This is a genomic window from Candidatus Enterococcus myersii (assembly GCF_017316025.1).
Lineage (GTDB): Bacteria > Bacillota > Bacilli > Lactobacillales > Enterococcaceae > Enterococcus_C > Enterococcus_C montenegrensis.
The window spans coordinates 1-115,343 of sequence record NZ_JAFLVT010000015.1; the positions used below are offsets into that span (position 1 = coordinate 1).

Sequence of the window (115,343 nt, forward strand, 5' to 3'; positions counted from 1 at the left end):
AACACCGGTTAAATTATAATTTTATCAACTTTTAGAACCGTCATTTTGGCGGTTTTTTTCTGCATAAAAAAAGCGAGACTAAATTCGGATTACGACATTTAGTCTCGCTTTTTTAAATAGTTTCTGGTTGGTTATTCTGTTTATTCAATTAGGATAAAGGCTATTTTTTTGTCATTTTTACCACGACTTCACAACGAGCTGTTTGTGGGAACATGTCGACAGATTGCAAATAATGAATATTATAAACCTGAGCCAAACTAACTAAGTCTCTGGCCAGAGTCGAAACATTACACGAAACATAGACGAGTTTTTTTACTGGTTGTTGTGTTAATGCGCGTAATAATTTTTGATCTAATCCTGTTCGGGGGGGATCGACCACGATTGCATCGGGTTGAAACCCTGCTTTTAACCATTTCGGTAAAAGCTCTTCAGCTGTGCCGGTTTCATAATGCGTGTTCGTAACCCCTAAGCGTTTGGCATTCCGTTTAGCATCTTCAATCGCTTGTGGGATGGTGTCCATGCCCCGGACTTCTTTGGCGATTTTAGCCATGGATAATCCGATAGTTCCTACACCGCAATAAGCATCCACTAACGTTTCTTGTGGTGATAGTGCTAAAGCACGCCGGGCTTCAGCATATAAAATTTTTGTTTGGTAGGGATTTAATTGGAAAAAAGCTCGCGCTGATAAATCAAATTTTAAATCATCTAATGCTTCAGCGATACTTTCTTTTCCCCATAAGAGTTCAGTTGTATCCCCCATAACCAAAGAAGTCTTCTTATTTTGTACATTTTGCATGATAGAAACAAGTTGGGGCACACGTTGCGTCAATTCGCGAATTAAACTATTTTTTTGGGGTAATTTATTCGTGTGGGTAATCAAGACGAGTTGAATTTCGCCAGTTTTAATTCCTTTACGTACCATTAATGTTTTTAAAATACCACTATTTTTCTTTTCGTCATAAATAGGGATTTGATATTTGTTAATGAGTTGGACAGCAGTATTGATGAGTGTTTGGGTATCTGGTTCTTGGACAATACAATTATCAATTGCTACTAAGTTATGGGAGGCAATTTCATAAAGACCAGCCTCTACTTTTTGTTTTTTAAAATTATAACGCAATTGAAACTGTGCTTTATTGCGATAGCGCCATGGCTCTTGCATCCCAATGGTTTCTTTTAACTCGTAATTTTTATAGCCAGCTGGTTTAAACTTCGTTAAAGCTTGCTGCAATAAATCGCGTTTAAAATCTAATTGTTTATTATATGATAGGTGCTGTAATTGACAGCCGCCACAACGATCATAAAAAACACAAGGAGCAGTAATGCGATCTGGGCTTTTTTTGATTATTTGAATAATCTGCGCTTCAGCAAACTTTGCAGTGACGTTGGTAATTTTGGCTTGGATCTTTTCACCGGGTAAAGCTTTGGGGATAAAAATAATTAAACGTCTGAAATATGCAATTCCTTCGCCGTTAATGCCTAGACGCTTAATCGTGACGTTGATTTTTTGACCATTTTTCACAACTTGTTCCATAAAAGACTCCTTGTTTTAGCGGTAAAAATAAGCTCCGCGTTTCTGTTGGTTTTTACTGTAGTTATCTTAACACACTAATTCATGAAACAAAACAATCCAGAAAGCTTTGGCCCCACGGTATTTTGTGATACACTACAAACGTACATTCGCTTGTTAATTTGTAGAGTTGACCTGATAAAATATTGAAAGAGGAGGCGTCTGTATGCTTACCGTTGCAAAAGTAGCCAAGGCAAAACATGGTTTTTATGAAGTCGACTTATCAGACGGCAATTCACTAAGAGTCTCAGAAGATTTATTAATCAAATTCCGCTTATTAAAGGGAATGGAATTAGATGAAAAAGATGTTGAAGAGATAAAAAAAAATGCCCATTACGATATCGGTGTTCAATTTGCGCTAAATTATATTAGTTACCAGTTGCGTTCTGAAAAAGAAGTGCGCAGTTACTTAAAGGAACGTGAAATTCCAAGTTTTGATCGAGAAAAAATCATTCGTCATTTAAAAGACTTAAGTGTGCTCGATGATAAAGTCTATGGTGAGAGTTATGTTCGGACACAAATGCGACTAAGTGATAAAGGTCCCAGTGTATTAAAACAACAGTTGCAACAAAAAGGGTTAAAACCAGAAGTAATTGACGCTGCACTTAGTCTTTATAATGAGAAAATACAGTTTTCAGTAGCCCAGCGTGCTGCTGAAAAGGCTCTTAAGAAAATCCACAATAAAAGTTTCAAGGAAACAAAACAAAAATTACAGCTTTCCTTAAGACAAAAAGGTTTCAGTGGCGATGTAGCATCAGCTGTATTGGATAGTCTAGAATTAGAGATGGATGAAGAAACGGAAATAGAAGCCCTAAAAAAAGCTGGTGAGAAACTGTGGCGGCGTCATCAAAATAAAGCGCCCCACATTCGTAATCAAAAAATTAAACAAAGTCTTTATCAAAAGGGTTTTGCATTAGAGGAGATTCAGCAGTTTATCGATGAGCAGACAGAATGAGTACTTAAATGAAAAGCAAATAAAAAAGCTTCAAACAGACTTTATCTCGTGGTATGAAAATGAGCGACGCAACTTGCCGTGGCGGCAGACAAATGATCCGTATTTTATTTGGATTTCAGAAATTATGTTGCAACAGACCCGAGTGGATACGGTAATTGCCTATTTTTATCGGTTTACAAAAAAATATCCCACAATAAAAGCATTAGCCCAAAGCGATGAACAAGAACTTTTAAAAGTTTGGGAGGGACTGGGGTATTATTCTAGAGCACGTAATTTAAAAAAAGCGGCCCAACAAATTATGACAGAATTTGACGGTGTTTTTCCAAGCGACATTGAAGCTATTCGTTCATTAAAAGGAATTGGACCGTATACCGCCGGCGCGATTGCCAGCATCGCTTTTCAAAAAGCAGAACCGGCAATTGACGGCAATGCAATGCGTGTAATCAGTCGCTTGTACGGTGTCGACTCAGATATTGCCAAACCAGCTAGTCGCAAGATTTTTGATGAAATTTTGCGTAAACTGATCCCAACCAGTGCACCAGGAGATTTTAATCAGGCTTTGATGGATCTTGGATCAGGGGTTTGTACGCCTAAAAAGCCAGAGTGTCTTAGTTGTCCTTTAAAAAACTTTTGCTTTTCCTATAAAACACAACAACAAGAAAAATTTCCGGTTAAAACTAAAGCTACTAAACCAAAAGACGTATATTACGTTGCCATTGCCATTGTTAATGATAGTGGAGAATATCTTTTAGTACAGCGGCCTGATGAAGGACTCTTAGCAAAAATGTGGACATTTCCTTTAATTGAAGTAAGTCGGAAAGACTTTGAAATGGCACAAAAAAACTTTGCAAAAAATGCTGCCCCTATTGATCTTTTTAGTGTAGCAGAAGAGGTGCCGCTACCAGCCAGCTTGCCGCAAGATGTCGTTTGGCAAAAACGACATTTAGGCGAAATCAAACATATTTTTAGTCATTTAAAATGGCATGTATTGCTTTTTTATGGCGTAGCCCAATCAAATTTTGCCAAGCCTTTAAGGGGGCGATTTGTCCCAATCAAAGAGTTTAGCACCTATGTATTCCCGAAACCGCAGCAAAAGTTAGTAGACCTATTGGAAAAAAGCAAACAGTGAATAAACATTTCTAGTCAAGCTTTGTTTTTATTGCTATAATAATTACGATGTCGGTGTAAAACATACCCAACATACCATCACGGTTAAAAGGGAAGGTTAGAGTATGCAAATTCCAAAAGAAGGCGAGTTTGTAACAATCCAAAGTTATAAACATGATGGCAATTTGCACCGTACGTGGCGAGATACAATGGTTTTAAAAACCAGCGAATATTCGATGATTGGCGTAAATGACCACACACTGGTGACAGAGTCTGACGGTAGACGATGGGTGACTAGAGAACCTGCAATCGTTTATTTTCATAAGAAGTGTTGGTTCAACGTCATTGCCATGATTCGCGAAAAAGGTGTCTCTTATTATTGTAATCTAGCTTCACCTTATTTATTAGATGAGGAGGCCTTGAAGTATATTGATTATGATCTTGATATCAAGGTTTTTCCTGATGGTGAAAAGCGGCTACTAGATGTGGATGAATATGAGCAACATAGTAAACTCATGCATTATCCCAAAGACGTTGATTATATTTTAAAAGAAAACGTCAAAATATTAGTGGATTGGATTAATAATGGTAAAGGTCCTTTTTCAGAAGGCTATATCGATATTTGGTATGACCGCTACAAGCAATTGTCACGAAAATAAAAAAACTATCCTGCATTTTTGTGTGGGATAGTTTTTTTAGGCTCATTTAAGTAAATTAAGGTACAATAAAGATATCAAATAAATCACAGGTCGGATAATAGATGAAACGAAAAATTAAGTTTACGATTGTCATTTTAGTAATCGCCATAATCAGCGCTGGAGCTCTAATTGGACAATATAATATAAAAAGTGAAGCACAGCCAACAGTGAAGAAAAAAGAACAAGAGTCTTTTGTTACGATTGTAGATTCTAACCCGTTAACCGTAAGCACAAAAAAAGTGCAAGTTTATGTTGATCCGGCGTTATACAGTACCACCGCTGAAACGGCAAATGACTATGTTGCCTTAAAAGAGTCCCCCAACGCAAAAAGTGCGACTTTAGTTAATTTATACCGCGGAGAATGGGGCGTATACTTAGCAAGTCAAAATGATTGGATTAAAATCAATAGCAATGACGGAAAAATCGGATGGTTAAAAAAAGAAAACACCCAAATTATGACCAGTACGCGTAAAGTGAAACCGACATTAACGCAATTTAAAGTGGTCTTGGATGCCGGTCATGGTGGAATTGACACTGGTGCAGAAAGTGACGATGGTACACTTACTGAAAAAGAATTAACACTTCAGACCGTAAAAAAAATTGGTGCGGCGTTAGAAAAAATCGGTGTTAGCGTTGCGTATACCCGGACCCAAGACAACTATTTGGCGTTGGAAGATATTACCAAAAAATCAATGGCAGAAAGTGCGGATCTATTTATCAGTATTCATTATGACAAATACGACTATGATAACGGCATGAATGGACAAACGACCTACTATTACTATCAAGATGATAAATTTGCCGCAACGAGTATTAATACAGCACTTCAAAAAAACTTAGCCTTGAATAATAACGGCATTAGGCTGGGCAATTACTTTGTGTTACGCCAGTCTAATCGTCCCAGTCTATTATTAGAATTGGGCTATTTAAACAGCGACAGTGATTTAGCACTAATCAAGCAAGCAGACTTTCAAGACAAAGTAGCTACAGGGATTGTAGCTGGTATTCAGACTTACGTTAATGAACTGAATTTGAACCAATAAACAAAAGCCCAAAGAAATAGTAATTGTTTTAACAACTACTGTTTCTTTGGGCTTTTTAGTCTATATGCTAGCTTATCGTATTAAGTTTTTGCAAGATCAACTTGATTAAATAAACTAGATTTTAGTCTGCTAATTTTTTTATCATGGTGACGTGTTTAATGCCTGCTTCTGTAAAAGGTTCCCCGGTCGCCTTAAAACCCATTTCTTGGTAAAAAGCGCGTGCTTGCCATTGTGAGCCTAAGGTAATTTCTTTAAAATCATGTTCTTTTGCAAAATCTTCTGCCCCTTGTAACAAAATTTTTCCTAAACCTTTACCCCGATATTCTTTTAGCACAGCCATGCGTTGTACTTTTACTGTAGTATCATCTAGTGGCAAAAGACGGACGGTTGCCAGTGGTTTTTTTTGGTCATCATATAAGACAAAATGGATTGCATAGGCTTCGTTACCATCAATTTCAATGGATAAAGGAACTTTTTGTTCTTTTACAAAAACTTGGTTACGGATTTTCACCGCAGCTAAATAAATCTCACTCATAGTATCTCTAGTTTGGAGGATACGCAAAAAAATCGCCTTCTTTCAATATTTTTTCAATTCTTGCAAAAATAATTGCAAATACCCTTGTTTTAAGTTTGCAAGTCAGTTATTTTTTGATAAGATTAGTAACAACTAAAATTAAAACAGAATGACGAAATTGTAAACTGTTTTGTTTAGCTGAAGGAGTGATAATTTGTTAGAAAAACTAAAAAATTCAAAAATCATGTTTTGGTCATTAGAATTACTAATTTTGGCTACCTTGATTTTTGTTTCAACCAAAATTGATTTCATTTTTAAACCAATTGGAACTTTTTTCTCAACCCTTTTTGCACCAGTTCTAATTGCGGGGTTTTTGTATTATTTATTAAACCCAATTGTGAACTTATTGGAAAAAAGAGTCAAACTAAAACGAATTTATGGAATTATTTTAGTTTTTATTCTTTTAATCGGTGCGTTGGTCTTAATTATCGGTAGTGTTATTCCAAGTCTTGTCAGCCAAATTACTTCGTTGGCTGAAAGTATCCCTTCATTTATTGCAAGTGTGGAGGACTGGATCAGAGAAATGGCACGTAGTCCGTTTTTCAAACAAATCGATCTGCAAGCGCAATTTGATAAATTGGACATTTCCTATGGTACGATTATTCAACGCTTTTTAAGTAGCCTTTCCAATAGTATCGGTTCAATTGTTGGTCAAGTCGCAAATGCCACGATGATTATTGTAACTGCGCCCTTTATTTTATTTTACATGTTAAAAGACGGAAATCGTTTGGTGCCAAATATTCAACGTTTCTTTCCCGTTAATCGGCGCCAGCAAATTGTGGATCTCTTAGGAAAGTTAAATTATACCTTATCGAAATATATTAGCGGACAAGCCATTGAATGTGTTTTTGTTGCTACATTTACTTTTATCGGGTATTTGGTCATCGGGGTGGATTACGCCTTCTTATTTGGTGTGATTGCAGGGGTCACCAACTTAATTCCTTACTTGGGTCCTTATTTAGGACTGATGCCAGCTGTTTTAGTGACTGTTTTTGATTCACCACTAAAAGCATTGCTGTGTTGTGTTGTCGTCTTAATTGTACAACAATTAGATGGAAATATTATTTATCCTAACGTAATTGGAAAAACATTGTCCATTCATCCTTTGACGATTATTTTAGTTTTATTAGTAGCCGGAAACATTGCAGGGTTATTAGGGATTTTCTTAGGGGTGCCATTTTACGCTGTGTGCCGGGTTTTAGTCACCTTTATTGTGAAGTTAGTGAAAGAAGATAAAAAAATCCATGAGGATGAATTAGTAAAAGATGAGATACAACAAACGGAGTAGTATTGTTTTTATTGCAAAGAATTTACCTTTGTGATACGATTTTAGCGTGGCAAATGCCACGCTTTTTTTCTATTTAAACATGAAAATATAAGGAGAGAAAGAAATTATGAATTCTGACCCCGAGAGTCAGTCGCTGATCGCCCAGTTTTTATTATTAATTGTTTTAACGCTGATTAATGCCTTTTTGGCTGCTTCAGAAATTGCCGTTGTGTCAATTAACAAAAACCGGGTGGAACAAAAAGCTGAAGAAGGCAATGTCAAGTCGCAAAAATTACTCAAAATATTGGAAAACCCAACTAACTTTTTATCCACCATCCAAGTGGGGATTACGTTAGTAAATATTTTATCAGGGGCATCCTTAGCTGACACGCTATCTAGCCGTCTGGCACCTGTTTTAGGTGGTGGAGCTGCCGCTAAAAGTATTGCCAATATTATCGTTTTAGCGATTTTAACTTATGTGTCCATCGTTTTTGGGGAATTATACCCTAAGCGAATTGCCTTAAATAAATCAGAAGAAGTTGCGACTTTTACTTCTGGTGTTATCCGTGTCATTGGCACAATCGCAAAACCTTTTGTGTGGTTGTTATCGGCATCAACCAGTCTATTGGCAAAAATTACGCCGATGGATTTTGATGATGAAGACTCAAAAATGACCCGCGATGAAATGCGTTATATGTTGGAAACAGAAGGTGTTTTAGAAGAAGACGAATTGGAAATGTTACAAGGGGTCTTTTCACTAGATACAAAAGTGGCCCGCGAAGTCATGGTACCTAGAACAGACGCTTTTATGGTAGACATTAATGATCCAATCGCTGAAATTGTAACTGACGTGTTATCAGAAAATTATTCCCGTATTCCAGTCTATGATGAAGATAAGGACAAAGTAATTGGTGTCTTGCATACTAAGAATCTTTTGAAAGCGGCTTATCAATTTGGCTTTGAAAATATTGATATGCATAAGATTTTACAAGAGCCTTTATTTGTACCAGAAACAGTTTTTATTGACGACTTATTATATGAATTGAAAAAGACCCGTAACCAAATGGCGATTCTTTTAGATGAGTATGGTGGTATGGTAGGGGTTGTGACATTAGAAGACTTGTTGGAAGAAATCGTAGGTGAAATTGACGATGAAACCGATGAAGTAGAAAAACTATATGAACAAGTAAATGATCATGAATATATTATTCAAGGTCGCATGCTAATTGATGAGTTTAACGAAGCCTTTGACACGGACTTGCATATGAGTGATGTGGATACAATGGCTGGATACCTAATCACAGCTTTGGGAACTATTCCAGATGAAGGTGAGAAACTTTCTTTTGAAGTGGACAACTTGACTCTGATTTCTGAAGAGATGGAAGGTTCACGTGTGTTGAAAATCCGCGTTATTTTCCGCGACCCGGAAATTGAAGTTCAACCAGAGGAAGAAAGACGTCATTTTCGTAAAGAGTTTGAAGATGACGAGCCAAGACGTTAAAAAGTGGAGGTGATGTGCTGAAATTTTGGCACATCACTTTTTTATCGTTTATGAAATTTTCATTCCATGCTATACTAGCATAGTTGTTTACTATTACCCTAAGCCAAAATACAAGTTAATGGCTACTGCCATTTTTAATTTTACGAAATAAAGGAGAACACAATGGATAACCCAAATTTACGAAAAGAAGTCGATAGCCGACGCACGTTTGCAATTATTTCCCACCCGGACGCGGGGAAAACAACAATTACCGAACAATTATTACTTTTTGGTGGTGCCATTCGCCAAGCAGGGACTGTTAAAGGAAAAAAAACAGGTAATTTTGCCAAATCTGACTGGATGGAAATTGAAAAACAACGGGGGATTTCCGTTACAAGTTCTGTGATGCAGTTTGATTACGATGATAAACGTGTGAACATCTTAGACACACCCGGACATGAAGATTTCTCTGAGGATACGTATCGGACATTGATGGCGGTGGATAGTGCTGTTATGGTTATTGATAGTGCCAAAGGGATTGAAGCACAAACCAAAAAATTATTTCAAGTGGTAAAAAAACGAGGAATCCCGATCTTCACTTTTATTAACAAATTAGACCGTGATGGTCGTGAACCACTGGAATTACTGGAAGAATTAGAAGATTTATTACAAATTGAATCATTTCCAATGAACTGGCCAATTGGGATGGGAAAAGGTTTAGAAGGTTTATACGATATTTATAATGAGCGGATTGAATTGTATCGACCAGAAAATTACGGTGGAAAACGTTTAATTCCTCTAGATGAAGAAGGCGAAATTCCAGCAGACCACCCTTTTCGTGGCAGTGGTCAGTATGACCAAGTCTTAGAAGAAGTTGAATTAGTTAAAGAAGCCGGCGATAGCTTTGATCGCAAAAAAATCGCCAGTGGCAAACAAACTCCTGTCTTCTTCGGTTCAGCTTTAACTAATTTTGGTGTTCAAACTTTCTTAGAAACATTTTTAGAATTTGCGCCATCTCCTTATGCCCATAAAACCGAAGAAGGAGATGAAGTCAGTCCATATGAGCCAGAGTTTTCCGGTTTTGTCTTCAAAATTCAAGCGAATATGAATCCAGCTCACCGTGACCGGATTGCATTCGTTAGAATTTGTTCAGGAACCTTTGTTCGCGGGATGGACATCACCTTAGAACGTACTGGTAAAAAAATGAAATTAAGCAATGTTACTCAATTTATGGCAGATGCTAGAGAAAATATCCAAGAAGCTGTTGCTGGCGATATTATCGGGGTTTATGATACTGGTAATTATCAAATTGGCGATACGCTTTATGAAGGAAAATTAAAAGTTGCGTATGAAGAGTTGCCATCATTTACGCCAGAGCTATTTATGAAAGTACAAGCCAAAAATGTGATGAAACAAAAATCATTTCATAAAGGCATTCAGCAATTGGTGCAAGAAGGCGCTATTCAGATGTACCGTACTTATTTAACTGACGAATATGTCATTGGTGCGGTAGGCCAATTGCAATTTGAAGTTTTCCAATATCGGATGAAAAATGAATACAATGCCGAAGTTGTTATGACACCGATGGGACATAAGATCGCTCGCTGGATCGATCCTGCCCAACTTGATGAAAAAATGAGCTCTAGTAGAAATATTTTGGCTCGTGACCGTTTTGATCAACCTTTATTCTTATTTGAAAATCAATTTGCGATGCGCTGGTTTGCTGATAAGTATCCGGATGTGGAATTAAAGAGCTTGATGTAAGTGATAAAAATAGACACCTTACTTAAAAAAGTAGGGTGTCTATTTATTTAATAACAATATATTCATCTAAAGCAATAAGTTTATTTGTAAATAAAACCCAAAAATTATGCTAGTAATCAATTGAAATTGAGAATTTTTTTTTTTGAAATATAATCGCCTAGCCAAAGATTATTCCTTTGTGCTATTATGAAGTATAAACTCAAAAGGGGAAGTAAGATGTTAGAAAATATTTTGTTAGACGATCCAGCTCAAAATAAATTGATGCTCTTTAAGCACATGCTAGAACTTGATCGCGGTTTATACCCAATTCATTATTTTGAAAAATACACTGGTTTTTCTCATATCAAAACAGCTAATCTGCTAAACCAAATGAATCAAGATTTAAAAGACTTAGAAACTGGATATGTGTTGTTTACAGAAAAAGAAAAAGTACAAATCGATGGGAATTTACCCAAATTTCACAGCTATCAACAGTTTCTTTTTCAAAGTAGTGTACCTTATCGCGTCTTGGTGGCTACCTTGCTTCAACCGGAAATGGATTTAAAAGATTTTGGACAACAAACAAATTTAAGTCAATCTTCTTTAATGCGGCGACTAAAACCCTTAGTTGCTTATTTAAAAGATAAAGGAATTCGATTAAATTGTCTACAAATGGAAATGACTGGACGAGAAGCGCTGGTACGAATTATGTACTTCAATTTTTTGTGGATGGTGGATTTTGGCACAGAATTATTCCAGCATTTTGAAAATCTAAATGTTGATTTGAATGCGTTGTTTGATGAAGATGACTTAGCTTTTCTAAAATACGTAGAACAACGGGAATTTACGGTCTATCAAGCGATTAGTTTGTTACGGACTCAATTAGGCTATTATGTCGACGAACCAGAGATTAACCATTATTTCTATCCAACAACAATTAATGGCCGCTTTAAACAAAAGTTAGCGCAAAGTGGTGTAGCTGAAACATACCAAGAAAGAGAAGCTAATTTTGTATCTTATATGATTTTTTATTGGCCACAGTATTTTTCAGAAGATGATCCCCGTCTGTCTTTTGTACGGAAAAATTATAAGAACCTGACAACTTCAAAGGAAAAGGCAAAAGTCTTTTTTGATAAAATGCTGCCCTATTTTCAAAGCTTTTCCCGTAGCAAGCAGGAATTAATTCTGTTAAATTATCAAACGATTTTTCTACGCCAAGAATTATTTGACGGTAAAGCACCGAAAAATCTAGATTTCATTTTGGAAAGTTTGAAAATTCAACATCCCAATTATGAAATTTTACATGGACATATTGCCAGTGCAATAGAAGCAGAGGAAAGCGCTGATTTAATTAATCTTTTAACTTTAGTCAGCTTGCCACAAGTTGAACGCAGTGAGAAGACAGAAAAGATTAAAGTAGGAATTATTGGCTTTCCTAACCACTTCTTATTATATTCTTTGATTAATCGTATCGAGGACTTGCCATTTGTCGAATATTCTTTAATGAATACCGCCTCTAAAGAAAAATACGACGCAGTAATTACATGTTCTAACTCGCTCGTTCCGTTAGAGAACTCAAATTACTGGATTGTTGAAGGTGAAGATTCTTTTGATGCAACAGATGATTTTTTATTTCATATTTTTAAAGAAAGACAAAAAGATCAAAAAGTTCATTTGAATATTGGTTAAAGCTAACCCGTAAAGATCTGCCCTGTCTAAAACTTAGGTAAAAAGGGATGTTGGAAAATTCAGAATTACTGAAAAACTTTAGAGAGGCTCTTAACGAGTTATGGGTCAGTTATATAAAAAAATCTGGGATAAAAAGGCAACGTGGCTTTTTATCCCAGATTTTTTTATGATGCATTGTTACTTAGTTGGTTTGTTTTAATTGAAATTTCTACAAGACCTGGTAGCTCAATTTGGGTAATTGTATCAGGCTCATAACTGCCAGAGGGCATTTTTTTCAAAAAATATTCTTTTACTTCATTAATTTCACGTTCGTTAAGGTTGCGCTTTTTATTAATCAGCAAAATTTCGTTATGATGCGGGGCAACTGTATAAACGATGGTCGAATTGCCCGCCGTATAAACTTTCACCAATTCGGCGTCCGTATTTTCTAACTGATTGCGTACCAAACGCGAATGGCTATTGGTAACGTTGATTAATTTCATCTGGTTCACTCCTTCAAGGCAAGTTTGAACTAACTCAATTATTATTATACGGTTCCGGACTTATTTAGCAAAGTGATTACACTTGAAAAATCAAACAAAATTTGTTAATTTTGGTAGTTTTCTAAACTATTTTTTTGTATATGAGCTAAAAAGCAGAGGTCTAACTTTTATTAAAAGTTAGACCTCTGCTTTTGTTAATTTAATTATTCTTCTTTTGTTTTGTCTTGATTACTTAAATCTTCTTTTGAATCTTTTGTCTCATTGACCTGTAAGGCGGTAACTTCAATTTTACCGTCTTTGGTTAAGTGGGCAGTGAGTTCTTTAACTGTTGGATGATCTAAGAAGTATTCGGCAATGCCATCTTCAATTTGATCTTGAATAGTACGACGTAATGGGCGAGCACCCATTGCAGGGTTATACCCCAAGTCGACTAATTTTTCTTCTACATCTTTTGGTACAGTGATGTGTAAGTGTTGTACAGCCAGCATATCGTTTACTTCATTTAACATTAAGTCGACAATGTGAAGTAAATTGTCTTTACTTAAAGCTTTGAATTCGATAATACCGTCAAAACGGTTCAAAAATTCAGGTGAGAAGTAATTGTTTAATTGATTTAAGACAGAACGTGTCACGCCTTCTCTGGTTGCGCCAAAGCCAACGCTGGCTTCGACATTACCTGTGCCGGCATTACTTGTCATAATAATCAATGTATCTTTGAAGCTAACTGTTCGCCCTTGGGCATCGGTTAGACGTCCATCGTCTAAAATTTGCAAGAACATGTGCAAAACATCCGGATGGGCTTTTTCGATTTCATCTAACAAAATCAAGCTGTAAGGATTACGACGAACTTTTTCTGTTAATTGACCAGCTTCTTCATAGCCAACATAGCCTGGAGGAGAACCGATTAATTTAGCCACACTATGTTTTTCCATGTACTCAGACATATCAAAACGAATCATAGAATCTTCAGAACCAAACATTTCATAAGCTAATTGTTTTGCTAATTCAGTTTTACCAACACCAGTTGGTCCAACGAATAGAAAAGAGCCGATTGGACGATTTTTCTTGCCCAAACCAACACGATTACGGCGGATAGCCTTAGCAACTTTATCAATTGCTTCATCTTGACCAATAACATGTTCTTTTAAATCATGGCCGAGATTTTTCAATTGTGTTTGTTCTTTTTCTTTTAATTCGCCAACGGGAATACCCGTACGTTCTTCAACAATTTGTTCCATATCTTTTTCAGAGATGGTAGGTGTTTCTTCATCGCTGATTTGTTTATTTTTCATTTCTTCTAATTTATTGATTTGATCGCGATAATACGCTGCTTTTTCAAAATCTTCTTCCTTAGAAGCTTGTTGTTTTTGTGCTTCGGCATCCGCCAGCTTTTTCTCAATGGCTTTTGGATCAACTAATTGAATCGTTAAGTTTTTCTTGGAACCTGATTCATCTAATAAATCAATTGCTTTATCAGGTAAAAAGCGATCTTGGATATAACGATTTGAAAGGATAGCCGCCGCTTTGATTGCATCATCGGTATATTTTACATGGTGATAATCTTCATAACGTGGTTGCAAACCTTTCAAAATTGCGATGGTTTCTTCAACGGAAGGTTCATCTACTCGAACTGGTTGCATCCGACGTTCTAAAGCAGCGTCTTTTTCAATGATGCGGTACTCGTTTAAAGTAGTAGCACCAACCATTTGCAATTCTCCTCGAGCTAAAGCTGGTTTCAAGATATTGCCTGCGTCCATATTGCCATCACCAGCCGCACCGGCACCAACAATTTCGTGTACTTCATCAATGAACAAGATAACATTTTCAGCTTGTTTAATTTCATCGATTAACTTTTGCATCCGTTCTTCAAATTGCCCTCTTATACCTGTTCCTTGAACTAGAGAGGCTACGTCTAAACGGATAACTTCTTTATCAAGAAGTTTTTGTGGAACATCGCCGTCGACGATTTTTTGAGCCAAGCCTTCAACGACAGCCGTTTTACCCACACCGGGTTCTCCGATTAAAACAGGGTTATTTTTTGTTCGACGATTTAAAATTTCAATAACACGTTTAATTTCTTCATCACGACCGACAACTGGATCGATATCACCATTACGGGCTTGTTCAGTGATGTTGATACCATATTCACCTAAAAGACCGTTAGCTCCTTGGTTTTGGCGAGGAGGTTGTCCGCCGTTAAAGTTATTGCCACCACCAAATTGCGTAGGGGGCGTTTGTTCACCAGCATTTCTTGGTTGCATTTGTTGCGACATTTGACGGAATAAATCGTCAAGACTTCCAAAGCCAAATGGATCTTGGGCCATCATACTTGTTTGACTACCAGTTTGATTTTTTAGTTTTTGGTAGCAGCTTTGGCAGTAGTCCAGTTGCTTTCTTTGGCCATTTACATTTGCGTATAAATGAATGGTTGCTTCATTTTTGCCACAGTTTTGACAAAGCATAAATAATTCACGACCTTTCATGGATTTACTTACATTTATTATTGTAACGCGCTTTTTTTAATCAGTAAAAAGATACACCTAAAAAGCGAGGTCTAGTCAAAGTTATCTTTGACCTTTATTGACCATAACTGTATTATACTAAATTTATTTATTGGTGCAAGTAATTTGTCTGATTTGAAAATCAGTGACTTTTTTTCATTTTGTTGCTGGATTAAATATTTTTTTTAGTATAAATGCCCAATAACTTGCCTCAAAAAGATTGGAATAGAAATTATTCTACTAATTGGACTAGATATCTTTTGTTCTATTATGAGAGAAAACGGTTGTATGATTGAAAAAAAAATGGTAATCTTAACAGTTGAAAGGGCCTTTTTTGATGGTTTATTTGGACTGTTAAAAAAGAAAACCCTCACAAAAAACTTGTTTCACAAAGGAGACCGATTAATATGGAAAAAAAAGATTTTCACGTAGTAGCAGAAACTGGGATTCACGCACGTCCAGCTACATTATTAGTACAAACTGCTAGCAAATTTAACTCTGACATTAACTTAGAGTACAAAGGTAAATCTGTAAATCTTAAATCTATCATGGGCGTTATGTCTCTTGGTGTTGGCCAAGGTTCTGATGTAACAATCACTGCTGAAGGTGCTGACGAAGCTGACGCAATGGCAGCAATCGTTGAAACAATGAAGAAAGAAGGATTATCTGAATAATGGTTGAAATGCTAAAAGGGATCGCCGCAAGTGACGGAGTTGCCGTTGCAAAAGCTTACCTGCTAGTTCAACCGGATTTATCCTTTAATAAAATTTCTGTAGAAGATACTGAAGCAGAGGAAAAAAGAATAGACGATGCTTTAGCAAAATCTACCGAAGAACTACAACAAATTCGGGAAAAAGCAGCGCAAAGTTTGGGCGAAGCAGAAGCTCAAGTATTTGACGCTCATTTAATGGTTCTTTCAGATCCTGAAATGATCGGTCAAATTAAACAAAACGTGAAAGATAACAAAGTCAATGCTGAATCAGCATTGAAAGAAGTTACCGACATGTATATTGGCATGTTTGAAGCAATGGACGACAATGCTTACATGCAAGAACGCGCAGCTGATATCCGTGACGTTGCCAAACGTGTCTTAGCACATTTGTTAGGGGTTACTTTACCAAACCCTTCAATGATTAATGAAGAAGTTGTTGTGGTTGCCCACGACTTGACACCAAGTGATACTGCACAATTAGATCGCAAATTCGTTAAAGCCTTTGTTACTGACATCGGCGGACGGACTTCTCACTCTGCAATCATGGCACGTTCTCTTGAAATCCCAGCAATTGTTGGGACAAAAGAAATTACTGCCAAAGTAAAAGCAGGGGACATTCTAGCTGTTAATGGTATCATTGGGGATGTCATCATTGATCCAACTGAAGACCAAAAAGCACAATTCCAAAAAGCTGGTGCAGATTTTGCTGCCCAAAAAGCTGAATGGGAAAAACTAAAAGAAGCAGATACTGTCACAGCTGACGGTAAACACTTTGAATTGGCTGCTAATATTGGAACACCAAAAGATTTAGAAGGTGTTCACAATAATGGCGCTGAAGCAATCGGTTTATATAGAACTGAATTTCTTTATATGGATTCTCCTGATTTTCCAACTGAAGAAGATCAATTTGAAGCTTATAAAGCAGTTTTAGAAGGTATGGGTGAAAAACCTGTCGTTGTTCGTACCATGGATATCGGTGGTGACAAGGAATTACCTTACTTGACTTTACCGCATGAAATGAATCCTTTCTTAGGTTACCGCGCATTGCGTATTAGCTTGTCAGAATTAGGAGACGACATGTTCCGTACACAGTTACGGGCATTGTTACGTGCTTCTGCTTTTGGTAACTTACGTATTATGTTCCCAATGGTAGCAACTTTGAAAGAATTTAGAGCGGCTAAAAAAATGTATGATGAAGAACGTCAAAAATTAATCGACGAAGGTGTAACAGTATCTGATACAATCCAAGTCGGTATTATGATTGAAATTCCAGCGGCGGCTGTCTTAGCTGACAAGTTTGCCAAAGAAGTTGACTTCTTCAGTATTGGTACTAATGATTTGATCCAATACACAATGGCAGCAGACCGTATGAACGAACGCGTGTCTTATCTTTACCAACCATATAACCCATCTATTTTGCGTTTGATTAAAAACGTAATTGATTCAGCTCATGCTGAAGGTAAATGGGCAGGTATGTGTGGTGAAATGGCCGGTGACCAAACTGCTGTGCCAATTTTGATGGGAATGGGCTTGGATGAATTCTCAATGAGCGCAACATCAATCCTTAAAACACGTAGCTTAATGAAACGTTTGTCTACTGAAGATATGAAAGTTCTTGCTGATAAAGCATTAAATGATTGCGATACAATGGAAGAAGTCATTGAATTAGTAGAAGAAGCTGTTAAATAAAAAGTTTTTAACCTCAGAGATTTTCTCTGAGGTTTTTTTGTCGTACATAATAATACATAGCTGATAACTTACAAATTTAATTTTTGACAGCGTCAAAAAAGAAAAGCGTTTTCTAATATGCTATGCTAAAGAAAAGGGTTAGGAGTTGGCGAAATGCATGAGTATGATCTGACAACGTTCGAGATAATTGCTAGATTGTCTTTGGCAATTGTAATGGGCGGGACAATTGGCTTCGAGCGAGAATATAAGAGTCGTCCTGCCGGCATGAAGACGCATATTTTAGTTTGTGTGGGTGCGGCATTAATTGCGCTGATTCAAGATGAAGTCGCTTCACAAACGGTGGAATTTGCGCAACAAATGCCAAAACTTGCTAATGTGATGACGGCAGATCAAACCCGTTTAGTCGCACAAGTCGTTAGCGGCATTGGTTTTTTAGGGGCGGGAACAATTATTATGACAAAACAAACAGTCAAAGGGCTGACAACAGCGGCATCTGTTTGGGCAGTCGCATCAATTGGAATTGCTTTGGGAATGGGATTTTATCTTATTTCTCTCACTGGCTTTTGTTCTATTATGATAGCGCTAGCCTTGATTTCATATTTAGTACCGTTACCAAAAGTAAGACGTCTACAAGTTGAAATCGCCCATGGTGATCAGACCGTGGCTTTTATTAAAAATTATTTGGCTAAAAATGAAATAATCGTGGAAAAATCTGACCTTAAAATTACGCGGGAAAACCCAAAGTCAAATCGTAAATATTTAATTATGTTCACATTGACAGTGCCAAAGGATGTAGACGAAGAAGATTTAGTGTCTGAGCTTTCGGATAATTCAGATATTTTAATGATTCAGATTGTTGAATAGTCTAACGAGTTTGTCACTTGCACGTTTTTTTATTGCTATTTTAGTCACACAAACGCTAAAATATAAGATGAAATAGGACTATAGTTTGATTTAAGTATATAAGAGCTATGATACACTATAAAAAAGTTGTTGGTTAACTGTATTAGTTACAGCGAAATAGTTTGGAGGAAAGACTGTGAAAATCGGGTTTTTTACAGATACCTATTTCCCGCAAGTAAGCGGGGTTGCAACGTCAATTAAAACATTGAAGACCGAGTTGGAAAAAAAGGGGCATGAAGTCTATATTTTTACTACAACAGATCCTAATGCAGTTGGTATTGAAGAAGATATTATTCGAATGCCAAGTGTTCCTTTTGTCTCGTTTAAAGATCGCCGTATCGTTGTGAGAGGGATGTGGTATGCGTATTTAATTGCCAAAGAGCTAGAATTAGACTTAATTCATACCCATACTGAATTCGGGGCGGGTCTTTTAGGAAAAATGGTCGGCAAGAAATTGAAAATACCAGTAATTCATACGTATCATACAATGTATGAAGACTATTTACATTATATTGCCAAGGGAAAAGTGGTTCGACAGTCTCATGTGAAATATTTTTCTCGTTTATTTGCCAATCATACAACCGGAGTAGTGTGCCCTAGTGAGCGCGTAATTGATACTTTAAGAGGGTACGGGGTTACTTCGCCGATGCGGGTAATTCCAACCGGGATCGAATTAGAGAAATTTGAACGCCCCGATATAACAGAGGCTATGAAAAAAGAATTACGGCAAGACTTAGGTATTTTAGATGATGAAATCATGTTATTGTCTTTAAGTCGTATTTCTTATGAAAAAAATATTCAAGCAATTGTTCATGGACTTCCTGCTATTGTAGAAAAATTACCACAGGCTCGTTTAGTAATCGTTGGGAAAGGTCCTTACATGGAAGACTTAAAAGAGTTGGTGGCAAGCCTGTCTTTAAGTGATTGTGTTCATTTTGTCGGTGAAGTCCCTAACGATGAAGTAGCGCTTTATTATCATGCCGCGGATTATTTTGTTAGTGCTTCTACTTCAGAGACACAAGGTCTTACTTACACAGAAGCAATGGCAGCAGGGACACCGTTAGTGGTTGAGGGAAATGACTATTTAAACAATTTAATTGATGATCCATCTTTTGGCGTCACGTTTGCGACTGATGATGATTTTGCAGCTGCTTTGGTCCAATATATCAATAAAGGATTACAAGTAGATTCTAAAAAACTTTCAGCTAAACTGTATGAAATTTCCGCAACGCATTTTGGTGAGGCGATGTTAGATTTTTATCATGATATGATTGCTTATTATGCTAATTTATCTTTAGAAAAAGAAACTGAACCAGCGATAAAAAAAATCAAGGTGAAATTATATTCCTTTAAACGTACCTCCAATTAATTTGTAGACATATTGCAAGAAAAAATCACAACTTTAGCTTATACTAAAGTTGTGATTTTTTTACGTGTTTAATACGTAGAGAGGATGGTAAAAATGAAAATTGGTTTTATCGGTATCGGTGTCATGGGGCATTCCATGGTATCGCATTTAATGGATGCAGGCAATGAAGCGTATGTCTATAATCGAACAAAAAGTAAAGCAGATAAGATTGTTGAAAAAGGTGCCATTTGGAAAGATACGCCAGAAGCAGTTACGCAAAGTGCTGATGTAGTATTTTCAATTGTCGGCTATCCTAATGATGTAAAAGAAATTTACTATGGCGAAAATGGTATTTTTTCAGCGGATGTAAAAGGGAAAATTTTAGTTGATATGACAACAAGCACACCTTCTTTAGCAGAAGAAATTGCCAAAACAGCTGTACAAAAAGGTGCGCAAGCGCTAGATGCACCTGTTTCTGGTGGTGATCTGGGTGCCAAAAATGCAACCCTGACCATTATGGTAGGTGGAACTAAGGAAGCTTATGAAAAAGTGCTTCCGCTTTTTAAAGCAATTGGTAAAACCTATGCACTACATGGTGGTCCTGGTAAAGGCCAACACACAAAAATGGCCAATCAAATCATGATTGCTGGCACAATGACGGGTATGACAGAGATGCTGGTTTATGGTAAAGCAGCAGGATTGGATTTGCCAAAAGTTATTGAAACAGTAGGTGGGGGTAGTGCCGCCAATTGGTCACTAACAAACTATGCACCGCGTATTTTAAAAGAAGACTACACACCTGGTTTTTTTGTAAAACATTTCATTAAAGATTTGAAGATTGCACTAAATGAAGCTGAAAAAATGAAGATTGATTTACCAGCGACAAAAGAAGCGACACGGTTATACGAATTGTTAGCTGAAAAAGGTTATGAAAATGATGGTACTCAAGCTTTAATTAAACTATGGTGGGGAAACTAAGGTTTTTACAAAAAAATATGATTTTTTTGTAAAAATCAATGCAAGCTGCTATCGCTTTTGATACAATATAACAGAAGTTGAGAAAAAGGAGGCTTTCCCCATGACAAGTTCACAATTAGTTGCCATTATCAGACGGCTAGAAGCAATGACTGAAGCAACCGATAATGAAATTCAAGTCCGCCGCTTTGAAAAAGAAGGCGTTGAAAAATGTACCGTGACTTACGATAAATCAACTGAAACATTTGAATTGACTGAAACAGATACCCAACAACACTATCAATTCGACAATATTGATATCGTGGCAATGGAAATCTATGATTTAATTCAATAATCGGCATAAAAAAACACGAGAGGAATTTTCTCTCGTGTTTTTTTGACGGCAAAAAGTATAAGTTTTTCACAAGTAAAAACAGTGATCTGACTGCTTTAGCATGGTTCAACCCTTTGGTCAAAGCTTAAATTTACGAAAATGAAAAGCTATTTTTCGCAAATTTTGGTTTTATAGCTCAGGGCTGAAGGATTCCTTTAGCTTTTTTGTTGCAGTTTTATTCGCTTAATTCTTTCATTAAGGCTGGGACAGTCGTCATTTCATTAACCTTAAAAACATTACTGCCAGCAAAAACCAATCCGCAATCAGGGTTTTCAGTGACACTATTTAATAGCATTTCTGTAATACAATAAGGAATTGTCTTACGATCGCAATGATCATATGACAGACAACTACGGCATTTTGCAATCGGGATTTGTTTTGTTTTAATCGTTTCGGTAAATTTATTTTCTATAGCTCTACCGGGCATGCCAACAGGACTTTTAATGATTTTAACATCTTCTTTTTTGGCATTTAAATAGCGTTGTTTGTAATCGCTAGGGGCATCACATTCTTCTGTTACTACAAACCGGGTTGCCATTTGGACACCGGCGCAACCAAGTTCAAGGTAATGGTCTATATCAGCGCGATCATAGACGCCACCAGCAAAAAAGACGGGAATTTCACATTGAAATTTTTCGCCATATTCTTTTGCAACAGCAATGATTTTTTTGACTTCTTCATCCATGTTCGCAATCGCGTTTTCTATACCGTCGTACTTAAACCCTAAGTGACCACCTGCTTCTGGCCCTTCAATAACTAAAAAATCGGCAGTACGCGTATAACGTTTTGCCCAAGTGCGTAAGAGTACTTTCGCTGCTTTTTCAGAGGAAACAATAGGGGCGATTTTAGTTTTTGAACCTGCCACTAATTCTGGTAAGTGAATCGGTAGACCAGCGCCAGAAATAATCACATCGGCACCGACTTCTACGCAACGTTGTACATATTTTTCATATTTAAAAGTTGCGCACATGATATTAAATCCCACGATACCGTTTCCCGCAATGGTCTTTGCCATTTCGTATTGATCTTTGATCGCTTTCATATTGGCTTTAAAAGGGGCCCGTTCAAAAAGAGGGTCGTTAAATCCAATCTGAGCACAAGAAATAATGCCCATTCCGCCATTCTTTGCTACACTGCCGGCTAAACGAGAAAGGCTGACACCAATACCCATTCCTCCTTGAATAATTGGAACTTCTAAAGTAAGGTCACCAATTGTAACGGGTGTTAATTTCATAGTCGTCTCCTTAATAAAATACTTTGATTTTCAAACTAAATTAAATATTAGCTTCCGCATAGAACCTTGTCAATCAAATTTTAGAATATCGGCAATAAACTCAGAAATTGTTAACTGTTAGTTTAGAAAATAGAAAAATTTGTAAAAAAGTATTGCATTTTTAAAAAGTATATAATATATTTTGATAGTCAAATGATTTGATAATCAAACTAATTTGGATGGTGAAAGTGTGGATAAAGATCTTGAAACAGTCAATGACTATCTCGTCAGCGTCTTCAATGATATTTTAACAATCGAAGAATCGGAGCTGCAAAAATCCCAATTCAATGATTTGAGTATTACTGAAATGCACACGATCGAAGCTATTGGCATGTATAAAAAAAAGACTACTTCAGAAGTAGCAAAAGAACTTTCCATCACGGTGGGGACATTAACGACCGCCATCAACCGGTTAGTTAAAAAAGGCTACGTTGAACGTATTCGTAGTGAAGATGATCGACGGGTTGTCAAACTCGGTTTGACAAAAAAAGGCAAGTTATTATTCCGAGTTCATCAATATTTTCATCGTCAAATGATTAAACGTGTCCTAACAGGCATGGATAGTGATGAGGAAGCAACTTTGTTAAAAGCTTTAAAAAATCTCCATGATTTTTTACAAGAGTATAAGTGAGTGTGAAGATGAGAAAATACGGAAAAATTACAGCTACAGCTAGCTTTGTTCCGCCACAAATCATTAAAAATGATGACTTGGCTAAAATTATGGATACTTCAGACGAGTGGATTAAAAGTCGAACTGGTATTTTAGAACGCCGCATTGCTACAAGTGAGAACACTTCTGATTTATGTATCGGTGTTGCTGAAAAATTATTAGCCAAAAGTAAAGTTGCTGCTGATGAATTGGATTTCATTATTGTCGCAACGATGACACCTGATTATGCGACGCCTTCTGTTGCATGCATAGTGCAAGGGGCAATTGCCGCACGTAATGCACTAGCCTTTGATTTATCAGCTGCGTGTTCAGGTTTTGTCTACGCCTTATCATTGGCCGAAAAGCTACTGCAAACAACGGCGCAAAAGGGTCTAGTCATTGGCGGCGAAGTTCTTTCAAAAAGTATAGATTGGCAAGACCGCACAACTGCTGTTTTGTTTGGCGATGGTGCTGCCGGTGTTTTACTTGAAACAAGCATGCTCCCAATGATTAATAAAGAAAAATTACAAGCCGATGGCACTAGAGGGGCAGCACTGACCTCAGGTTATGTAGAAAATGGTAGCCCGTTTGCCGCTGAAAAAGGACAAGCTTCACCTTATTTGCAAATGGAAGGTCGGGAGATTTTTGATTTTGCAACGCGCGATGTTGTAAAGGCAATTGATAATTTAGTAGCCGAAGATAAAGATGAAATTGACTTTTATCTACTACATCAAGCAAATTCCCGTATTTTAGACAAAGTGGCAAGAAAACTAAAAGTCCCACGGGAACGCTTTTTACAAAATATGGACAAGTATGGTAATACGTCTGGAGCAAGTATCCCACTTCTTTTAGACGAAGCTGTAACAGATGGAATTATTCGTCTGGATGGCACACAAAAATTGGTGTTTTCAGGCTTTGGCGGTGGTTTAACTTGGGGAGTTATACAAGTGACACTGTAAAACCTGTTTGCAATATAAACTTAAAAATAATTCATTTAATTGGAGGAAATACACATGGTATTTGAAAAAATTCAAGAAATCGTAGCAGAAGAATTAGGTAAAGAAAAAGATGAAATTCAATTAACAACAAACATTCAAGAAGATTTAGAAGCTGATAGCTTGGATTTATTCCAAATTATTAATGAAATCGAAGACGAATTCGATGTGAAAATTGAAACTGAAGAAGGCATCGCAACTGTTGCTGATCTTGTAAAATATGTTGAAGCACAAAAAGCTGAATAATTACTCTTAAGCTGGGCGGTAGTCTGGCTTTTCTTATAATGAAAGAAATTTTTTCTTTCATTATAAGAAAAGCTAATCAAATGAAATTGAAAGCTTAGAAAACTGTAAAATAAACTGTTTTAAGATGACGACTTGAAATGAAAAGACGGAGGATAATGAATGAAAACAGCTTTTTTATTTAGTGGTCAAGGAGCGCAATATACTGGCATGGGAAAAGAGTTATATGCTAATGAGAAAATCGTAGCGGAAACTTTTGACCAAGCTAGCGAAGCGTTAGGGTACGATATGGCGTCATTGTGCTTTGATGAAGATCAAGTGGATAAATTAAATCAAACTGAATATACGCAACCGGCAATTTTGACAGTTAGCATCGCATTTTGGCGTCTCTTGTCAGCAAAAGGTTTTACAGCAGATGCAGTTTGTGGTTTGAGCTTAGGAGAGTACTCTGCTTTAGTTGCAAGTGGTGCAATTGATTTTAAAACAGCAGTAGCTTTAGTTGCAAAACGTGGTCACTTTATGGCTAACGCTGCCCCGGCTGGCAGTGGCAAAATGGTAGCAGTTATGAATACACAAAGTGAAATCATCGAACAATGTTGCCAAAAAGCCAGCGATATTGGCATTGTTTCACCGGCAAACTACAATACACCACAACAAATCGTGATTGGTGGTGAAGTAGCCGCTGTGGATAAAGCATGTGAATTATTAATGGAAGCTGGTTCTAAACGTTTGATTCCATTAAATGTTAGCGGTCCTTTTCATACTGCATTATTAAAACCGGCGGCTGAGCAATTAGCAGTAGAATTGGCAAAAATTAATTTTGCGCCAATGACAGTCCCTGTTATCAGTAACACAACAGCACAAGTGATGCCACAAAGTGAAATTAAATCACTTTTAGAGCAACAAGTAATGTCACCTGTTCATTTTTATGAAAGTGTAGATACATTAAAAAAATTAGGAATTACTCAAATGGTGGAAATTGGACCGGGAAAAGTGTTGAGTGGTTTCTTAAAGAAAATAGATAAAACAATTGCAACAACACGAGTAGAAGATAGCAAAACATTAAATGAAACAATTGCATTCTTGGCGGATGAATAGTCGCCTTTTTGGAGGAAGAGATGGAGCTTAAAGGAAAAAATGTCTTAATTACAGGTAGTACCAGAGGAATTGGTTGGGCAATTGCAGAAGCCTTTAGTCAAGAAGGTGCAAATATTATTTTGAATGGGCGACGCCCAGTTCCACAAGAACTAATTGACACAATCAAAGCTCATGGTGTTTTTTGTATGGGCGTTGCTGGTGATATCAGCGACTATACAACAGCTAAGAATTTATTAGCAGAGGTTGAAGAACAATTAGGAAACGTTGATATCTTAATCAATAATGCAGGGATTACCAATGATAAGCTGTTATTACGCATGACACCAGAAGATTTTGAGAGCGTTATGAAAATTAACTTAAGCGGAACTTTCAATATGACGCAATTGGTTATGAAAAAAATGTTGAAAAAACGTTGTGGTGCAATTATTAACATGTCTTCGGTCTCGGGTTTAATCGGCAATGCGGGCCAAGCAAATTACGCTGCCAGTAAAGCAGGGATGGTTGGGTTTACCAAATCGGTGGCAAGAGAAGTAGCACCTAGAGGAATTAGCTGCAATGCAATTGCACCAGGTTTTATTGCCACTGATATGACAGAAGTTCTTTCTGATAAAGTCAAAGAACAAGTGACACAAAATATTCCAATGCAAAAATTTGGTACAGTAGCAGATATTGCCCAAACAGCAGTTTTTCTAGCTAAAAGTCCATATATCACTGGTCAAGTTATTAATGTTGATGGTGGTTTAGTGATGCATGGCTAGATTTGGCTGTTTGTTTGAAGAAAAACAGATTTAACAAGGAGGACAATATGAATCGCGTAGTCATTACAGGTTACGGTGTCGCTTCGCCAATTGGTAACGATGCCCAAACATTTTTAGATAGTTTAAAAGAAGGAAAAAATGGGATTGGTGAAATCACGCAATTTGATGCAAGCCAGACTGGCATTACAGTCGCAGCGGAAGTAAAAGACTTTCCGTTTGATAAATATTTCATTAAAAAAGACGCCAAAAGAATGGATAAATTTTCATTGTTTGGAATTTATGCAGCTTTAGAAGCTGTGGCAATGTCTGGTTTAGACACAAAACAAATGGATGTTGATCGTTTTGGGGTGATGGTAAGCTCTGGTATTGGGGGTCTACAGACAATTCAAGATCAAGTTATTCGTATGCATGATAAAGGTCCAAAGCGTGTTTCACCAATGTTTGTACCAATGTCGATCGTTAATATGGTCGCAGGGAATATCGCCTTAAAAGTTGGTGCCAAAGGTATTTGTACCAGTACTGTAACAGCTTGTGCTTCTGGTACCCATTCAATTGGCGAAGCTTTTCGTAATATTAAACACGGCTATGCAGATGTTATTTTAGCCGGTGGTGCTGAGGCATCCATTAATGAAATTGGTATCTCTGGTTTTGCAGCTTTAACCGCTCTAACTAATGAAAGTAATCCAGATAAAGCTTCTGTCCCATTTGATGAAAATCGTAATGGTTTTGTTATGGGTGAAGGCGGGGGTGTCGTTGTTGTAGAATCATTAGAACACGCACAAGCACGGGGTGCAAATATTTTAGCTGAAATCGTTGGCTATGGTGCAAATTGTGATGCTTATCATATGACTGCGCCAAATCCCGATGGCTCTGGCGCTGGCAAGGCGATGAAATTGGCAATGCAAGAAGCAGGTATTACACCAAAGGACGTAGATTATATTAATGCCCATGGAACTAGTACTCCTGCTAATGATGTAGCCGAAGCTAAGGCCATTCAATATGGCTTAGGTGAAGGATACAAAGATACGTATGTTAGCAGTACGAAATCTATGACCGGCCACTTATTAGGTGCTGCTGGTGGTGTAGAGGCAATTGCTTCAATTTTGGCATTACAACATCAATTTGTGCCGCCAACCATTAATGTCACAAAGCAAGATCCTGCAATTGATTTAAATGTTGTTACCAATCAAGCAAAAGAGGCAGAATTAAAATATGCTATGAGTAACTCATTAGGTTTTGGCGGTCACAATGCTGTGATTTGTCTAAAACGTTGGGAGGCGTAGTTTACGTGAATATCAATGAAATTAAGGACTTATTAACACAATTTGATCAGTCTACATTGACGGAATTTGATTTAAAAGATAATAACTTTGAATTGTACTTTAATAAAAATCAACAAGTGCGAAGTCAGAATACTTCTGCACCACAAGAAATTAAATCACCAGGCACAACGCCACCAGCAGCAAATTTTGGTTTGGACAATGAGTCTTTAGATGCTGCCGCTATTACACCCATAGCACCTTCAGAAGATATTAAAGTAACAGGTACAGAAATTGTCTCTCCATTAGTAGGTGTATGCTACTTACAAAGCGGTCCAGATCAGCCATCTTTCAAAAAAGTTGGTGATAAAGTGGAAAAAGGCGAAGTTCTTTGCATTATTGAAGCGATGAAAGTCATGAATGAGATCGTCAGTGACATTACTGGCGAAATCGTTCAAATTTTAGTGGAAAATGAACAAGTGGTGGAATTCAATCAGCCATTGTTTGTTGTGAAAGAAGGTTAAATCATGTCAGTGATGACAATTGAAGAAATTAAAGCAATTATTCCCCATCGTTATCCTTTTTTATTAATTGATCGAATAGAAGAATTAGAAGAAGGTAAAAAAGTTGTTGCTAAGAAAAATGTGACCGTAAATGAGCCTTTCTTTCAAGGTCATTTTCCGCAAGAGCCGGTTATGCCAGGGGTATTAATTATTGAAGCCTTGGCCCAAGCAGGTGCAGTGGCATTACTTTCTTTAACAGATTTTAAAGGAAAAACAGCTTATTTTGGTGGGATTGATAAGGCGAAATTCCGTCGTAAAGTCGTACCTGGAGATACATTAATGTTGGAAGTTGAGATCTTAAAAGTTAAAGCTTCAGCTGGAATCGGCAAAGGTATCGCTTATGTTGATGGAAAAAAAGCTGCTGAAGCAGAATTAACCTTTATGATTGGATAGGTGAATGTATGTTTTCAAAAGTTTTAATTGCAAATCGTGGTGAAATTGCGGTACGCGTTATTCGGGCGTGTCGTGAACTAGGAATTCAAACGGTTGCCGTATACTCTGAAGCAGATAAAAATGCACTCCATGCCGAAATGGCAGATGAGGCAATCTGTATCGGTCCTGCCAAGGCCAGTGATTCTTATTTGAATGTTCAACAAATTTTAAGTGCTGCAATTGTCACAAAAGCAGAAGCGATTCATCCGGGCTTTGGCTTTTTATCTGAAAACAGTCGCTTTGCTGAAATGTGTGAAGAATGCAACATTACTTTTATTGGACCTAAAAGTGAGACGATTGATGCCATGGGAAACAAAATTAATGCACGACAACTAATGATAAAAGCAGACGTTCCGGTTATTCCAGGCAGTGAAGGTGCATTAGATACTGTTGCTGAGGCATTGGCATTGGCTGATGAAATTGGTTATCCAGTAATGTTAAAAGCAGCTGCAGGTGGTGGTGGTAAAGGTATTCGCAAAGTGATGACACAAGAGGAATTACCGCAACATTTTAAATCCGCCCAACAAGAAGCAAAAGCAGCTTTTGGTAATGATGCTATGTATTTGGAAAAAATTGTCTACCCAGCTCGTCATATCGAAGTTCAGATTTTAGGTGATGATTATGGCAATATTATTCATTTAGGTGAGCGAGATTGCTCGTTGCAACGTAATAATCAAAAGGTTTTGGAAGAGGCACCGTCTGTTGTGATTTCCAAGCAAAAACGCTCAGAATTAGGGGCAGCGGCTGTACGGGCTGCAAAAGCGGTTAACTATCGTAATGCAGGTACAATTGAATTTTTAATGGATGAGAGTGGTTCTTTTTATTTCATGGAAATGAATACCCGAATTCAAGTCGAACACCCAATTACTGAAATGATTACGGGGATTGATCTTGTAAAAAAACAATTGGAAATTGCCGCTGGTGAAAAATTAACTTTAAAACAAAGTGAGATAACAATCAGTGGCCATGCCATTGAATGTCGAATTAATGCAGAAAACCCTGCTTTTAATTTTGCGCCAGCTCCAGGTACAATTCACAATCTCTTTTTACCTAGTGGTGGACTAGGCTTACGTGTTGAAAGTGGGATGTATTCTGGATATACAATCCCGCCTTATTATGACTCCATGATTGCAAAAGTTATAGTTCATGGGCAAACACGTTTTGAAGCATTAATGAAAATGCAACGGGCACTAGGAGAATTAGTCACAGATGGCGTGACGACCAATGCCGAATTTCAAATGGATTTAATTTCTCATCCGAATGTGATTGCCGGTGATTATGATACTGCCTTTTTACAAACTATCTTTTTACCAGAGTGGACACCTGAAGCATAGGAGGGATTTATTTGGCTTTATTCAAAAAGAAAAAATATATTCGGATCAATCCCAACCGTACGCAGGGGACAAATCAAAAACCACAGGTTCCAGATAATTTGTGGGCAAAATGTCCGAATTGCAAACATATGCTTTATACCAAAGATATTGGGGTAGAAAAAATCTGTCCATATTGTGGTTATAATTTTAGAATTAGCGCTTGGGAAAGAATCGCAATTACGATTGATGAAAAAAGTTTTGATGAGTGGGACGTTGATATTTTTACTAAAGATCCACTGAATTTTCCAGGTTATAAAGAGAAAATAAGACAGACGCAAAAGAAAACCGGCTTACATGAAGCCGTATTAACCGGCGAAGCAACAATCAACGGTCTGCCTTTAGCGCTAGGAATTATGGATCCGCATTTTATTATGGGGAGTATGGGGACAATCGTCGGTGAAAAAATCACCCGTCTATTTGAAAAAGCACTTGAAAGAAGATTACCTGTAGTGATTTTTACAGCTTCAGGGGGAGCCAGAATGCAAGAAGGGATTTTTTCTCTAATGCAAATGGCAAAAATTTCAGCGGCAGTAAAACGCCATAGTAATGCTGGACTATTTTACTTAACGGTTTTAACAGATCCGACAACAGGTGGCGTGACGGCGAGTTTTGCCATGGAAGGGGATATTATCTTGGCAGAACCACAAAGTCTAATTGGCTTTGCTGGTCGTCGCGTAATCGAACAAACGATTAAACAAGAATTACCCGAGGACTTCCAAAAAGCAGAATTTTTGTTAGAACATGGTTTTGTCGATCAAATTGTTCCACGTATCGAGTTAAAGAATAAAATTGAACATTTGTTGAAATTACACACGACAGAAGGGTGGTTGGCTAAATGACCGCGGCTCACGAGATTGTGCAGTTGGCCCGCGGCAAAGAACGGCTGACTGCTTTAGAATTTTTTGATTTAATTTTTGAGGACTATGAAGGATTCCATGGGGACCGACTCTTTGCAGATGACCAAGCAGTGGTCGGTGGCATCGCGACATTAAATAAAAAACCGGTCACGGTTATAGGGATTCAAAAAGGGCGGGATCTGCAGGAAAATTTGCAAACCAATTTTGGTTCGCCCCATCCTGAAGGTTATCGTAAGGCCTTGCGGTTAATGAAACAGGCGGAAAAATTTCAGCGTCCGGTGATTACTTTCATTAATACTGCTGGTGCATATTGTGGAATTGGTGCTGAAGAAAGAGGCGAAGGTGAAGCGATTGCCAAAAACCTGATGGAAATGTCTGATTTGAGGGTTCCGATTATTGCGATTATCATTGGCGAAGGTGGTAGTGGAGGTGCCTTGGCCTTGGCTGTGGGTGATGAAGTATGGATGATGGAGCATTCTATTTATGCAATTTTATCACCGGAAGGTTTTGCTTCTATTTTGTGGAAAGATGGTAGTCGCGCTAACGAAGCGGCTGCATTGATGAAAATTACAGCCCAAGAATTATATGATTTAAATGTAATTGAAAAAGTTATTCCCGAGACAAAAGAGGGAATAACTTTGCCGCAAGAAACGATAGTTCAGTACATGCAGCAGGAGCTTGCTGCAAAATTAACTGTCTTAGCACAAAAGGACGTCGAAACTTTATTGACCGAGCGCTATGAACGCTTCCGTAAGTATTAAAAAGACGTATCATTTCCTAAAACAGGAAATGATACGTCTTTTTGCGGTGATAGTAATGAAGGCAGAAGCTGTATAAATAAAAAATATGATAAAATCAAGTAAATAAAATCAACAAAGGAGTACACCATGGAAGCAATTATCGCTGCAATTACAGCCTATCAACCGGCTACGACACAAGAAGTTGCGGATAAGAAGTTATTTATGGAACAAATTCGATACCAAGAAAACTTGCTCACACGAGAAAATTCGGACTATCATTTTTCATCTTCTGCTTGGGTAGTTAACCCAGAATATGACAAGACCTTAATGATTTATCACAATATTTATCAATCTTATGCATGGACAGGAGGGCATGCAGATGGGATGAGTGATTTATTACAAGTCGCAAAAAAAGAATTGGTGGAAGAAACGGGAATCAAAAATTATCAAGTAGTTACTGAGAAGTTATTTTCTTTTGATATTTTACCAGTACCTGCACATTATAAAAATGGAAAATTTATTAAAGAGCACAATCACATCAACACCACCTATCTTTTTGTAGCACCAGAAACACAAAATTTACAAATTAAACCGGATGAAAATAGCGATGTGAAGTGGATTGCTGCCGATAAATTAGAACAAGCAGTGGCAGAAGTTGCGATGCATCCTTATTATCGCAAACTAATGAACAAAGCTAAAAAATTTAAAGAATAGACCCGCTCGAAAATAGAAGACTGAAGGAAGTAATTGAGATATCCTGAGGAGTAAATGAAATTTATCTTTAGTGTCTTGAAAAACTTTTAGTCGTTGCTGTTTGATTATAAATAGATTTAGGATGAAAATTAGGGAATTTTTGTTCTAAATCTATTTTTTGTATAAAAAAATGTATATTTTAAAGTTGAGGGAAATTTCTCTTAAAATTATTTCCGTTGGAAATGCTGAAATAATGGGATTTCTTTGACAAGGATAAAAAAAGTTGAATTTAGCTATGAAATAATATACGTATCTTTAGTGAAAAAATTCAGAAAAAGCGTGCATTTGAAAAAACCTTGTGCTAATATGTATATATTCTCAATAAAGAGATTAAAAGTGAATATATATTTATTAGGAGTGATTGGATGAAAAAGTTTTTGACAAGTTTAGCAATTGTGGGGATCTGTTTTTTATTAACGGCCTGTGGCAGTAAAAAAGAAGAGGATAAATTGGCTGCCATTAAAGAAAGTGGTGTACTGAAAGTTGGTACTTCAGCTGAGTTTGCGCCGTTTGAATTTCATACGATGGTTGATGGCAAAGATAAAATTGTCGGGGCAGATATGGATTTGGCACAAGCGCTTGCTGATAAATTAGGCGTGAAATTAAAAATTGAAGATATGGAATTTAATGCGGTCTTAGCTACCTTAAAAGAAGGTAAAGTTGATCTTGGTATTGCCGGTATCTCTGCTACACCTGAACGTCAAAAATCATTTGACTTTTCGACCAACTATTATAATCCCCCTCAAAAAGTTGTCATTAACAAAAAAAATGGCGCCAACTATAATTCTATCGCCAGTCTAAAAGGAAAGAAAATCGGAGCACAAAAAGGCTCCATTCAAGAAGATATCGTCAAAGAACAAATGCAAGACCCACAAATTGTTTCTGTAGCAAAAGTTCCCAATTTAATTTTAGAAGTAAAACAAGGTTCAATTGATGCATTAGTTGTAGAGGAAACTGTAGGTGCTGCTTATATAGCGCAAAATCCGGAATTGCAATTTGCGACAATTGATTTAAAATCCAGCGAAGATGAAGCTTATGCGATTGCAATGCAAAAAGGCAGCGATACTTTGAAAAGTGAAATTGACAAAATTATTAAAGAATTAATTGATTCAGGGGAAATCGAAAAATATGTCAATGAAAATACAGCGATCGCAAATAAAACAACCAAAGAATAAAAATGGGGAATGAAAATGGATTTTTCTTTTTTAACTGAATATTATCCGTATTTCTTATATGGAACGGTTATTACGCTAATCATCTCAGTAGTAACAATTATTATTGGAACCATCATAGGAGTTCTAATGGCATTGGCCAAACTTAGTTTTGTAGCGCCATTAAGATGGCTGGCAAATATTTATATTGAAGTATTCCGCTGCACGCCAATGCTGATTCAAATTATGATTGGTTTTGTCTTGTTGCAAGGAACTTTTTCTGCACCGACAATTGATATTGGTATTTTAAAATTAGATTTTACTCGTCTAATTCCAGGGATTATTGTTATTTCCTTAAATTCGGGTGCTTATGTCGCTGAAATAGTGCGGGGAGGCATTCAATCGGTGGACAGCGGTCAAAGTGAAGCGGCAGGCTCTTTAGGGTTAAAACCGATGCAGGCAATGCGTTATGTTATCTTTCCACAAGCTTTACGAAATATTTTACCACCAATGGGAAATGAGTTTATTATTTTGATTAAAGATTCATCATTACTTTCTACAATTGGCATTTATGAGTTGATGAATACTGCCCAAATTGTTATTACTAATTCTTATATTCCACTGGAACCTTATTTTGTAGCAGCCGCCATTTATTTTGTTATCACTTTTTCAACGGGGCGAATTTTGGCCTGGTGGGAACAAAAGATGGGCGTTGGCTATAGTCGATAAGTGGAATTTAAAGGAGGAGGAGTATGTCTGTTTTAATTGATGTCAAAGGTCTGCATAAGTCTTTTAAAAATAACAAGGTTTTGAAAGGAATTGATACACAAATTCAAAAAGGAGAAGTTGTGGTCGTCATTGGGCCATCAGGTTCAGGCAAAAGTACTTTTTTACGTTGTTTGAATTTATTAGAGACGCCGACACAAGGTGAAATATTTTTTGAAAATCAAAATATAACCGATTCAAAAAATGATTTGTACCAAATGCGCGAAAAGATGGGGATGGTTTTTCAAAATTTTAATTTATTTCCTAATATGAAGGTTTTAGATAATATTACGTTAGCACCTCGGAAAGTTAAAAACATCACCAATGCTGAAGCTGAAACAATTGCCCGAGAGTTATTACGAAAAGTTGGCTTGGCTGACAAGGCTATGGCCTATTCCCAGTCGTTATCCGGTGGTCAAAAACAACGAATAGCTATTGCCAGAGCGTTAGCCATGCAACCAGATGTCATGCTTTTTGACGAGCCAACCTCAGCGCTTGATCCAGAAATGGTGGGTGAAGTTCTACAAGTTATGCAAGACTTAGCTAAAGAAGGGATGACAATGGTGATTGTTACCCATGAAATGGGCTTTGCTAAAGAGGTAGGCGATCGTGTCTTGTTTATGGACGAAGGAATTATTCGAGAAGAAGGAACACCGACAGAAATTTTTGATCATCCGCAAAATAAACGAACCGCTGATTTTTTATCAAAAGTTTTATCCTAAATAAAAAAACAAGGATATGTTTCAAGTAAGTTGCCAGAAATAACTAGCACTTGCAAGAAGACATATACTTGTTTTTTAAGGTTGTTCGTCAGTTTTTGTATCTAATTCAAAAGGTGAACCGACATAGATGTAGCGTGTTGTGACCACGCCATCTGGATCAGTAGAACAAATTTCTTGTTTGAAAGGAAAACAAATTCGTTGGCCTAGTTTTGTTTCATCGCTAGTTGCAATAATTTGGAAATTAGGTGCAGTAGGCAATGCTTCGGCTACTTTATCTATGATCATTTCGTCAGTCATATCCTTAGTCTTAACAATTCGTTTGTAGTCCTCCAAAAAAGCAGCTTGATTTCCAAAGATTTCCATATGCTTCGCTCCTTCATCTGAAAATTAAAATTAAAGTACCAATTACAAATAAAAATAAAATGAGATATAAAAAGAAAGTCCATAATCCTGCAAGAAATTTTCGCATGAATATCACCTTTTTTTAGTATAACATAACTTGTGATATTCGACAGAAATGACATTTTCTAAATGAGAAGTCTATCAGTTATTTTGAATCTAATAAAATTTGCTGCAACGTATACGCTGCATTGGCTGCAATTTTCGTATTTGGATTACGATAGGTTATTAGTGCTTTCCAAAGTGCCCAGCCCTTGGCCCGATTTATGAGCTCTTCATCTAAATTTGCGAGAAAAACCGAGCGGCTCTCTTTTTCAAAAAAGCTCCAAGCCATAGCGTAATCACAAGCAGGGTCGCCAATAGCCATGATGCCAAAATCAATGACGCCATGAAGTCGACCTTTTTGTACAATCAAATTTTCTGGTGCGATATCGCCGTGAAGCCAAACAGGTGCGTGTTCCCAAGAAGAAGTAATGGCATTTAGCCAAATTTTTTCTAATTGCTTTACGGGTAAATCGTTTTGCAAAGTGGTGAAAGTACTTATAACTTCGTCATGATAAACACTAGGACTGGCACCTCTAAAAAAATTGTGATTTCCTGCAGCTGGTGCAGTTGTAATAGGTACTTTTTGCAACTCCAGTAAAAATTTAGTTAAGTCCAAGGCCAATAAAGAAAGATTGGCAACGTTTTTTCTTGTAAGTGTTTCTCCGGAGATGAACTGGTTGACTGACCAAAAAGAAGGATATAAGACACTAGGATGGCCTAAACCAAGTGGTGTTGGAATATGAAAACTCAAGTGTTTAGCGAAGACAGGTAGCCAAACACTTGAGTTTTTTATTTGCGGTTCATACTTTGCTGAACGTGGCAGGCGGATTGTCATATTTTGACCCAGATGAAAGGTTTAGTTATCATGTCCGCTATTTTTGACAAAGGTAATCTAGAGATCTTGCCATTGGGGAAATTGGTGTGAAATTAAATTTTTAACTGAAGCAAGCGTTAGCATCGGGGTTCTCCTTTAAAAAAGCTGATTTTGACCCGTTAATGGTTAGTGAGTCAGGCAATTACGAGTGAAGAAATCGATAAAATTCATATGTAAAGCTGAGACTATAAAAAACTTTGGGTACTTTTTGTGCAATAAATAAAAAAAGCTTACAAATCTGTATGAAAACACAGTTTGTAAACCTATAATAAAAGCGGGTGACGAGAATCGAACTCGCGACGGAAGCTTGGGAAGCTTCTGTGTTAGTAGCAAAGCCCTTGAATCCTTGCTATATCAGCACTTTCGCAATACCAATACTAACTAGTTTAGATAATAGTTTAGGTTCTTGAAAACAAAAAATGTGGGGCACATAGGAAAGAAGTGGTATTCAGATTACCTATTCAATATTGAGATTAATTCTGCTAGTGATTCATTAAGCTACACTATTTAAAACTATCAATTCTTCTAAACTTGTCTTGTCCATTTTACTTTTTTCGGGTGAAAGTAATTCAGGATTATTAATCTTATTTTTATGAAATTCCTTTACATTTATCCCGCTTAAATACTTTACGTTCTCATTAAATGTTGTATTAGTCTTCATCGGTCCTGCAATTGGGTTCCTACTCCCCGTCTATCCACAAAAATGTGAAAAAAGCCTAAAAACGACAGATTAAGCAAATTTGAATATCTTACTTAGCCTGTCGTTTTTTTACAAGTTAGTTGGACCGACAAGGACAATCTAAGTCGAATCACGCTTATCCATAGACTTTTTTAGTAAAGTGTTTTAATAAAAATGGTGAGGATAAGGTTGTAAGTAAGATGATTAAAATAAAAGCTGAGTAATTGCTTGCTGATACTAACTGTGCTTGAAAACCTAACTGAACAATAATCAAAGCCATCTCACCTCTGGAAACCATTCCTGATCCTACCATTAAGCTACTATCGTTGCTAAATCCTACAAGTTTGCCGCCAATAAAACCGCCAAATAATTTCGAAATTATCGCCAACACTGTTATTACTACAATCAGAAGCAATTGTGCACCCAAACTCCCGAAAGTAACTTCTAAACCAATGCTTACGAAAAAGACTGGGATAAACACTGCATAGCCGATTGCCTCAACATTCAGCTGGACTTCTTCCCAAACCTTGGTCTGACCAATCGCAACTCCTGTGAAAAAAGCACCAATAACCGAACTTAGCCCAATTAAATCGGCCAAATAAGACATACTCAAACACAAAATTAACGAAACGATAATCACAGACGATTCAGCTAATAATTTTTTACTTAATTTCATTAAATAAGGAGCACCCCAACGAATAAGAAAAAGTACTGCAATGAAGAACAGTATCTGCTCCCCAATCATGAGTACTAAAGAAGTATCGCTGTTGCTTTTCCCACCTAAAAAGGACATACTCAAGCTGACAATTAGCACGACTAAGATATCATCAACAACAGATGCACCTAAAATGGTTGACCCCTCTTTTGTATTGACAACATTCAACTCTTTTAATACTTCGACTGAGATACTAACGGAGGTTGCAGCTAAAATCAAGCCTAGAAAAAAGGACTCATTTAGGTTAATATGAAAAAGACTTCCTCCAATTGTTCCAAGTATGACTGGAAATAAAATTCCTAACGTTGCAACGAACATGCCCGGTCGAAAATACTTTTTAAGCAACGATAAGTCACTTTCTATCCCTGCTAAAAACATCAACAAGATAACCCCAATTTCAGAAAAATCTTCTACTAAAATATCAGGATGTACTAACTTCAAACCGGCATTCCCTAAAAGTATACCAATCAATAATTGACCAATCACAGCCGGTATACCAAGTCGTCTTGAAAAATGACTGGCTATTGTCGTACCAATTAAAATTAAACATAAGACACCGATAAATTCCACTATCCTCACCCTTCCATAGGTAACTATTTTTAGACGTTTTACATGAAGTAATTTCTAAAAAATACCATTAAAATTATTCTAATAGAAGATCCGTGTAAAGGAAAGTATTCTACTCTAGAATTATTTCGTACGAAGAATACTCAGCGCCTCCTTTTCAATAATCTAGCTCCAATACGGAAGATATACACCTACAATTCTTCGGAATTTATTTCTAATTTTCTAACAAAATAATTTCATCCGTCTTGTAATAGCATTGTTCTCCTGTCACGCCCAGTTGAGATTCTCAAATCCACCTTTGATCCTATCCCAATTCACAAGCTTCTGTTCTTTCCCTTTCTCTATCAATATTTTTACAATAGAACTATAAAATAGTTTAGAAAATACTTAGGTACTAGAAAACAGAAAATATGTGATACATAGATAAACGCTATAGTAATAATAACGATGTTATTCATTAAATTACCCCAAATAAAAAATCGATATTTTATTATTTTTAGGACGATTTTCTAATACATAAGTACCTAAGTTAGATCCTATATTAAATGACATCAATAAATAGTAAAGATGCAAAGCTGAAAACTAAATTGTGTAGCTTATATGAAAGAGAATCTAATTTTTTAAACTTCCTTTATTTAGGGGTTTCGAATAGATTGTTCTATATCTTTCATGTTTTGCGCATCATTCTCGTAGCCAAGTAAGTCTAACATGTCTATATAGATAGTGCTGTCTATCTCGAAGTCACCTGTGATCGCATGGTATAAAGAGGTGAAAAATTTCCAGTAAATTCGACCTTTCATAAAATCGCTATCCTCTGATTCTGCATAGAGTGCTTTTAAAAGTTCTGGAATTTTATCATAAGTACCCCTCTCAAAAGAAAGTATTAAGGAGTTGATTAAAAATTTAATCAATACAAGCTTATATTTATAACAAGTTTTAAATTTCTCGAACTGAGTTAATGTATCTTTCAGGTTAAACGATAAATAATTATTTTCGAAAAAAGAGAGGCAATTTGTATACATCGCTAATTCAAAATACCCCCAATCGGATACTTTTTCTAAGTAATTATATAAAATCGCAACGTCTTCATTTGTAGCTGTTATTATGGCTGAGAAAGTGATTATTAAAAAACTAGCGATATTTAGGTTATTACGCCAATAAACATTATTATAAATGGGTAGGAATACGGAATTTCCTACCCATTCTTTTTTATTTCTGATGCTCAAATAGAACAATCTTATCTGCTTTGTAATACATCGGGTGTCCGGCCATGCTTGATTGTAGGTTCTCAAATCGGCATTTGACACTATCGCGTTTCATAATCTCGTCATTGTCAATCGGATGATCTAAGGTATTGACGGTAACTTGCGTTGCTTTTTTACGGAATTGTCCTTCTAGGATGGTGACCGAATATTTGTACCCGATAATCTCATCAGTATAAAAGTTTCTTGGTTTGTTTTCGCGATCTAGAATGACCTGACCATTTTCATCGGTTCGGGTTTCAGTCGCAAACTTCGGAGTGACCTCATCTAGTTCAAAGGTTGGGCCAATGGCTCCGAAATCAAAATCGTTGATACTTAACATTTTTGGCATCGTATCTTCTTCCTTTCTTTGCTATACTTGGTTTAGAAATTTTTTTAACAGAGCGTTCGTTCACTTATTGGGAAGTAACGGACGCTTTTTTGGTGCGTTCTTGAATAAGCGGAATCAAATCGGGACGTTGTTGCTCACTGACGTATTGAATCATGCGATCAGAAAGTTCGGGGGTCCATTCATAATTGGGACGAATCTCTAACAAACTTGGATCAATCCCGACACCCTCATGATGCAAGAAAAAGAGTGCCTGAGTTAATGCCATGGGCCCACCGTATTCATACCAGTTCAAGGAACGATCAAAGCCACTCACTTGATATTGCCGGGTGATAGTAGGAACCAGACTTGGTTTTAGGTAGTCCTGCCACCAACGACAGACCTGCTTTAAGGAGCCGTCAGTATAAAAGGTAAGTTCCGTTTGTAGAAATCCGCGAATTAAGTTTGCGATACATTGATCTTGCGGTAAAAAAGCAATGGTTCGAAAGAGACTATCTGCCACGTCATTTCGAGTTTCGACTTCCAACCGAATTTGTGGAGCCCGAGCCAGAATTTCCTCTTGTTTCACTCCATCAAAATCTTTGGCCATTTCTTTGGCTTTGTCGTAGGCCCGAAACATACAAGCCGATCCTCGAACGCCGATACTAACCGTTTTTGCTCGTTGTTTGGCATTAAACTCGCTGTCATGGAGTTGATAGCTTCGTCCTTTTGAAAGGAATTGCTTCCGTTTCAACTTATTGTGGAGTTGTTCTACCGTGAAGTAGGGCACTTCATTGTAATCATCTAAGGCTAAATCTAGCCGCTTGATTTCAAAGGTGAAGGCGGTTTGACTAGCATACTCGTAAAAACGGGTGGCGAGTTCTTGAAAGACATTCGCCTTGGGGTTATACGAAAGCATAATCCATTCATAGGTAGTACAGGCTTGTCCGCTCAAGACAAGGGTTCCCCGTTCTTTGGCCTTTTCTGGTTGGTGATAGGTATAGTATTTGAGAAAGCCACAGGTGTACACAATATCGTATTCTTCATGTTTTAAACTGCCTGCTTGAATCGAGACGGATTCTAAACTGATTTTTAATAAGTCTTGAAAGACCGTCTGATAACTGACTTGATGCAAGACCGCTTGAAACCAATCTACTTTTCCTAGCACATTCTGGGTACTTTTGGTCATTTGGTCACCTCCTTTAAAATTTGTGATTGTTCGCAAATTATTTTTGTCGTGAAAAAGCTTGGTAGTATCGTCTTTTTTTGCATTTTTCCGGTAGTTATTAGCCATTATTTTTCTCTTTATAAGGTGCTATTAGAAAGGCACCTTACGCTTAGCCAGTGTCTGGTGTTCGCAAAAGACCTGTGCGTTCCACGCGTCCGTAAGCCTCGCCTGCTGATTGGCTTTCAGCCATCACAGTCGAGGCAACGGCTGCGGCAACCACACCAACCCAACACCGGCTCCTTTCCTTGGCCCCACACCCTTGTTTAGTTTTGATAGGTTAATAACCAGCTTCTCACCGCCTGAATGCTGTATAAAACCATACCTGAGTCCAATCGAATTTCTGGACAGCCCTGAAGAACCCATTCTTTCAATGTATTAACACTCACATCGAAATGCGCCGCACAATATTTTTGTTTGACGATATCCTGTTGGGTTTGTGTTTCTTCCAAGCGGGTTTCTAACAGGGCAAAGAATTGATTGGTCTGATCTTTTTGCCAATCCAGGAGCGCTTGTTCCAATACCGACATTCTTTCCACCTCCTTATATTTCTTTTTAAAACTAAAAGAACTATAAATAAATAAAATAGTATCTTTTCGTACACTCTACCGCGATCTAAAATAGATGTCAAGTATATTTTAAAAGTTTACTTGAAATACTATTTAGTTTATTTTTCACTTGAATTTTTCAGGGAAAGCGCTTATGATAGACCCGAGGTGAGGAAAATGATAGAAAACTTTGGCGGCAATGTCGCACGTTTACGAAAAGAAATGGGACTTTCCCAAACGGAATTGGCCGAAAAGATTGGTGTGCAAAAACAAACCATCTCCAATATCGAACGGGGAATCCGTTACCCGACCTTTGAGAGCTTAGAAAAATTTGCGACGGTCTTTCATGCGACACCGATTCAGCTCTTTGGTTCACCAAAAGAGATTGCGGTCTCCGAAACAACGGTTATTCTCGATCGCATTGACGAGTACGATCAAAAAGTCCAAAACTTGTTTACTTTGGCGAAAATTTTGAATAGCCATACAGTGAAAGAGATAGACGAGGTAGCAGAAAAGCTAGCCTTTATTGAACGTTTCTTTACCCCGCAAATGCGTTTGGATGAAGACGGAAATCCAATTTTGGATCGTCATGGGAAACCAGAGATGAAACCAGTCTTCTTTGACAACTTACCATTTGAAGAAATCGAGAAAACCGCAAAAGACTTGGCTTTTATTCAAGAAGCGCAACAGAACAAGTAACAAAAGTTCATTCCTTTCCTATGTGCCCCACACATGAGAAGGAGAAAAAAATGCCAACATACACACAATATCAAAAAAGCAATGGAGCAAATTTATGGCGAGTGACGGGATATCTTGGAGTAAATCCCGAGACAAAGAAGCAAGTTAACATTAATAAAGGAGGCTTTCTCACTCAGAAAGCTGCTAAAGCTTATTATCGTCAAGTTTCGTATGACATTTTAAAAAATGGGTTTCAAAATCACAAAGATGCAACATTCAAGGAAATCTATGAACTATGGTTAGAGACGTACGAGCTTACCGTGAAAGAATCAAGTTTTGTAAAACTTAAGCAAAAATTTGACATTCATATTTTGCCAACTTTTGGAGAGAAAGAAATCAAAAAAATAGGGGTATCCGATGTTCAAAAATTTGCCAATTCCATGAGAGAAAAGAATACTCAATTTAAAGAGTATGTTTCAAACGTCTCTCGGATTTTTGATTTTGCTATTAAGCAAGGTTATGTATCCGAAAATCCAGCAAAAAAAATTGTCATGCCAAGAAAGAAAAAGAACCTTCAAGAAAAGGAAATAAACTTTTATACCAAAGACGAGCTTAAAAAGTTATTGGAGTATGCAAAAAACAATGAACCTTTTCAAATCTATACATTCTTTTTCTTGCTTGCGAATACAGGTTGTAGACAAGGTGAGATTTTGGGTTTGCAATGGGATTGCATTAATTTTGAGGAAAAAGTACTTACCATAAAACAGACTTTGACTCGTGGGAAAAACAGAAGGCAATATCTTGAGGAACCAAAAACTAAGAAGTCTAGAAGAAAAATCCCGTTAACCGATGAGACAATTTCTATCTTGAAAAAGTGGCGTCTGATTCAGAAAGAGGAGTGTCTAAAATTAGGTGTCAATATCTTTGATGGGAAACAGTTTGTCTTTTGTGATGAAAAAGGTGAACCCATTCAACTGTCACATCCAAGACTTTGGTTACACAGAATCTCAAAGCGTGCTGGAATTCCTAAACTAAGTCCTCACGCACTTCGACACACTTTCGCAACCATTCTAATTGGACAAGGTATTAATTTTAAAACCGTTTCAGAGCTGCTAGGGCACTCCAGTGTTTCAATGACGTTGGATACCTACGCAGGAGTTTATCAAGAAGAGAAAATAGACTCGATTAATCTCTTGGCGAACGCTCTAAGCTAAATAGTTTAGAGTCTAGAAATAAAAAAAGGATTCAATCATCTCAATCATTGCTATACAAGCATTTGTTGAGATGACTAAATCCAAAAAGTAGTTTAGATAATAGTTTAGACGGGCTTGATATTTGCTGATATTCAATGATATCAACAAATCGAGACAAAAAGAAAAAACCTTGATACATCAAGGTCTTTAGGCTAAGCGGGTGACGAGAATCGAACTCGCGACGGAAGCTTGGGAAGCTTCTGTTTTACCACTAAACTACACCCGCAAGACAAGAAATAGTATATAGCTTTTTTTATTTTCCGGCAAGTGATTTGTTAGCAATTAAAAAAAATTATTTTTAAACTCTCAAAATTATCGACTATTTTTTTTAATTAGGCGTCTATTTTTAATAAAGTTTGAAATAATGAGGATGAAAATTACGAAAGCTAGAATTATGACACATTTTATAGTATAATTTCGGTTTGAGGAGTACACGGTACTCCTTCATTTTTTGAGTAAAGGAGCACCTATGTTTCAGGAATATAAACCAACGTGGATGGTTTCGGCCATCTATCAGATTACACCGGAACAATTAAAAAAACACGGCATTAAAGCTGTTTTAACAGATTTAGATAATACTTTAATCGCTTGGAATAATCCCAATGGGACCGAAGAGTTACGCCAATGGCTAAAACAAATGGATGCTGCTAAAATTCCTGTTGTTGTTGTTTCTAACAATAATCATGAACGCATTGCCCATGCATTAGCACCTTTTGGTTTAGATTTTGTTTCCAGAGCTTTAAAACCTTTTGCAAGAGGGATTAAGGCGGGCTACCAAAAGCTGGGAATGAAAAAAGAAGATGTCGTAATGGTGGGCGATCAAATTATGACAGATATTCGTGGAGCTAATAGAGCAGGCGTTAAAAGTATTTTGGTGAAGCCAGTTGTGGCAACAGACGGCTGGAATACGCGGATTAATCGCTTTTTTGAACGGAAAATCATGAAGCATTTACAAAAAAATAATCCGGATATGAAATGGCAAGGTGAATTAAATGACTGAAACTGAAACAATTTATTGTATTGGCTGTGGTGCCGAAATTCAAACACAACATCCAGGTGAGTTAGGTTATACGCCACAATCAGCGCTAGATAAAGGGCTTGAAACGGGTGAAGTGTATTGTCAACGTTGTTTTCGCTTGCGACACTACAATGAAATTCAACCAGTCGCTTTAACAGATGATGATTTTCTACGCTTATTAAATGAATTGGGGCAAAAAGATGCTTTAATTGTAAATGTCGTTGATATTTTTGATTTTAATGGCTCACTTATTCCCGGATTACATCGTTTTGTCGGTGATAATCCCGTGTTGATGGTGGGAAATAAAGTCGACATTTTACCAAAGTCGTTAAAACGCGGGAAAATGACGCAATGGATGCGGGAAAGAGCTCACGAAATGGGTCTGCGTCCCGTGGATGTTTTATTGACGAGTGCCAAGAAACCACAAGAGATGACAGAACTGTTAGATACAATCGAAAAATACCGTGATGGACGGGATGTTTATGTTGTCGGTGTGACGAATGTTGGAAAATCAACGCTAATCAATCAAATCATTAAGCAGACTGCTGGTGTCAAAGACTTGATTACAACTTCACGCTTTCCAGGCACAACGTTAGATAAAATTGAAATTCCATTAGAAGATGGACACTTTTTGATTGATACACCAGGGATTATTCATCGTGAACAAATGGCGCATTACTTAGGTGCGCAAGATTTAAAAATTGTTGCACCACAAAAAGAAGTTAAGCCTAAAGTTTACCAGTTAAATCCTGATCAAACGCTTTTTTTGGGTGGTTTGGCACGTTTTGATTTTATTAAAGGTGAGCGTAGCTCATTTGTAACATATGTTTCAAATGATGTGGAAATTCACCGGACAAAATTAACAAATGCTGACGCTTTTTATGAAAAACACGTGGGGGGGCTATTACAACCGCCACGCCCAGAAGAAGTAGTAGATTTTCCACCTTTACAACGTTTTGAATTTTCAATTAAAGAAAAAACAGATATTGTCTTTGCTGGGCTGGGCTGGATTACAATTACTAATCCATGTGTTATTGCCGGTTGGGCGCCTAAGGGTGTTGCGGTCTTAACCAGAAAAGCATTGATTTAGAAAGAAGGCAACTATGGAATTACGAGGAAAACAAAAACGCTTTTTAAGAAGCAAAGCGCATCACCTACAGCCGATTTTTCAAATAGGAAAAGGCGGCATTAGTGGTCCAATGATTACCCAAATTGGAGAAGCGTTGGAAAAACGGGAACTAATTAAAGTTTCTTTGCTACAAAATACAGATGAGATTGCAACTGATGTCGCACATATTTTAACGGAGGAAGTACACTGTCAAGTTGTTCAGATTATCGGCCGCATTTTAGTCTTATACCGACCAAGCAGCAAAGAAAAATATCAAAGGATTTCAAAAGAAGTAAAAGCAATTTAGGAGGTTTGGCAGATGCAAAAAGTGGCAGTTGGTGTCGTACCGCAAGTAAAAATGGCACCGCTAAACAACAAGCGTCGTAAACAAGTTGGTATTTTAGGTGGGAACTTTAATCCGGTACATGTGATGCATTTAATTATTGCAGACCAAGTAGGACAACTTTTAGGCTTAGATGAAGTACGTCTAATGCCAGAGTATCTGCCCCCTCATATTGATGCAAAAAAGACAATTTCAGCCCACCATCGCATAGAAATGTTAAAGTTAGCTGTTCAAGATAATCCACGCTTAAAAGTAGAGGATGTTGAAATTAGACGGCAAGGTGTTAGTTATACGATTGATACCATGAAGATTTTAAAAGAACAAAATCCAGATACTGATTTTTATTTTATTATCGGTGGCGATATGGTGGCTTATCTACCGAAATGGCGTCAAATTGATGAGTTGGCTGACTTAGTTCAATTTGTAGGCGTTAAACGTCCTGAGTACAGTCAAGAAAGTCCGTATCCAATTATTTGGGTGGACATTCCACAAATGGATTTGAGTTCGTCTCTGATTCGTAAAAAGATTGCCCAGGGGTGCTCGGCGCGCTACTTTCTGCCAGATCCTGTGTTAAACTATATTTTAGAAAAGGGGCTGTATCTTGATGAAATATAGTGATAATTATACGGCGATGGATCGAAAATTACTGATGCAAAAAGTTCAGATGCAAATGAGTGAAAAACGCTTTAAACACGTTTTGGGTGTGGAAGAAACTGCGATTGCCTTGGCAAGTAAATATGGTGCTTCACCAGAAAAAGCAAGTATTGCTGCTTTGACGCATGACTACGCTAAAGAAAGAAGCGACGATGAATTTCAATTGGTTATTCGTCGTGATGGTTTTGATTTGGACTTGTTAAACTGGGGTAACGCCATTTGGCACGGCATTGTGGGGGCTGACTTTGTTCAGCGAGAGTTAGAAATTGATGACGAAGAAATTTTAACAGCGATTGCGTTGCATACTACCGGTGCAGCTGAAATGTCACTTTTGGCAAAAATCATTTATGTAGCGGACTTTATTGAACCTGGACGAGACTTTCCAGGGGTTAAAAAAGCACGAGAAATAGCATTGATTAATTTAGATGAGGCTGTTGCTTATGAAACAAAGCATACACTGACCTATCTAATTGAACAAAACAAGCCCATTTATCCAAAAACAATTGAGACATATAATAAGTGGGTCGCAAATCACGCTTAACTAAAATAACGTAACACCAAATATAGGAGGGAACTACCATAGAAAGTGAAAAGATTTTACAAACAGCAGTAGAAGCTGCTGATTCAAAACATGCGCAAGATATTATTGCATTAGATGTGCGAGAAATTTCCCTATTGGCAGATTATTTTTTAATTTGTTCTGCAAATAGTGAACGTCAGATTAATGCGATCATTGATGAAATCGTCGAAAAAGAAGAAACACAAGGAGTTGCCATCAAAAGAATTGAAGGTAAAGACGGAGCTAAATGGGTTTTAATTGATCTAGGGGATGTTATTGTCCACGTATTTAGCACAAGCGAGCGGGAATTTTACAATTTAGAAAAATTGTGGTCTGACGCACCTTTAGTTGACCTAAATGCATGGCTTGTATCTTAAAATGACATATGAAACATTTGCTTTTGTTTATGATGAAGTGATGGATAAAAGTCTATATGAAAAATGGTATGAATTTTCAAAGCGCCATTTAAAGCAAAAAAAACAATTACTAGAATTGGCATGTGGTACCGGGGCACTAGCCTGTCGCTTTGCCAAAGACGGTTATGATGTGACGGCTTTAGATTTATCGGAAGAAATGTTAATGATTGCAAGCCAACGAGCTTTTGAAGCGGATGTTTCGGTACAATTTATTGAAGGTGATATGCTGGATTTAAATGATATCGGCGAATACGAAGCTGTTACCTGCTTTTCGGATTCACTATGCTATATGCCAGATGAACAAGCCGTTCAACAAGTTTTTGATGGTGTCTATCAGCTGTTAAAAAAAGAGGGAATCTTCATTTTTGATGTTCACTCTCTTTATCAAATCAATGAAGTTTTTCCTGATTATAACTACCATTATCAAACCGATGAGTTTGCTTTTTTGTGGGAAAGTTATCAAGGAAAGCTACCTGATAGTATTGAACATTTTCTAACTTTTTTTGTCGCGCAAAACACAGAGTGCGATTTATTTGAACGCAGAGATGAGTTGCATAAAGAACGTACTTACTCATTGGAACTTTATCAAAGAATGTTGGAAAATGCTGGGTTTAATCAGATAGAGTGCTTTGGTGATTTCACCGATAGTCAGCCAAATGAAAAAACGCGCCGTTGGTTTTTTGTTTGTCAAAAATAAGTGAATACAAAATTATCCGGACGCAAGATATGAAACGTTTTAACATATCAGTCCGGTTATATTTGTTTATGTCATAATTACCTGTTTTAAAAAGAAAGGAAAGAAAAATGAAAGCTTGCGGTGTTATTGTTGAATACAATCCCTTTCATAATGGCCATCTTTATCATATCAAAACAGCCCGCAAGAAAAGTCAGGCGGACGTTGTCATTGCTGTAATGAGCGGAAATTTTTTGCAGCGAGGAGAGCCAGCGGTGGTGGATAAATGGCAAAGAGCAGATGCTGCACTGGCTCATGGTGTGGATTTAGTAATTGAATTACCCATTCAATACGCTTGCCAAGCAGCGGACATATTTGCAAAAGGCGGCATCAAAACGCTGGCAGCATTACAATGTGATAGTTTGTGCTTTGGAACTGATTATGATGCAACGTTTGATTATAATGCCTTTGGACAACAGTTGAATCGGCAGTCTGCTGAAATAAAGGCACTGTTTCAACGAAAGGCGGATCAAAAAAAGACGTATCCACAAATTATGCAAGAAGTTTATCAGGAACTGTTTAACCTACCGCAAGTTAATCAAATGTTGCCTAATCATATTTTGGGTTTGAGTTATGCCAAAGAAAATGCGCAGCTACAAAATCCGATGAATTTAATTGCTATTAAAAGACAAAAAGCAGGTTATCACGATATTCAAATTACAGATGGAAAAATCGCCAGCGCTACAGCAATTCGTAAGCTGCTTCAAGAAGATGGCGATATTTCTAATTTTGTACCAACCAAGACAAAACAAAGTGTAGAAAAATATTTTGTTGATTGGCATAACTTTTGGCCTTATTTACGTTACCGCTTAATGAGTAGTAGCCTAGAAGATTTATTAATCCTCTATCAAATGGAATCAGGGCTTGCCTTGAAAATGCAGCAAACTGCACTTAATACCACAGATTTTACGGATTTTTTGTCTCAAGTAAAATCAAAGCACTATACATTAACCCGGATTCAAAGACAGCTATGTTATATTTTGTTGAATATTACACGTGCTGAAATGCAGCTTGCTTGGTCAGATAATTATTTGCGTATACTCGGGTTTAACCGTAAAGGACAAAAATATTTGAATCAACTTAAAAAAGTGACCCCTTGGCCACTACTTGCAAAAATCGGCAAAAGTGGTGCCAATCAAGTCCCCTTAACTTTAAGAGCCGATGAAATTTATCGGTTGGCAAGTAAAGACATTAGCGAACAAAATTTTGGTCGAAGGCCTTTGAAATTGAATTGAGACTAAAAAATACTTCACAGGAAGCCTTCACACAAGTATAATGGAAAAGGACGTTTTTTCGTCAGTTGAATAATATAGAAACGGAAGTGAAAGTATGGGTCGTAAGTGGGCAAATATCGTCGCGAAAAAGACCGCAAAAGACGGTGCAAATAGTCGTGTTTATGCAAAATTTGGGATTGAAATCTACGCAGCAGCAAAATCAGGTGATCCTGATCCCCACGCCAACCAAAAATTACGTTTTGTTATCGAACGGGCGAAAACGTATAATGTGCCAAAACACATCATTGATCGTGCGATTGAAAAAGCAAAAGGATCTGGCGATGAAAATTATCAAGAGTTGCGTTATGAAGGCTTTGGGCCAAATGGCTCAATGGTAATCGTAGATGCTTTAACCAATAACGTTAATCGTACTGCTGCTGATGTTCGCGCTGCTTTTGGTAAAAATGGCGGGAATATGGGAGTATCTGGAGCTGTTAGTTACATGTTTGATAATACTGCGATTTTTGGTTTTGCCGGCGAAGATGCCGATGAAATTTTAGAATACCTAATGGAAAAAGACATTGATGTTCGCGATGTTACAAAAGAAGACGATCAAATCATCGTTTATGGGGAACCAGAGGACTTTAACAGTATTCAAGCAGCATTAAAGGAAAAAGGAATTGCTGAGTTTTCAGTAGCAGAAATTCAAATGATGCCTCAAAATGAAATCCAATTAACAGGCGAAGACTTAGAAAAATTTGAAAAAATGATCGATGCCTTAGACGATTTGGAAGATGTACAACAAATCTTCCACAATGTAGAATTGGACGATTAAGATAGTTAACATAGAATATAAAAGTTACGAATAGTTAAAAAGAGGACTACTAATTGATATGCTCCAATAACTAGAATTTAATTTTTCTTTGACCTAGTTAGGGGAGCTTATCAAAAAGTAGCTCTCTTTTTTTGTTTATTTAAAATTGCGTAACTGTTTTCCTTAATTGAAACTAAAAAAATTAAAAGGCTGTTAGCCAACCGATGCTAACAGCCTACAAAGGAGAAAATTTCAATATCATACCATGGAAAAAGAATAGCACGACAATTCGATGGGTTCAACACTTCTGAGTTAAAAGAACAGCATTAGAACAATAAAAAAGTACATGCTTAGTGGTGTTATCCAGAATAAGTACAAAAAGGCTAATTCATTTATAGAATTGAGTTGAAAGTGGAGATTTTTGTCATATTTTTCTATCAAAGTGGTATGCTTTTACAAGGGGGAAAGATGATGGGAATAAAAAGTGTTCCGATTTTAGTTTTTGTTTATCTTGCATTTGCGATAGCGGGTAGATTTTTTAATAGTAGTGAAAAGAAAAAGGCTTTACTTGCAACGATTATCGTTAGAATAGCGCTATTTGTATTAGCTTTGTTTGCTACCTTTATAAAAGATATTCCAGAATTGGCCAGTGTATTTTTGAATGCCGACCTTAATTATGTCTCACCGCCAGATCTTGCTGTTTTGATTGGGATACCACTTTTACTGGTGGATATTGTCGATAGCGGGTTTAGTTGGAGTGATTTAAAAAAAGAAAAATAAAACGGCTCGTCAGATCAAATATTTGAAGCTAAAAATAAGTAAAAGACCGCTCCTGTTTGATTAAGTTAAAATAATTTGGACGCTATCTTAAGCTGATTTTTTTCAAGATAAAATCGCAAAAAGGAGGCAAACTCTAAATTAGCATATTTAAGCTTAATTTTTGACAACTTTTCCAAGCTTTGGGATAGTGGAATAGGAGGGGATAATATGATTCAAGCATATAAAGAATACTGGCATAATATGACTGTAATGAATGCCTCTGCAAAAAGAGGGCAATATTGGTGGCCACAACTCGTGAATTATTTGGTATTGGCACTTTACTCCATTCTAACTGGTGTTAGCCGTTATATAGAAATTACACCAGATGATGTGACGGTCATCAAAGAGTGGAACACGATTACGATCATTTTTATTTTATTAAATGCATTAATCTGGCTCGCTAATTTTACTGTACGAGCAAGACGCCTACATGATCGCAATCACAGCAATTGGTGGATTTTGTTTTACTTAATTCCAATAATCGGTACGATCGTTATTTTCATTACCCTAATTTTGCCAAGTAAATCCAATACACGTTGGCCTCAGAATCAATCAGAATTTTAGGATGAAAAGCTAAAAAAAGCACCTGCAACATTTCACAGTGAAGTGTTGCAGGTGCTTTTTTTGTCTGGCGGCACAGAAGTATCCATTTTATTTTTCACAAGAAAAAATATTAATAGGACTACTTTAGCCCTTTTAAGCCCCTCAAACTGGCTTCTAAGCCTTAAGCCGAAATTTTTTATTGTTAGCAAGGCAACTGAGTGCAAGTAACTTTTTTATTATGCTGACTTGGTAAAAAGACTTTGTAGCGCGGCAATAAAATATGGCAAATATAAAAACCATAAGTTGAGCCGTTGCCATAATCCCCGATGGGAAACTTGGAATTGGCTAATAATTGGGATTTTTGGCATTGCAAATAAAAACATAAAAATCAAAGCGGCAATAAAAATAAGTGGTAATAAAATAATCATTACTGAATTTTTTTCTTTTTGATAGAGGAGAAATAAAAGTAATGTTCCCACTAAAAGTGCAACAAATCCTGCTCCTGAAGCGTAATTGTGAAGCAGTGAGGTGAAGTCTACTTCGCTGGAGTTAGCTGCTCGGTCGAAAATACCGGTAATAATACAGTCGCCAATACCAAACAAAATTACCATCAAAGAAAGAACAAACGCCAGTTGAGAATTTGTTTCTTTGAACCGCTGAAAGATAGCTGGGCCACTTAAGACAAAGAGAGTACCGTTAATAATTTCCCAGATTTTAAACGCCCATTTTGTCGGGCTGTCGGTTTCACCAAAGGTTGAGATGAGATCATTAATTTGACTATAATTGGGATAGTACTTCGCCAAAATAAAAGGGAGTGCGATCTCACTGACAATGGCTAATAACAATAAATAAAAGCCATATTCTTTTAACAATTTCATGTTAATCACTCCAATAATTCAATTTACTTACAAATAATATTTTAATCTTATTTGGTTAACTTGGAAACTAAAAAGACTTTGCGTAAGGGCTACCAAATCCTAATCGGAAAATTGTCAAATTGTGCTATACTATTAATGCTTTGAAGATAGAAAGAAAGAGGTTAATCGTGTGAAAGCAAAATACATTTTAGCGTTGGACCAAGGAACAACTAGTTCTCGGGCCATCATTTTTAATAAAGCAGGAAAAGCTGTGGTTAGTGCACAGCGGGAATTTCCTCAGATTTTTCCTAAAGCCGGCTGGGTAGAACACAATCCGGTTGAAATTTGGAATTCAATTCAGTCAGTGATTGCAGATGCCTTAATCGATGGCAATATTAAGCCACATCAAATTGCAGCAATCGGGATTACCAATCAGCGGGAAACGACAGTAATCTGGGATAAAGAAACAGGAGAACCAATTTATAATGCGATTGTATGGCAGTCAAAGCAAACAAATGAAATTGCGGCAGCTTTAAAAGAAGCAGGTCATAGCGAAATGATTCAACAAAAGACTGGCCTTTTGATTGACTCTTATTTTTCGGCGACAAAGGTAAAATGGATTTTAGATAACGTTCGTGGTGCAAGAAAGCAGGCAGAAGAAGGTACATTGTTATTTGGAACAATTGACACGTGGCTTTTGTGGAAATTAACTGGCGGTAAGGTTCACGTGACCGATTACACGAATGCCAGTCGAACAATGATGTTTAACATTCACGACTTGGGTTGGGATGAAGAAATTCTAAGTCTTTTGGATATTCCCAAAACATTATTGCCTGAAGTCCGTTCAAATTCTGAAATTTATGGTTACACAGACGATTATTTATTTTATGGTCAAAAAATCCCAATCGCAGGTATGGCCGGTGATCAACAAGCTGCGTTGTTTGGGCAGCAGGCTTTTGAAGTTGGCAATGTCAAAAATACGTATGGAACAGGTGCCTTTATTGTTATGAATACCGGCAGTGATGCAATCACTTCTCAAAATGGATTGTTGACGACCATTGGTTATGGAATTAACGGCAAAATTACTTATGCATTAGAAGGGAGTATTTTTGTTGCAGGTTCTGCTATTCAATGGTTACGCGACGGACTGCGTTTGTTTGATCAAGCGCCGGATTCTGAGACTTATGCCAGTCGTGTTAAAGATAGTGATAATGTGTATGTTGTTCCGGCTTTTACTGGATTAGGTGCACCTTATTGGGACCAAGAAGCGCGCGGTGCAATTTTTGGTTTGACTCGTGGTACAACAAAAGAACATTTAATTCGTGCAACACTGGAGTCATTAGCTTATCAAACTTGTGACGTTGTTAAAACGATGGCAGAAGATGCCAAAACACCGATTACCATTTTAAAAGTTGACGGTGGCGCCTCAAAAAATGAGCTGTTATTGCAATTTCAAGCAGATATTTTACAAACGCCAGTTGAAAGAGCCAGCTATCTAGAAACTACGGCTTTAGGAGTAGCTTATTTAGCCGGTCTTGCTGTTGGTTTTTGGCAAGACTTAGATGAATTGCAAACATTTCAAGCGCAGGGAAAATCCTTTGAACCAAAAATGGCAAAAGAAATTTGCGAAAATTTATATGCAGGGTGGCAAGAGGCAGTAAATGCTACTATGGGCTTTAAGCATCGACCATTAGAAAAATAACGTTTTTTTCCCAGACTAGTTAGCAAGTACTTGTATTTGAAAAAAATATGGTATACTAATTGAGTGGAAACGTTATCTTTAAGGTGGTGGAAATCTTTGGAAAAAATTAGTTTAGAACCCTTTGATCGCATTTTAAGTGATTACCAACAAAAGGCAGAATTAGCCGTCTCGGTTAGTGATTGTTCAACTTTAGCACGGAGGTGTCAAAGTTTTGGTGTCGATGGCTATCGCTTGGGGGATTTTCGAGGCGCGGGTTATTTAAATCGTTATGTTTACTACTCTGTAACCCAAGCACCCATGTTAATCTATCGTAAAAAATATTTAATTCCCTTAGTATTCCGCCATAATCCAGAAAGTTATGAACTTTTTTCGGAAGAGTATCGTTTGGAGAGTTTTTTCATTTTATTAGCATGGTATTTAAAAAATGAACCGCAAAAAGTCATCTTACAGGATTACGAAAAGGTAAAAAATAAGCGTCTGTATCATGAATTTACTGTAATTGACAGTGCTTTTTTAGTTTTTCGTCTATCGGAGATTTTAGATGCGGCTGGTTTGCCAATAAGTCATTGTGCTAACCTTGCTACCTTTAAAGAATGGAACAAGCAACATCGACTATTAGATAACGGACTGGTTGGTCGCCACGCAAAAATCTTTGATGAAGAAGATAAAAAGCAATACTCAGAATTAAAAATGATTTTGCAATTAATTCAATTGAAATATCCCAATACGAAATTATTCATATAAAAAATACCCAAACCTATTGCTAGCAGCTGCGAAAAATTTCGGCAGTGCTTGTCATTGGTTTGGGTTTTTATGGCTAAAATAGTTATAAGACGATTTTATTAAAGGTTAAAGGATCGGCTGTATCAAAAAATGGCGATAGAACTTCCGGGCTTATCACCGTTAATTCATGCATTGCCCGCGTTGCAATCGTATAGAAAATTAAACGATCTTGTGGTGTTTTGAAACTTTCATCTACTTGCCAAGCATAGACGCGATCAAATTCTAATCCCTTTGCCAAATAGGCCGGAATAATCATAATACGACGTTTCATAAAGTCTTCTTCAGAGACAATTAATTGAATTTCTTTTTGTAAATCTTGATCTAGCGCATGATACAAGTTCACGCAGTCTTGACTAGTGCGGCAAATAATGGCGGTACGCCAGTATTTGGCTTTTGCTTCATTTGCTTTTAGATCATTTTTTAAATAAGTCAAACATTGCTGTTCATTAAAGCCTGTAACAAGCGTCGGTAGATCACCTTTTCTGGCGGTCAACTCCACAGTATCATCTTCAGATAAAAACTGATTGGCAAAATCGGTAATTTCTTTGGTTGAACGATAACTAGTGGTTAGCTGATAACGGGTAACTACTTGATCTGAAAAAAGATCAGCTAAATTTCCCACAATTGTTTCATTACCAAAAACTTTTTGATTTAAATCACCACATAAAGTCAGATTAGCCTGCGGGTATAATTCTCGCAAAAGGGCTACTTGCGCAGGGGGAAAGTCTTGCATTTCGTCAATAAAAATAAAGCGTGCTTGTACAGGTAAGTCGACTGGGCGCAATCCTTTTAACAATAAAAAGAACAAAACTGCGTCTTCTTGTTTTAAAAGACGATTTTTTAACAGCCTGCGCGTTTCTTCAATGCTTTTTTGCCACTGGGTTAGATCAACGTGGTGAGCTGATAAAACTTTCTTTGGAATACTTTGTAAAAAGTGGAGGTATTGCTTTGAAAAGTTAATAAATTGAAATCGATTGATGCTTTTTACCATGCTACGAAAATGGCGCTTAACAATTTGCTTTTTGATTTGATTCCGTAATTTTCGTTCATTTTCTTCAGAATCGGTTAAATTCGGATGGTCAGCAAAGTATTGTTGTAATTCTTCTTCTGCAGCATCTTTCACCCAGCTTTTTTTCGCTTCATCTTTTTGTAAACCGCCAACTTTTTTTAGCAGTTTTGTCTGTAAAAGTTGTGTTCGTTGATAAAGCGGTAAGTTAGGATTTGTTTCTTCGTACCAATTGCGCATTTGTTTTGTAGAAATTAAAGTTTGCCCGTTAATTTTAAGATTGCGGAACAAAGGTCCTAATTGTGTAATTTTTTGAATGTAATTCTTACTTGCTTTAACTAAGACCAAACTACTTTTAAGGCGTTCACTTTGTTTTTCATTACCAGTTAAAAAGACAGTTTCTTGTTCTGCTTCTTTTTCAATTGTAAAATTTGGTAATAATTGATCCATAAAGGCACGAAATGTCCGCGTTGGAACTGTACTTTCTCCTAATGAAGGCAAAACCATAGAAATATAGTCAGAAAATAAGTGATTTGGTGAAAACAAGAGTACCTGTTCATCAGCTAACCATTTGCGATTGCGATATAATAAAAATGCAATTCGCTGTAAGAGTGCTGACGTTTTACCGCTACCAGCAATTCCTTCAATTAACATTATCTTACTGGTGGTATCGCGAATAATTTTGTTTTGCGCTTTTTGAATGGTGGAGACAATATTTTTCATCTGAGAAGAAGAAGCTTCATCTAGAATTTCTAATAAAAACTCATCGTTGATTACTTCTGATGTGTCTACCATCGAAAGCATTTTACCCGCTTGAATTTTAAATTGCCGCTTAAGTAAAAGTTCTACTTCATAACGATCGTGGTCAGTTTCGTAAAAGGCAGGACCTAATTCACCTTCATAGTAAAGATTGGCAATTGGCGCGCGCCAATCAATGACGATGGTTTCTTGGTTTTTATCCCGTAAAGAAGCGATTCCAAGATAAAGTGTTTCTTTGCCTTCTTTGCCCTCAGTAAAATCTATTCGAGCAAAGTAGGGATTGTCTTTCATAGTAGCCAAAGTTTTTAAACGTTTTCCTTGGCTTTCGGCAGTGTGGTATTTTAATAATAGTTCTTGTTCATGTTGGCGATATTCAACCGCGGATTCGTAAAATGCTTCGTCTGAGCCACCACGAATTTGATGGTCGGCTACTTCTTTTAGTTCGGCTTGCATTTTGCCACTTAATTGTTGTTGTTGTTCTTTAATTAATTGTTGCTCGTTGTAAATAAGCGCAATTGTCCATTCGACATGTTGCTGCTCTTTGGCACGTTCATCCATAAAACAAGCCTCCGTTTCGTAAAAGTGTGATAAAAAATCACGCCATAAAATTATAGCACAGTTTTCGGGTTGAAAAAAAGACTGGGCATTGGAAACTTTGAAAAGAAAGGATAAGAAAATGCGTACTGAAAAAGAAATGTATGATTTGATTTTAAATATTGCCAAATCCCAACCACAAGTTAAAGCCGTAGCGTTGACTGGTTCCAGAGTAAATCCCAATGCTACAAAAGATAGCTTTCAAGATTATGATGTTGTTTATTTAGTTGATGAAAAAAAGACACTACTGCGTGATAGAAGTTGGTTAGAAAATTTTGGTAAAAGATTGATTATGCAATGTCCTGAAGAAATGACCTTATTTCCTGCCACATTAGAGGCTTGTTTTACATTTTTAATGTTGTTTTTGGATGGGAATCGCATCGATTTAACTTTGTGTCCCATAAAAAATAAAGAGGAATGGTTAGCCCAGGAAAAAATCGTAAAAACGCTTTGGGATCCCACGCATCTTTTGCCTACATTTTCACAAAATAGTAAGACGCCTTATTTTGTAAAAAAACCTACTCAAGCAGAATTTTTAGATTGTTGTAACGAATTTTGGTGGGTATCTACTTATGTGGTGAAGGGACTGTGGCGCCAAGAAAATCTTTATGCAATTGATCATCTCTATGGAACTTGTCAAAAGGAGTTACGCCGCTTACTCACTTGGCAAGTTGCCTTAAAGTACAATGATAAAATTGATACCGGTAAAAATGATAAGTATTTACTACATTTTTTACAAGCGGATGTTTCTCAAAATTTAATGGGATTATTTGATTTTACTACGCTGGCAAAAACATGGGAGAGCCTTTTTGCAACGCAACAATTATTTCAACAAAATGCAATAAGCTATGCAGAGAAATGTGGCTTTTCATATGATTTACAAACTGCTGAAAATGTCTTAGATTACTGTAGACAATGGTATCCTGGTAATTTATAAATCTAATTGTAAATGATTATTTGTTTCAGTTAGCACTTTTTCATTTCTATTTTAAGCTAAGAAAGCTATCCTTTAATTGAGGCTTACAGTAGTAAGTGGGAAGGTGGGGAATGAAAATGAGTCATTTTAAAAAATTTTTCTTAACATTAGTAGTAGGTGCGTTTGCCCTCTTCTTTGAATTTATTTTAAAACAAGGGCAATGGGCTTATCTTTTAGTCACGATTGTAGGTGGCGTTATGGCCTTGACCATGTTAATTGAAATGATTAAGACATTGCGCTCTGGTCGTTACGGAGTAGATATTTTAGCGATTACTGCGATTGTTGCAACATTAGCAGTTGGCGAATATTGGGCTAGCTTGATGATTTTGATTATGTTAACAGGTGGCGATAGTCTAGAAGATTACGCGAGTCGGCAAGCAGGACGGGAATTACAATCTTTATTAGACAACTCGCCGCAAATCGCTCACCGTAAAATTGGTGAGCGCTTAGAAGATTTAACGTTAGATAAAGTGCAAGTCAACGATGTTTTAGTTGTAAAACCACATGAAATCGTACCTGTTGACGGAGAGGCATTACAAGCTGGAAGTGTTGATGAATCTTCTTTAACAGGAGAATCCCGACTAGTTGATAAAAATATTGGGGATGAAATTATGTCAGGTTCTGTGAATGGAGAAGGCACACTGCTCTATAAAGTAACCTCATTAGCAGAAGACTCCCAGTACCAGCAAATTGTCAAGCTGGTGAAAGAATCTCAGGAAAAACCGGCTCATTTTGTCCGGATGGCAGATCGCTACGCAGTTCCGTTTACGGCGGTTGCCTATTTAATTGGAGGTATTGCTTGGTTTGTGACCAAAGATCCGGTTCGTTTTGCAGAAGTCTTAGTTGTAGCTTCTCCTTGCCCGTTGATTTTAGCAGCGCCCGTTGCTTTAGTTGCTGGAATGAGTCGTTCCAGTCGTAATGGGATCGTAGTAAAAACGGGCACGACAGTTGAAAAGCTAGCCGCAGCCAAAACTATTGCCTTTGATAAAACTGGGACGATTACAAAAGGTCAATTAACTGTTGAAAAAATAAATCCAGTCGCTGGTTTTTCTGAAGATAAATTTTTGAGCTACTTGGCCAGTGCTGAACAAGAATCATTGCATATCCTGGCCCGTTCTCTTGTATCTTATGCGCAAAAACGTGTGCCACTAGTGCCGGTTACAAATTTGGAAGAGGTAGTCGGTTCTGGTGTAAAAGGTGAAATAAATGGGCAAGTAATTAAAATTGGGCGTGCTGATTTTGCGCATGGGGCTGTTCAAGCGGGGGACAAAACGATGATTTTTGCTTCTTTAGATGATCAATACATCGGTAGTGTAACTTTTACAGATGAAATAAGACCTGAAGCGCAAAAAACAATCGCGCAATTACGTTTTTTAGGTGTCGATAATGAAATTATGTTAACTGGAGATCGTAAAAAAATTGCAGAGTCGACTGCTACTGAAGTTGGCATTCAGGCAGTCTTTGCTGAGTGTTTACCACAAGATAAAATTAATGTCTTAAAAAATGTAGCAAAAACTGAGCGTCCATTAATTATGGTTGGCGATGGCATTAATGATGCGCCCGCCTTAGCGATTGCCGATGTTGGAATTGCGATGGGGGCGCATGGATCTTCTGCCGCTTCGGAGAGCGCAGACGCTGTTATTTTGAAAGATGATTTAAGCCGTGTTGCCACAGCAGTGGAGGTCGCACAAGATACGATGAAAATTGCGCGTCAGTCAGTTTTGATTGGTATTTTTATCTGTGTGGGTTTAATGCTGATTGCAAGCACTGGTGTAATCCCAGCGTTAATTGGGGCAATGTTACAAGAGGTTGTTGACACCGTTTCAATTTTGAGTGCTTTGCGGGCTAAAAATGATTGAAAGCCAGTAAAGGATAAAGCACAATAAAAAATAATAAAACCTTTTGTGAAAGAATATGGAGTCGTCTTTTACAACTAGTTACAAGACGGATAAGAGGATAATATACGGCTAAGTCGCGCCTAAATAAAAAAGGTTGTCAACTTTTAAAATATATCTCAAAAGCAATGCATTGTATCTAAACAATTCGGGTTTTATAGGAGACATTTCTTTTGGTTTATGGTTAAAATAAAGGTAATTAAAAAAAGGAAGTGAAAGATATGCCATTTGTTCACATCGAATTAGTTGAAGGCCGCAATAAAGAACAATTAGCTGCAATGATGAAAGACGTCACAGAAGCAGTCCATAAAAATACAGGGGCCCCAAAAGAACACATCCACGTTATTATAAATGAAATGAAAAAAGGGACTTATGCCGTAAATGGTGAATTTAAGTAAGTTCATTCTTGCATTTTTCAAAAAGAAGTGTTTAAATAAAAACAACTTATTAAAGCCAACTGACTTTGAGAGTCTGTAACAGAGAGGAAAACAATTGCTGAAAGTTTTCTAGCAGAAAACCAAATGATGACCACTTTATGAACTCCTGATTAATCTCAGGCGGAAAGCAACCGTTACCTGCTTTAAGAGAAGGAGACAATATTTGTCTTAAAATTAGGTGGAACCACGTTAATTACGTCCTAGTGCTATTGTAGCGCTAGGACTTTTTTTATTATTAAGGAGGAATTATTTATGGCAATTACAATTACGTTTCCAGATGGCGCGAAAAAAGAATTTGAAGCCGGTGTAACAACTAAAGATATCGCAGCTAGTATTTCCAATAGCTTGGCTAAAAAAGCGTTAGCTGGCAAAGTAAACGGAGAATTAGTCGATTTGAGTCGTCCAATTGAAGCGGATGCTACCATAGCGATTATTACACCAGCTGATGAAGAAGCGCTACCTTTATTGCGCCACTCGACTGCGCATTTGATGGCGCAAGCAGCTCGTCGCTTATTCCCAAATATTCACTTTGGTGTCGGCCCGGCAATTGAAAGTGGTTTTTACTACGATACAGATAATGGTGATCACCCAATTACTGCGGAAGATCTACCGGCTATTGAAGCAGAAATGACGAAAATCGTTAAGGAAAATTTGCCAATTGAACGTTTAGTTTTATCTAAAGATGAAGCTTTAGCATTGTTTAAAGAAGATCCTTACAAAGTTGAATTAATCAGTGAATTACCAGCTGATGAAATTATTACTGCTTACCGTCAAGGAGAATTTGTCGATTTATGCCGTGGACCTCATATTCCGTCAACAGGTCGTATTCAAGTTTTCAAATTATTATCTGTAGCTGGTGCGTACTGGCGAGGAAATTCAGACAATCACATGATGCAACGTGTTTACGGAACAGCCTTTTTTGATAAGAAAGATTTAAAAGAGTTTATCAAACAAAGAGAAGAAGCCAAAGAACGTGATCACCGTAAATTAGGTAAAGAATTAGATTTATTTATGGTTTCACCAGAAGTTGGCTCTGGCTTGCCATTCTGGTTACCAAAAGGTGCAACAATTCGTCGTACCATCGAACGTTATATTGTTGATAAAGAAGTAAGTCTTGGCTACCAACATGTTTATACGCCAATCATGGCAGATGTTGAATTGTATAAAACTTCTGGACACTGGGATCACTACCACGAAGATATGTTTCCGCCAATGGATATGGGGGATGGGGAAATGCTCGTTTTACGTCCAATGAATTGCCCACACCATATGATGGTTTACAAAAACGACATACACTCTTATCGTGAGTTACCAATTCGAATTGCTGAACTTGGTATGATGCATCGTTATGAAAAATCAGGTGCATTGTCAGGGCTACAACGGGTTCGGGAGATGACATTAAATGACGGCCATACTTTTGTTCGTCCCGACCAAATTAAAGATGAATTTAAACGGACACTTGATTTGATGGTGAATGTCTATGCTGATTTCAATATTACTGACTATCGCTTCCGCTTGAGCTATCGTGACCCAAATAATACTGAAAAATATTTTGATGATGACGCAATGTGGGAAAACGCACAGACAATGTTGAAAGCTGCGATGGATGAACTTGGTTTGGAATATTTTGAAGCAGAAGGGGAAGCAGCCTTTTATGGTCCAAAACTTGATGTTCAAGTTAAAACAGCCTTGGGGATGGAAGAAACACTGTCTACTATCCAATTAGACTTCTTATTACCAGAACGCTTTGACTTAACGTATGTGGGTGAAGATGGTGAAAATACACATCGTCCTGTTGTTATCCACCGAGGAATTGTTTCAACAATGGAACGCTTTGTCGCTTATTTAACAGAAGTTTACAAAGGAGCTTTTCCAACTTGGTTAGCACCGATCCAAGCGACAATTATTCCTGTTTCTGTTGAAGCACATTCAGATTACGCTTATGAAATCAAAGAACGTTTGCAAGAAAAAGGAATTCGTGTTGAAGTTGATGATCGCAATGAAAAAATGGGGTATAAAATTCGTGCTTCCCAAACACAAAAAATTCCATATCAATTAGTTGTTGGCGATAATGAAGTAAAAGATGCAACAGTAAATGTACGCCGTTATGGAAGTAAAGAGACTTCTGTTGAAGAGTTGAATATTTTTGTGGATGCGATTGCCGCTGAAGTGAATAATTACAGCCGCGTATAATTTTTTTGAAGCTGACCTGCCTTTTTAAACATTTATATGATAAAGTAATTTGTGAAAGTTCTGAAGAATTTTCATACAGGAAAATTATTTTTGAAATGTAAAAAAGTAAAAGGAGGCAGCTTCTTTTACATATTGAACTGGTTGAAAAGGGGAGTTTAATGTGATACATCCTATTTTGCAAAGGCGCTCAGTTATTGCTGTGATTTTATTGACCTTAATTACAGGAGGAATTTATGGTATTTATTGGATTTATGTGACGACACGAGATTTGAATGAATTTACAGGTGATTACTGCATAAAACCTGGTTGGACATTATTGTTTGGTTTGCTTACGTGTGGCTTATATATGTTTTATTGGTGGTATAAAATCAATGATCTTGTGATGGCAGCACAAAAAAAAGCGCAGCGACCATTTCGCAGTGATAATAAGTTGCTTTTTATTGTTTTGCGTATTTTTGGACTTGCAGTTATCAATATGGCCATTGTGCAATCGGATTTAAACGATATTTATTATAATTTCACGCCTGCAAAAACACCAGCCAACCAGATAGAAGATGATGACGAATGGTCGGATTATTAGAATGTCCGTTACGAGCCATTACAGGGATGCCTTGCCCAATGTGTGGTATGACCCGTTCATTTATTCATTTAGCCCATGGGGATATTAGTGGTGCTTTTTCTTATCATCCGCTTTTTTGGGTGATTATCTTATTAGTTCTTTTATATTTTATTAGTTTAAAAAAAGCGTGCGCGCAACAAGTTTTAAAAAACAAGTATTGGTGGCTTAGCATTGCCGGTCTGTTTATTTGTGTCTATTTCATCCGAATGATGACACTTTTTCCAGATAAAGCACCATTAGATTTCAATTTTAATGCTTTTTTACCAAAACTTTGGCAAATTTTCACTACTTAAATAACGTCATTTCTGCTTTCAGTTGTGATTTTCAAAAAATTGTGTTACAATGTGTAACGGTAATGATACTTAGTGGAGTGAGGGATTTTTTCCCTCACTCTTTTTAATGAAAAGAATTGGTCCAAGGAGGCGATGATTGTTGAGTACAGTTGTAGAGACAGTAACTGGTTTGGTTCAGCCGATTTTAGATGAACAAAATTTTGAATTAGTAGAAGTCGAGTTTGTTAAAGAAGGCAAAAGCTGGTTTTTGCGCGTATTCATCGACAAAGAAGGCGGCATTGATATTGAAGAGTGCGCTTATGTAAGTGAGAAATTAAGTGAAAAGTTGGATAGTTTGGATCCCGATCCGATTCCCCAAGCTTACTTTTTAGAGGTGTCATCCCCTGGTGCCGAACGACCGTTGAAAAAAGAAGCGGATTATGAAAAAGCTGTAGGTGAATATATCCATATTTCATTATACCAAGCAATCGATGGCCAAAAGCAATATGAAGGGTTTTTAATGTCGCTTAGTGAAACAGAACTAGTATTAAAAATCAAAATTAAAACACGGGAAAAAGAATTGACTTTTGATCGTAAAAATATTGCCAAAGCTCGCTTAGCTATTCAATTTTAAAAAAGGAGTCCCAAGCAGATGAGTAAAGAAATGTTAAATGCACTAGATGCATTAGAAGCTGAAAAAGGCATCTCAAAAGAAATCGTAATTGAAGCGTTAGAAGCCGCTTTAGTTTCAGCTTATAAACGTCACTATGGCCAAGCCCAAAACGTTGAAGTGGAATTCAATCAAAAAAAAGGCGATATCCATGTTTACGCTGTTAAAGAAGTAACAGAAGAAGTTATGGATTCACAATTAGAAGTCTCTTTAAAAGAAGCGATTAAAATTAATCCTGCTTATGAAATTGGCGATAAAATTCGTTTTGAAGTAACGCCTAAAGACTTTGGTCGCATTGCGGCACAGACTGCAAAACAAGTCATTTTACAACGGGTCAGAGAAGCAGAAAGAACGATTATTTATAATGAATTTTCTGCCTATGAAAAAGACATTATGCAAGGGATTGTTGAACGTCAAGACAATCGCTACATCTATGTTAACTTAGGTAAAATCGAAGCTGTTTTGTCAAAACAAGATCAAATGCCAAATGAGTTTTATCAACCCCATGACCGGATTAAGGTCTATGTTTCTCGCGTTGAAAACACATCAAAAGGCCCACAAGTCTTTGTTAGTCGCTCACATCCAGATTTATTACGCCGTTTATTTGAACAAGAAGTACCAGAAGTTTATGATGGTACTGTAGAGATTGTTAGCATCGCAAGAGAAGCAGGCGATCGTTCAAAAGTTGCAGTTCGTTCTGATGACCCTAATATTGATCCTGTTGGCACTTGCGTTGGGCCAAAAGGACAACGGGTTCAAGCGATTGTTAATGAATTAAAAGGTGAAAATATGGATATTGTCGAGTGGGATGAAGATCCAGCAATTTATATTGCAAATGCTTTAAATCCTGCTGAAGCACAAGATGTTATCTTTGATTTGGATAACCCTCGGGCGTGTACCGTTGTCGTACCGGATTACCAACTTTCACTTGCAATTGGTAAACGGGGGCAAAATGCTCGTTTGGCAGCAAAATTAACCGGCTACAAAATTGATATTAAAGCAGAATCTGATATGGAAGAGTTTTATGCCAAATTAGAAGAAGGCGACTATATCGATGAAGGGGAGTTTTCAACTGAGGAAATTTCTGTTGAAGATACACCAACACAGCCGGTTGATGAAGTGATTGAAAACAGTGATATGACGAGTGATGACTACGAAAATATTGCTTTTGACGAAGGAAAAGAGGATTAATCAGGAGGTGATTTCATGAAGAAACGCAAGATTCCTTTACGCAAATCCGTTGTTTCCGGTGAAATGAAGCCAAAAAAAGAACTGATTCGTATTACTCGTTCTAAAGAAGGCGTTGTTTCGATTGACCCTACTGGTAAATTACCAGGCCGCGGCGCTTATGTTGCGATTGAGCCAGAAGAAGTTCAAATGGCTTGGGACAAAAAGATTTTGGATCGCGTTTTAGAAACTACGTTGACTGATGCGTTTTATCAAGAACTCCTTGATTACGTCACCCATCAAAAAGCCCGTCGTGAGTTATTTGGCAATGGATAAAAATAAGGTATTGAACATGTTAGGTTTAGCAATGCGCGCTGGAAAGTTGGTCACTGGCGAAGAACTGACATTAAAAGAGATTCGTCGCAACAAAGCTCGTTTGGTATTAATCGCCGCAGATGCGGGCAAAAATACCCATAAAAATATAAGTGATAAGTGCACTTATTATAAAATTCCCTACACAGATCGTTTAACCGCCTTGGAAATTGGAGGTGCGATCGGCAAGCCCCGAATGGTTATTGGCATCTTAGATAACGGCTTTGCCAAAAAGATAGGAGAATTAATACAAGGTTAGGAAGGTGATTGCATGGGAAAAAAACGAATTTATGAACTTGCAAAAGAAATCAACAAATCTAGCAAAGAATTAGTGGATAAAGCACAATCTTTAGGATTTGATGTGAAAAATCATATGGGAGCAATCTCAGATACTGAGGAGAAAAAGTTACGCCAAGCAGTTGGCGTCAATGAAAGTACTGGCAATGCTCCAAAACCTGCATCCCAACCAGCTAACCCAGATGAAGCAAAAAAACCTGAACATAAAAAATTTGTGACCCAACGGAATAATCCGAAGTTTCAAAATCGGAACAATCCGAGCAACAAACAAGGACAAAACCGCAATCAAGGTCAAAACAAGGACCACAATAGAGGACAACAACAAAGTCAACCAAATCAAAACCGTCCACAAGTTGGTACAAACAAATCACAAGCACCACAAAACAACCGTTCAAATAATACTGTATCGCCGACTGCTAAAGTAGCTCCAATGAATTCTGAAAATAAACAACAAAAAACTGCGTCGGTCAATCAACCAGTAGTGAACAAAAAAACGGAGGATCAAAAGCCTATTAATAATAATAACCAAAAACGGAGTAATCAAACTGGACAACAAAGACCAGCTCAACAAGCTCCGCAACAAAAACCACAAAATCAAAAAACTACAAGTCAACAAAAGCCAGCTGGACAACAAAGACCAGCAACAAAACCTGTGGCTAACACGAATAAACCGGCTGCAAAACCTGCAAGTAACCAACCAGCGGCTAAAGCTGATGGTAATAAAGGTGGCAACCGTAGTAATGACAACCGCAATAAAAATTACGGTCAACAAAATCGTCAAGGAGCTTACCAACAAAATCGGAATAAGTTCAAGAAAAAAGGTAAAAAAGGAAAACAACAAGTTTCCAATAAACCTGCTGTACCACCACGTAAATTCCGTGAATTACCTGAAGTATTGGAATATACAGAAGGCATGAACGTAGCCGATATCGCTAAAAAAATCCACCGTGAACCAGCGGAAATCATCAAAAAATTATTTATGATGGGGGTTATGGTTAACCAAAACCAAGCCTTGGATAAAGACACAATTGAACTTTTAGCGACAGACTATGGTATTGAAGCACAAGAAAAAGTTCAAGTAGATATCGCTGATATTGATAAATTCTTTGAAGCTGAAGAAGTCGTTGCAGAAAACTTGGTACCGCGTCCGCCAGTTGTTACTATTATGGGGCACGTTGACCATGGTAAAACAACATTACTTGATACCTTGCGCCATTCTCGTGTTACAAGTGGTGAAGCGGGGGGGATTACGCAGCATATTGGGGCTTACCAAATTGATATTGACGGTAAACCAATTACTTTCTTGGATACACCAGGGCATGCGGCCTTTACAAGTATGCGTGCACGAGGAGCCAGTATCACAGATATCACAATTTTAGTAGTAGCTGCAGATGACGGAGTAATGCCACAAACAGTTGAAGCAATTAACCATGCAAAAGCGGCAAAAGTGCCAATTATTGTTGCAGTAAATAAAATTGATAAACCTGGTGCTAACCCACAACATGTAATGCAAGAATTAAGTGAATACGAATTGATTCCTGAAAGTTGGGGTGGCGACACCATTTTTGTTGAAATTTCAGCGAAATTCGGTCAAAACATCGACGAACTTTTGGAAATGATTTTATTAGTTGCTGAAGTAGAAGACTTAAAAGCAGATCCAAGTCAACGGGCAATCGGTACAGTGATTGAAGCTCGCTTAGATAAAGGGAAAGGTCCAGTTGCAACGTTATTAGTACAACAAGGAACTTTACATGTTGGTGATCCAATTGTTGTCGGTAATACTTACGGCCGTGTGCGGGTTATGACTAATGATTTAGGTCGTCGTGATAAAGCAGTAGGTCCAGCAACACCAGTCGAAATTACTGGTTTAAATGATGTGCCACAAGCTGGTGATCGTTTTGTTGTTTTTGAAGATGAAAAAACAGCACGTGCTGCCGGTGAAGAACGGGCAAAACGGGCGTTGATGGAACAACGCGCTTCCAATAGCCGTGTAACATTGGATAACTTATTTGAAAGCCTAAAAGAAGGCGAATTAAAAGAAGTTAACGTTATCATTAAAGCCGATGTACAAGGTTCAGCAGAAGCTCTAGCTGCTTCATTGCAAAAGATTGAAGTTGAAGGTGTGCGGGTTAATATCGTCCATTCAGCAGTTGGTGCCATTAATGAAAGCGACGTAACCTTAGCAGCTGCAAGTAACGCGATTATCATTGGCTTTAACGTACGACCAACACCACAAGCAAAACAACAAGCCGATGCTGAAACGGTAGATATTCGTTTGCACCGGATTATCTACAAAGCAATCGAAGAAATTGAAACTGCGATGAAAGGGTTACTTGATCCTGAGTTTGAAGAAAAAATTACAGGTCAAATGGTGGTTCGAGAAACATATAAAGTTTCCAAAGTTGGAACAATTGCGGGTTGCTTTGTAACTGATGGCTTTATTCGTCGCGATAGTGGCGTACGGGTTATTCGTGATGGTATCGTTATTTACGAAGGCGTACTTGCTAGTTTGAAACGGTTTAAAGACGATGTAAAAGAAGTAAAACAAGGCTTTGAATGTGGCGCTATGGTTGACAAATTTAATGACGTGAAAGTTGACGATGTCATTGAAGCTTATGTAATGGAAGAAATCAAAAACGACTAAGATAAATGGAGGGCGTAATTATGGCCAATTATCGTGATCGTCGTGTTGCCCACGAGATTTTAAGAGAAGTGAATGATATTTTACGTAAAAGAGTCCGGGATCCTCGGGTTCAAGATGTCACCATAACAGATGTCCGAGTAACGGGAGATTTGCAACAAGCGACAATTTTTTACAGTATTTTATCAGATCTTGCTTCTGACAAACAAAAGGCGCAAGCTGGACTAGAAAAAGCGAGTGGTTTAATTCGCCGTGAATTAGGTCAACGGTTAACATTGTATAAAACACCGGAAATCGTTTTTGAACTTGATAGCTCTGTGCAATATGGTAACAAAATCGACGAAATGATCCGTAACTTACACAAGGATTGATAAATGGAAGCTACTTTGAAAGGGAAACCTTTTGGAGTAGCTTTTTTTCTGCTATAATGGGGCAGTTGAGTTGAATTAAAGAGATAGCGAGGAGTTAGAATGGACGGCATTTTAGCTTTATGGAAAGAACGCGGTATGACGAGTCATGACTGTGTCTTTAAATTACGTAAAATTTTAAAAACAAAAAAAATTGGTCATGGTGGTACACTTGACCCAGATGTCGATGGTATTTTACCTATTTGTATCGGCAAAGGTACAAAAGTGATTGAATTTATGCAAGATAGTGGCAAAGTTTATAGTGGCGAAATCACAGTTGGTTATACGACAACAACAGAAGATGCTTCTGGGGAAAAAGTTGAAGTTATGCCAATAAATACTCCTTTTACGAATGCTGAAATCGATGCGGCTATGAAAACAATGGAGGGTGAAATTACACAGATTCCCCCTATGTACTCGGCTGTGAAAGTTAATGGTAAAAGATTGTATGAATACGCCAGAGCTGGCTTAACAGTTGAACGACCGAAAAGAAAAGCAATGATTAAAAGTTTTCGACGTACCAGTGAGCCCACTTTCGATGAAAAGGCAAAAACGCAAAATTGGCGTTTTGAAGTTGCGTGTGGCAAAGGAACTTATGTGCGAACTTTGGCAGTGGACACCGGAAAAAAACTTGGTGTTCCCGCTCATATGTCTGATCTAACACGTCTGGAAAGTGGCGGTTTAAAAGTTTCTCAGTCCCTAACCTTAGCTCAAGTAGCCGATGCGGTAGAAAATCAGACTATCTTAGAATATATACTGCCAATTGAATATGGGATTGCTGCTTTTCATAAAGTAAATATCGATGATAAAATCTGGCAGCAGGTTAAAAATGGTATGCGCTTATCTCCAACGGCTTTTGGTCTGGAAAAAGTGCCAAGTGAGCCGATTGCTTTATATTATGCTGGAAAAGTTGTAGCTTTATATGAGAGTAATTCTAAAGAAAAAAATAAGTTGAAACCTTTAAAAATGTTACGAACTGAGGTCTAATATTGTGAAAATTATCCAAATTCATCACCCTTATACAAAAGAGCAAATTCCCAACGAGCCAGTTGTGTTAGTACTGGGTTTTTTTGATGGCGTTCATCGCGGGCATCAAAAAGTTATTTTAGCTGGTAAAAAATTAGCTGAAGAAAAAGGGGTTAAACTGGCCGTAATGACATTTAACCAACATCCTTCTGTCGTGTTTAAAAAACAAGAAGGAGAAAATTTGAAATATTTGACGACCTTAAAGCAAAAAGAGTATCACATGGAGCGTTTGGGTGTGGACTATTTATATGAAATTGAATTCACCTCTAATTTTGCCTATTTAAAACCGCAAGATTTTGTCGATCAGTATATTGTGGGACTACATGCAGTGGCTGCTGTGAGTGGTTTTGATTATACTTATGGTCCAAAAGATATTGCAGATGTCTCTCACTTGCCTCAATACGCCAAAGATCGTTTTGAAATTATCACTGTTGCAAAAGAAACTTTAGCTGGTGATAAAATCAGTTCTACTAGAATTCGCGATCTATTGGATGAAGGCAATATGGAAGAAGTTACACGGCTATTGGGCTATATTTACGAAATTGAAGGTTTAGTGGTTCATGGAGAAGCCCGTGGTCGCACGCTTGGCTATCCGACAGCTAATATTCGTTTTAAAGCCAGCGTGCGCTTACCTAAAGAAGGCGTCTATGTTTCAGAAATCAAAGTAGCCGGCAAATGGTATAAAGCAATGAGCTCCATTGGCCATAACGACACTTTTGGTGAAGGAAGAAAATTGACAGTTGAGGTTTTTATCTTAGATTTTAACAAAGATATCTATGGGGAAACGGTACGTGTTCGTTTCAACCATCTAATCCGTGAGCAAGTAAAATTTGACGGTGCTGATGGATTGATTACACAATTAAAGCAAGATGAAAAAGACACACAAGACTATTTTAAAAAATAAAGAAAAAGAAGTTTACTAAAACGTTGTGACCAAAAAAGCTAACTTTTCGGCGTCACGACAATGAGTAAGCTTCTTTTTTTATTTGTTTTAAAGGATTTTATGTGTTTAGTGAGAACAAATCTCAACGATAAACCGAAATAATTTGTGATACATTGAGCATTTTTATCAGTCTTTTTGCTAAAATAAAAATGTAAGCGTTTTTATGAAAAAAGGAGGAGTAACGGTGGAAAAAAAAGCAGTTGATTTTGAATTTGTTGAAACAGTATCTCAGAGACAAGAGCTGCTGGTGCGCTTGGGAGAATTAAAAAATCAGCCAAGCGCGCAAATGACAGCATTACAGACAGCACAACAAATATATGGGTATTTGCCAATCGAAGTATTACAAGTTATCGCAAAAGAGTTACAAGTACCTTTAGAAAAATTATACAGCACAGCTACCTTTTACTCTCAATTCACCTTTGTCCCAAAAGGTGAATATACCATCAGTGTGTGTATGGGAACTGCTTGTTATGTAAAAGGCGCAGGAAATATTTTAGACTCCTATGAAACTACGCTTAAGATTAGGGCGGGCAAAACAAGTACAGATCGTAAATTTACGTTGGAATCATGTCGCTGTATTGGTGCTTGTGGCTTAGCGCCGGTATTGACAGTCAATGAAGAGGTTTATGGTCGTTTGACTAAGAAAAAAGGCGATAAAGTTTTAGCAAGCTACCAAAAGATAGCACTTGAAGGCAACAAGTAAAGATTGGGGTGTGGGGTGTAAAGATGCAAAATTGGCAAGAATTAAAAGCAGTAAAGGTACAATATCAACAACAAGTAGCTTTGCGAACACAAAAAACAGCTACAATAAGCAATAGGCGCGAAATTTTAGTATGTGCCGGCACCGGTTGTTTGTCTTCTAAAAGTCGTGCTTTTATAGAGGTGTTAGAAGACGAATTGATAAAAAATGAGCTGCAAGATAATGTGCAGGTAGTTGCCACTGGCTGTTTTGGTCTCTGTGCCCAAGGGCCGATTGTAATTGTTTACCCAGAAGGAACTTTTTATCATCAAGTTAAGCCTAAGGACGCCAAAAAAATTGTTGAAAAACACTTAGTCGCAGGTCAGCCAGTTGAAAAACTTCTGTATCATGACCACAAAACAAAAGAAGTGATTAAAAAACTTTTAGATACTCCTTTTTATCACAAACAAAAACGAGTGGCGCTGCGGAATTGTGGTCGAATTGATCCAGAAAAAATTGAAGAATACATCGCATTTGATGGTTATGAAGCTTTAGCGAAAGTTTTACACGACTATACCTCTGATGATGTCTTAAAAATACTAGAAGATTCAGGTATTCGTGGGCGTGGGGGCGGAGGGTTCCCCACTTTTTTAAAATGGACTTTTGCTAAAAATAGCGCTGGTAATGAAAAATATGTGATTTGTAATGCAGATGAAGGTGATCCAGGAGCTTTTATGGATCGTTCAGTTTTAGAGGGAGATCCTCATGTAGTGTTAGAAGCAATGGCGATTGCCGGCTACACGATTGGTGCTAATAAAGGTTACATTTATGTTCGGGCAGAATATCCAACCGCCGTTGAACGATTGGAAATCGCACTTAAAGCCGCAAGAGAAAATGGTTTATTGGGAGAAAACATCTTAGACAGTGGTTTTTCTTTTCAAATCGAATTACGTCTTGGTGCTGGCGCTTTTGTCTGTGGCGAAGAAACAGCGCTGCTTGAAAGCATTGAAGGTCATCGTGGTGAACCGCGGCCGCGGCCGCCATTTCCAGCGATAAAAGGACTTTTTAGTAAACCGACAATCGTGAATAATGTGGAAACCTATGCGAATATTCCGCAAATTATTGTTAAAGGACCAAAATGGTTTGCCCAAATGGGAACGCAAAATGCAAAGGGGACAAAAGTTTTTGCATTAGGCGGTAAAATTCAAAATACCGGATTAGTTGAAATTCCAATGGGGACGACATTAAGAGAAATTGTTGAAGATATTGGTGGCGGTATTCCCGAACAAAAAGCTTTTAAAGCGGCGCAAACAGGTGGTCCTTCTGGTGGCTGTATTCCTAAGGAACACTATGATATCCCCATTGACTATGATAACTTAATGAACATTGGCTCTATGATGGGTTCAGGGGGACTCATTGTAATGGATGAAGAGAACTGTATGGTGGATATTGCTAAATTTTTCTTGGAATTTACAGTAGAAGAAAGCTGTGGTAAATGTGCCCCTTGCCGGATTGGTACCAAACGCCTTTTGGAAATTTTAGAAAAAATTACATTGGGAAAAGCTACATTGGCAGATTTAGATAAAATGGAGGAATTGTGTTATCACATCAAAGAAAATTCATTATGTGGCTTAGGACAAACTGCACCTAATCCTGTTTTATCTACTTATCACTATTTTAAAGAAGAATATTTAGCTCATGTCAACAAAAGATGTTGTCCAGCCGGAGTATGTAAAAATTTAATTCAATATACAATTGATCCAAACAAATGTACAGGGTGTACGGCTTGTGCCAAAAATTGTCCCGTATCAGCTATTTTTGGTGAAGTCAAAAAAGTTCATGAAATTGAGCAATCGCTTTGTATTAAGTGCGGTTTATGTATCGATACGTGCCGTTATGCTGCTATTAGTGTGCATTAGGAGGTTAAGCAGATGAAAGAAATCGAAATTTTTATTAATGGGAAATCTTATTATGCACCAGCGGGAATGACGATTTTAGAAGCGGCGCGTCTTCATGATATTGAAATTCCGGCCCTATGTTTTTTAAAAGAAATTAACGAAATCGGCGCTTGTCGTATTTGTGTGGTAGAAGTAGAAGGTATAAAAAATTTGGTGACTGCCTGCGTTTATCCGATTCAAACGGGGATGAAAATCAAAACAAATTCACAACGGGTATTTAAATCACGGAAATTGACCTTGAAACTAATTTTGTCCACTCATGAGCGAAAATGTTTATCGTGTCTTCGCAACGGCAATTGTGAATTACAAAGGCTGTGTAAAGAGTTTAACGTTGATGATGAAGACTATTACAACGGTGAAAATAAGGAATACGTCTTTGACGATAGTGCGGTTCACATGGTGCGTAATAATAATAAGTGCATTTTGTGTAAACGCTGTGTTGCAGCTTGTGAAAAATGCCAGGCAATTAGTGTAATTGGCGCAAATGAACGTGGTTTTAATACGCATATTGGTTCTGCGTATGATTTAAGTCTAGGAAAGGTGGCTTGCATTTCCTGTGGGCAATGTATTGTTGTTTGTCCAACTGGTGCGATTCATGAAAAAGATCAAACGGATCTCGTCTGGCAGGCATTGGAAAATAAAGACAAATTTGTAGTGGTCCAAACGGCACCCTCTATTCGCGTAACCTTAGGTGAGGCTTTTGGTATGCCTATTGGTAGTAATGTTGAAGGGAAAATGGTCGCTTCGTTGCGAAAATTGGGCTTCGATAAAATTTTTGATACGAATGTGGCGGCAGATTTTACCATTATGGAAGAAGCTCACGAGTTTATTGAAAGAATCAAAAATAATGGGCCATTCCCGTTATTTACTTCTTGCTCGCCAGGATGGGTAAAGTACTGTGAATCTTATCATCCTGAACTGATAAAAAATTTATCCAGCTGTAAATCACCGCAACAAATGTTTGGGGCCTTAACGAAGACTTGGTACGCCAAAAAAATGAATTTAAATCCGGCTGATATTTTTGTCGTAGGCATTATGCCATGTACGGCTAAAAAATTTGAAGTAACTAGAGAAGATGAAGCAGCAGCTGGATTTCCCGATGTAGATGTTGCTCTTACGACACGGGAATTGGCCCGGATGATTGAGCGCGGAGGGATTAAATTTAAAGAGTTAACAGATGCCAAATTTGATCATCCGCTAGGTGAAGCAACCGGAGCTGGGTATATCTTTGGTGCGACAGGTGGTGTAATGGAAGCAGCGTTACGAACTGCAGTTGAAAAGTTAGCAAGTCAAAAAGTGACACCTTTATCATTTAAGGAAGTGAGGGGGATGAAAGGCATCAAAGAAGCCAGTTACAATCTAGGTGGCCAAAAAATTAATATCGCTGTTGCCTCAGGAATAGGAAATGCCAAACGTTTAATTGAAGAAAAAATTCAAACAGGTGAAAAAACCTATCACTTTGTTGAAATAATGGGATGTCCTGGAGGCTGTATTAATGGTGGAGGACAACCGGTTCAACCAGCTTCTGTGCGTAATTTTGTTGATTTAAATAGCTTGCGTGCTCAAGCGCTTTACTCCGAAGATGAAAGAAAAGTTTTGCGTCGCTCCCATGAAAGTTCGGTGGTAAAACGATTGTATGAGGAATTTCTTGTGGCGCCAGGAAGTGACAAGGCCCACGCGTTATTGCATACGTCTTATCACCAGGCCATGGAAGTTAAATGACAACTGATGCTAAAATCAAAAAACATATCTGATCTAGTCATTTTGCGGCGCTTTTAGCTAGGCTAGCGTTGCTTTGGGTAAAAGCGGGATTATTAATTTGTTTGAATGCTACGACGGTAAATTCTATTTAATTGAGGAATAACTATGCTCCCAACAACTCCGCCAATTAAGGCAGTGATAAGTTGTGGCAAACTGAACATTTGTGTCAGTGTCTGAACAGATTGCGTTGGTATTTTAGCAACTAAGAAGAAAGGGAGTACAAGTTTAACAACTAACAGCCATAAGACAGAAAATTTCAAAATGGCACCACTAACGGCAGAAAAAATTAAACGAGAAAAACGATAAGTGCTTTGATTTTTAAGCAGGAAAAACCAAGTTGTAACAAGTACGGCATTTCCAAGCATAATACAGATAATCAATTGCGGAAACTGAGGCCCAATTCCTAAAAAGAAGGCAAAGATTGGTGAGAGCAGGGCTACTACTAGCCCACTAATTTCTCCGGTGAGAGCTACTGTTACAATCAAAATCAAATTGACTAAGCTACCAGTTACCAATTGCCCAAAGCCGATAGTAGCGACTTGAAAAATGACTGTTAACGCAATCATAAAAGCAGTTTGCGTAATAAATCGGGTTTGACTTAGTTTTAAGTTGTTCATAGTAGACACCCTTTCAAAAAAGCGTTTTCTATATTGTAACAAATTATGTGAAGATTTAGATAAATTTGTATAATAAAAGTTATTTTAAATGAAAAAATGTGTGGAAATGCTGGTATAAAATGAATAAAAGAAAAAAAAGATGTCAAATTTTGTTTAGTTCTTAACAAGAATGAAGTAAAATGTGATTAAGTATTAATTACTATAAAGAAATTTTTAATTGAAAAAATCATTTTTTAAACATATGAGGAGGAACAATAATGGCAGTAGCAAAAATCGTTTATGCAAGTGCAACAGGGAATACAGAAGGAATTTCAGAAATTTTAGAAGATGCTTTTAAAGCACTGGATATTGATGTTGAAAGAATCGAAGCAGATGACGCCGATGATGCGACTTTTGATGATGCAGATATTTGTGTCGTTGCAACGTACACAGATGGTGATGGGGAAATTCCTTTTGATTTGGAAGATTTCTATGATGAATTACCAGATTTTAACTTAGATGGTAAAGTCTTTGGTGTTGTCGGATCTGGTGACAGCGAATTATATCCAGATTATTTCTGTCAAGCAGCAATTGACTTTGACCAAGCTTTTGAAAAAACAGGGGCAAAACGAGGCGCGGAATTAGTCAAAATTGAAAATGATGCAGATGATGAAGATGAAGAGGTGTTAAAAGCTTTTGTGACAGCCTTAACAAAAGCGTAAGTTAGAAAAGGGGTATGATTTTCGTTGTTTAAAATAGTTGAGAGAAATGAATTAAATCCAATTGAATTTGAAATTTTTGTTGAGGCACCACGAATTGCACAAAAAGCACAAGCTGGTCAATTTGTCATTTTGCGAATTGATGATAAAGGTGAACGGATTCCACTAACGGTTGTGGATGTGGAACCTGAAAAAGGATTAGTTCGTTTAATTTTTCAAGTCATTGGTAAATCTACAGCTGCTTTAGCAAAGTTACAAGCCGGGGATAGTTTGACTGATATTGTGGGGCCCTTGGGAAAAGCAACGGAAATTGAAACGTACGGGACGGTGTTATTAGTTGGTGGCGGAGTTGGCATTGCCGCACTGTTTCCAATTGTCAAAGCGTTAAAAATAGCAGGAAATAAGGTTATTACGGTTTTAGGAGCTAAGAGTAAAGAGCTAATGATTCTTGCCGATGAATGTGAAAAATATTCCGATGAACTTTACTTGATGACAGACGATGGTACTCTAGGACAAAAAGGTTTAGTGACGGACGCAATGAAAGCAGTTTTTGCCAAAGAGAAAATTGACACTGCTTGGGCCATCGGACCTAGTATGATGATGAAATTCTCTACTCTAAGTGCTAATGAAGCTGGTGTACCGATTTTTGTTTCCTTAAATCCAATCATGGTTGATGGAACGGGGATGTGTGGTGGTTGCCGCGTAACAGTCGATGATCAAATTAAATTTGCCTGTGTCGATGGACCAGAATTTTTAGGTGCCAAGGTTGATTGGGATGAATTTGTTAATCGGATGCAACAATACCGCAATGAAGAAAAACTTGCTGATACTGTATATGAAGGAGGAATGCTGAATGGCTAAGCGTAGTTATACTAAGACGCCGATGCGTGAGCAGGCTCCTGAAATTCGCAATCAAAATTTTTCTGAAGTTGCTTTAGGATACACCTTAGAAGAAGGACAATTAGAAGCAACGCGCTGTTTACAGTGTAAAAATGCACCCTGTATTCAAAATTGCCCAGTAATGATTGATATTCCAGGTTTTATTAAACATATTGAAGTAGGCGATATGAAAGCTGCTCATGAAGTATTAAGTAAATATACGAACTTGCCTGCAATTTGCGGACGCGTCTGCCCGCAAGAAAAACAATGTGAAATGACTTGTCGCCTGGGACGTTCAAAGAAATTCGAGCCAGTTGCAATTGGTAAATTAGAACGCTTAGTAGCTGATTGGGCACTTCAACAACCAATTGAGACTGTGACTAATAAAAAAGATAAAGGAAAAGTCGCAGTCATTGGTTCAGGTCCTTCTGGGTTAACAGCAGCAGGAGATTTAGCAAAACTTGGTTATGATGTTACGATTTTTGAGGCTCTGCATGCACCAGGTGGGGTTTTAACTTATGGAATTCCTGAGTTTCGTCTACCTAAAAAAATTGTAGAAAAAGAAATTGAAACAATTATAGCTCAAGGCGTAAAAATTGAGACAAATGTTGTGGTTGGAAAAACAATTACGATGGAAGAAATTCAAGCTGAATTTGACGCGTGCTATTTGTCTGTTGGAGCAGGTGCACCAAACTTTATGAATATTCCTGGTACTTCATTAAATGGTGTTTATAGTTCAAGTGAATATTTGACGCGAATTAATTTGATGAAAGCTTATGATTTTCCTAATTACGATACACCTGTTCAAGCTTCAAAAAACGTTGTTGTAATTGGTGGCGGGAATGTAGCGATGGATGCCGCGCGTTCGGCCAAGCGGTTAGGTGCTAAGAATGTTGCAGTTATCTATCGTCGTTCAAAAGAAGAGTTACCCGCTAGAGAAGAAGAATATCACCATTCGGTTGAAGAAGGAGTTAACTATCATTGGCTAACAAATCCAATTGAATATCTCAATGATGGCACCGGTAAATTGAAAGCTGTAAAATGTGTGAAAATGAAATTAGGTGAAGCCGATGAATCTGGACGCCGTCGCCCAGAGGTGATTCCTAATAGTGAATTTATTATTACTGCTGATACGGCAATTGAGGCAATCGGTCAAGGCTCTAATCGAGTTTTGTTGGATACGTTCCCGGCATTACAATTAAACCGCTGGGGTTATATTGATGCCGATGTTAAAACAGGAGAGACGAATATTCCAGGTGTTTTTGCTGGGGGAGATATTGTAACAGGGGCTGCAACGGTTATTTTGGCGATGGGTGCTGGTAAAGTTGCTGCAACGCAAATTGACAGCTATATCCAAAATCAAAAAGTCCATGTATAATAACAAAGTATTTATGGCGATTTGCCATAATTTATAAGTGAGGTGACTGGAATGAAAAAAATGAAAACGATGGATGGTAATACCGCAGCTGCTTATATTTCTTATGCTTTTACTGAAGTTGCCGCAATTTATCCAATTACACCAAGTTCAACAATGGCTGAGATGGTTGATGAGTGGTCTTCTGTTAATGATCAACGCAATATTTTTGGCGAGACCGTTAATTTAGTTGAATTGCAATCTGAAGCAGGAGCAGCAGGTACTGTTCACGGTTCATTGAAAACAGGGGTATTAACAACAACATATACAGCATCACAAGGCTTACTTTTGATGATTCCCAATATGTTCAAAATTGCAGGAGAACTTTTGCCGACAGTATTTCACGTCGCTGCCAGAGCTGTTTCTACGAATGCTTTATCTATTTTTGGCGATCATAGTGACGTGATGGCTGCCAGACAAACGGGATTTTGTATGCTGGCTGAATCTAGCGTGCAAGAAGTAATGGATTTGTCGGCTGTGGCACATTTAGCTTCAATTGAAGGTAGTTTGCCTTTTATGAACTTTTTTGACGGGTTCCGCACCAGTCATGAGTTACAAAAAATTGAGGTATTGGATTATGACGATTTAAAAGAAATGGTAAATTGGGAAGAATTGGATAAATTCCGACAAAGAGGTATGAATCCTAATCACCCAACTGTTTCTGGGACTGCTCAAAATCCGGATATTCATTTCCAACAACGAGAAACTGTTAACCAGTATTATGATAATATCTTACCAGTTGTACAAAAATACATGGGTAAAATTAACGCTTTGCGGGGGACTGATTATGATTTAACGAATTATTATGGCGATCCCAACGCTACTGAAGTTATTATTTCCATGGGTTCTGCTTCGCCAACAATCCAGCAGACAGTAGATTATTTAAATAAGCAAGGTCGTAAAGTAGGGCATTTAAATATTCATTTATATCGTCCCTTCCCGGCAGAAAACATGTTGCAAAATTTACCTGATACAGTTGAACGGATTGCTGTTTTGGATCGGACCAAAGAACCGGGTTCAGATGGTGAACCTTTATTGCTAGACGTGCAAAGTGTTTTGTATCGTCATGTTAATCGTCCAATTGTAATTGGTGGTCGTTATGGGATTGCTTCAAAAGATGTGACACCAGATCAAATTGTCACGGTTTTTGATCATTTATTATTACCACCAGAGCAGTTAAAATACCGCTTTACAATTGGTATTAAAGATGATGTGACACATTTATCTTTACCACAATCAGAAATTTTGGATTTAACATCGCCTAGTACTTTCCAAGCGAAGTTTTGGGGCTTTGGCTCAGATGGTACAGTTGGAGCCAATAAACAAGCTATTAAAATTATTGGGAATAATACGGAGCAATATGCGCAAGCTTATTTTGCTTATGACTCCAAAAAATCTGGTGGGCTAACAATCTCGCATTTGCGTTTTGGTGATCATGAAATTCGTTCTACGTATAATGTGGAGTCAGCTGATTACATCGCTTGTCATAATAGCGCCTATATTCATCAATATGAGTTATTAAAAGGTTTAAAAGACGGCGGAACATTCTTACTTAACACGGTTTGGGATGAAGAAAAAGTTAAAAAGAACTTACCAAGTCGCTTGAAGAAGTATTTGGCTGTCCATAATATTAATTTTTATATTATCAATGCAATGGATATTTCCATTAAAAATGGACTTGGTCGTCGCATTAATACGGTATGTTCGGCTGCCTTCTTTGAAGTAACTGATATTATGCAACGTGAAACTTTCTTACCTTTATTAAAACAAGAAGTACAAAATGCCTATGGTAAAAAATCAATGAAACTCGTTGAAAATAACTGGAATGCCATTGACGAAACTTTTGCAGCTTTAACAAAAGTTGAGGTGCCAAAAGAGTGGGCTGATATAAAAGTGCCAAGTAGAAATCCAAAAGATGATATGAATAAACCGGCTTATATTCGCAACATCTTAGAACCGATTAACCGACAAGAAGGAAACAGCCTATCGGTTAAAGACTTGATGGATAACGATATGTTAGGTGGCACGATGGCAATGGGTTCTGCGGCTTACGAAAAGCGGGGTATCGCTTTAGAAGTACCAGAATGGTTACCAGATGCTTGTACGCAATGTAACGAATGTGCCTTCATTTGTCCCCATGCTGCGATTCGTCCTTTCTTAGCGGATGAAGAAGAAGCAAAAGAGGCACCGGCAGGTTTTATCACGCGGAAAATGCGCGGCGCAGATGGTTTAGAATATCGTATTCAAGTATCTGTCGAAGATTGTACGGGGTGTGGTCTTTGTGTTGAAGCTTGTCCAGCTAAAGGAAAAGCATTAGTCATGAAACCTTATGAAGAAATGAAAGATGAAGCAATGAACTGGGCTTTTGCGATGACTTTACGGCAAAAAGCAAATCCTGTGAAAAAAGAGTCTGTTAAAGGTTCCCAATTTGAACAACCGCTATTGGAATTTTCTGGGGCTTGTGCCGGGTGTGGCGAAACGCCATATATCAAATTATTAACGCAATTGTACGGCGATCGTATGATGATTGCCAATACTACAGGTTGTTCTTCTATTTGGGGAGGCTCTTCACCGGCTACACCATATACAACAAATGCAAGTGGTTGTGGTCCTGCTTGGTCTAATTCTTTGTTTGAAGATAATGCAGAGTTTGGTTTGGGGATGTATATCGCCAATGAAACAAAACGCAAGCGTTTGGCAACGGCAGTGGAAAGTATTTTACAGCAAAATTCTGTTTCAAAAGAAACTACAGCTTTGCTGACTGATTGGTTGGAGCATATCCACGATGGAAGTGGTACACAACAACGGGCAGCAAAAGTTATTTCAGCGTTAAAAACAGAAACGGATAGCGCTGCTGTAACACCATTATTAAAATACCAAGATATGTTTGTTAAACCAAGCCAGTGGATTATTGGTGGTGACGGTTGGGCTTATGATATTGGTTATTCTGGAATCGATCACATTTTAGCAACTGGGGCCGATGTTAATATTTTTGTAATGGATAATGAATTATATGCCAATACAGGTGGACAAATGTCCAAAGCAACGCCAACTTCTGCGATTGCAAAATTTGCTGCTGGTGGGAAGAAAACGAAGAAAAAAGATTTGGGTATGATGGCAATTGCTTATCAAGATGTTTATGTCGCTCAAATTTCAATCGAGGCTAACGCAAAACAAGCTTTAAAAGCCATTATGGAAGCCGAAGCTTATCCGGGCCCTTCAATTATCATTGGTTATACCCCTTGTATTAACCACGGAATTAAAGGTGGCATGAGCCAGTCTATTAAAGAAAGTAAGGCTGCTGTTGAAAGTGGTTACTGGCAATTGTATCGTTATGATCCGCGCTTACGGGAAAAAGGTAAAGATCCAATGCGAATTGACTTTAAAAAAGTTGATTTTACCAAGATGAATGAATTTTTAGAAAATCAAGTTCGTTTTTCTGCTTTGCGCAACATTAAATCATCAACTGAAGAGGTGGATGAAATGTTAGAGCAAACGGTTCAAGATATGGAAGAAAGAACCGGAGTATACAGCCAATTAGCAGATTTGAAGAAATAGTAAAAAGCCAGTTTTGCCGTAAGCAAAACTGGCTTTTTTTATATAAAAGAAGGTTATGTTTAATCAGTAATTTCACGAATGGAGAAGCTAGCTGATTTAAACAAATGATGATTTATTACGAAGACTTTATCGTGCTGTTCGTGAACTTTACCAATTTCATATTTAATAATTTTTTCTTCGCCAGCTTTTAAGATATGCTGGGATTGATAGGGTTTAGTATGTTTGGGATTATCTAACCAATTTCTGGTGTCTAAACTATAGCTGTTATGAATTGCCTGCACCGTACCGTCAAAGACTTTGATGTGAAAGTACATTGTACCGGTTTTGTTAAAATGCAAAGTATGAAGACGCTTATTGCCAAATAATTTTGTGAGGAAGATTTTTTCCGGATTAGTTTTCATTTGAGGCTCCTTTTTTGGGAATTTCAGATAAGCGATAGCCAACGTGCTTTTTTAAAAGAACAGATTTTGGTCGCACAATAAGTTGAGACGTATAAATCCCTTGATGACCGGATATGAAATAACTAATAAAAGCACTTGCTACATAAAAAGGCAGCATTTTTGCGCCGAATAAGTCAATCCCCAACATAATTGTCGTTAAAGGAGCGTTAGCAGCACAGCCGAAGACACAAATCATACCAATGGCAGCAAATAAGCTAGGTGAAAGTTGAAAACTGGTAGCAATTCCAGATCCTAAAGCAGACCCGATATCAAATAAAGGTGTCACTTCACCACCTTGAAAACCTGCCCCCAAACTTAAACTAGTAAACAATAATTTAAACAAGGCCTGTTTTACAGATGCAAGTCCTAAAAAGGCATCCTTTATCATCCAAAGGCTCAATCCTTCATATTTTTCTCCTTGCAAAAGGAGCATTAGGATAACTACAATCGCACCTGTAACAAATGCTCGTATTAAAAAATGGGGAAGAGCTTGGTGATAAAACTTTTTAAAGCTGTGAGTTAAGTAGGCAAACAGTCGTCCAGCTAAACCAAAGGCAATGCTTGCAACAATAAATACTAAAATAAAGCGGGGTGTAATGTTTGTTAATTCCTCAATATGATAATGACTATGACTGGTACCCCAAATTAACGCTGTAAAATTGCCGACGTATGCAGCTGTAAAGCAAGCTAGTAAAGCGTTGCGCTCTATTTTTCCAATATACGCCATTTCCATGCCAAAAAATGCTCCAGCTAAAGGAGTACCAAAGATCGAGGCAAAACCGGCACTGATACCCGCGTGAATTAATAGTTTGCGGTTTTTTTTATTTAATTTTAATTGTAAGCCTAATTTGTTTGAAACAACACCGCCAATTTGTACAGCACTGCCTTCACGACCAACAGAGGCACCAAATAAATGGGATAAAATTGTAAAGATAAAAGTAAAAAATCCCATTCTGACTGGTACACGAGCTTCTTTTTGAATACTTTCAATAATCAAATTGTTACCCTTATCTGCGCCTTTGCCATAATTTTGGTATATATAGGCAGTTAGGACACCCAGTATTGGTAAAAAAAATAGGAGATAGGCATGGCTATCTCGGAAACTTCCCACCCAAGCTAAACCGGCTAATAAAAAATGAGAGACGGTCCCGGTAATAAGTGCAACAATGAAAACCGCACCGTAAAAAATGCCACTTTCTTTTACCATTTTTACTACTGCTTTTTCGAACATTTAAATCCCCCTAAAAATAATGTGATGAAATATCTGGGTTGATGTTTTCGCAAAATAAACACAAAAAAAGCTAATGGTTCTACAAATAAACTTGCAGAAGTCATTAGCTTTAATAGCGGTTTTGGATAATTCCAAGGGAGAACATCATTCCCGAGATATTTAACTGTTGTTAGTTTAGCGAAAAGTAGTATTCAAGTCAAGAAAATTTCAGAAAATATTTTTTGACAGTGAATAACGTCAATGCTTTGTCAGTTTGACGCGCTTTTGATAACATGATGATGTATTTAAAATAAATTTGAGGTGAAGATATGCGAATAAATAAATCTAAAGTTGCAATTATTGGTAGTGGTCTGGTGGGTTCTTCAACTGCCTTTAGTCTCATTACCCAAGGTGTTTGTGATGAAGTGTTAATGGTTGATATAAATGCTGAAAAAGCGTCAGGTGAAGTACGGGATTTGCGAAATTCCATTCGTTTTTTAGGTCGGAATGTGCGGGTAAAAGCTGGCACATACACAGATTGTGCAGATGCAGATATTGTCGTTATTACTGCCGGTGCACCACCAAAAACAGGACAAACGCGATTGGATACCTTAGATATTAGTGCCAAAATTGCTAAATCAATTGTGGAACCTGTCATGGCAAGTGGTTTTGATGGAATTTTTATTGTTGTTTCTAATCCAGTCGATATGTTAGCACATTTGGTTTATAAATTATCAGGGCTACCCAAAAACCAAGTGATTGGTTCTGGAACTTCTGTTGATTCCGCTCGTTTACAAAACTTTTTAGCAGATTTAGTTGATGTTGATCCGAGAAGTGTATATGCATACGCTCTAGGTGAGCATGGGGATTCTTTAATGGTACCTTGGTCAATGGTGACGGTAGCGGGAAAATCATTTACAGATATCATCGCTGATAATACGGAATTAGTAGGAGATGTAGACTTAGATGAGATAGTTTATAAAACTACACAAGAAGGTTGGGAAATCTATAACCGTAAAGGAACAACTTATTATGGGATTGCATCTGCCTGCGTGGGGATTATTAAAGCTGTTTTATATGACGAAAACTCAATTGTTCCGGTTTCAACTTTATTGGAAGGTGAGTACGATGAAACAGGAATTTTTGCTGGTGTTCCAGCTGTTTTAAATCGCTCGGGTGTTTTTGATATCTTAGAAATTCATATGACTGCAGAAGAAGAAGCAAAATTCCGTCAGTCTGCAACGGTTATTCGGGAATACACAGAAAAAATTCAAAAGTATGAAAACTAGTCTGAATTTTTCCTGTTGCGCATAAAGTAAAAAAAGTAAACCACATCAATTAAATGGTTAAATCGCCATAAGTTGAATAAAAAATAGTATCCGATTTTTAGGAGGTCAAAATTTGAAAGTAGAAGTTAAAAATAAAGATTTCCATTATCAATTGACTTTTGAAAGAAAAACCATTGAAAATGTCACCTTGATTGTGTGTGGCACGATTTTATTGAAAAAGTTAATCAAAGGTTGGCGTAAGAAACGATAGTAGAAAGGGATATTACATTACAAAATAGAGTAACAAAATAATATTTTTGTAATTTTTAGGTTGAAAGTAAGGCTTTCATTTTACGATTAATGTTTTCTTAATTTTTATCACTTAAATTATGGTTGTTATATGACAATTGTCAGAAAATTTTTGAAGGAAATAATTCAAAAGATAAAAGGAATAGACCGCCTCTTTTTTAATAAAGCTGGTTTTTTGTAATAATTTTTGTGAAACTGAAATATTCTGTTACGGCGTTGTCACCTATAAATCGCTGCTCCTTGTTATGATATACAAGTCGTTTGAGACGAATATTGAAACAATAAAGGAGCAACTTATAGATGAAATTAGTAAAATCACTTTTTGCAACAACAGCAATTCTAGCCGGTGTCGCAGCCTTTGGTGTTAATGCCAATGCCGCCGAAGTTGAACATACCGTTACAAGTTCAGATACATTAACAAGTATCTCTTTGAAATACTATGGTGACACAGATCATGTTCAAGCAATTGCCACAGCAAATAAAATTGCAAACGTTGATTTAATCATTGATGGACAAGTATTGAAATTTGATACAGATAAAGATGTTACAACTTCATCAGACACTACTGCTGCTGCACCAGCTAATCAAACAACGAGCCAAGAAGAAAGTTCAGCAGCAACAACGAATACAGCCTACTCTGGTCGTACAATCACGATGGAGTCAACTGCATATAGCTCTGATCCGGCCGATGCTTTAGGTGGAGGCACAGTGACTGCGACTGGTCAAAATCTTTTGGAAAATCCGATGGCAGTTGCCGTTGATCCTAGCGTTATTCCTTTAGGTACCCATTTATATGTTGAAGGTTATGGCGAGGCCTACGCAGTTGATACGGGTTCTGCAATTCAAGGAAATATTATTGACGTTCATTTTCCGACAGCCGCACAATGTGATGTTTGGGGCCGCCGACAAGTGCAAGTAACCATTTTAGATAATTAATTTAAAAATTATAATTAGAGGCGCAAGCCAGTCTTTCATATTGAAAAAGACTGGCTTGTGATTTTTTGCTTTTTTTTTGCAAACAAGCCTGCTACGTAATAAATATATGAGAAAAAAGTGAAAATCATTAAAAAATAGACATGGTTTTGTTTTTTGTTTGTCATTTTATTGTATACTTAAATTATTAGGTACTTTTTTGGCAAAAGTATCGAAAATTTTTTTAAGGAGGGACCATATGCGAAAAAATTTTCAAGAAGTGATTGTTGCTATTTTACCGATGACAGTTTTAATTGTCATTTTGACTTTTATTTTTGCGCCGTTACCTTTTGAAGACCTGGCTACTTTTATTGTTGGGGCAGGAATTATGATGATTGGCATGACGCTGTTTTTATTTGGTGCGGAATATTCGATGTTGCGAGTTGGCGAATTAGTAGGGGAATATATGATCAAACGCCGCAGTTTAGCAATCATGATTAGTCTGGGCTTTTCAATTGGCATCGGGATAACAATTGCCGAGCCTTCTGTCCAGGTTTTGGCACAACAAGTGACAGAAATCTCAGAGGGTACGATTACAAAAGCTGTTCTGGTTGGAGTAGTAAGCGTCGGTACGGGAATATTTCTGGCTTTTGCCTTGTTACGAACAGTGTTTCGTCTGTCTTATTATCACATGATGTTAATTGGCTATGTTGCAGTCTTTATCGCCTCATTTTTTACCAGCCCGGAATTTATGCCGATCGCTTTTGATGCCGGCGGCGTTACCACAGGTCCGGTTACAGTACCGTTTATTTTAGCATTGGCCAGTGGGTTGACGAGTATGATTCATCAAGGAAAAGGAGAAAACGATAGTTTTGGTATGGTAGGTGTTTCTTCTTTAGGTCCAATACTTGCGGTAATGGTTTTGGGGGTGATTTTCCAATGATTTTTTTACAACAAGTCTTTACCGGCTTCACTGAAATGATTAAAGATGTCTTAATTGCAATTTTTCCAATTGTCTTTTTATTTGTCTTGTTAAATTTTACCAGCTTTAAGCTGAGTAAAAAGAAATTCAGTCAGATTTTAAAAGGTTTTTTGATTACGACAGTAGGGTTAATTTTATTTTTGCATGGTGTTAACATTGCTTATGTGCCAGTGGGGCAATATTTAGGAAGTGAAATTGCACAACTGGATTACAATTGGATTTTAATTCCCTTGGGATTTTTAATGGGTTTTTTGGTAGGCTTTGCTGAACCTGCAATTCACGTGATGGTCAAACAAGTGGAAGAAGAAAGTGGTGGAACGGTACGCGGCAAGGTACTATTAGCTGTCGTGTCGCTTGGAATTGGGGCAGCGGTTAGTTTGTCGATGTGGCGTTTACTGGCAGGATTTAGCCTTTATTACTTTCTTATTCCGGGCTATATTGCAGTCTTTATTTTGGGACGTAAAGTTGACAAAATGTTTTTGGCCATGGCATTTGATAATGGCGGGGTGGCAACTGGACCGATGTGTTCAACCTTTATTTTATCAATGGCCGTTGCTATTGCGGCTGAAATTGAAGGGCGTAGCCCGTTGATTGATGGTTTTGGTGTGGTGGCCTTAATTGCCCTAACACCGATTTTATCCACCTTAGCACTAGGATATATTTATAAAAAAAGAGCAGAACAAAAAGCAGTGAAAATGGAGGCTGAAAAATGAACAAACCAGTAGCTTTGAACCTTGAGATGATTATTACGATTGTAGACCGTGGCATTGGCGATGAGGTCATTAATTATTCAAAATTAGCCGGAGCAAATGGCGGAACTTTGCTTCATGGTAAAGGATCTGGCTCTCATGATAAAGGAAAGTTTTTCGGGATTGAAATTGAACCTGAAAAAGATGTTGTTTTGACTTTGGTGCCAGATACTTTAACAAATGAAGTAATGGATGCTATTGGTAAAGGGATTAAAATTAGCGAGCCCGGTAATGGAATTTGCTTTAGTATTGATATTGATAAGGTAATGGGAATCACAGAAATCAATTCCTATCGTAAAGTAGTCGATATGGATCAATTATTAGATTAGTGTAGTAAAAAAGTAAAATCACCAGCTGGTATTNNAATACCAGCTGGTGATTTTTTAATTGCAGGGTTTAGTTTGATAATTGCGTTTTTTGCTCATGATCTAAACGACGTAAATCTTTCATCGCTCTAACATAAGAGTACAATAAAACAACGACTGATCCAGCCCAAGCAAGTGGAGAAGCAGCTGCTGCCCCTGGATATTGGAAGTAGTGAGTTAAAACAATTGCAGCAAAAGAACGCATAATCAATTCCATGATACCTGCGATTGTGGGGATTTTGGTCTGCCCCAAGCCTTGTAGCGTATACCGTAAAATAAAAAGAATAGCCAAAATCCAATAAAGACTAGCGACGATTAAAAAGTAAATACGAGAAAGTTCAAAAACCTTCGTCTCACTACGACTAACAAATAATGCAACAAAGGAATCACCAAATAAAATTACGACAATGCCTGCAACAATACTAAAAATAATACTCATAATTAAGCATTGCTTGACCCCTTCTAGAATGCGCCCATATTCTTTTGCCCCGTAATTTTGGGCGGTAAAGGTGGCCATTGTCACGCCAAAGCTCATCATCGGCTGAGTTGCAAATTGATCAATCCGTCCGGCAGCAGCTTGAGCTGCTACTGCATCTGTTCCCAAACTATTGAGAGCCGACTGTAAAATAACTGCCCCAATAGCGATAATAGAAGCTTGAAAGGCCATTGGTAGACCGGCATTTAAATGAACACGGTATTCGTCTTTTAAGTTTTTGAAATCATTTTTGCTAATTTGTAAAAGCGGGATACGGCGTTTAATATAAATAAAGCACATCAAGCTAGCTGACATTTGGGCGATAACCGTTGCATAACCAGCGCCTGATACACCCATATTAAATTTAGTAATGAAAATTAGATCTAATACCACGTTGATGATGACAGCAAAAATCAAGAAGAATAACGGCGTACGACTGTCCCCTAACGCCCGCACCATATTACTCAAAAGGTTAAAAGCCATGGCTGCAAACATTCCGCCCAAAATAACGGAGATAAATTCTTCCGCTTGATCAAAAATTTCTGGTGGAGTTTGCATAATATGCAGTAAAGGGCGTAGAAAAACTAAACTCAAAACCGTCAAAATAAGGGTAACGATTAAACTAATCACAAGACTTGCAGCAAAACTTTTTTTGACTCCTTTGTAATCTTTTGCACCAAAACGTTGGGCAGTAATAATGGAAAGTCCTGCGGTTAAACCTTGGGCAAAACCAATGATTAAAAAAGTAATGCTCCCTGTTGAACCTACAGCGGCTAAAGCATCTTTGCCGATTGTTTGACCGACAATGATCATGTCTACCATATTGTAAAACTGTTGGAAAATATTCCCTACAAATAATGGAATCGTAAACATAAAAATCAGTTTGGCCGGTGTTCCTTTTGTCAAATCTTTCATTTATTTACTCCTATTTTTTTGTAAATTTATTTTTAATTCAAACTTGTTACCTAAGCAAAGTAAATGGTAGCATAACGACTATTAAATACAAGCCTTTTCAAAGAGGTTTTGCAAGAATTTTCATTTTTTTCATGACATTTCTTTTTATTACTGGGATAATAGAGCTAAGGAGGCGGCAAGATGAAAGTTGTATTGATACGCCACGGTGAAAGTATTGCAAATTTTGAAAATTATTGGACAGGGTGGCTGGACGTCCCCTTAACAAAAAAAGGTGAAGAGCAGGCAAAAGCAGCTGGAAATAAAATAAAAATGGCTCAGCTGCAATTTGATGCCGTTTTTACTTCTGTTTTGCAACGTGCCATTTTAACAAGTCAATTGGTTTTAGAAGCAAGCGATCAATTGTGGGTGCCATTAATAAAAACTTGGCGCTTAAATGAACGACATTATGGTGCTTTAATTGGTAAGAATAAAGATGAAATGACAGCAATTTATGGCGCAGAACAAGTAAAAAAATGGCGGCGGGGATATTTTGAAATGCCACCATTAGAATATGCAGGAAATTTTGATCGCCGTTATCAAAATTTGGCAACCCAAGATCTACCAAAAGGAGAAAGTCTTGACTTAACGGTTAAACGGGTTATTCCATTGTGGCAAGATCAAATTATACCGCTATTGTTAGAGGGTAAGAATATTTTAATAGCTGGACATGGTAACAGTTTACGGGCATTAGTGAAATATTTAGAAGCTGTTCCAGAAAATGAGATGGATACGATTGCAATTCCCAATGCTGCACCAATCGTTTATGAATTCGACGATAAGCTGCAAATAATCGCGAAAAAGTTGCTATAAACACGAACTTTTCAAGCTGATAATTTAATTATGTTCACTTTTTTGTCGAAAGGACAACTTTTTTTTGCTATACTCGAAAAAAACAGGAGGTATTTTTATGAAAGCTATTTTAACAGTAATCGGACAAGACAAGGTGGGAATCATTGCCGGCGTCAGCCAAAAGTTGGCTGACTTAGATATTAACATTTTAGATGTCTCCCAAACGATTATGGAAGATTATTTTACAATGACCATGATGTTACAGTTAAAACAAACCGCAGAGTTTGAAAGTATCAAAAAGGCACTTAACTTAGTTGGAGATAGTTTAGGTGTCAAAATTAACATTCAAAATGAAGAAATTTTTAATGCAATGCATAAATTATAGTAAGGGGTTATAACCATGGAGACAAATCAGATTTTAGAAACCATTCGCATGGTAGAAGAAGAAAACCTGGATATACGTACGATCACAATGGGAATCTCTTTACTAGATTGTATCAGCGGCGATGTCAAAAAGACTTGTGACAATATTTATCAAAAAATTACAACCAAAGCTTTCGACTTGGTAAAAGTAGGAGAAGATATTGAAACGGAATTTGGTATTCCCATTATCAATAAACGTATTTCTGTAACACCGATTTCACTGATTGCTGCTGCGAGTGGAACAAAAGATTGCATTCCTTTTGCAAAAACTTTAGATAAAGCAGCAATTGCTTTAGGTGTAAACTTTATTGGTGGCTTTTCAGCTTTAGTTGAAAAAGGATATCAAGGTGCAGATGAGGCGTTGATTGCTTCAATTCCAGAGGCGCTAAAAGAAACGCAATTTGTTTGTTCTTCGGTTAATATCGGTTCTACCCGGGCGGGAATTAATATGGATGCAGTTAAATTAATGGGGGAAACAATCAAAAAAACTGCGGATGCTTCTGATATGGGGTGTGCCAAATTAGTTGTTTTTGCTAATGCAGTTGAGGATAATCCATTTATGGCTGGCGCCTTTCACGGCGTTGGTGAAGCTGATTGTGAGATTAATGTTGGTGTCAGTGGTCCCGGCGTTGTAAAACGGGCATTAGAAAAGGTGAAGGGCGAATCTTTTGATGTCGTAGCTGAAACTGTTAAGAAAACTGCTTTTAAAATTACGCGTATGGGTCAAATGGTCGGACAAGTTGCTTCAAAACGTTTAGGTGTACCCTTTGGTATTGTCGACTTGTCATTAGCACCAACGCCTGCTGTAGGAGACAGCGTGGCTTTAATTTTAGAGGAAATGGGTTTGGAATCAGTTGGAACCCACGGCACAACTGCAGCTTTGGCACTTTTAAATGACGCTGTAAAAAAAGGTGGCGTTATGGCTTGTAATCATGTCGGTGGATTATCGGGTGCTTTTATTCCAGTTTCTGAAGATGCAGGGATGATTAAAGCTGTTGAAAACGGATTATTGAATTTAGAAAAATTAGAAGCAATGACGGCAATTTGTTCAGTTGGTTTAGATATGATTGCTATTCCTGGTGATACGACTGCTGAAACGATCGCGGCAATGATTGCCGATGAGGCAGCGATTGGCGTGATTAATCATAAGACCACTGCAGTTCGGATAATTCCAGCTAAAGGACAAAAAGTTGGAGACATGGTAGAATTTGGTGGCTTGTTGGGTCGTGCGCCAGTAATGAAAGTTAATCCGGCTAAAAGTGCTGATTTTATCGCGCGGGGTGGCCGTATTCCAGCCCCAATCCATTCATTTAAAAACTAAAGGTTGATGAAAATGAAAGATTTTATTTGGGATTTTGACGGTACTTTATTTGATACGTACCCCAATATGTTAAAAGCTATTTTAAAAGTTTTGCAAGAAGAAGGTCTAAATCCTCCAAAAGAAGAAATTTATCGTCTTCTAAAAGAAAAATCTTCAAAAGCCGTCACTGAAGGCTATGACTTAGACTTTGTTGATTTTTCCAAGCGATTTCATCAATATGAAGATCAGATGGATAAATGGCCGCATCCTTTTAAAGGCGTAAGAGAAATGTTATCGGCTGTAAAAGAGCAGGGTGGACAAAATTTTATTATGACCCATCGAACTGTCGCATCCACCAAAAAATTATTGGCCTATTACCAATTGACTGATTTTTTTGTTGAAATTGTCGGCGAAGAAAATAATTTTGCAAGAAAACCGAATCCAGAGGCTTTGCTTTATTTGCTTGCCAAATATCAGTTAATAAAAATGCAAACGGTGATGGTAGGTGATCGCCTTTTAGATATTGCTGCGGGTAAACAGGCTGGTTTAAAAACCATCTTTTTTGATAATGAAGGCTTATTAAAAAATATCCCCGCAGATTACTACGTTACTGATTTTAATCAGTTACAAAATCTCATTACAAAATAGAAAAATCGTGAAGATTAGCTAAAGCTGGTTTTCACGATTTTTTTATTTAGAAATTATTGCAGTTTTTTTATTTCTTTTGCGTAAATAATTGTGAAAGGAGGAAGAAGATGGCATTTTTTTATGAACACAAAACACGAGTGATACTAGTTGGTGCAGTTTTGTCTGTCTTGTTGCTTATCGGCGGGCTTTTTATCTGGCAAAAACAAAATGAAAAAAAGTCATGGGCGTCGTTACCTTTGGACTCGAGTAGTCAAATTGAACAGACAAAGGAAAGTAAAACAAAAGTAAAGACAATTACAGTTGATATTAAAGGAGAGGTCGCAAAACCAGGGGTGTATGAACTACCTATGGATTCTAGGATGCAAAAACTTGTTCAAGTAGCTGGCGGATTTACTAAATGTGCCCTGCAAAAAGAAATTAATTTGGCCCAAAAATTACAAGATCAACAGATGGTTTATGTACCAAATCAAAAAGAATCAACGTCTGTCAGTATTGGTAATGATTTTAGCGTCGGTAAACAGGCAACTTCCAATTCAGAAATGGTCAATATTAATACCGCAGATTTAACCAAGTTACAAACACTTTCAGGCATTGGCGAAAAAAAAGCGGAGGCAATTATTGCGTATCGGGAAGAAAATGGAAGTTTTAAATCAATAGAAGAGCTAAAAGAAGTTTCAGGAATCGGGGAAAAGACGGTTGAAAAATTACGTGCATCGATTACAATATAAATAAAATAATAAAGGAGCAACGCTATGGCTGATCAAAGAATCCCTTGGGACCAATATTTTATGGCACAAGCGGTACTTTTAGCATTACGCAGTACATGTACCCGTCTTGAAGTTGGGGCAACATTAGTAAAAGATAAACGCATTATTGCAGGAGGTTATAACGGGTCAGTTAGTGGTGATGTTCACTGCATCGATGATGGTTGTTATGTGGTAGATAACCATTGTATTCGCACCATTCATGCGGAAATGAATGCATTATTGCAATGCGCGAAATTAGGCATTTCCACAGATCAAGCAGAGGTTTATGTAACGCATTTTCCTTGTCTGCAATGTACCAAAGCGCTTTTACAAGCAGGTATTCGAAAAATCTACTACTTACACGATTATCGTAATGATCCATATGCGATTGAATTAATTGCACAAGTGGGAGCAACCGCCCAAAAAGTTGACTTAGATCCTGAATATTTTCAAAAACTTTCTTTTGGTTCTTTAAACGAAGTAACTGATTAACGATTTAGCTAATCGCTGGATTATCCCGAGTCTTGCGATGGTTCTTATTATCTGTGGTATTTATTTAAATTGTCCACTGCTATTTTTAATACTGTTTTTATATTGTGTCTATTTTTGCTGCAGCCGCCAGTTCAAACTTGTTTTTGTGATTGGGTTCTGCAGTCTTTTTATCGTACCACGGCTGCTGACAACTTTAGATAAAATTGATCATGATTATACATTAAAACAGGAGTTTATTTTAAAAGTTTCTGCAGATAGTCTAAAAATTAATGGGGATAATTTGAGTTTTCATGGCGAAAATCAACGTGGCGAAGTTTTTAGCTGTTATTATACTTTTCAAAGTGAGACAGAAAAAAAGCAGATAGTAAATAAAGACCTTCAGCAAAACTACGCTACTATTTTTGGCACGTTTACAAAAGGAAGAGGGCAGCGGAATTTAGCCGGCTTTAATCAACAAAAGTATTTGAGAAGCCATGGTTATTGTGGTGTGTTAAATAGCAAAAAAATTAATTGGCACGCTAAAAAAACTTTCACCTGGGATCAAGTGCGTGCTTTTTTTATTCGCCAGCTAAAGAGGAAGCTGCCACAAAAAACGAGTGCTTATCTTGGGGCATTATTTTTTGGCTATAAAGATCAAGACTTTAAACAAACGCAGGGCACATTATCACCAAGTGGTATTTTGCATTTTTTTAGTATCTCAGGTATGCATGTGCATATCTTTTTAGGGGCATGGTTAGGTTTATTGCAATGCTTAAGGCTAACGTTAAAAGAAAGTCTGCTGCCAGTCCTTATTTTTGCTGTGTTTATTCTCCTTTTGACAGGTGGAAGCGTTGGAATCTGGCGAGCAACTTTGCTTTTTATCCTAAATCTATTAATAAAATTTTTGCCGATTGTCTTATCACCAATGGATAAATTTGGTATTGTTCTTTTGCTATGTTTATTTAAAGAGCCGTTACTAATTTTCCAGACTGGCGGGCAATTATCCTTTATGATGTCGCTTTTATTGGTTATCACAGTCAATGAGCAAGGTAAGCTAAAAGACTTTAAAACGAGTAGTTGGTTAACCCTTTTGGCATTACCGTTAATTTGCTTTTATTTTTATGAATGGCCATTGTTGGGCGGTTTTTTAACTGTCACCTTATTACCAGTGTTCAAATTTTTTTTATTACCAGTAGGACTGGTGATTATAGTCAGTACATTTGTTATTTCGTTTGACTTTCTGATTCATTTATTTGAAAAATTTATTTTTCTCTTTGAAAGTCTTTTGGCAAATACCGTTCATTTTACTTTACCAATTGGCTGGGTACCGCCGTTATATGTCTTTTTACTAACTTTTTTAGGGATTTATCTGTACCAAAAGAAATTTTCTAAAATAAAACTAGCTATTTTACTGCTTTTTTTTCCATTTTTAATTAATCGCGTGACGTTTCCTTTAATGGTAGCTTTTGTGGATGTCGGTCAAGGCGATGCGATCGTTTTTAAAGCACCCTTTAACCGGGAAGTAATTTTAGTGGATACAGGTGGAAAAGTGCTTTTTCCACAAGAGAAATGGCAGCAGAAAATTCAAAACAGCAATGCCCAAAATACACTGGTACCTTTTTTAAAAGCTTGCGGGATTAAAAAAATTGATAGGGTAATTATTACCCATGGTGACAGTGATCATATGGGAGACTTAGATGTCGTATTGGAAGATTTTGATGTAAAGGAGTTAGTTTTAGGTGCAGGAAGTGAAAAACAGCCAAATATTGCAAAGTCTTTAAATCAGTTGCCCAAAAAAACAGATTTAAAACTGCTTTCTGGGGCAGCATCTGTCATCGGTTATTTTCCGTTACGTGTTTTTGCCCCCCTCAAAAGCAAAGGGGAAAATGAAGACTCCCTTGTTTTGCAAACTCAAATAAAAAAGCAACGCTTTTTATTGACTGGAGACTTAGATCAAGCTGGAGAAAAACAGCTGCTAAAAAAATACCAAAATTTAAAAAGCGATGTATTAAAGTTAGGACATCACGGGAGTAAAACCTCATCTTCGCCTATCTTTATTCAAGAGGTGGCACCAAAATCCGCTATTGTTTCCTGTGGCTTAAATAATCGTTTTAATCATCCGCATCAGGAAGTTTTAGAAACACTAAACAAACAGCAAGTCACAACTTTTCGCACCGATCAACAAGGGATGATTTATTATTCTTGGGGCTTTTTAGAACCTGTCGCAACGCCCAAAACCGTTCAAGAATCTGCTAGCCCTCCGCAGTAGAAAATGTTAGGATGTAAAAAAGAGTCATTGTAAGGAGAAAAAAATGAAAGCCCAAGAAGCATTACAAGCAATTAAAGAAAAACCACTGGCACCGTTATATCTTATCTTAGGGACCGAAAGCTATTTGCAAGATCGCATCAAGCACGCTTTTATGGAGCGACTGCAATTACAAAAAGATGATTTAGACTTGGTTTATTTTGACTTGGAGCAGGACCCTTTAAATTTAGTCGTGGCAGAAGCGCAAGCACCGTCTTTGTTTTCTTTAGAAGATAAACGGTTAATCATTGCTGAAAATCCGTTGTTTTTGACTGCAGAAAAAAAGAGTAATGTGATTGAACAAGACTTAACAGATTTTTTGAGCTATTTAACCGATCCGGCGCAAAGTGGTGTCGTAGTTATGATTGCGCCTTATGAAAAATTAGACGAACGTAAAAAGGTCACCAAGTTGTTAAAAAAACAGGCGGTTGTAATCGATGTACAACCTTTAAAAGAACAAGACGTACAGCGTTATGTGCGCCAGACGCTAGCGGCTGCAAACATTCAGTTAGACCGCCAGGCTTTTGATACTTTTATGCAACTTACAGAAATGGATTTAACCAAAGCAATGCAAGAGTTGGATAAATTATTATTATACGGGGCAACGGGTGCGTCTTTAACAAAAGATGTGATTATACAGTTGGTGCCACAATCTTTGGAAAATAATATTTTTGAATTGACAGAAAATGTCTTAGCAGGTAATGCCGACAAAGCATTACGGATATATGAAGATTTACATCTACAAGGAGAAGAGACGATTAAAATCAACGCTATTTTAATCGGGCAGGTGCGCCTGTTGTTACAGACTAAAATATTGATGAAGGCGGGCTATCAACAAGCCAACATTGCCCAGACGGTAAAGGTACATCCTTATCGTGTAAAATTGGCCATGCAGCAAGTAAAAAAATACGATGAAAAACAGCTTATGACGCTGTTTGATGAATTAGTCGAAAATGATTATCTTGTTAAAACGGGCCAGATGGATAAAGAATTTTTATTCCAACTTTTTGTTTTAAAAACCGCGCGATAAAAATTTTGCCAAACTTAATAAGTAAAAGAAAAAGCGTTGAAGAATTAACTTCAACGCTTTTTGAAACTACTTAGCGATTTTTTTGCTTAAACGAGCTTTATCGCGGTTAGCTTTATTTTTGTGGATCAAGCCTTTAGTTTCGGCCATATCGATCGCTTTGCTAGCTTCTTTATACAAAGCTTCTACGTTGTCGGCACCAGCTTCGACAGCTTGTTCGAATTTTTTGATGCTTGAACGCACAGCACTCATTTGAGATGAATTTTTAGCGTTAGCAGCAGTGCTAGTTTTCACGCGTTTGATTGCAGATTCAATGTTTGGCATAAGTTTCACCTCCGAATAAAAAGTTTTGCATGATAAGTCATACAAATCAACACTAATCATTATACCCAAACATTGTAAGCAATGCAATAAAAGTTGTAAAGAAATTTTACTTAACAGAAAAAGTTAAAAAAATAGCGCAAACAAAAATGAAATATGCTATGATACTAACGTAAAAAAACAAATCTGCTTTTTGGTGGTGTAATTTTTTGAGTATAGCATTAGTTGTAACGATTACCCTGGTAATGGGCGTTATTTTTGTCAACGGATGGACTGACGCACCCAATGCCATTGCGACGGCTGTTTCTACACGGGTTCTAAAACCAAACGTGGCAATCTGGATCGCGGTAATTATGAACTTTCTTGGCGCATTAGTGATGACTTATTTTAATGCACAAGTTGCAGAAACAATCAGTAATATTGTAAGTTTTGACGCCCAAGGGAATATCGGCGCCTCACAAGTAGCACTGGCAGCTTCACTTTTTTCAATTGTTGTCTGGGCAGTCGCGGCTTGGTATTTTGGTATTCCCACCAGTGAATCCCATGCGTTAATTGCTGGTTTAACTGGTTCTGCAATGGCTTTAGGCGGTCTTGGTGCCGTTAATGGACAAGAGTGGATTAAAGTGTTAATTGGTTTAGTCGTGTCTACAATCTTAGGTTTTGGTGGTGGCTATTTAATTACTAAGCTCATTGCGCTTATTTTTCGCGATGTTCCAAGAAGAAAAGCCAACAAGTTTTTTACTGTCGGCCAAGCTATTGCAGCGGCAGCCAATGCCTTTTTACATGGCGCTCAAGATGGACAGAAATTTATGGGAGTCTTTATGTTAGGCCTTTACTATAACAATTTGGCCGAAAAAACTGGTGGTGGTTTTACCATTCCACTATGGGTAATGGCGTTATGTTCGATCACGATGGGGATTGGAACTTCCGTTGGTGGTATGAAAATTATTAAATCGGTCGGAATGGATATGGTGAAACTAGAAAAATATCAAGGCTTCTCTGCTGACGTAAGTGCAGCAATTGTTTTATTTCTAGCTTCAGTCTTTGGTATTCCAGTTTCCACTACCCATACTAAAACGACTGCTATTATGGGCGTAGGCGCATCAAGACGACTTTCCAGTGTGGATTGGCGGATTGTAAAAGAAATGATTTTTGCCTGGGTAATGACATTTCCAGGTTGTGGTTTAATTGCCTATTTAATGGCGAAATTATTTGTTGCAATCTTTTAATTTAGATAAGGAGCTTATACAATGGCACGAAGAAAACAATATGATTTTTTAGGTGCAATGGCACATTTGACCCAAAATGCAGCGGATGCAGCAGAAGTGTTAGTGCAATTGGTAAAAAATTATTCTGCAGAAACGCTAACATTAGAGGCAGAGAAAATTCATGATTTGGAAAAAGAAGGCGACCGCATTGTGACGGAGCTGACTAATGAATTGTATGATGCATTTATAACCCCTATTGATCGGGAAGATATTTTGATTATAGCAGAAAGAATCGATGATATTTTAGACGGGATTAATGCCTTGACTTATCTTTTTGAAAACTTAGCTATTACTAAAATGCGTCCACAAACAGATGAATTTGCTAAAATGGTTTTAACAGCAACAAACGGAGTTCATACGGCGATGCTAGAATTTCCGAAGTTTAAACATTCAAAAACTTTGAAGAAAATGATTGATGAAGTAAATCAGGTTGAATCAGAGTCTGACCGCCTATATTCTGAATTGAAAAAAGGCTTGTTTACCGAAGAAACTGACGTTTTAGAAATTATTAAATGGAAAGACGTCTATGATCGTTTGGAACAAATCGTTAATGCTAGTGAAGATGCTGTGGATATTATTGACGGCATGGTAATTAAAAATACTTAATGAAAAGGTGCGGGCAAGTTTTATGACTTGTCCGCACCTTTTTTAAACAAAAAAATTTACGTTGACCTGCTAAGCTGTTATTTTTCAATAACGTAAAAGTTTCATCTAGCTATTTTTATAGCAAACACGTTTATTTTTAGCGGTGTCTTTTTTAGTAAATGACGAGGTATTTTGCTAAGTTATAAATAAAAGGTGTGGCATCGCTTTGATGCCACACCTTTTGTTTTGTTCAATGAAAAAAAATTACATTGCGATTAGCCAATAACCAATTAAGATAACCCCTAAAATAATTCGGTACCAGCCAAAAATGGTAAAGTCGTTTTTCTTGATGTAGTTCATTAAAAATTTAATTGCTAATACTGAAACGATGAAAGATACGGCAGTACCAACTAATAATACAATTGTACTTTGGAAGCTAAAACTGTTGCCATGCATAATAAATTTTACAATTTTCAAACCACTGGCACCAATCATCGTAGGAATTCCCATAAAGAAAGAAAATTCGGTGGCAACAAAACGAGAAGCCCCGATTAAAATACCACCCAAGATTGTCGCACCAGAGCGGGAAGTACCAGGCACTAATGATAATACTTGGAACATCCCGACGATTAATGCTGCTTTGTAAGTAAATTTATTTAAATCTGTACATTTTGGTGTTACATTTTTGTTGCGCTTTTCCACCACGATAAAAGCAATCCCGTAAATAATCAGCATCAATGCGACTGGGAAAAACTTATGGAAATGTGCATCTAACCAATCATCTAAAGGTAATCCGATAATAACTGATGGAATAACGGCTACAACAACTTTAAACCAAAGATTCCAAGTATCTTTTTTCTCAATCTCACTTTTACGAGGAGAAAAAGGATTCAATTTATTAAAGTAAAGATAGATAACCGCAAGTATTGCACCTAATTGAATCACAACGTTAAACATTGTCATAAAGGCTTCTGATTCTTGCAGCTTGATAAATTCATTAGCCAAAATTAAGTGTCCAGTACTACTAATTGGCAACCATTCTGTGATTCCTTCAATGATTCCTAGAATAATCGCTTTTAAAATGTTAAGCAAAAACATGCTTTCATTCCTTTCTTAACTTGATAAGTTTGTAGTTGGCACTAAGCGCCATAAAAAGATTACAGGCTCTAGTATACCCTTAAATTTTTGGAAAACCAATTGCTTTATTGAGTCTTTTATAAAAAAAAGACAATCCGCAAAATTTTTTGACGGACTGTCTAAAGGGAAAATATTTTTTTAAAAACTTATTGAATTAAACGTTTAAGCTAGAAGGTTTTTTGAAATCTTTTTGCCCTCTTCAATAAAATTAGTAGAACCGACTTCTTCGATGGAAAAATTGCCATTTTCGTCATAAGTTAACCGAGTGACACTCCCGTTTTGCAAATCGACCCGAACCGGTTGTGTTTCGTCGATTAAATTGAGTAAAAAGGCAATCGTGAAGCCGTGGGAAACAATGACAGCTTTGCCGCCACCTTTTTTTTGCACGCGATGTGCAATATCTTCAAAACCAGAAAGTACGCGATTTTTAATTGTTTCAAAATCTTCTGCCCAATTAGCAGTGTCGGCATCTTTAACAGCTTCAGCAATTTTTTCAAATGAAATGTTAGTTTCCCACATTTCTTCGCTGTCTTTAAAGTTTAAAACTCGAGGCAAAACACCCCACATTTCAGAATCATAACCACCTTCTAAAGAACCCCAGCACCACTCTCTGATGCGATTGTCTATCGAGTAAGGAATTTTATTCCCATCACTATGTTCACCTAAGACGATCCGCATTGTTTCGATTGCGCGGCCAGAATCACTGGAGACAGCTTCAACGAAGTCTGTTTCTTTTAAACCAAGACCTAAATAATGAATCATTTGGGCGCCTTGTTCCGTTAGGGGAGTGTCACACCATCCTTGTGCTCTTTGCAGTGCATTAAACATTGTTTTGCCATGACGAATAACATAAAGTTCAACTTTTTCCATCTTGAAATCTCCTTTTTAATTCTTTAACTTTTAGTAAAATAGTAAATTCTAACGTGTTGCTAGAAAAAACGGATTGGATTTTTTTTCGCGTTCAACAGTAGTTGCCTCACCATGACCCGGATAGACGGGAAATTCATCTGGTAAAGTAAAAAGTTCTGTTTTGATACTGGTCAATAGCTGTTCAAGATTGCCTGTTGGTAAATCGGTACGCCCGATACTGCCACGGAATAAGGCATCGCCACTGATAACAAAAGAATCAAAAATAAAGCTAACACTCCCAATGGAATGACCCGGAGTTGCCACAACCTCAAAAGTCATACCGCCTAGCGTGTATTCTTTTAATTCAAATAAAAAGTCTGCTGGTGCAACAAGAATGTTTTCCAGCTCATCGTGTCTTCCCAGGCCAGAAAGATTCATAATCGGATCTTGCAACCAATCTGCCTCTAAGGGACTAACATAAAGAGGAATGTTGTAGTAATCGCGTAATTCATCGACAGCTCCAATGTGGTCATAGTGGGTATGGGTCAATAAAATTGCTACCGGTTTTGCCTTTAACTTTTCTATTTCTTGGATAATAATTGGACCATCCGCACCGGGATCGATAATTAAAAGATTTTCTTTATCAGCTACTAAATAGCAATTTTCTTGAATTGCCCCGGTTGGAATTTTGATAATTTCCATTTCTTCGCCTCCAAACAACATTTGTCTCCTTCAGTATAGCGTAAAGAACAAAAACAAACAAAGGGAGATGTCTGAAGTAGCCCTTTGTATAAATATGCTATGATAAAAGAAAAAAGTTGCAGTGGGGGTAGAAAAAAGATGAAATTTTATCTGAGGGATAGTTTAGTTCAATTAGGTATGACAGCCATCGTACTAGCAAAAGTAACAAATGTTACACCAGATGTTCCGTTAACCAAAGAGTTGGAAAACTATATTACCGCAAGTGAAGAATTAGCGGCAAATTATGATCGAGAGGCGATTCGTGTTCATTCAGTTATTGCGGGTTATCGTGCCAAGATGCAAGCAATCGGTCAGAGTGTAAAAAAAAATCCCCCCACAGCAGAAGCCTTGATCAAAAATATTCAGCGACGTGGAAGTATGCCGCGGGTAAATAGTATTGTAGATTTATACAATGCAGAAGCACTGCACTCATTTTTGGCCATTGGTGCCCATGATTTTGATACCATTACTGAATTTGTTGAATTTACACGAGCCTATGAAGCGACCGTTTTTTTTCCAATTGGCTCTAATGAAAAACAAGTTAGCGTAGGAGATATAATTTATCGCGATCAAAAAGGCGTGATGGCGTATCTTGATGCCCGTGATGGCGAAGCTTATAAAATCACACCAAAGACGAAAAACCTATTATTAATCATGCAAGGAAATGCCAATACCGATGTCCCTTCACGAATCGCGGCATTAAAAAGAGTCTGTGAAAATATTAAAAAAATATGTCCTTTATCAGCTTATGAAATTGCTGTTGTTACGCAAAAAGATGACACTTTTTTTGAATAATTTTTGACATCTTTGCTGCTTTCTTCGTTGTTATAATGAAGGGGGGAGAAGAAGATGTATCAAGAGTTTTGGCATTTTTTATTGTATTTGCAAGGTACAGGGATTTTTAATGTAGTAGCAGTTTTAGCAATTGCGATGATTTTTGACTTTTTTAGTGGTATGGTAGTGGCTAAAATCAAAGGGGCGATATCTTCTCGGATTGGCATTAATGGGATTATTCGAAAACTGGCAAGCATGTTATTGTTACTGTTCTTTGTTCCAGTCGCCTTTATTTTGCCAGCTAAAACGGGTGTCGCCATGTTATGGGTCTTTTATTTAGGCTACTTATGTTTAGAAATTGAATCTATTTTTGAAAACTATCGTAAACTTGGCTTTGATATGACGATCTTTACAAAGTTTTTGGCCGAAATCGTTGCATTATGGAAACGCAAATAAAAACCACAAAATAAATGAATTGACTTAAAAAAGCTGTGACAAAAGTGTCATGGCTTTTTGGCTTTTAAAAGACCTATATAGCCCTAATAGAAAAGTCAGCTTCCAGTTGTTTTGGTTTTTAATTTCTGTTAAATTGAGTTGTATTTTAAAAAGATGACTTAAATTATTGGGAGGTGAGCCTTTGCAAAGTGTGAGAGTTTCAGTTAGAAAGCTAGTGACCTTTATTTTGCGTAAAGGGAGTATAGATAGTCGTCATACAAGTAGTCATACAGCCCAAGAAGGTGCCAAAATTCACCGCCGTCTGCAAAAAGCTGCCGGAGACGACTATCAAAAAGAAGTCTTTTTAAAGCAGACTGTTAAAATAAATAATGACGAACTTACAGTAGAAGGGCGTGCGGATGGACTATTTTCCAATGAGGTAGGCTATGTGATTGATGAAATTAAAACATCTGAAACACCTTTTGAGGAATTACCGCCGGAACAAAAAGAATTATTCTTTTATCAAGGTATGGTTTATGCTTATATTTACGCTTTACAACAAGAATTAACGACAATTAGTGTTCAGTTAACGTATTTTCAAACAATTGAAGAGAAAATTACAAAAGAAATTCGCCAATTCCAGTTGGAAGAATTGGCTGATTTTTTTTGCGATTTAACCAACGAGTACCAAAAATGGTTAGAATTTCAAAACAACTGGCGTAGAGTTCGCAATACATCCTTACAGCTTTTGCAATTTCCTTATGATGAATTTCGGATTGGGCAAAGAGAGCTAGCTGTTGCAGCCTATAAAACCTTAAAAACACAACAGCGGCTTTTTGTTGAAGCACCCACAGGTACCGGTAAGACGATTTCAACACTTTTTCCAGCTTTAAAGGCATTAGGAGAAGAAGACAACGACCGCATTTTTTATCTAACAGCAAAGACCATTACCCGCCAAGTAGCAGAAGACGCCTTAAAATCCCTTAGTGGTGAAAAAGGCGCCCAAGTAAAAAGTGTTACACTCACTGCCAAAGATAAAATTTGTTTTTTGACGGAACGCAACTGCACCCCAGAGCACTGTCCTTTTGCTAACGGGTATTACGATCGCATTAACGAAGGTTTATGGGACTTATTGCATCACGAAAATCAAATTACTAGACCAATTATTGAAAAATACGCGAAAAAACATACCCTTTGTCCTTTTGAGTTGTCCCTTGATGTTAGTTTATGGTGCGATGTTATTGTAGGGGATTATAATTATTTATTTGACCCCACTGTGTATTTGCGCCGCTTTTTTGAAGAAGAAGAAAACTATTATTTTTTAATTGATGAAGCCCATAATCTAGTCGCTCGTTCAAGAGAAATGTATTCTGCTAGTATTAATCGGCAAAGCGGGGAACATTTACTAGCATTACTACCAAAAAAAGAGCGGAAATTACGGCGGGCGTTAACTTCATTGGATGATGAGTTTAGCCTAATTGAGACAGCAGTCACAAAGAAAAATGATATTTTTTTCTCCCAAACGCTACCGGCCGAGACTTTAAATAAAAGATTATATAAAGTTTCTGAAAAACTCCAAGAGTGGTTAGGCGAAAATCCGAAAGACAAAGCCCAAGAAATCGCATTAAATTACTACTTTGCTGTATTAAATTATCTTAAAATTAGCGAACTTTACGACGATCATTATGTCACGACAGTTACCCGTAACTACCACGATGTTACCTTAAAACAATTTTGTCTTGATCCGGCGCCCTTTTTAGAGCAAATGCTAGCAAAAGGGAAAGGAGCGGTTTTATTTTCTGCCAGTTTTACACCATTAGATTACTATCAAGATGTTTTAGGCGGAGGCAGTGAGGCATTGCGTTATCGTTTGCCCAGTCCTTTTCCCAAAGAAAACCAAGGGTTATTTTTATTGGACTATATTCCGACAACTTACAAAAATCGCGAAAAAAGCTTGCCAGATTTAATTTTGGCTATTTATGAGATGGCAACAGCCAAAACAGGCAATTATTTTGTTTTCCTACCTTCATATGCGTATTTGGATTTAGTAGCTGAAAATTTCAAAAAAACTTATCCTAACATACAGGTAATGATTCAAAATACTGAATTAACTGAAATAGAACGGGAAAACTTTTTAGCGGCCTTTGTAGCTGCACCTAAAACTTCTTTAGTTGCATTTTGTGTACTCGGTGGTGTTTTTTCAGAAGGAATTGATTTAAAAGCAACTCGTTTGATCGGCAGTATGGTGGTAACGGTTGGTCTGCCTCAAATCAATCCTGAACAAGAATTACTAAAAGACTATTACGGTGGCAAAAAAGGGTTTGATTATGCATATCGACTGCCGGGGATGAACAAAGTCCTACAAGCAGCCGGTCGTGTCATCCGAGATCAAAATGATTATGGTGTGGTTTTATTAGTAGATCAACGGTTTGAAAATTCTGATTATAAGGCCCTTTTTCCGGCGCATTGGCAGCATTATCTGTCAATTAACAATCGTCAGGAACTAAAACAAAATTTATTGCATTTTTGGGCACAAAAAAATAGCTAAAATGATTGCATTAACAGCAACAACTGCTATATTAGAAATGGAATGATATTGTCAAAATTGATATGAAATAAATTATCACAAAAAGGAGTTTGAAGGTAGTGACAAAAGTTTGGCAGCAGCACCTGCAAATGGAAATGATGAAAAAAATTGGAGTTGTTTTGCTCTCAGGCGTAATCGCTGCGGTGGCACTGAACTTCTTTTTAATCCCAGCACAAGTCTTAGCAGCAGGGATGAACGGGGTCGCACAAATTGTTGTCTCATTAGGACAACAATACTTAGGTATCACTTTTGATACTGGGATTTTTATTTTCTTATTAAATGTGCCAATTTTTGTCGTGGGCTTTTTAAAATTAGGGAAAGCCGCAACATTTTGGAGTTTTATGAATGTTATTAGTGTTTCTTTATTCACCATTATCATTCCACAAGGAGAAGTGACAAATAATATCTTGATGAATGCCATTGTTGGTGGAGTCTTATTAGGTGTCGGTGGTGGCCTGTCTTTGAAATTTGGGTTTACTACCGGTGGTTTAGATATCGTTTCGCTTATTTTATCCAACACGACCGGGAAAACTGTCGGTAATTTTATGTTGTTACTAAACGGGATTATTGTTTTGATTGCTGGTTTTATTTTTAACTGGGAGAGCGCACTATATACGATCATTTCTATTTATGCGATGAGTCACGTCGTTGATGCAATTCATACAAGTCATCAAAAAGTGACGGCTTTTATTATCACAACAAAACCCAATGAAGTCGGGCAGAACATTTCAGAACATGTTTTTCGTGGAATGACGTTACTACCTTCAATGGGAGGGTATTCTGGGGTGGAAGGCAAAATGATTATGATGGTTGTCACCCGTTATGAATTATATGATTTAGAGCAGGCAATTTTAGAAGTGGATGAAAATGCTTTTGTCGATTTTGTACCAACACAATCTATTATCGGACGTTTTGCTAGTGAAGATGATCAACGAACGTTTAAAGCAACAGGAGTCTTTCCTGAAATTAAAATGACGAAGAAAAAAAGCCATAAATAATTCCTTTAAAAATGTTAGCTATTGTTAGCTATAAAGTGAAATAAAAAGTAAACGAACAGTTCAAACTATCCGTACTCTCTTTAAGTAATTTACTTGTGAGAAGAAAGTGACGGTTAAATGAAGCGTTCGTTTTTTTTATTATTCTAAAATAATTTTAAGAAATTTAAGAAAAATATAAATTAAAAGAAGCCTACTACTTTTTTTAAAAAAGACTTTTTCTTTTTTTATAACATATGCTATTTTGAAAGTAGGAAATAAATTTATGTGCAAAAAATAAATTTATTCACTTGCTAATGAAAGGGGATGGTATTTTTGGATGACGACTCACCTGAGGGAGAGCAGAAGTTTTTAGTTTGTTTGGCTTACTTTTTAATTGAATAAAAAATAAAGCACGTCATTGACCGTTGTGTCTGTGAGGGGCTTATTTGTCGTTTATTCAAAAATAAAGGAGTACAAACATGGAAAAATATCAAGATTTTCAGTTGGAAAAACAAGAACTATTAAAAAAATATGGTGTACGAGAAGTTGCATTAGGTCTTGGTGAGGATGAGGCCAAAAGAAGGTTGCAAAAAGATGGTTTGAACCAGTTAACGAGTCAGAAAACTCCCAAATGGAAATTACTGTTGCGACAATTTCACAATATGATTATTTACATTTTATTATTTGCGGCTGTTTTGACGTTGTTAATGGGACATGTTTCAGATGCGATTATCATTGCTGTGGTTGTTATTGTCAATGTATTAATCGGCTACTACCAAGAGGCAAGTGCTGCAGATGCACTAGAAAAAATCAAAGGATTGTTGTCGCAAGAAGCGACAGTTTATCGCGATGGCATTCGGCAAGACATCGCAGCTGAAAAATTGGTGGTAGGCGATGTTGTCTTTTTAGAAGCTGGCGATAATGTTCCTGCCGACTTAAGAATGGTCGAAACCGACAATTTACGTATAAAAGAGTCTTCATTGACCGGAGAGGCTGATTCGGTAGAAAAAAATGCGGACCAAATCAGTGAAGCTGCTACGCCGCTAGCAGAAAGAAACAACTTAGCTTTTGCTTCAACTGCAGTCACAGCGGGCAGTGGTATCGGAATTGTTATTGCCACTGGTGCAAACAGTGAAATTGGAAAGATTTCAACAGAAGTAGCTCAAACAAAAAGTGAAAAGACACCTTTAATGAAAGAAATTGATAATCTGGGAAAAGGGATTACTTGGGTAATTATCGGCGTTTCAGTTCTTTTATTTATCCTAAGTCTTCTGTTAGAAACCTATGCAATTTCGGTTCTAACACTGGCGGTGGTGACTATGATTGTGGGCTCAATTCCAGAAGGACTGCCGGCAACGACATCTGTTGTTTTGGCCATGGGAGTAAATGAGATGGCAAAAAAAAATCATACCATTGTCAAAACACTTCCAGCTGTCGAAACATTAGGATCAGTTGCGGTGGTTGCAACCGATAAAACGGGGACTTTAACCAAAAATGAAATGACCGTAAAGGACATTATTTTTTCAAAACGTCAATTAAAAGTCTCAGGAGATGGGTATGACCCCACCGGTGCTATTCTTAGCGCTGATAATCAAGTTGTCGAACTAGATGAAGAATTAAAGTTGTTCTTAGAAGCGGGATTTGAAGCCAACGATACTGTTTTGCATAATGAAGCTGGCTGGCAAATTAATGGCGAACCAACAGACGGCGCCTTTTTAACATTGTATTATAAGCAATTTCCCTTCCCTAAAAAAACAGAGTATACCGAAATTGACATGTTGCCATTTGACTCAGATTACCGATATATTGCTAAATTAGTAGAGAAAAAAGATGGGCAGCGAATTTTATTTATCAAAGGGTCCCCTGATAAATTGTTTTTAATGGCAAAAGCCAATGGAAAACAAAAATTTGCTGAGGACTATTGGACAAATCAGGTAACCAACTTAACTGAGCAAGGAAAACGAGTTGTTGCGGTTGGATACCAAGTTGTGAGCAATTTGGTTACACAAATTACACCTGAGCTTTTAACCAAAGGTATTTATTTTCTCGGAATTGCCGGCATTATCGATCCACCAGAAGAATCGGTGATACCTGCGTTAAAGGAAATGAATCAAGCTGGGGTGAGTGTCAAATTGATTACAGGTGATCATCCGCTGACAGCAAAAGCAATTGCAGAAAAGCTCAATTTGGCACCTGAAGTTTCAGTTATCACCGGAGGCCAATTAGAGCAAATGTCCCCACAAGAACTAGAACAAGCAGTAGTAGAAAATCAAGTGTTTGCAAGAACGACACCGCAAAATAAATTGGAAATTGTTGCTGCCCTCCAAAAAAATGGCTTGGTGACAGCGATGACTGGAGATGGCGTGAATGATGCGCCAGCATTAAAAAAAGCCAATATTGGTGTTGCAATGGGGAAAAAAGGAACGGATGTGGCCAAAGATTCAGCAGATATGATTTTAACTGACGATAATTTTGGCACAATGGCAGTTGCGATTCGTGAGGGGCGCAGGATTTATGACAATATCAAAAAGAGCATTCTCTTTTTGTTGCCAACTTCTTTTGCAGAAGGGTTGATTATCGCCTTTACAATATTATTGCAAAAAGATATGCCGCTACAGCCTACACAGTTGCTTTGGATTAACATGGTTTCAGCGATTACGATTCAATTTGCCTTCATTTTTGAACCGGCAGAAGCCAATATTATGACACGAAAACCAAGGCAGTCAACGGGACGAATATTTAATCGCCATGACATTTTTCAAATGGGCTATGTCTCGATTTTAGTGGCAGCTATCAGCCTGATTTCATATGAATGGTTGCTTTTGCAAGGTGTGACGAGGGTCGTGGCTAGTACGATGATGATTAATATCGTTGTTTTAAGCAAGATTTTTTACTTGTTTAATATTCGAACAAAAGCGCCACTTTTTTCAAAAAGTTTCTTTACTAATCCCAAAGCCTTTTGGATTAGCGGAACTATGCTTTTGTTGCAGATTGCACTAACATATCTTCCATTTATGCAAAACTGGTTTTATACAGCCGCTTTATCGCCTTTGGAATGGGGAATCGCTGTGGCAGCCGGGGTCATGATATTAGCTATCACTGAATGTGATAAATTATTACGCATAAAAAATAAGGCTAAATAAAAAATTGGAAATTGTTTTTGTAAAGATAAAAAGATAAAAGGCGTAACCTTTCCTGTGGTTTAGGGAAAGGTTACGCCTTTAAATTTCTATTAAAGTTTAGCGAATACCCAAAGCAATTCGGGCATAACGGCTCATTTTATCAGTAGTCCAAGCAGGGTACCAAACCAGTTTAACTTCCGTTTTAGTAACTTCTGGCACTTCAGCTAGCGCTTGATGGATTTGATCGGTCAAAATATCAGCCAAAGGACAACCCATGGTGGTCAAGGTCATTTTAATGACGGCTTCTCCTGTTTCGCCTTCAAATTCAATATCATATATTAAACCAAGATTGACAATATCGATCCCTAATTCAGGGTCAATCACAGTTTCTAATGCGGTTAAAATACGTTCTTTGATTTCTTCAATTTCTTGTTCGGTGCGGATTTCATTCATAACTGCAACCTCCTTTAGAATTCTGTTCAAATAATAACTTGTTTTTTGGTATTTGTAAATCATCTGTGCGCTAAAAAAAGAAAGACGAACAAAAAACAAGAATTATGCGTAAGTTTTATTGTTACTATTGAATTTATGCTAAAAAGCCGCTATGCTAAGTCCAACAAAAAATGAAATGAGGCGATTTTGTGTTAACCACCAACTTTTTGGACTTTGATTTTGAAAATCCCTTTATGAATGCTTCAGGTGTTCATTGCATGACCATAAAAGAACTTGACGAACTAAGTACTTCAGCAGCAGGCGCTTATATTATGAAAAGTGCGACACCTGAAAAGCGAGCAGGAAATAGCGAGCCGCGTTATTACGATGTTCCTTTAGGTAGTATTAATTCGATGGGGTTACCTAATTTAGGTTTTGAGTACTATTTGGAATATGCCTTGAAACAACAAGAAAACACAAAACGCCCCCTATTTTTCTCAGTTGCCGGAATGAGTGTGGCAGAAAATATTGCGATGTTAAAAGAAATTGAAGCCAGTGATTTTGCAGGGGTAACTGAATTAAATTTATCTTGTCCTAATGTTCCAGGCAAGCCGCAAGTTGCTTATGATTTTGAGTTGACAGAAGAAACATTAAATCAAGTTTTTACATTTTTTACCAAGCCTTTAGGTGTGAAATTGCCACCGTATTTTGATATGGCACATTTTGATCAAATGGCAGAAATTTTAAATAAATATCCGTTAGCTTACGTGAATTCTATCAATAGTATTGGAAATGGCTTATATATCGACACAACCAGCGATCAAGTCGTCATTAAACCCAAAGAAGGCTTCGGTGGAATTGGTGGTCAATACGTAAAACCAACGGCTTTAGCCAATGTGCGAGCTTTTTATACACGTTTAAAACCAGAAATTAAAATCATCGGAACCGGCGGTATTTTAACAGGCCAAGATGCCTATGAGCATTTATTGTGTGGCGCTACGATGCTACAGGTGGGAACGCAACTGCAAAAAGAAGGACCGGCTATTTTCGAGCGTTTGACTAAAGAGTTGGCTAGCATTATGACTTTAAAAGGCTATCAAACAATTGATGAATTTCGGGGAAAATTAAAAGTCATTGACTAATTAGCAAAAAAGATTGTACCTCAAAAGGTATAATCTTTTTTACTACCAAAAGAAAATTACAATAGTAGGTACTTTAAAAAAATTAAAATGAAACGATCAAAAAAATGTGTTGAATTTCTTTTTTCATAAATTTTGTGATTTACTTACGAGAATCTTCCTTTTTGCTTAAATGGATATTCATTGAAATACCGGTGTCGTTATTATATATTTATTGTAAGAAGGTTCTAATCCTAGCGTAAGTTATGGAATAGAGTCGGGTTACGTTATAAATTTTTATCAAGAACATTAAAAAGAGCCGGCTAAAGGATGTTGTTTATGAAGAAGATGAAGATATCTGTTCGTGATATCGCGATTTTTGGTGGTTTTATCGCCATTTTAATAATCATTCGAATATTTATTTTCTCCCCAGTAATTGTTGACGGCTCATCAATGGCACCAACGCTTTACGATGGTGATCGGGGGTTTGCCTTGAAAATCGGCAAGTTGCAGCGGTTTAGTATCGTTGTATTAAACAATCCAGATCAATTTAGTGAAGAGGAAAAATTCATTAAACGGATCATTGGTTTGCCAGGAGAAAAAATCGAATACAAAAACAACAACCTTTTTATTAATGATAAAGCCACTTCCGAAGGGTTTAAAACCGGTGATATGGTATGGGAGATGGATAATTTTACTTATCGCATTCCTAAGGGTGAATATTTTGTTTTAGGAGATAACCGAGATCACTCGACAGATAGCCGTAATTTTGGTTCCATCCACCGTGATGAAATTATCGGCGCATTTCGTTTGCGCTTTTACCCAATTAGTTCGTTTCGTTTATTTTAACTAAGGAGTTTAAGCAGTATGGAAATAAGATTAGCAACTTTTTTTGATCTACCTGTGATTATGGAAATTATTGCAGATGGACGAGCTTCTTTAAAAGCTCAAGGATCCCCTCAGTGGCAAGATGGCTATGGACCTGATGAAGACCAAATGACAAAAGATGTGGCAAATAAATTCTGTTGGGTTGCCATAATGGAAGGCAGTATCGTGGCAGTTGCAAGTTTAGTCGAAGGAATTGATCCTGTTTATACTGCTATTTGTGGTCGTTGGATGACAGTTGACCGTAAGGATTATGTGTCAATTCATCGCGTAGCGGTTAGCAAAAATTTTGCCAAAAAAGGAATTGCCCAAAAATTTTTAGCTGCTTTAATTAATAATGCCGAAAAAAAGGGGGTTAAAGATATTCGAATTGATACGTATCCAGAAAATTTTCCTATGATCAAGACGATCAATGCACTTGGATTTAGTTATTGCGGTCAAGTTGAATTTCCCATTCCGTCAGGTCTACGAAACGCATATCAGTTGGTAACGCAATAAAGTTAGTTATTTTTACTTTAATTTGGACGCGTCAAAATAATTAAATTTATTTATTAAAATTGGCTGAAATCATTCTCTAATCTTGAGAAACTAGCAAAAACCCTTTGGAATGCTAGTTTCTCTTTTTATTCAAGTTGTAGTTACGACTGTTATATTAATTGTTCAGACGTTTTGACTTAGAATTTAATGAGAATATGTGCTAATATAATAGCGAGGAAATAAAAGGGGGTTCTCTGATGAAAAAAAGGAATAGTCTACGTTTGCGAAGGGCACTTTCTATGTTTAGTATTGTGTTAGTGCTTTTTTCGCAAGGAACGCCGGCTTTCGCAAATGTTGTTACAACTACGCAAGCAAGTGAAGCAGTTCAAAATAATAGTGATACAGCGGTAACAGAAACCAAAAATAGTCCTGAAAATACAGGTGAAGTTAGTGAAGGTGAAAATGACCCGAAACCTGCACCGACACCGGTGGCTGTGGACAAAACTGTGTTAACAGAAATGTACAATCAGTTGCAAAATCTGATTAATACAGAAGATCAATATCGCCCCTCTACATTCCCGGGTGATAAAATAAATGAGCTTTTCCAGGAAGCTTCGGTAATGCAAAATGCAAACGAGGTTGATCAAAATACTGTTGATGCTTTGGTTGAAAGGATTAAAGTGTTTTTAGGTAGTCTACAACTGGAAGTAAAACCCGATAAGGAAAGCTTACAAGCTTTGTTGAAAAAAGCAATGGACTTTAAGGCTAGCGAATATACACCAGCTTCATTTAAGGTTTTGCAAAAACAAATTGGACTAACCAATACTCTCTTAACCAATGAGGATGCTTCTAGTGATGAAGTTAGCAGCATGTTGGTTAATTTACAAAAGGCAATTACTGGATTAGTCAAAGAGGAGGCGCAAAAACCTACGCCTACGCCAAAACCAGATCCTAAGCCAGAAACAAAGCCTAATCCTAAACCAAAGCCACAGCCGAATAAGCCTGCGACCAATAAACCAAATCAAAGCAATACAAATCAAAACCAATCAAAGCCAAGCACAACAGATGCAACAACCCCCAAACAACCTGTTCAAGGTCCAAGTAAAGATGGCACAGCATCTGCACCATTGGATGATAATTTGATTGTCGACAGTTTAACTGATTCAAATTTAAATGGTTTTGAATTGCCGTTGTTAAATAGTTTAAAGGATAAAAAGCAAGGTGCTATAATCGCAGCTGCTTTGAAGACTCTGAATAAACCTTTTGCAAAAGATGGTAAAGCGCCGTCTGCCTTTAATAATTTAACTTTACCAAATTACCTTTATAACGAAATTTTTGGCATAACTCTTGGTAAAAATTATGAGGAAATGGTAAAAGATAAAAAGCAAATTTCATTGGAAAAAGCGCAACCTGGTGATCTTCTTTTCTGGCAAGATAAAGAAGTTAACAAAGTTGCCATTTACCTTGGTCAAGGTAAATATATAATGGCCACTGATGAAAATCACGAGGCTTTAAAAGAACAAAATAAACTAAAAGAAGCAGCATTAGAGAAAAAAGAAACTACTAGTG

113 protein-coding genes, 2 tRNA genes and 1 riboswitch (1 of these 116 running past the window's edge) are annotated in these 115,343 nt (G+C 37.3%); of the genes, 90 read left to right on the top strand and 25 right to left on the bottom strand.

What is annotated here, in order from left to right; all coding sequences use genetic code 11:
* Positions 1 to 160: 160 nt before the first annotated feature.
* The gene (rlmD, locus tag JZO76_RS10265; protein WP_206903967.1) at positions 161 to 1,534 is read right to left on the bottom strand and encodes a 23S rRNA (uracil(1939)-C(5))-methyltransferase RlmD; all 1,374 of its coding nucleotides are present in this window, start codon (positions 1,532 to 1,534) and stop codon (positions 161 to 163) included.
* Between the two features lie 202 nt (positions 1,535 to 1,736).
* On the opposite strand from rlmD, the gene recX reads away from it, so the two are divergent.
* The 4 genes from recX (at position 1,737) to JZO76_RS10285 (ending at position 5,373) form a co-directional block, all read left to right on the top strand.
* A complete protein-coding gene (recX, locus tag JZO76_RS10270; protein ID WP_206903968.1) occupies positions 1,737 to 2,525 on the top strand; it encodes a recombination regulator RecX in 789 nt (262 codons plus the stop codon).
* Positions 2,509 to 3,654, top strand: coding sequence for an A/G-specific adenine glycosylase (gene mutY / locus JZO76_RS10275; RefSeq protein WP_206903969.1), 1,146 nt, complete (start codon positions 2,509 to 2,511; stop codon positions 3,652 to 3,654). The genes recX and mutY overlap by 17 nt, the downstream gene beginning before the upstream one ends.
* A gap of 103 nt (positions 3,655 to 3,757) precedes the next feature.
* Positions 3,758 to 4,291: a nucleoside tri-diphosphate phosphatase gene (ntdP, locus tag JZO76_RS10280; protein WP_071864770.1), complete on the top strand. Its 534-nt coding sequence runs from the start codon at positions 3,758 to 3,760 to the stop codon at positions 4,289 to 4,291.
* Positions 4,292 to 4,392: 101 nt separating this feature from the next.
* Positions 4,393 to 5,373, top strand: a complete 981-nt coding sequence (locus JZO76_RS10285) for an N-acetylmuramoyl-L-alanine amidase (RefSeq protein WP_206903970.1) — start codon at positions 4,393 to 4,395, stop codon at positions 5,371 to 5,373.
* A gap of 121 nt (positions 5,374 to 5,494) precedes the next feature.
* Here JZO76_RS10285 and JZO76_RS10290 read toward each other — a convergent pair whose 3' ends face one another.
* A complete protein-coding gene (locus JZO76_RS10290; RefSeq protein WP_206903971.1) occupies positions 5,495 to 5,935 on the bottom strand; it encodes a GNAT family N-acetyltransferase in 441 nt (146 codons plus the stop codon).
* A gap of 166 nt (positions 5,936 to 6,101) precedes the next feature.
* On the opposite strand from JZO76_RS10290, the gene JZO76_RS10295 reads away from it, so the two are divergent.
* The 4 genes from JZO76_RS10295 to JZO76_RS10310 all read left to right on the top strand — a co-directional run bounded on the left by JZO76_RS10295 (position 6,102) and on the right by JZO76_RS10310 (position 12,126).
* Positions 6,102 to 7,235 (top strand): AI-2E family transporter, encoded by a 1,134-nt coding sequence (locus JZO76_RS10295; protein ID WP_206903972.1) that lies wholly within the window; start codon positions 6,102 to 6,104, stop codon positions 7,233 to 7,235.
* Between the two features lie 106 nt (positions 7,236 to 7,341).
* Positions 7,342 to 8,715 carry a hemolysin family protein gene (locus JZO76_RS10300; RefSeq protein ID WP_206903973.1) on the top strand — a complete coding sequence of 458 codons (1,374 nt, stop codon included), beginning with the start codon at positions 7,342 to 7,344 and terminating at the stop codon, positions 8,713 to 8,715.
* A gap of 162 nt (positions 8,716 to 8,877) precedes the next feature.
* Positions 8,878 to 10,458 carry a peptide chain release factor 3 gene (locus JZO76_RS10305; protein WP_206903974.1) on the top strand — a complete coding sequence of 527 codons (1,581 nt, stop codon included), beginning with the start codon at positions 8,878 to 8,880 and terminating at the stop codon, positions 10,456 to 10,458.
* 216 nt (positions 10,459 to 10,674) lie between these two features.
* On the top strand, positions 10,675 to 12,126 hold the full coding sequence (locus tag JZO76_RS10310) for a helix-turn-helix domain-containing protein (RefSeq protein WP_206903975.1): 1,452 nt from the start codon (positions 10,675 to 10,677) through the stop codon (positions 12,124 to 12,126).
* 164 nt (positions 12,127 to 12,290) lie between these two features.
* On the opposite strand, the gene JZO76_RS10315 is transcribed toward JZO76_RS10310, so the two are convergent.
* Positions 12,291 to 12,608 carry a DUF1827 family protein gene (locus tag JZO76_RS10315; protein WP_206903976.1) on the bottom strand — a complete coding sequence of 106 codons (318 nt, stop codon included), beginning with the start codon at positions 12,606 to 12,608 and terminating at the stop codon, positions 12,291 to 12,293.
* A gap of 203 nt (positions 12,609 to 12,811) precedes the next feature.
* Positions 12,812 to 15,070, bottom strand: coding sequence for an ATP-dependent Clp protease ATP-binding subunit (locus JZO76_RS10320; RefSeq protein ID WP_206904193.1), 2,259 nt, complete (start codon positions 15,068 to 15,070; stop codon positions 12,812 to 12,814).
* A gap of 446 nt (positions 15,071 to 15,516) precedes the next feature.
* On the opposite strand from JZO76_RS10320, the gene JZO76_RS10325 reads away from it, so the two are divergent.
* The 6 genes from JZO76_RS10325 (at position 15,517) to JZO76_RS10350 (ending at position 21,070) form a co-directional block, all read left to right on the top strand.
* Positions 15,517 to 15,783 (top strand): phosphocarrier protein HPr, encoded by a 267-nt coding sequence (locus JZO76_RS10325; RefSeq protein ID WP_016172193.1) that lies wholly within the window; start codon positions 15,517 to 15,519, stop codon positions 15,781 to 15,783.
* The gene (ptsP, locus tag JZO76_RS10330; protein WP_206903977.1) at positions 15,783 to 17,510 is read left to right on the top strand and encodes a phosphoenolpyruvate--protein phosphotransferase; all 1,728 of its coding nucleotides are present in this window, start codon (positions 15,783 to 15,785) and stop codon (positions 17,508 to 17,510) included. Before JZO76_RS10325 ends, ptsP begins: the two co-directional genes overlap by 1 nt.
* A 153-nt stretch (positions 17,511 to 17,663) precedes the next feature.
* Positions 17,664 to 18,374: an MgtC/SapB family protein gene (locus JZO76_RS10335; protein ID WP_206903978.1), complete on the top strand. Its 711-nt coding sequence runs from the start codon at positions 17,664 to 17,666 to the stop codon at positions 18,372 to 18,374.
* A gap of 175 nt (positions 18,375 to 18,549) precedes the next feature.
* Positions 18,550 to 19,782, top strand: coding sequence for a glycosyltransferase (locus JZO76_RS10340; RefSeq protein WP_206903979.1), 1,233 nt, complete (start codon positions 18,550 to 18,552; stop codon positions 19,780 to 19,782).
* Positions 19,783 to 19,875: 93 nt separating this feature from the next.
* The gene (locus JZO76_RS10345; RefSeq protein WP_206904194.1) at positions 19,876 to 20,739 is read left to right on the top strand and encodes an NAD(P)-dependent oxidoreductase; all 864 of its coding nucleotides are present in this window, start codon (positions 19,876 to 19,878) and stop codon (positions 20,737 to 20,739) included.
* 100 nt (positions 20,740 to 20,839) lie between these two features.
* Positions 20,840 to 21,070, top strand: a complete 231-nt coding sequence (locus JZO76_RS10350; RefSeq protein ID WP_071864753.1) for a YkuJ family protein — start codon at positions 20,840 to 20,842, stop codon at positions 21,068 to 21,070.
* Positions 21,071 to 21,284: 214 nt separating this feature from the next.
* Here JZO76_RS10350 and JZO76_RS10355 read toward each other — a convergent pair whose 3' ends face one another.
* On the bottom strand, positions 21,285 to 22,343 hold the full coding sequence (locus JZO76_RS10355) for an NAD(P)H-dependent flavin oxidoreductase (protein WP_206903980.1): 1,059 nt from the start codon (positions 22,341 to 22,343) through the stop codon (positions 21,285 to 21,287).
* 229 nt (positions 22,344 to 22,572) lie between these two features.
* On the opposite strand from JZO76_RS10355, the gene fabT reads away from it, so the two are divergent.
* The 15 genes from fabT to JZO76_RS10430 all read left to right on the top strand — a co-directional run bounded on the left by fabT (position 22,573) and on the right by JZO76_RS10430 (position 34,740).
* Positions 22,573 to 23,013 (top strand): fatty acid biosynthesis transcriptional regulator FabT, encoded by a 441-nt coding sequence (fabT, locus tag JZO76_RS10360; RefSeq protein ID WP_016172187.1) that lies wholly within the window; start codon positions 22,573 to 22,575, stop codon positions 23,011 to 23,013.
* 8 nt (positions 23,014 to 23,021) lie between these two features.
* Positions 23,022 to 23,990, top strand: a complete 969-nt coding sequence (locus JZO76_RS10365; RefSeq protein ID WP_206904195.1) for a beta-ketoacyl-ACP synthase III — start codon at positions 23,022 to 23,024, stop codon at positions 23,988 to 23,990.
* 54 nt (positions 23,991 to 24,044) lie between these two features.
* Positions 24,045 to 24,272, top strand: a complete 228-nt coding sequence (locus JZO76_RS10370; RefSeq protein WP_071864750.1) for an acyl carrier protein — start codon at positions 24,045 to 24,047, stop codon at positions 24,270 to 24,272.
* A gap of 159 nt (positions 24,273 to 24,431) precedes the next feature.
* Complete coding sequence (fabD, locus tag JZO76_RS10375) at positions 24,432 to 25,367, top strand: ACP S-malonyltransferase (RefSeq protein WP_206903981.1); 936 nt, start codon at positions 24,432 to 24,434, stop codon at positions 25,365 to 25,367.
* A gap of 20 nt (positions 25,368 to 25,387) precedes the next feature.
* Positions 25,388 to 26,125, top strand: coding sequence for a 3-oxoacyl-[acyl-carrier-protein] reductase (fabG, locus tag JZO76_RS10380; RefSeq protein ID WP_206903982.1), 738 nt, complete (start codon positions 25,388 to 25,390; stop codon positions 26,123 to 26,125).
* Between the two features lie 47 nt (positions 26,126 to 26,172).
* A complete protein-coding gene (gene fabF, locus JZO76_RS10385) occupies positions 26,173 to 27,408 on the top strand; it encodes a beta-ketoacyl-ACP synthase II (protein WP_206903983.1) in 1,236 nt (411 codons plus the stop codon).
* A gap of 5 nt (positions 27,409 to 27,413) precedes the next feature.
* Positions 27,414 to 27,908 carry an acetyl-CoA carboxylase biotin carboxyl carrier protein gene (gene accB / locus JZO76_RS10390; protein WP_206903984.1) on the top strand — a complete coding sequence of 165 codons (495 nt, stop codon included), beginning with the start codon at positions 27,414 to 27,416 and terminating at the stop codon, positions 27,906 to 27,908.
* A gap of 12 nt (positions 27,909 to 27,920) precedes the next feature.
* Positions 27,921 to 28,340 (top strand): 3-hydroxyacyl-ACP dehydratase FabZ, encoded by a 420-nt coding sequence (fabZ, locus tag JZO76_RS10395; protein ID WP_206904203.1) that lies wholly within the window; start codon positions 27,921 to 27,923, stop codon positions 28,338 to 28,340.
* 8 nt (positions 28,341 to 28,348) lie between these two features.
* Positions 28,349 to 29,713, top strand: a complete 1,365-nt coding sequence (locus JZO76_RS10400) for an acetyl-CoA carboxylase biotin carboxylase subunit (RefSeq protein WP_206903985.1) — start codon at positions 28,349 to 28,351, stop codon at positions 29,711 to 29,713.
* A gap of 11 nt (positions 29,714 to 29,724) precedes the next feature.
* A complete protein-coding gene (gene accD / locus JZO76_RS10405; RefSeq protein ID WP_206903986.1) occupies positions 29,725 to 30,591 on the top strand; it encodes an acetyl-CoA carboxylase, carboxyltransferase subunit beta in 867 nt (288 codons plus the stop codon).
* Complete coding sequence (locus JZO76_RS10410; RefSeq protein ID WP_206903987.1) at positions 30,588 to 31,370, top strand: acetyl-CoA carboxylase carboxyl transferase subunit alpha; 783 nt, start codon at positions 30,588 to 30,590, stop codon at positions 31,368 to 31,370. Before accD ends, JZO76_RS10410 begins: the two co-directional genes overlap by 4 nt.
* A 126-nt stretch (positions 31,371 to 31,496) precedes the next feature.
* Positions 31,497 to 32,063, top strand: a complete 567-nt coding sequence (locus tag JZO76_RS10415; protein ID WP_206903988.1) for an NUDIX hydrolase — start codon at positions 31,497 to 31,499, stop codon at positions 32,061 to 32,063.
* 404 nt (positions 32,064 to 32,467) lie between these two features.
* On the top strand, positions 32,468 to 33,277 hold the full coding sequence (locus tag JZO76_RS10420; protein ID WP_206903989.1) for a transporter substrate-binding domain-containing protein: 810 nt from the start codon (positions 32,468 to 32,470) through the stop codon (positions 33,275 to 33,277).
* A gap of 15 nt (positions 33,278 to 33,292) precedes the next feature.
* Positions 33,293 to 33,982: an amino acid ABC transporter permease gene (locus JZO76_RS10425; protein ID WP_206903990.1), complete on the top strand. Its 690-nt coding sequence runs from the start codon at positions 33,293 to 33,295 to the stop codon at positions 33,980 to 33,982.
* 23 nt (positions 33,983 to 34,005) lie between these two features.
* On the top strand, positions 34,006 to 34,740 hold the full coding sequence (locus tag JZO76_RS10430; protein WP_206903991.1) for an amino acid ABC transporter ATP-binding protein: 735 nt from the start codon (positions 34,006 to 34,008) through the stop codon (positions 34,738 to 34,740).
* 75 nt (positions 34,741 to 34,815) lie between these two features.
* Here the strand turns inward: JZO76_RS10430 and JZO76_RS10435 are convergent, their stop codons facing one another.
* From JZO76_RS10435 to JZO76_RS10470, 8 genes are all read right to left on the bottom strand, one after another.
* On the bottom strand, positions 34,816 to 35,103 hold the full coding sequence (locus JZO76_RS10435; protein WP_206903992.1) for a hypothetical protein: 288 nt from the start codon (positions 35,101 to 35,103) through the stop codon (positions 34,816 to 34,818).
* 184 nt (positions 35,104 to 35,287) lie between these two features.
* The gene (locus JZO76_RS10440) at positions 35,288 to 36,019 is read right to left on the bottom strand and encodes an aminoglycoside phosphotransferase family protein (protein ID WP_206903993.1); all 732 of its coding nucleotides are present in this window, start codon (positions 36,017 to 36,019) and stop codon (positions 35,288 to 35,290) included.
* Positions 36,020 to 36,331: 312 nt separating this feature from the next.
* A tRNA-Gly gene (locus tag JZO76_RS10445) sits at positions 36,332 to 36,425 on the bottom strand.
* A gap of 448 nt (positions 36,426 to 36,873) precedes the next feature.
* Positions 36,874 to 38,022, bottom strand: coding sequence for a cation:proton antiporter (locus JZO76_RS10450; RefSeq protein WP_161999349.1), 1,149 nt, complete (start codon positions 38,020 to 38,022; stop codon positions 36,874 to 36,876).
* 632 nt (positions 38,023 to 38,654) lie between these two features.
* Positions 38,655 to 39,245, bottom strand: coding sequence for a hypothetical protein (locus JZO76_RS10455; protein WP_161999348.1), 591 nt, complete (start codon positions 39,243 to 39,245; stop codon positions 38,655 to 38,657).
* Positions 39,229 to 39,612: a hypothetical protein gene (locus JZO76_RS10460; protein ID WP_161999347.1), complete on the bottom strand. Its 384-nt coding sequence runs from the start codon at positions 39,610 to 39,612 to the stop codon at positions 39,229 to 39,231. The genes JZO76_RS10455 and JZO76_RS10460 overlap by 17 nt, the downstream gene beginning before the upstream one ends.
* A gap of 64 nt (positions 39,613 to 39,676) precedes the next feature.
* Positions 39,677 to 40,777 carry a replication initiation factor domain-containing protein gene (locus tag JZO76_RS10465; RefSeq protein ID WP_206903998.1) on the bottom strand — a complete coding sequence of 367 codons (1,101 nt, stop codon included), beginning with the start codon at positions 40,775 to 40,777 and terminating at the stop codon, positions 39,677 to 39,679.
* A gap of 302 nt (positions 40,778 to 41,079) precedes the next feature.
* On the bottom strand, positions 41,080 to 41,343 hold the full coding sequence (locus JZO76_RS10470) for a DNA-binding protein (RefSeq protein WP_161999579.1): 264 nt from the start codon (positions 41,341 to 41,343) through the stop codon (positions 41,080 to 41,082).
* A 195-nt stretch (positions 41,344 to 41,538) separates the two neighbouring features.
* On the opposite strand from JZO76_RS10470, the gene JZO76_RS10475 reads away from it, so the two are divergent.
* On the top strand, positions 41,539 to 42,060 hold the full coding sequence (locus tag JZO76_RS10475; protein WP_161999580.1) for a helix-turn-helix domain-containing protein: 522 nt from the start codon (positions 41,539 to 41,541) through the stop codon (positions 42,058 to 42,060).
* Positions 42,061 to 42,110: 50 nt separating this feature from the next.
* Positions 42,111 to 43,253 (top strand): tyrosine-type recombinase/integrase, encoded by a 1,143-nt coding sequence (locus JZO76_RS10480; protein ID WP_206904000.1) that lies wholly within the window; start codon positions 42,111 to 42,113, stop codon positions 43,251 to 43,253.
* A gap of 194 nt (positions 43,254 to 43,447) precedes the next feature.
* On the opposite strand, the gene JZO76_RS10485 is transcribed toward JZO76_RS10480, so the two are convergent.
* Positions 43,448 to 43,518 (bottom strand) — tRNA-Gly (locus tag JZO76_RS10485).
* 243 nt (positions 43,519 to 43,761) lie between these two features.
* Here JZO76_RS10485 and JZO76_RS10490 point away from each other — a divergent pair.
* The 11 genes from JZO76_RS10490 to JZO76_RS10540 all read left to right on the top strand — a co-directional run bounded on the left by JZO76_RS10490 (position 43,762) and on the right by JZO76_RS10540 (position 51,534).
* On the top strand, positions 43,762 to 44,292 hold the full coding sequence (locus JZO76_RS10490; protein ID WP_206904002.1) for a YqeG family HAD IIIA-type phosphatase: 531 nt from the start codon (positions 43,762 to 43,764) through the stop codon (positions 44,290 to 44,292).
* A complete protein-coding gene (gene yqeH / locus JZO76_RS10495; RefSeq protein ID WP_206904004.1) occupies positions 44,285 to 45,400 on the top strand; it encodes a ribosome biogenesis GTPase YqeH in 1,116 nt (371 codons plus the stop codon). The genes JZO76_RS10490 and yqeH overlap by 8 nt, the downstream gene beginning before the upstream one ends.
* Before the next feature lie 13 nt (positions 45,401 to 45,413).
* The gene (yhbY, locus tag JZO76_RS10500; RefSeq protein WP_206904012.1) at positions 45,414 to 45,725 is read left to right on the top strand and encodes a ribosome assembly RNA-binding protein YhbY; all 312 of its coding nucleotides are present in this window, start codon (positions 45,414 to 45,416) and stop codon (positions 45,723 to 45,725) included.
* 51 nt (positions 45,726 to 45,776) lie between these two features.
* Positions 45,777 to 46,376, top strand: a complete 600-nt coding sequence (locus JZO76_RS10505) for a nicotinate-nucleotide adenylyltransferase (RefSeq protein WP_230708983.1) — start codon at positions 45,777 to 45,779, stop codon at positions 46,374 to 46,376.
* A complete protein-coding gene (yqeK, locus tag JZO76_RS10510; RefSeq protein ID WP_206904017.1) occupies positions 46,366 to 46,956 on the top strand; it encodes a bis(5'-nucleosyl)-tetraphosphatase (symmetrical) YqeK in 591 nt (196 codons plus the stop codon). Before JZO76_RS10505 ends, yqeK begins: the two co-directional genes overlap by 11 nt.
* A gap of 53 nt (positions 46,957 to 47,009) precedes the next feature.
* Positions 47,010 to 47,351 (top strand): ribosome silencing factor, encoded by a 342-nt coding sequence (gene rsfS / locus JZO76_RS10515; RefSeq protein WP_206904208.1) that lies wholly within the window; start codon positions 47,010 to 47,012, stop codon positions 47,349 to 47,351.
* A gap of 1 nt (position 47,352) precedes the next feature.
* On the top strand, positions 47,353 to 48,087 hold the full coding sequence (locus JZO76_RS10520; protein WP_206904020.1) for a class I SAM-dependent DNA methyltransferase: 735 nt from the start codon (positions 47,353 to 47,355) through the stop codon (positions 48,085 to 48,087).
* 107 nt (positions 48,088 to 48,194) lie between these two features.
* Positions 48,195 to 49,358 carry a nucleotidyltransferase gene (locus JZO76_RS10525; RefSeq protein WP_206904021.1) on the top strand — a complete coding sequence of 388 codons (1,164 nt, stop codon included), beginning with the start codon at positions 48,195 to 48,197 and terminating at the stop codon, positions 49,356 to 49,358.
* Between the two features lie 94 nt (positions 49,359 to 49,452).
* Positions 49,453 to 50,172, top strand: a complete 720-nt coding sequence (locus JZO76_RS10530) for a YebC/PmpR family DNA-binding transcriptional regulator (protein ID WP_206904022.1) — start codon at positions 49,453 to 49,455, stop codon at positions 50,170 to 50,172.
* A 450-nt stretch (positions 50,173 to 50,622) separates the two neighbouring features.
* Positions 50,623 to 50,931 carry a hypothetical protein gene (locus tag JZO76_RS10535; protein WP_206904023.1) on the top strand — a complete coding sequence of 103 codons (309 nt, stop codon included), beginning with the start codon at positions 50,623 to 50,625 and terminating at the stop codon, positions 50,929 to 50,931.
* Positions 50,932 to 51,138: 207 nt separating this feature from the next.
* Entirely contained in the window at positions 51,139 to 51,534 is a 396-nt protein-coding gene (locus JZO76_RS10540) for a DUF805 domain-containing protein (RefSeq protein WP_206904024.1), read from the top strand.
* A gap of 215 nt (positions 51,535 to 51,749) precedes the next feature.
* On the opposite strand, the gene JZO76_RS10545 is transcribed toward JZO76_RS10540, so the two are convergent.
* Positions 51,750 to 52,391 (bottom strand): DUF998 domain-containing protein, encoded by a 642-nt coding sequence (locus tag JZO76_RS10545; protein ID WP_206904025.1) that lies wholly within the window; start codon positions 52,389 to 52,391, stop codon positions 51,750 to 51,752.
* A 169-nt stretch (positions 52,392 to 52,560) separates the two neighbouring features.
* On the opposite strand from JZO76_RS10545, the gene glpK reads away from it, so the two are divergent.
* Both glpK and JZO76_RS10555 read left to right on the top strand, forming a co-directional pair.
* Positions 52,561 to 54,072 carry a glycerol kinase GlpK gene (glpK, locus tag JZO76_RS10550; protein WP_206904026.1) on the top strand — a complete coding sequence of 504 codons (1,512 nt, stop codon included), beginning with the start codon at positions 52,561 to 52,563 and terminating at the stop codon, positions 54,070 to 54,072.
* 96 nt (positions 54,073 to 54,168) lie between these two features.
* Complete coding sequence (locus tag JZO76_RS10555; protein WP_206904027.1) at positions 54,169 to 54,816, top strand: hypothetical protein; 648 nt, start codon at positions 54,169 to 54,171, stop codon at positions 54,814 to 54,816.
* An 82-nt stretch (positions 54,817 to 54,898) separates the two neighbouring features.
* On the opposite strand, the gene helD is transcribed toward JZO76_RS10555, so the two are convergent.
* The gene (gene helD / locus JZO76_RS10560; protein ID WP_206904029.1) at positions 54,899 to 57,178 is read right to left on the bottom strand and encodes an RNA polymerase recycling motor HelD; all 2,280 of its coding nucleotides are present in this window, start codon (positions 57,176 to 57,178) and stop codon (positions 54,899 to 54,901) included.
* Positions 57,179 to 57,296: 118 nt separating this feature from the next.
* Here helD and JZO76_RS10565 point away from each other — a divergent pair, with 118 nt between their 5' ends.
* The 17 genes from JZO76_RS10565 to JZO76_RS10645 all read left to right on the top strand — a co-directional run bounded on the left by JZO76_RS10565 (position 57,297) and on the right by JZO76_RS10645 (position 75,488).
* Positions 57,297 to 58,151, top strand: a complete 855-nt coding sequence (locus tag JZO76_RS10565; RefSeq protein WP_206904031.1) for an aminoglycoside 6-adenylyltransferase — start codon at positions 57,297 to 57,299, stop codon at positions 58,149 to 58,151.
* A 116-nt stretch (positions 58,152 to 58,267) separates the two neighbouring features.
* The gene (locus tag JZO76_RS10570; RefSeq protein ID WP_206904032.1) at positions 58,268 to 60,049 is read left to right on the top strand and encodes a heavy metal translocating P-type ATPase; all 1,782 of its coding nucleotides are present in this window, start codon (positions 58,268 to 58,270) and stop codon (positions 60,047 to 60,049) included.
* Positions 60,050 to 60,306: 257 nt separating this feature from the next.
* The gene (locus JZO76_RS10575; protein ID WP_206904034.1) at positions 60,307 to 60,483 is read left to right on the top strand and encodes a 2-hydroxymuconate tautomerase; all 177 of its coding nucleotides are present in this window, start codon (positions 60,307 to 60,309) and stop codon (positions 60,481 to 60,483) included.
* Between the two features lie 291 nt (positions 60,484 to 60,774).
* Positions 60,775 to 62,715: a threonine--tRNA ligase gene (gene thrS, locus JZO76_RS10580; protein ID WP_206904036.1), complete on the top strand. Its 1,941-nt coding sequence runs from the start codon at positions 60,775 to 60,777 to the stop codon at positions 62,713 to 62,715.
* 160 nt (positions 62,716 to 62,875) lie between these two features.
* Positions 62,876 to 63,295: a DUF4234 domain-containing protein gene (locus JZO76_RS10585; protein WP_206904038.1), complete on the top strand. Its 420-nt coding sequence runs from the start codon at positions 62,876 to 62,878 to the stop codon at positions 63,293 to 63,295.
* Positions 63,280 to 63,627, top strand: a complete 348-nt coding sequence (locus JZO76_RS10590; protein ID WP_206904041.1) for a DUF2752 domain-containing protein — start codon at positions 63,280 to 63,282, stop codon at positions 63,625 to 63,627. Before JZO76_RS10585 ends, JZO76_RS10590 begins: the two co-directional genes overlap by 16 nt.
* A gap of 139 nt (positions 63,628 to 63,766) precedes the next feature.
* Complete coding sequence (gene rimP / locus JZO76_RS10595; RefSeq protein WP_206904043.1) at positions 63,767 to 64,240, top strand: ribosome maturation factor RimP; 474 nt, start codon at positions 63,767 to 63,769, stop codon at positions 64,238 to 64,240.
* A gap of 18 nt (positions 64,241 to 64,258) precedes the next feature.
* Positions 64,259 to 65,467 (top strand): transcription termination factor NusA, encoded by a 1,209-nt coding sequence (gene nusA, locus JZO76_RS10600; RefSeq protein WP_206904045.1) that lies wholly within the window; start codon positions 64,259 to 64,261, stop codon positions 65,465 to 65,467.
* A gap of 15 nt (positions 65,468 to 65,482) precedes the next feature.
* A complete protein-coding gene (rnpM, locus tag JZO76_RS10605) occupies positions 65,483 to 65,779 on the top strand; it encodes an RNase P modulator RnpM (RefSeq protein WP_206904047.1) in 297 nt (98 codons plus the stop codon).
* Complete coding sequence (locus JZO76_RS10610; protein WP_206904050.1) at positions 65,772 to 66,074, top strand: YlxQ-related RNA-binding protein; 303 nt, start codon at positions 65,772 to 65,774, stop codon at positions 66,072 to 66,074. Before rnpM ends, JZO76_RS10610 begins: the two co-directional genes overlap by 8 nt.
* Before the next feature lie 12 nt (positions 66,075 to 66,086).
* Complete coding sequence (gene infB / locus JZO76_RS10615; protein WP_206904051.1) at positions 66,087 to 68,756, top strand: translation initiation factor IF-2; 2,670 nt, start codon at positions 66,087 to 66,089, stop codon at positions 68,754 to 68,756.
* Between the two features lie 20 nt (positions 68,757 to 68,776).
* Positions 68,777 to 69,124: a 30S ribosome-binding factor RbfA gene (rbfA, locus tag JZO76_RS10620; RefSeq protein WP_206904052.1), complete on the top strand. Its 348-nt coding sequence runs from the start codon at positions 68,777 to 68,779 to the stop codon at positions 69,122 to 69,124.
* Positions 69,125 to 69,223: 99 nt separating this feature from the next.
* Positions 69,224 to 70,147: a tRNA pseudouridine(55) synthase TruB gene (truB, locus tag JZO76_RS10625; RefSeq protein ID WP_206904055.1), complete on the top strand. Its 924-nt coding sequence runs from the start codon at positions 69,224 to 69,226 to the stop codon at positions 70,145 to 70,147.
* A 4-nt stretch (positions 70,148 to 70,151) separates the two neighbouring features.
* On the top strand, positions 70,152 to 71,090 hold the full coding sequence (ribF, locus tag JZO76_RS10630; RefSeq protein ID WP_206904057.1) for a riboflavin biosynthesis protein RibF: 939 nt from the start codon (positions 70,152 to 70,154) through the stop codon (positions 71,088 to 71,090).
* 223 nt (positions 71,091 to 71,313) lie between these two features.
* On the top strand, positions 71,314 to 71,832 hold the full coding sequence (locus JZO76_RS10635; protein WP_206904059.1) for an NAD(P)H-dependent oxidoreductase subunit E: 519 nt from the start codon (positions 71,314 to 71,316) through the stop codon (positions 71,830 to 71,832).
* 23 nt (positions 71,833 to 71,855) lie between these two features.
* Positions 71,856 to 73,727, top strand: a complete 1,872-nt coding sequence (locus JZO76_RS10640; protein ID WP_206904061.1) for an NADH-quinone oxidoreductase subunit NuoF — start codon at positions 71,856 to 71,858, stop codon at positions 73,725 to 73,727.
* A gap of 12 nt (positions 73,728 to 73,739) precedes the next feature.
* Positions 73,740 to 75,488: an NADH-dependent [FeFe] hydrogenase, group A6 gene (locus JZO76_RS10645; RefSeq protein ID WP_206904062.1), complete on the top strand. Its 1,749-nt coding sequence runs from the start codon at positions 73,740 to 73,742 to the stop codon at positions 75,486 to 75,488.
* 92 nt (positions 75,489 to 75,580) lie between these two features.
* On the opposite strand, the gene JZO76_RS10650 is transcribed toward JZO76_RS10645, so the two are convergent.
* Positions 75,581 to 76,144 (bottom strand): ECF transporter S component, encoded by a 564-nt coding sequence (locus JZO76_RS10650; protein ID WP_206904063.1) that lies wholly within the window; start codon positions 76,142 to 76,144, stop codon positions 75,581 to 75,583.
* 257 nt (positions 76,145 to 76,401) lie between these two features.
* Between JZO76_RS10650 and JZO76_RS10655 the strand changes: the two genes are divergently transcribed.
* From JZO76_RS10655 to nifJ, 4 genes are read left to right on the top strand one after another with little or no spacing between them, the layout of a single operon-like run.
* On the top strand, positions 76,402 to 76,845 hold the full coding sequence (locus JZO76_RS10655) for a flavodoxin (protein WP_206904064.1): 444 nt from the start codon (positions 76,402 to 76,404) through the stop codon (positions 76,843 to 76,845).
* 24 nt (positions 76,846 to 76,869) lie between these two features.
* Entirely contained in the window at positions 76,870 to 77,703 is an 834-nt protein-coding gene (locus JZO76_RS10660; protein ID WP_206904065.1) for a sulfide/dihydroorotate dehydrogenase-like FAD/NAD-binding protein, read from the top strand.
* Positions 77,696 to 79,099 carry an NADPH-dependent glutamate synthase gene (gltA, locus tag JZO76_RS10665; protein ID WP_206904066.1) on the top strand — a complete coding sequence of 468 codons (1,404 nt, stop codon included), beginning with the start codon at positions 77,696 to 77,698 and terminating at the stop codon, positions 79,097 to 79,099. Before JZO76_RS10660 ends, gltA begins: the two co-directional genes overlap by 8 nt.
* Before the next feature lie 51 nt (positions 79,100 to 79,150).
* A complete protein-coding gene (gene nifJ / locus JZO76_RS10670) occupies positions 79,151 to 82,693 on the top strand; it encodes a pyruvate:ferredoxin (flavodoxin) oxidoreductase (protein WP_206904067.1) in 3,543 nt (1,180 codons plus the stop codon).
* A 59-nt stretch (positions 82,694 to 82,752) separates the two neighbouring features.
* On the opposite strand, the gene JZO76_RS10675 is transcribed toward nifJ, so the two are convergent.
* Both JZO76_RS10675 and JZO76_RS10680 read right to left on the bottom strand, forming a co-directional pair.
* Entirely contained in the window at positions 82,753 to 83,094 is a 342-nt protein-coding gene (locus tag JZO76_RS10675; RefSeq protein WP_206904068.1) for a hypothetical protein, read from the bottom strand.
* Complete coding sequence (locus JZO76_RS10680; RefSeq protein WP_206904079.1) at positions 83,084 to 84,364, bottom strand: chloride channel protein; 1,281 nt, start codon at positions 84,362 to 84,364, stop codon at positions 83,084 to 83,086. The genes JZO76_RS10675 and JZO76_RS10680 overlap by 11 nt, the downstream gene beginning before the upstream one ends.
* A gap of 87 nt (positions 84,365 to 84,451) precedes the next feature.
* Positions 84,452 to 84,525, bottom strand: a riboswitch (Fluoride riboswitch).
* A 147-nt stretch (positions 84,526 to 84,672) separates the two neighbouring features.
* Here JZO76_RS10680 and JZO76_RS10685 point away from each other — a divergent pair.
* The 6 genes from JZO76_RS10685 (at position 84,673) to JZO76_RS10710 (ending at position 88,892) form a co-directional block, all read left to right on the top strand.
* Complete coding sequence (locus JZO76_RS10685; protein ID WP_206904083.1) at positions 84,673 to 85,632, top strand: L-lactate dehydrogenase; 960 nt, start codon at positions 84,673 to 84,675, stop codon at positions 85,630 to 85,632.
* A gap of 112 nt (positions 85,633 to 85,744) precedes the next feature.
* Positions 85,745 to 85,882 (top strand): hypothetical protein, encoded by a 138-nt coding sequence (locus tag JZO76_RS10690; RefSeq protein WP_206904085.1) that lies wholly within the window; start codon positions 85,745 to 85,747, stop codon positions 85,880 to 85,882.
* Between the two features lie 338 nt (positions 85,883 to 86,220).
* The gene (locus JZO76_RS10695; protein WP_206904093.1) at positions 86,221 to 86,856 is read left to right on the top strand and encodes a 3D domain-containing protein; all 636 of its coding nucleotides are present in this window, start codon (positions 86,221 to 86,223) and stop codon (positions 86,854 to 86,856) included.
* Positions 86,857 to 87,091: 235 nt separating this feature from the next.
* Positions 87,092 to 87,775, top strand: a complete 684-nt coding sequence (locus tag JZO76_RS10700) for a DUF1538 domain-containing protein (protein WP_206904095.1) — start codon at positions 87,092 to 87,094, stop codon at positions 87,773 to 87,775.
* Positions 87,772 to 88,527: a DUF1538 domain-containing protein gene (locus JZO76_RS10705; protein ID WP_206904096.1), complete on the top strand. Its 756-nt coding sequence runs from the start codon at positions 87,772 to 87,774 to the stop codon at positions 88,525 to 88,527. Before JZO76_RS10700 ends, JZO76_RS10705 begins: the two co-directional genes overlap by 4 nt.
* Positions 88,524 to 88,892: a P-II family nitrogen regulator gene (locus tag JZO76_RS10710; RefSeq protein WP_206904098.1), complete on the top strand. Its 369-nt coding sequence runs from the start codon at positions 88,524 to 88,526 to the stop codon at positions 88,890 to 88,892. The genes JZO76_RS10705 and JZO76_RS10710 overlap by 4 nt, the downstream gene beginning before the upstream one ends.
* Before the next feature lie 67 nt (positions 88,893 to 88,959).
* Here JZO76_RS10710 and JZO76_RS10715 read toward each other — a convergent pair whose 3' ends face one another.
* Positions 88,960 to 90,318, bottom strand: coding sequence for an MATE family efflux transporter (locus tag JZO76_RS10715; RefSeq protein ID WP_206904102.1), 1,359 nt, complete (start codon positions 90,316 to 90,318; stop codon positions 88,960 to 88,962).
* Between the two features lie 180 nt (positions 90,319 to 90,498).
* On the opposite strand from JZO76_RS10715, the gene JZO76_RS10720 reads away from it, so the two are divergent.
* From JZO76_RS10720 to holA, 8 genes are all read left to right on the top strand, one after another.
* Complete coding sequence (locus tag JZO76_RS10720; RefSeq protein ID WP_206904105.1) at positions 90,499 to 91,167, top strand: 2,3-bisphosphoglycerate-dependent phosphoglycerate mutase; 669 nt, start codon at positions 90,499 to 90,501, stop codon at positions 91,165 to 91,167.
* Between the two features lie 97 nt (positions 91,168 to 91,264).
* Positions 91,265 to 91,531 carry an ACT domain-containing protein gene (locus tag JZO76_RS10725; protein WP_206904108.1) on the top strand — a complete coding sequence of 89 codons (267 nt, stop codon included), beginning with the start codon at positions 91,265 to 91,267 and terminating at the stop codon, positions 91,529 to 91,531.
* Between the two features lie 15 nt (positions 91,532 to 91,546).
* Complete coding sequence (locus tag JZO76_RS10730) at positions 91,547 to 92,890, top strand: PFL family protein (protein WP_206904110.1); 1,344 nt, start codon at positions 91,547 to 91,549, stop codon at positions 92,888 to 92,890.
* A 12-nt stretch (positions 92,891 to 92,902) separates the two neighbouring features.
* The gene (locus JZO76_RS10735; RefSeq protein WP_206904112.1) at positions 92,903 to 93,517 is read left to right on the top strand and encodes an HAD-IA family hydrolase; all 615 of its coding nucleotides are present in this window, start codon (positions 92,903 to 92,905) and stop codon (positions 93,515 to 93,517) included.
* Positions 93,518 to 93,624: 107 nt separating this feature from the next.
* Positions 93,625 to 94,245 (top strand): helix-hairpin-helix domain-containing protein, encoded by a 621-nt coding sequence (locus JZO76_RS10740; RefSeq protein WP_206904122.1) that lies wholly within the window; start codon positions 93,625 to 93,627, stop codon positions 94,243 to 94,245.
* Positions 94,246 to 94,269: 24 nt separating this feature from the next.
* Complete coding sequence (locus tag JZO76_RS10745) at positions 94,270 to 94,755, top strand: ComE operon protein 2 (protein WP_206904125.1); 486 nt, start codon at positions 94,270 to 94,272, stop codon at positions 94,753 to 94,755.
* 145 nt (positions 94,756 to 94,900) lie between these two features.
* On the top strand, positions 94,901 to 97,003 hold the full coding sequence (locus JZO76_RS10750; RefSeq protein ID WP_347401464.1) for a DNA internalization-related competence protein ComEC/Rec2: 2,103 nt from the start codon (positions 94,901 to 94,903) through the stop codon (positions 97,001 to 97,003).
* A 43-nt stretch (positions 97,004 to 97,046) separates the two neighbouring features.
* The gene (gene holA, locus JZO76_RS10755) at positions 97,047 to 98,069 is read left to right on the top strand and encodes a DNA polymerase III subunit delta (RefSeq protein WP_206904128.1); all 1,023 of its coding nucleotides are present in this window, start codon (positions 97,047 to 97,049) and stop codon (positions 98,067 to 98,069) included.
* Positions 98,070 to 98,135: 66 nt separating this feature from the next.
* On the opposite strand, the gene rpsT is transcribed toward holA, so the two are convergent.
* Entirely contained in the window at positions 98,136 to 98,390 is a 255-nt protein-coding gene (gene rpsT, locus JZO76_RS10760; RefSeq protein WP_071864692.1) for a 30S ribosomal protein S20, read from the bottom strand.
* Between the two features lie 242 nt (positions 98,391 to 98,632).
* Between rpsT and JZO76_RS10765 the strand changes: the two genes are divergently transcribed.
* On the top strand, positions 98,633 to 99,616 hold the full coding sequence (locus JZO76_RS10765; RefSeq protein WP_206904210.1) for an inorganic phosphate transporter: 984 nt from the start codon (positions 98,633 to 98,635) through the stop codon (positions 99,614 to 99,616).
* Between the two features lie 21 nt (positions 99,617 to 99,637).
* A complete protein-coding gene (locus JZO76_RS10770) occupies positions 99,638 to 100,261 on the top strand; it encodes a DUF47 domain-containing protein (RefSeq protein ID WP_206904132.1) in 624 nt (207 codons plus the stop codon).
* Positions 100,262 to 100,504: 243 nt separating this feature from the next.
* Here JZO76_RS10770 and JZO76_RS10775 read toward each other — a convergent pair whose 3' ends face one another.
* The 3 genes from JZO76_RS10775 to JZO76_RS10785 all read right to left on the bottom strand — a co-directional run bounded on the left by JZO76_RS10775 (position 100,505) and on the right by JZO76_RS10785 (position 102,928).
* A complete protein-coding gene (locus JZO76_RS10775; RefSeq protein ID WP_206904134.1) occupies positions 100,505 to 101,338 on the bottom strand; it encodes an undecaprenyl-diphosphate phosphatase in 834 nt (277 codons plus the stop codon).
* A gap of 201 nt (positions 101,339 to 101,539) precedes the next feature.
* Complete coding sequence (locus tag JZO76_RS10780; protein ID WP_206904136.1) at positions 101,540 to 102,247, bottom strand: histidine phosphatase family protein; 708 nt, start codon at positions 102,245 to 102,247, stop codon at positions 101,540 to 101,542.
* A gap of 48 nt (positions 102,248 to 102,295) precedes the next feature.
* Entirely contained in the window at positions 102,296 to 102,928 is a 633-nt protein-coding gene (locus JZO76_RS10785) for an MBL fold metallo-hydrolase (RefSeq protein ID WP_206904147.1), read from the bottom strand.
* A gap of 138 nt (positions 102,929 to 103,066) precedes the next feature.
* Here JZO76_RS10785 and JZO76_RS10790 point away from each other — a divergent pair, with 138 nt between their 5' ends.
* The 5 genes from JZO76_RS10790 (at position 103,067) to JZO76_RS10810 (ending at position 110,883) form a co-directional block, all read left to right on the top strand.
* Positions 103,067 to 103,762, top strand: a complete 696-nt coding sequence (locus JZO76_RS10790; protein ID WP_206904148.1) for a B3/B4 domain-containing protein — start codon at positions 103,067 to 103,069, stop codon at positions 103,760 to 103,762.
* 54 nt (positions 103,763 to 103,816) lie between these two features.
* Positions 103,817 to 104,197 carry a phage holin family protein gene (locus JZO76_RS10795; RefSeq protein WP_206904149.1) on the top strand — a complete coding sequence of 127 codons (381 nt, stop codon included), beginning with the start codon at positions 103,817 to 103,819 and terminating at the stop codon, positions 104,195 to 104,197.
* A gap of 181 nt (positions 104,198 to 104,378) precedes the next feature.
* The gene (locus tag JZO76_RS10800) at positions 104,379 to 106,724 is read left to right on the top strand and encodes an ATP-dependent DNA helicase (RefSeq protein WP_206904150.1); all 2,346 of its coding nucleotides are present in this window, start codon (positions 104,379 to 104,381) and stop codon (positions 106,722 to 106,724) included.
* A gap of 128 nt (positions 106,725 to 106,852) precedes the next feature.
* Positions 106,853 to 107,761, top strand: coding sequence for a YitT family protein (locus JZO76_RS10805; RefSeq protein ID WP_242595868.1), 909 nt, complete (start codon positions 106,853 to 106,855; stop codon positions 107,759 to 107,761).
* Positions 107,762 to 108,219: 458 nt separating this feature from the next.
* On the top strand, positions 108,220 to 110,883 hold the full coding sequence (locus tag JZO76_RS10810) for an HAD-IC family P-type ATPase (protein WP_206904152.1): 2,664 nt from the start codon (positions 108,220 to 108,222) through the stop codon (positions 110,881 to 110,883).
* Between the two features lie 96 nt (positions 110,884 to 110,979).
* Here the strand turns inward: JZO76_RS10810 and JZO76_RS10815 are convergent, their stop codons facing one another.
* The gene (locus tag JZO76_RS10815; protein WP_206904153.1) at positions 110,980 to 111,315 is read right to left on the bottom strand and encodes a metal-sulfur cluster assembly factor; all 336 of its coding nucleotides are present in this window, start codon (positions 111,313 to 111,315) and stop codon (positions 110,980 to 110,982) included.
* Between the two features lie 188 nt (positions 111,316 to 111,503).
* On the opposite strand from JZO76_RS10815, the gene JZO76_RS10820 reads away from it, so the two are divergent.
* From JZO76_RS10820 to JZO76_RS10835, 4 genes are all read left to right on the top strand, one after another.
* Positions 111,504 to 112,436 (top strand): dihydroorotate oxidase, encoded by a 933-nt coding sequence (locus JZO76_RS10820; RefSeq protein ID WP_206904164.1) that lies wholly within the window; start codon positions 111,504 to 111,506, stop codon positions 112,434 to 112,436.
* 315 nt (positions 112,437 to 112,751) lie between these two features.
* Entirely contained in the window at positions 112,752 to 113,261 is a 510-nt protein-coding gene (gene lepB / locus JZO76_RS10825) for a signal peptidase I (RefSeq protein WP_206904166.1), read from the top strand.
* Positions 113,262 to 113,279: 18 nt separating this feature from the next.
* Positions 113,280 to 113,795 (top strand): GNAT family N-acetyltransferase, encoded by a 516-nt coding sequence (locus JZO76_RS10830; RefSeq protein WP_206904168.1) that lies wholly within the window; start codon positions 113,280 to 113,282, stop codon positions 113,793 to 113,795.
* Between the two features lie 236 nt (positions 113,796 to 114,031).
* A protein-coding gene (locus tag JZO76_RS10835) for a glucosaminidase domain-containing protein (RefSeq protein WP_206904174.1) crosses the window boundary here: on the top strand, positions 114,032 to 115,343 show its 5' portion. It continues 1,235 nt past the right edge of the window; only the first 1,312 of its 2,547 coding nucleotides appear in the window; its start codon is at positions 114,032 to 114,034; the stop codon falls past the right edge of the window.

Excerpts from the sequence above, each read along its gene's own strand:
- rlmD (WP_206903967.1), bottom strand. The coding sequence starts at position 1,534 with ATGGAACAAGTTGTGAAAAATGGTCAAAAAATCAACGTCACGATTAAG.
- recX (WP_206903968.1), top strand. The coding sequence starts at position 1,737 with ATGCTTACCGTTGCAAAAGTAGCCAAGGCAAAACATGGTTTTTATGAA.
- mutY (WP_206903969.1), top strand. The coding sequence starts at position 2,509 with ATGAGCAGACAGAATGAGTACTTAAATGAAAAGCAAATAAAAAAGCTT.
- ntdP (WP_071864770.1), top strand. The coding sequence starts at position 3,758 with ATGCAAATTCCAAAAGAAGGCGAGTTTGTAACAATCCAAAGTTATAAA.
- JZO76_RS10285 (WP_206903970.1), top strand. The coding sequence starts at position 4,393 with ATGAAACGAAAAATTAAGTTTACGATTGTCATTTTAGTAATCGCCATA.
- JZO76_RS10300 (WP_206903973.1), top strand. The coding sequence starts at position 7,342 with ATGAATTCTGACCCCGAGAGTCAGTCGCTGATCGCCCAGTTTTTATTA.
- JZO76_RS10305 (WP_206903974.1), top strand. The coding sequence starts at position 8,878 with ATGGATAACCCAAATTTACGAAAAGAAGTCGATAGCCGACGCACGTTT.
- JZO76_RS10310 (WP_206903975.1), top strand. The coding sequence starts at position 10,675 with ATGTTAGAAAATATTTTGTTAGACGATCCAGCTCAAAATAAATTGATG.
- JZO76_RS10315 (WP_206903976.1), bottom strand. The coding sequence starts at position 12,608 with ATGAAATTAATCAACGTTACCAATAGCCATTCGCGTTTGGTACGCAAT.
- JZO76_RS10320 (WP_206904193.1), bottom strand. The coding sequence starts at position 15,070 with ATGCTTTGTCAAAACTGTGGCAAAAATGAAGCAACCATTCATTTATAC.
- JZO76_RS10325 (WP_016172193.1), top strand. The coding sequence starts at position 15,517 with ATGGAAAAAAAAGATTTTCACGTAGTAGCAGAAACTGGGATTCACGCA.
- ptsP (WP_206903977.1), top strand. The coding sequence starts at position 15,783 with ATGGTTGAAATGCTAAAAGGGATCGCCGCAAGTGACGGAGTTGCCGTT.
- JZO76_RS10335 (WP_206903978.1), top strand. The coding sequence starts at position 17,664 with ATGCATGAGTATGATCTGACAACGTTCGAGATAATTGCTAGATTGTCT.
- JZO76_RS10345 (WP_206904194.1), top strand. The coding sequence starts at position 19,876 with ATGAAAATTGGTTTTATCGGTATCGGTGTCATGGGGCATTCCATGGTA.
- JZO76_RS10350 (WP_071864753.1), top strand. The coding sequence starts at position 20,840 with ATGACAAGTTCACAATTAGTTGCCATTATCAGACGGCTAGAAGCAATG.
- JZO76_RS10355 (WP_206903980.1), bottom strand. The coding sequence starts at position 22,343 with ATGAAATTAACACCCGTTACAATTGGTGACCTTACTTTAGAAGTTCCA.
- JZO76_RS10365 (WP_206904195.1), top strand. The coding sequence starts at position 23,022 with ATGAGAAAATACGGAAAAATTACAGCTACAGCTAGCTTTGTTCCGCCA.
- JZO76_RS10370 (WP_071864750.1), top strand. The coding sequence starts at position 24,045 with ATGGTATTTGAAAAAATTCAAGAAATCGTAGCAGAAGAATTAGGTAAA.
- fabD (WP_206903981.1), top strand. The coding sequence starts at position 24,432 with ATGAAAACAGCTTTTTTATTTAGTGGTCAAGGAGCGCAATATACTGGC.
- fabG (WP_206903982.1), top strand. The coding sequence starts at position 25,388 with ATGGAGCTTAAAGGAAAAAATGTCTTAATTACAGGTAGTACCAGAGGA.
- fabF (WP_206903983.1), top strand. The coding sequence starts at position 26,173 with ATGAATCGCGTAGTCATTACAGGTTACGGTGTCGCTTCGCCAATTGGT.
- fabZ (WP_206904203.1), top strand. The coding sequence starts at position 27,921 with ATGACAATTGAAGAAATTAAAGCAATTATTCCCCATCGTTATCCTTTT.
- JZO76_RS10400 (WP_206903985.1), top strand. The coding sequence starts at position 28,349 with ATGTTTTCAAAAGTTTTAATTGCAAATCGTGGTGAAATTGCGGTACGC.
- JZO76_RS10410 (WP_206903987.1), top strand. The coding sequence starts at position 30,588 with ATGACCGCGGCTCACGAGATTGTGCAGTTGGCCCGCGGCAAAGAACGG.
- JZO76_RS10415 (WP_206903988.1), top strand. The coding sequence starts at position 31,497 with ATGGAAGCAATTATCGCTGCAATTACAGCCTATCAACCGGCTACGACA.
- JZO76_RS10420 (WP_206903989.1), top strand. The coding sequence starts at position 32,468 with ATGAAAAAGTTTTTGACAAGTTTAGCAATTGTGGGGATCTGTTTTTTA.
- JZO76_RS10425 (WP_206903990.1), top strand. The coding sequence starts at position 33,293 with ATGGATTTTTCTTTTTTAACTGAATATTATCCGTATTTCTTATATGGA.
- JZO76_RS10430 (WP_206903991.1), top strand. The coding sequence starts at position 34,006 with ATGTCTGTTTTAATTGATGTCAAAGGTCTGCATAAGTCTTTTAAAAAT.
- JZO76_RS10435 (WP_206903992.1), bottom strand. The coding sequence starts at position 35,103 with ATGGAAATCTTTGGAAATCAAGCTGCTTTTTTGGAGGACTACAAACGA.
- JZO76_RS10440 (WP_206903993.1), bottom strand. The coding sequence starts at position 36,019 with ATGACAATCCGCCTGCCACGTTCAGCAAAGTATGAACCGCAAATAAAA.
- JZO76_RS10460 (WP_161999347.1), bottom strand. The coding sequence starts at position 39,612 with ATGCCAAAAATGTTAAGTATCAACGATTTTGATTTCGGAGCCATTGGC.
- JZO76_RS10465 (WP_206903998.1), bottom strand. The coding sequence starts at position 40,777 with ATGACCAAAAGTACCCAGAATGTGCTAGGAAAAGTAGATTGGTTTCAA.
- JZO76_RS10470 (WP_161999579.1), bottom strand. The coding sequence starts at position 41,343 with ATGTCGGTATTGGAACAAGCGCTCCTGGATTGGCAAAAAGATCAGACC.
- JZO76_RS10475 (WP_161999580.1), top strand. The coding sequence starts at position 41,539 with ATGATAGAAAACTTTGGCGGCAATGTCGCACGTTTACGAAAAGAAATG.
- JZO76_RS10480 (WP_206904000.1), top strand. The coding sequence starts at position 42,111 with ATGCCAACATACACACAATATCAAAAAAGCAATGGAGCAAATTTATGG.
- JZO76_RS10490 (WP_206904002.1), top strand. The coding sequence starts at position 43,762 with ATGTTTCAGGAATATAAACCAACGTGGATGGTTTCGGCCATCTATCAG.
- yqeH (WP_206904004.1), top strand. The coding sequence starts at position 44,285 with ATGACTGAAACTGAAACAATTTATTGTATTGGCTGTGGTGCCGAAATT.
- yhbY (WP_206904012.1), top strand. The coding sequence starts at position 45,414 with ATGGAATTACGAGGAAAACAAAAACGCTTTTTAAGAAGCAAAGCGCAT.
- JZO76_RS10505 (WP_230708983.1), top strand. The coding sequence starts at position 45,777 with ATGGCACCGCTAAACAACAAGCGTCGTAAACAAGTTGGTATTTTAGGT.
- yqeK (WP_206904017.1), top strand. The coding sequence starts at position 46,366 with ATGAAATATAGTGATAATTATACGGCGATGGATCGAAAATTACTGATG.
- JZO76_RS10520 (WP_206904020.1), top strand. The coding sequence starts at position 47,353 with ATGACATATGAAACATTTGCTTTTGTTTATGATGAAGTGATGGATAAA.
- JZO76_RS10525 (WP_206904021.1), top strand. The coding sequence starts at position 48,195 with ATGAAAGCTTGCGGTGTTATTGTTGAATACAATCCCTTTCATAATGGC.
- JZO76_RS10530 (WP_206904022.1), top strand. The coding sequence starts at position 49,453 with ATGGGTCGTAAGTGGGCAAATATCGTCGCGAAAAAGACCGCAAAAGAC.
- JZO76_RS10535 (WP_206904023.1), top strand. The coding sequence starts at position 50,623 with ATGGGAATAAAAAGTGTTCCGATTTTAGTTTTTGTTTATCTTGCATTT.
- JZO76_RS10540 (WP_206904024.1), top strand. The coding sequence starts at position 51,139 with ATGATTCAAGCATATAAAGAATACTGGCATAATATGACTGTAATGAAT.
- JZO76_RS10545 (WP_206904025.1), bottom strand. The coding sequence starts at position 52,391 with ATGAAATTGTTAAAAGAATATGGCTTTTATTTATTGTTATTAGCCATT.
- helD (WP_206904029.1), bottom strand. The coding sequence starts at position 57,178 with ATGGATGAACGTGCCAAAGAGCAGCAACATGTCGAATGGACAATTGCG.
- JZO76_RS10565 (WP_206904031.1), top strand. The coding sequence starts at position 57,297 with ATGCGTACTGAAAAAGAAATGTATGATTTGATTTTAAATATTGCCAAA.
- JZO76_RS10570 (WP_206904032.1), top strand. The coding sequence starts at position 58,268 with ATGAGTCATTTTAAAAAATTTTTCTTAACATTAGTAGTAGGTGCGTTT.
- JZO76_RS10575 (WP_206904034.1), top strand. The coding sequence starts at position 60,307 with ATGCCATTTGTTCACATCGAATTAGTTGAAGGCCGCAATAAAGAACAA.
- thrS (WP_206904036.1), top strand. The coding sequence starts at position 60,775 with ATGGCAATTACAATTACGTTTCCAGATGGCGCGAAAAAAGAATTTGAA.
- JZO76_RS10590 (WP_206904041.1), top strand. The coding sequence starts at position 63,280 with ATGGTCGGATTATTAGAATGTCCGTTACGAGCCATTACAGGGATGCCT.
- nusA (WP_206904045.1), top strand. The coding sequence starts at position 64,259 with ATGAGTAAAGAAATGTTAAATGCACTAGATGCATTAGAAGCTGAAAAA.
- rnpM (WP_206904047.1), top strand. The coding sequence starts at position 65,483 with ATGAAGAAACGCAAGATTCCTTTACGCAAATCCGTTGTTTCCGGTGAA.
- JZO76_RS10610 (WP_206904050.1), top strand. The coding sequence starts at position 65,772 with ATGGATAAAAATAAGGTATTGAACATGTTAGGTTTAGCAATGCGCGCT.
- infB (WP_206904051.1), top strand. The coding sequence starts at position 66,087 with ATGGGAAAAAAACGAATTTATGAACTTGCAAAAGAAATCAACAAATCT.
- rbfA (WP_206904052.1), top strand. The coding sequence starts at position 68,777 with ATGGCCAATTATCGTGATCGTCGTGTTGCCCACGAGATTTTAAGAGAA.
- truB (WP_206904055.1), top strand. The coding sequence starts at position 69,224 with ATGGACGGCATTTTAGCTTTATGGAAAGAACGCGGTATGACGAGTCAT.
- JZO76_RS10640 (WP_206904061.1), top strand. The coding sequence starts at position 71,856 with ATGCAAAATTGGCAAGAATTAAAAGCAGTAAAGGTACAATATCAACAA.
- JZO76_RS10645 (WP_206904062.1), top strand. The coding sequence starts at position 73,740 with ATGAAAGAAATCGAAATTTTTATTAATGGGAAATCTTATTATGCACCA.
- JZO76_RS10650 (WP_206904063.1), bottom strand. The coding sequence starts at position 76,144 with ATGAACAACTTAAAACTAAGTCAAACCCGATTTATTACGCAAACTGCT.
- JZO76_RS10655 (WP_206904064.1), top strand. The coding sequence starts at position 76,402 with ATGGCAGTAGCAAAAATCGTTTATGCAAGTGCAACAGGGAATACAGAA.
- gltA (WP_206904066.1), top strand. The coding sequence starts at position 77,696 with ATGGCTAAGCGTAGTTATACTAAGACGCCGATGCGTGAGCAGGCTCCT.
- nifJ (WP_206904067.1), top strand. The coding sequence starts at position 79,151 with ATGAAAAAAATGAAAACGATGGATGGTAATACCGCAGCTGCTTATATT.
- JZO76_RS10675 (WP_206904068.1), bottom strand. The coding sequence starts at position 83,094 with ATGAAAACTAATCCGGAAAAAATCTTCCTCACAAAATTATTTGGCAAT.
- JZO76_RS10680 (WP_206904079.1), bottom strand. The coding sequence starts at position 84,364 with ATGTTCGAAAAAGCAGTAGTAAAAATGGTAAAAGAAAGTGGCATTTTT.
- JZO76_RS10685 (WP_206904083.1), top strand. The coding sequence starts at position 84,673 with ATGCGAATAAATAAATCTAAAGTTGCAATTATTGGTAGTGGTCTGGTG.
- JZO76_RS10695 (WP_206904093.1), top strand. The coding sequence starts at position 86,221 with ATGAAATTAGTAAAATCACTTTTTGCAACAACAGCAATTCTAGCCGGT.
- JZO76_RS10700 (WP_206904095.1), top strand. The coding sequence starts at position 87,092 with ATGCGAAAAAATTTTCAAGAAGTGATTGTTGCTATTTTACCGATGACA.
- JZO76_RS10705 (WP_206904096.1), top strand. The coding sequence starts at position 87,772 with ATGATTTTTTTACAACAAGTCTTTACCGGCTTCACTGAAATGATTAAA.
- JZO76_RS10710 (WP_206904098.1), top strand. The coding sequence starts at position 88,524 with ATGAACAAACCAGTAGCTTTGAACCTTGAGATGATTATTACGATTGTA.
- JZO76_RS10715 (WP_206904102.1), bottom strand. The coding sequence starts at position 90,318 with ATGAAAGATTTGACAAAAGGAACACCGGCCAAACTGATTTTTATGTTT.
- JZO76_RS10720 (WP_206904105.1), top strand. The coding sequence starts at position 90,499 with ATGAAAGTTGTATTGATACGCCACGGTGAAAGTATTGCAAATTTTGAA.
- JZO76_RS10725 (WP_206904108.1), top strand. The coding sequence starts at position 91,265 with ATGAAAGCTATTTTAACAGTAATCGGACAAGACAAGGTGGGAATCATT.
- JZO76_RS10730 (WP_206904110.1), top strand. The coding sequence starts at position 91,547 with ATGGAGACAAATCAGATTTTAGAAACCATTCGCATGGTAGAAGAAGAA.
- JZO76_RS10735 (WP_206904112.1), top strand. The coding sequence starts at position 92,903 with ATGAAAGATTTTATTTGGGATTTTGACGGTACTTTATTTGATACGTAC.
- JZO76_RS10740 (WP_206904122.1), top strand. The coding sequence starts at position 93,625 with ATGGCATTTTTTTATGAACACAAAACACGAGTGATACTAGTTGGTGCA.
- JZO76_RS10745 (WP_206904125.1), top strand. The coding sequence starts at position 94,270 with ATGGCTGATCAAAGAATCCCTTGGGACCAATATTTTATGGCACAAGCG.
- holA (WP_206904128.1), top strand. The coding sequence starts at position 97,047 with ATGAAAGCCCAAGAAGCATTACAAGCAATTAAAGAAAAACCACTGGCA.
- rpsT (WP_071864692.1), bottom strand. The coding sequence starts at position 98,390 with ATGCCAAACATTGAATCTGCAATCAAACGCGTGAAAACTAGCACTGCT.
- JZO76_RS10765 (WP_206904210.1), top strand. The coding sequence starts at position 98,633 with ATGGGCGTTATTTTTGTCAACGGATGGACTGACGCACCCAATGCCATT.
- JZO76_RS10770 (WP_206904132.1), top strand. The coding sequence starts at position 99,638 with ATGGCACGAAGAAAACAATATGATTTTTTAGGTGCAATGGCACATTTG.
- JZO76_RS10775 (WP_206904134.1), bottom strand. The coding sequence starts at position 101,338 with ATGTTTTTGCTTAACATTTTAAAAGCGATTATTCTAGGAATCATTGAA.
- JZO76_RS10780 (WP_206904136.1), bottom strand. The coding sequence starts at position 102,247 with ATGGAAAAAGTTGAACTTTATGTTATTCGTCATGGCAAAACAATGTTT.
- JZO76_RS10785 (WP_206904147.1), bottom strand. The coding sequence starts at position 102,928 with ATGGAAATTATCAAAATTCCAACCGGGGCAATTCAAGAAAATTGCTAT.
- JZO76_RS10790 (WP_206904148.1), top strand. The coding sequence starts at position 103,067 with ATGAAATTTTATCTGAGGGATAGTTTAGTTCAATTAGGTATGACAGCC.
- JZO76_RS10795 (WP_206904149.1), top strand. The coding sequence starts at position 103,817 with ATGTATCAAGAGTTTTGGCATTTTTTATTGTATTTGCAAGGTACAGGG.
- JZO76_RS10805 (WP_242595868.1), top strand. The coding sequence starts at position 106,853 with ATGGAAATGATGAAAAAAATTGGAGTTGTTTTGCTCTCAGGCGTAATC.
- JZO76_RS10810 (WP_206904152.1), top strand. The coding sequence starts at position 108,220 with ATGGAAAAATATCAAGATTTTCAGTTGGAAAAACAAGAACTATTAAAA.
- JZO76_RS10815 (WP_206904153.1), bottom strand. The coding sequence starts at position 111,315 with ATGAATGAAATCCGCACCGAACAAGAAATTGAAGAAATCAAAGAACGT.
- lepB (WP_206904166.1), top strand. The coding sequence starts at position 112,752 with ATGAAGAAGATGAAGATATCTGTTCGTGATATCGCGATTTTTGGTGGT.
- JZO76_RS10830 (WP_206904168.1), top strand. The coding sequence starts at position 113,280 with ATGGAAATAAGATTAGCAACTTTTTTTGATCTACCTGTGATTATGGAA.